General features: G+C 63.8%; 97 protein-coding genes and 1 pseudogene (2 of these 98 running past the window's edge). 52 read left to right on the top strand and 46 right to left on the bottom strand.

All coding sequences use genetic code 11. From position 1 onward, the window contains the following. The 3 genes from bfr to QA640_RS11600 all read right to left on the bottom strand — a co-directional run. Nucleotides 1-448, bottom strand: partial view of a bacterioferritin gene (gene bfr, locus QA640_RS11610; RefSeq protein ID WP_279659570.1) — the 5' portion only. Its footprint begins 41 nt before the window's first position; 448 of the gene's 489 nt are visible here — the first part of the coding sequence; the start codon lies at nucleotides 446-448; its stop codon lies off the left edge, out of view. A gap of 130 nt (nucleotides 449-578) precedes the next feature. After that, on the bottom strand, nucleotides 579-851 hold the full coding sequence (locus QA640_RS11605) for a (2Fe-2S)-binding protein (RefSeq protein ID WP_283040766.1): 273 nt from the start codon (nucleotides 849-851) through the stop codon (nucleotides 579-581). 123 nt (nucleotides 852-974) lie between these two features. Then, the gene (locus QA640_RS11600) at nucleotides 975-1,322 is read right to left on the bottom strand and encodes a hypothetical protein (protein ID WP_349253712.1); all 348 of its coding nucleotides are present in this window, start codon (nucleotides 1,320-1,322) and stop codon (nucleotides 975-977) included. 154 nt (nucleotides 1,323-1,476) lie between these two features. On the opposite strand from QA640_RS11600, the gene QA640_RS11595 reads away from it, so the two are divergent. Beyond that, entirely contained in the window at nucleotides 1,477-1,797 is a 321-nt protein-coding gene (locus QA640_RS11595; RefSeq protein WP_283040765.1) for a hypothetical protein, read from the top strand. A gap of 226 nt (nucleotides 1,798-2,023) precedes the next feature. Continuing rightward, the gene (locus QA640_RS11590; protein WP_283040764.1) at nucleotides 2,024-2,305 is read left to right on the top strand and encodes a hypothetical protein; all 282 of its coding nucleotides are present in this window, start codon (nucleotides 2,024-2,026) and stop codon (nucleotides 2,303-2,305) included. A gap of 95 nt (nucleotides 2,306-2,400) precedes the next feature. Here the strand turns inward: QA640_RS11590 and QA640_RS11585 are convergent, their stop codons facing one another. Then, a complete protein-coding gene (locus QA640_RS11585) occupies nucleotides 2,401-3,627 on the bottom strand; it encodes a lytic murein transglycosylase (protein ID WP_283040763.1) in 1,227 nt (408 codons plus the stop codon). Nucleotides 3,628-3,634: 7 nt separating this feature from the next. Beyond that, nucleotides 3,635-5,284 carry an energy-dependent translational throttle protein EttA gene (gene ettA / locus QA640_RS11580; RefSeq protein ID WP_283040762.1) on the bottom strand — a complete coding sequence of 550 codons (1,650 nt, stop codon included), beginning with the start codon at nucleotides 5,282-5,284 and terminating at the stop codon, nucleotides 3,635-3,637. Between the two features lie 237 nt (nucleotides 5,285-5,521). On the opposite strand from ettA, the gene QA640_RS11575 reads away from it, so the two are divergent. Continuing rightward, nucleotides 5,522-5,734 (top strand): hypothetical protein, encoded by a 213-nt coding sequence (locus QA640_RS11575; RefSeq protein ID WP_283040761.1) that lies wholly within the window; start codon nucleotides 5,522-5,524, stop codon nucleotides 5,732-5,734. Nucleotides 5,735-5,872: 138 nt separating this feature from the next. Then, entirely contained in the window at nucleotides 5,873-6,835 is a 963-nt protein-coding gene (locus tag QA640_RS11570; RefSeq protein ID WP_283040760.1) for a D-2-hydroxyacid dehydrogenase family protein, read from the top strand. A 56-nt stretch (nucleotides 6,836-6,891) separates the two neighbouring features. Here QA640_RS11570 and QA640_RS11565 read toward each other — a convergent pair whose 3' ends face one another. Further along, nucleotides 6,892-8,127: a L,D-transpeptidase family protein gene (locus QA640_RS11565; protein ID WP_283042771.1), complete on the bottom strand. Its 1,236-nt coding sequence runs from the start codon at nucleotides 8,125-8,127 to the stop codon at nucleotides 6,892-6,894. A 360-nt stretch (nucleotides 8,128-8,487) separates the two neighbouring features. On the opposite strand from QA640_RS11565, the gene QA640_RS11560 reads away from it, so the two are divergent. Beyond that, nucleotides 8,488-9,273, top strand: a complete 786-nt coding sequence (locus tag QA640_RS11560) for a hypothetical protein (RefSeq protein WP_283040759.1) — start codon at nucleotides 8,488-8,490, stop codon at nucleotides 9,271-9,273. Nucleotides 9,274-9,275: 2 nt separating this feature from the next. Here QA640_RS11560 and sseA read toward each other — a convergent pair whose 3' ends face one another. The 3 genes from sseA to QA640_RS11545 all read right to left on the bottom strand — a co-directional run bounded on the left by sseA (nucleotide 9,276) and on the right by QA640_RS11545 (nucleotide 12,121). Further along, entirely contained in the window at nucleotides 9,276-10,133 is an 858-nt protein-coding gene (gene sseA, locus QA640_RS11555) for a 3-mercaptopyruvate sulfurtransferase (RefSeq protein ID WP_283040758.1), read from the bottom strand. 270 nt (nucleotides 10,134-10,403) lie between these two features. Further along, nucleotides 10,404-10,817, bottom strand: a complete 414-nt coding sequence (locus QA640_RS11550; protein ID WP_283040757.1) for a rhodanese-like domain-containing protein — start codon at nucleotides 10,815-10,817, stop codon at nucleotides 10,404-10,406. Nucleotides 10,818-10,945: 128 nt separating this feature from the next. After that, nucleotides 10,946-12,121 (bottom strand): VWA domain-containing protein, encoded by a 1,176-nt coding sequence (locus QA640_RS11545; RefSeq protein ID WP_283040756.1) that lies wholly within the window; start codon nucleotides 12,119-12,121, stop codon nucleotides 10,946-10,948. 122 nt (nucleotides 12,122-12,243) lie between these two features. On the opposite strand from QA640_RS11545, the gene QA640_RS11540 reads away from it, so the two are divergent. Together QA640_RS11540 and QA640_RS11535 are read left to right on the top strand one after the other, a co-directional pair. After that, nucleotides 12,244-12,489 carry a GlsB/YeaQ/YmgE family stress response membrane protein gene (locus QA640_RS11540; RefSeq protein WP_283040755.1) on the top strand — a complete coding sequence of 82 codons (246 nt, stop codon included), beginning with the start codon at nucleotides 12,244-12,246 and terminating at the stop codon, nucleotides 12,487-12,489. 92 nt (nucleotides 12,490-12,581) lie between these two features. Next, nucleotides 12,582-13,424, top strand: a complete 843-nt coding sequence (locus QA640_RS11535; protein WP_027522430.1) for a MoxR family ATPase — start codon at nucleotides 12,582-12,584, stop codon at nucleotides 13,422-13,424. Between the two features lie 304 nt (nucleotides 13,425-13,728). Here the strand turns inward: QA640_RS11535 and QA640_RS11530 are convergent, their stop codons facing one another. From QA640_RS11530 to QA640_RS11510, 5 genes are all read right to left on the bottom strand, one after another. Further along, nucleotides 13,729-15,375, bottom strand: coding sequence for a GMC family oxidoreductase N-terminal domain-containing protein (locus tag QA640_RS11530; protein ID WP_283040754.1), 1,647 nt, complete (start codon nucleotides 15,373-15,375; stop codon nucleotides 13,729-13,731). A 16-nt stretch (nucleotides 15,376-15,391) separates the two neighbouring features. Next, on the bottom strand, nucleotides 15,392-15,985 hold the full coding sequence (locus tag QA640_RS11525; RefSeq protein ID WP_283040753.1) for a GNAT family protein: 594 nt from the start codon (nucleotides 15,983-15,985) through the stop codon (nucleotides 15,392-15,394). Nucleotides 15,986-16,108: 123 nt separating this feature from the next. Then, nucleotides 16,109-17,035 carry an SMP-30/gluconolactonase/LRE family protein gene (locus tag QA640_RS11520; protein ID WP_283040752.1) on the bottom strand — a complete coding sequence of 309 codons (927 nt, stop codon included), beginning with the start codon at nucleotides 17,033-17,035 and terminating at the stop codon, nucleotides 16,109-16,111. Nucleotides 17,036-17,255: 220 nt separating this feature from the next. Continuing rightward, nucleotides 17,256-18,089: an AraC family transcriptional regulator gene (locus QA640_RS11515; RefSeq protein ID WP_283040751.1), complete on the bottom strand. Its 834-nt coding sequence runs from the start codon at nucleotides 18,087-18,089 to the stop codon at nucleotides 17,256-17,258. A gap of 241 nt (nucleotides 18,090-18,330) precedes the next feature. After that, on the bottom strand, nucleotides 18,331-18,693 hold the full coding sequence (locus QA640_RS11510) for a hypothetical protein (RefSeq protein ID WP_283040750.1): 363 nt from the start codon (nucleotides 18,691-18,693) through the stop codon (nucleotides 18,331-18,333). Nucleotides 18,694-18,880: 187 nt separating this feature from the next. On the opposite strand from QA640_RS11510, the gene QA640_RS11505 reads away from it, so the two are divergent. Continuing rightward, nucleotides 18,881-19,105 carry a hypothetical protein gene (locus tag QA640_RS11505; RefSeq protein ID WP_283040749.1) on the top strand — a complete coding sequence of 75 codons (225 nt, stop codon included), beginning with the start codon at nucleotides 18,881-18,883 and terminating at the stop codon, nucleotides 19,103-19,105. Nucleotides 19,106-19,346: 241 nt separating this feature from the next. On the opposite strand, the gene QA640_RS11500 is transcribed toward QA640_RS11505, so the two are convergent. Further along, nucleotides 19,347-20,003 carry a glutathione S-transferase family protein gene (locus QA640_RS11500; RefSeq protein WP_283040748.1) on the bottom strand — a complete coding sequence of 219 codons (657 nt, stop codon included), beginning with the start codon at nucleotides 20,001-20,003 and terminating at the stop codon, nucleotides 19,347-19,349. A gap of 175 nt (nucleotides 20,004-20,178) precedes the next feature. Here QA640_RS11500 and phaZ point away from each other — a divergent pair, with 175 nt between their 5' ends. Further along, on the top strand, nucleotides 20,179-21,402 hold the full coding sequence (gene phaZ, locus QA640_RS11495) for a polyhydroxyalkanoate depolymerase (RefSeq protein WP_283040747.1): 1,224 nt from the start codon (nucleotides 20,179-20,181) through the stop codon (nucleotides 21,400-21,402). Between the two features lie 284 nt (nucleotides 21,403-21,686). On the opposite strand, the gene QA640_RS11490 is transcribed toward phaZ, so the two are convergent. Next, nucleotides 21,687-23,471 carry a glycosyltransferase family 2 protein gene (locus QA640_RS11490; protein ID WP_283040746.1) on the bottom strand — a complete coding sequence of 595 codons (1,785 nt, stop codon included), beginning with the start codon at nucleotides 23,469-23,471 and terminating at the stop codon, nucleotides 21,687-21,689. Between the two features lie 75 nt (nucleotides 23,472-23,546). Here QA640_RS11490 and QA640_RS11485 point away from each other — a divergent pair, with 75 nt between their 5' ends. Next, nucleotides 23,547-23,897 (top strand): hypothetical protein, encoded by a 351-nt coding sequence (locus tag QA640_RS11485; RefSeq protein ID WP_283040745.1) that lies wholly within the window; start codon nucleotides 23,547-23,549, stop codon nucleotides 23,895-23,897. On the opposite strand, the gene QA640_RS11480 is transcribed toward QA640_RS11485, so the two are convergent. Beyond that, nucleotides 23,886-25,019, bottom strand: a complete 1,134-nt coding sequence (locus tag QA640_RS11480) for an HlyD family secretion protein (RefSeq protein ID WP_283042770.1) — start codon at nucleotides 25,017-25,019, stop codon at nucleotides 23,886-23,888. The genes QA640_RS11485 and QA640_RS11480 overlap by 12 nt on opposite strands. A gap of 418 nt (nucleotides 25,020-25,437) precedes the next feature. Between QA640_RS11480 and QA640_RS11475 the strand changes: the two are divergent. Continuing rightward, nucleotides 25,438-25,713 (top strand): annotated as a pseudogene (locus QA640_RS11475) (hybrid sensor histidine kinase/response regulator); the annotation flags it as partial. Nucleotides 25,714-25,746: 33 nt separating this feature from the next. Next, nucleotides 25,747-25,917 carry a hypothetical protein gene (locus QA640_RS11470; protein WP_283043149.1) on the top strand — a complete coding sequence of 57 codons (171 nt, stop codon included), beginning with the start codon at nucleotides 25,747-25,749 and terminating at the stop codon, nucleotides 25,915-25,917. Between the two features lie 24 nt (nucleotides 25,918-25,941). On the opposite strand, the gene QA640_RS11465 is transcribed toward QA640_RS11470, so the two are convergent. Then, on the bottom strand, nucleotides 25,942-27,453 hold the full coding sequence (locus QA640_RS11465) for an ATP-binding protein (protein WP_283040744.1): 1,512 nt from the start codon (nucleotides 27,451-27,453) through the stop codon (nucleotides 25,942-25,944). A gap of 98 nt (nucleotides 27,454-27,551) precedes the next feature. Continuing rightward, nucleotides 27,552-28,151 (bottom strand): TetR/AcrR family transcriptional regulator, encoded by a 600-nt coding sequence (locus QA640_RS11460; protein ID WP_283040743.1) that lies wholly within the window; start codon nucleotides 28,149-28,151, stop codon nucleotides 27,552-27,554. Nucleotides 28,152-28,271: 120 nt separating this feature from the next. Between QA640_RS11460 and QA640_RS11455 the strand changes: the two genes are divergently transcribed. Beyond that, entirely contained in the window at nucleotides 28,272-28,652 is a 381-nt protein-coding gene (locus QA640_RS11455; protein ID WP_283042769.1) for a tautomerase family protein, read from the top strand. Between the two features lie 18 nt (nucleotides 28,653-28,670). On the opposite strand, the gene QA640_RS11450 is transcribed toward QA640_RS11455, so the two are convergent. After that, nucleotides 28,671-29,696: an AraC family transcriptional regulator gene (locus QA640_RS11450; RefSeq protein ID WP_283040742.1), complete on the bottom strand. Its 1,026-nt coding sequence runs from the start codon at nucleotides 29,694-29,696 to the stop codon at nucleotides 28,671-28,673. Nucleotides 29,697-29,870: 174 nt separating this feature from the next. Between QA640_RS11450 and QA640_RS11445 the strand changes: the two genes are divergently transcribed. The 4 genes from QA640_RS11445 to QA640_RS11430 all read left to right on the top strand — a co-directional run bounded on the left by QA640_RS11445 (nucleotide 29,871) and on the right by QA640_RS11430 (nucleotide 36,658). Continuing rightward, nucleotides 29,871-30,320 (top strand): cupin domain-containing protein, encoded by a 450-nt coding sequence (locus QA640_RS11445; RefSeq protein ID WP_283040741.1) that lies wholly within the window; start codon nucleotides 29,871-29,873, stop codon nucleotides 30,318-30,320. 137 nt (nucleotides 30,321-30,457) lie between these two features. After that, nucleotides 30,458-31,954 carry an NAD(P)/FAD-dependent oxidoreductase gene (locus QA640_RS11440; protein WP_283042768.1) on the top strand — a complete coding sequence of 499 codons (1,497 nt, stop codon included), beginning with the start codon at nucleotides 30,458-30,460 and terminating at the stop codon, nucleotides 31,952-31,954. A 335-nt stretch (nucleotides 31,955-32,289) separates the two neighbouring features. Beyond that, nucleotides 32,290-33,483 carry an efflux RND transporter periplasmic adaptor subunit gene (locus QA640_RS11435; protein WP_283040740.1) on the top strand — a complete coding sequence of 398 codons (1,194 nt, stop codon included), beginning with the start codon at nucleotides 32,290-32,292 and terminating at the stop codon, nucleotides 33,481-33,483. Between the two features lie 13 nt (nucleotides 33,484-33,496). Then, nucleotides 33,497-36,658, top strand: a complete 3,162-nt coding sequence (locus QA640_RS11430; protein ID WP_283040739.1) for a multidrug efflux RND transporter permease subunit — start codon at nucleotides 33,497-33,499, stop codon at nucleotides 36,656-36,658. Here QA640_RS11430 and QA640_RS11425 read toward each other — a convergent pair. Together QA640_RS11425 and QA640_RS11420 are read right to left on the bottom strand one after the other, a co-directional pair. Further along, nucleotides 36,655-38,916: a cation:proton antiporter gene (locus tag QA640_RS11425; RefSeq protein ID WP_283040738.1), complete on the bottom strand. Its 2,262-nt coding sequence runs from the start codon at nucleotides 38,914-38,916 to the stop codon at nucleotides 36,655-36,657. The two genes, QA640_RS11430 and QA640_RS11425, sit on opposite strands and share 4 nt — an antisense overlap. Nucleotides 38,917-39,026: 110 nt before the next feature. After that, nucleotides 39,027-40,205: an MFS transporter gene (locus QA640_RS11420; protein ID WP_283040737.1), complete on the bottom strand. Its 1,179-nt coding sequence runs from the start codon at nucleotides 40,203-40,205 to the stop codon at nucleotides 39,027-39,029. Between the two features lie 62 nt (nucleotides 40,206-40,267). Here QA640_RS11420 and QA640_RS11415 point away from each other — a divergent pair, with 62 nt between their 5' ends. Both QA640_RS11415 and QA640_RS11410 read left to right on the top strand, forming a co-directional pair. Further along, nucleotides 40,268-41,065 (top strand): helix-turn-helix transcriptional regulator, encoded by a 798-nt coding sequence (locus QA640_RS11415; RefSeq protein ID WP_283040736.1) that lies wholly within the window; start codon nucleotides 40,268-40,270, stop codon nucleotides 41,063-41,065. Between the two features lie 270 nt (nucleotides 41,066-41,335). Next, nucleotides 41,336-42,685 (top strand): malonyl-CoA decarboxylase, encoded by a 1,350-nt coding sequence (locus QA640_RS11410; RefSeq protein ID WP_283040735.1) that lies wholly within the window; start codon nucleotides 41,336-41,338, stop codon nucleotides 42,683-42,685. Nucleotides 42,686-42,836: 151 nt separating this feature from the next. On the opposite strand, the gene QA640_RS11405 is transcribed toward QA640_RS11410, so the two are convergent. Continuing rightward, the gene (locus tag QA640_RS11405; RefSeq protein ID WP_283040734.1) at nucleotides 42,837-43,124 is read right to left on the bottom strand and encodes a GIY-YIG nuclease family protein; all 288 of its coding nucleotides are present in this window, start codon (nucleotides 43,122-43,124) and stop codon (nucleotides 42,837-42,839) included. A gap of 197 nt (nucleotides 43,125-43,321) precedes the next feature. Beyond that, nucleotides 43,322-44,491, bottom strand: a complete 1,170-nt coding sequence (gene tarD, locus QA640_RS11400; protein WP_283040733.1) for a D(-)-tartrate dehydratase — start codon at nucleotides 44,489-44,491, stop codon at nucleotides 43,322-43,324. Nucleotides 44,492-44,747: 256 nt separating this feature from the next. Between tarD and QA640_RS11395 the strand changes: the two genes are divergently transcribed. Then, the gene (locus QA640_RS11395) at nucleotides 44,748-46,079 is read left to right on the top strand and encodes an IS1182 family transposase (protein ID WP_283037042.1); all 1,332 of its coding nucleotides are present in this window, start codon (nucleotides 44,748-44,750) and stop codon (nucleotides 46,077-46,079) included. A 189-nt stretch (nucleotides 46,080-46,268) separates the two neighbouring features. Here the strand turns inward: QA640_RS11395 and QA640_RS11390 are convergent, their stop codons facing one another. From QA640_RS11390 to QA640_RS11375, 4 genes are all read right to left on the bottom strand, one after another. Beyond that, nucleotides 46,269-46,511, bottom strand: coding sequence for a DUF3297 family protein (locus tag QA640_RS11390; protein WP_157327629.1), 243 nt, complete (start codon nucleotides 46,509-46,511; stop codon nucleotides 46,269-46,271). A gap of 11 nt (nucleotides 46,512-46,522) precedes the next feature. Continuing rightward, nucleotides 46,523-46,999 (bottom strand): glutathione peroxidase, encoded by a 477-nt coding sequence (locus QA640_RS11385; protein WP_283040732.1) that lies wholly within the window; start codon nucleotides 46,997-46,999, stop codon nucleotides 46,523-46,525. A gap of 8 nt (nucleotides 47,000-47,007) precedes the next feature. Continuing rightward, nucleotides 47,008-48,408 carry an amidase family protein gene (locus tag QA640_RS11380; RefSeq protein ID WP_283040731.1) on the bottom strand — a complete coding sequence of 467 codons (1,401 nt, stop codon included), beginning with the start codon at nucleotides 48,406-48,408 and terminating at the stop codon, nucleotides 47,008-47,010. Nucleotides 48,409-48,486: 78 nt separating this feature from the next. Then, entirely contained in the window at nucleotides 48,487-48,744 is a 258-nt protein-coding gene (locus tag QA640_RS11375; RefSeq protein WP_254097810.1) for a hypothetical protein, read from the bottom strand. 298 nt (nucleotides 48,745-49,042) lie between these two features. Here QA640_RS11375 and pqqA point away from each other — a divergent pair, with 298 nt between their 5' ends. The 10 genes from pqqA (at nucleotide 49,043) to QA640_RS11325 (ending at nucleotide 58,600) form a co-directional block, all read left to right on the top strand. After that, on the top strand, nucleotides 49,043-49,123 hold the full coding sequence (pqqA, locus tag QA640_RS11370; RefSeq protein ID WP_007595659.1) for a pyrroloquinoline quinone precursor peptide PqqA: 81 nt from the start codon (nucleotides 49,043-49,045) through the stop codon (nucleotides 49,121-49,123). A 116-nt stretch (nucleotides 49,124-49,239) separates the two neighbouring features. Continuing rightward, nucleotides 49,240-50,169, top strand: coding sequence for a pyrroloquinoline quinone biosynthesis protein PqqB (pqqB, locus tag QA640_RS11365; RefSeq protein WP_283040730.1), 930 nt, complete (start codon nucleotides 49,240-49,242; stop codon nucleotides 50,167-50,169). After that, entirely contained in the window at nucleotides 50,166-50,945 is a 780-nt protein-coding gene (gene pqqC, locus QA640_RS11360) for a pyrroloquinoline-quinone synthase PqqC (protein WP_283040729.1), read from the top strand. The genes pqqB and pqqC overlap by 4 nt, the downstream gene beginning before the upstream one ends. A gap of 13 nt (nucleotides 50,946-50,958) precedes the next feature. Next, nucleotides 50,959-51,270, top strand: a complete 312-nt coding sequence (gene pqqD / locus QA640_RS11355; RefSeq protein WP_283040728.1) for a pyrroloquinoline quinone biosynthesis peptide chaperone PqqD — start codon at nucleotides 50,959-50,961, stop codon at nucleotides 51,268-51,270. Continuing rightward, on the top strand, nucleotides 51,267-52,484 hold the full coding sequence (gene pqqE, locus QA640_RS11350) for a pyrroloquinoline quinone biosynthesis protein PqqE (protein WP_283040727.1): 1,218 nt from the start codon (nucleotides 51,267-51,269) through the stop codon (nucleotides 52,482-52,484). The genes pqqD and pqqE overlap by 4 nt, the downstream gene beginning before the upstream one ends. Beyond that, nucleotides 52,474-53,472, top strand: coding sequence for a prolyl aminopeptidase (gene pip, locus QA640_RS11345; RefSeq protein WP_283040726.1), 999 nt, complete (start codon nucleotides 52,474-52,476; stop codon nucleotides 53,470-53,472). The genes pqqE and pip overlap by 11 nt, the downstream gene beginning before the upstream one ends. 36 nt (nucleotides 53,473-53,508) lie before the next feature. Next, a complete protein-coding gene (locus tag QA640_RS11340) occupies nucleotides 53,509-53,676 on the top strand; it encodes a hypothetical protein (protein ID WP_283043148.1) in 168 nt (55 codons plus the stop codon). A 255-nt stretch (nucleotides 53,677-53,931) separates the two neighbouring features. Then, complete coding sequence (locus QA640_RS11335) at nucleotides 53,932-55,731, top strand: FAD-dependent oxidoreductase (RefSeq protein ID WP_283040725.1); 1,800 nt, start codon at nucleotides 53,932-53,934, stop codon at nucleotides 55,729-55,731. Next, entirely contained in the window at nucleotides 55,701-57,548 is a 1,848-nt protein-coding gene (locus tag QA640_RS11330; protein WP_283040724.1) for a 2-oxoacid:acceptor oxidoreductase subunit alpha, read from the top strand. Before QA640_RS11335 ends, QA640_RS11330 begins: the two co-directional genes overlap by 31 nt. Further along, nucleotides 57,545-58,600, top strand: a complete 1,056-nt coding sequence (locus QA640_RS11325; protein ID WP_283040723.1) for a 2-oxoacid:ferredoxin oxidoreductase subunit beta — start codon at nucleotides 57,545-57,547, stop codon at nucleotides 58,598-58,600. The genes QA640_RS11330 and QA640_RS11325 overlap by 4 nt, the downstream gene beginning before the upstream one ends. On the opposite strand, the gene QA640_RS11320 is transcribed toward QA640_RS11325, so the two are convergent. From QA640_RS11320 to QA640_RS11310, 3 genes are all read right to left on the bottom strand, one after another. Continuing rightward, nucleotides 58,601-59,050 (bottom strand): DUF4399 domain-containing protein, encoded by a 450-nt coding sequence (locus QA640_RS11320; RefSeq protein WP_283040722.1) that lies wholly within the window; start codon nucleotides 59,048-59,050, stop codon nucleotides 58,601-58,603. It abuts the gene before it with no gap. Between the two features lie 17 nt (nucleotides 59,051-59,067). After that, nucleotides 59,068-60,621 (bottom strand): SUMF1/EgtB/PvdO family nonheme iron enzyme, encoded by a 1,554-nt coding sequence (locus tag QA640_RS11315; protein ID WP_283040721.1) that lies wholly within the window; start codon nucleotides 60,619-60,621, stop codon nucleotides 59,068-59,070. Between the two features lie 234 nt (nucleotides 60,622-60,855). Continuing rightward, entirely contained in the window at nucleotides 60,856-61,890 is a 1,035-nt protein-coding gene (locus QA640_RS11310) for an ABC transporter substrate-binding protein (protein ID WP_283040720.1), read from the bottom strand. A 147-nt stretch (nucleotides 61,891-62,037) separates the two neighbouring features. On the opposite strand from QA640_RS11310, the gene QA640_RS11305 reads away from it, so the two are divergent. Beyond that, the gene (locus QA640_RS11305; protein WP_283040719.1) at nucleotides 62,038-62,640 is read left to right on the top strand and encodes a hypothetical protein; all 603 of its coding nucleotides are present in this window, start codon (nucleotides 62,038-62,040) and stop codon (nucleotides 62,638-62,640) included. Between the two features lie 24 nt (nucleotides 62,641-62,664). Further along, complete coding sequence (locus tag QA640_RS11300; RefSeq protein ID WP_283040718.1) at nucleotides 62,665-63,114, top strand: DsrE family protein; 450 nt, start codon at nucleotides 62,665-62,667, stop codon at nucleotides 63,112-63,114. A 66-nt stretch (nucleotides 63,115-63,180) separates the two neighbouring features. Here the strand turns inward: QA640_RS11300 and QA640_RS11295 are convergent, their stop codons facing one another. The 4 genes from QA640_RS11295 to QA640_RS11280 form a co-directional block, all read right to left on the bottom strand. Further along, complete coding sequence (locus QA640_RS11295; RefSeq protein WP_283040717.1) at nucleotides 63,181-64,725, bottom strand: SpoVR family protein; 1,545 nt, start codon at nucleotides 64,723-64,725, stop codon at nucleotides 63,181-63,183. Next, nucleotides 64,722-65,999 (bottom strand): YeaH/YhbH family protein, encoded by a 1,278-nt coding sequence (locus QA640_RS11290; RefSeq protein ID WP_283040716.1) that lies wholly within the window; start codon nucleotides 65,997-65,999, stop codon nucleotides 64,722-64,724. Before QA640_RS11290 ends, QA640_RS11295 begins: the two co-directional genes overlap by 4 nt. 13 nt (nucleotides 66,000-66,012) lie before the next feature. Then, complete coding sequence (locus tag QA640_RS11285) at nucleotides 66,013-67,956, bottom strand: PrkA family serine protein kinase (RefSeq protein WP_283040715.1); 1,944 nt, start codon at nucleotides 67,954-67,956, stop codon at nucleotides 66,013-66,015. Between the two features lie 247 nt (nucleotides 67,957-68,203). Next, on the bottom strand, nucleotides 68,204-68,662 hold the full coding sequence (locus tag QA640_RS11280) for a hypothetical protein (RefSeq protein ID WP_283040714.1): 459 nt from the start codon (nucleotides 68,660-68,662) through the stop codon (nucleotides 68,204-68,206). A gap of 513 nt (nucleotides 68,663-69,175) precedes the next feature. Between QA640_RS11280 and QA640_RS11275 the strand changes: the two genes are divergently transcribed. From QA640_RS11275 to QA640_RS11245, 7 genes are all read left to right on the top strand, one after another. Beyond that, nucleotides 69,176-72,025: a bifunctional transaldolase/phosoglucose isomerase gene (locus QA640_RS11275; protein WP_283040713.1), complete on the top strand. Its 2,850-nt coding sequence runs from the start codon at nucleotides 69,176-69,178 to the stop codon at nucleotides 72,023-72,025. Between the two features lie 14 nt (nucleotides 72,026-72,039). After that, nucleotides 72,040-73,041 carry a phosphogluconate dehydrogenase (NAD(+)-dependent, decarboxylating) gene (gnd, locus tag QA640_RS11270; RefSeq protein WP_283040712.1) on the top strand — a complete coding sequence of 334 codons (1,002 nt, stop codon included), beginning with the start codon at nucleotides 72,040-72,042 and terminating at the stop codon, nucleotides 73,039-73,041. A gap of 13 nt (nucleotides 73,042-73,054) precedes the next feature. Continuing rightward, nucleotides 73,055-74,569 carry a glucose-6-phosphate dehydrogenase gene (gene zwf / locus QA640_RS11265; RefSeq protein ID WP_283040711.1) on the top strand — a complete coding sequence of 505 codons (1,515 nt, stop codon included), beginning with the start codon at nucleotides 73,055-73,057 and terminating at the stop codon, nucleotides 74,567-74,569. Further along, complete coding sequence (gene pgl, locus QA640_RS11260) at nucleotides 74,569-75,318, top strand: 6-phosphogluconolactonase (protein ID WP_283040710.1); 750 nt, start codon at nucleotides 74,569-74,571, stop codon at nucleotides 75,316-75,318. Before zwf ends, pgl begins: the two co-directional genes overlap by 1 nt. Then, nucleotides 75,305-75,850, top strand: a complete 546-nt coding sequence (locus tag QA640_RS11255; RefSeq protein ID WP_283040709.1) for a gluconokinase — start codon at nucleotides 75,305-75,307, stop codon at nucleotides 75,848-75,850. Before pgl ends, QA640_RS11255 begins: the two co-directional genes overlap by 14 nt. Beyond that, a complete protein-coding gene (locus tag QA640_RS11250) occupies nucleotides 75,847-76,662 on the top strand; it encodes a Cof-type HAD-IIB family hydrolase (protein ID WP_283040708.1) in 816 nt (271 codons plus the stop codon). Before QA640_RS11255 ends, QA640_RS11250 begins: the two co-directional genes overlap by 4 nt. An 89-nt stretch (nucleotides 76,663-76,751) precedes the next feature. Next, nucleotides 76,752-77,691, top strand: a protein-coding gene (locus tag QA640_RS11245; protein ID WP_283038893.1) for an IS630 family transposase whose coding sequence is annotated in 2 segments (ribosomal slippage) — nucleotides 76,752-77,098 and nucleotides 77,097-77,691 — 942 coding nt in all. Because the reading frame shifts where the segments join, the coding sequence is not laid out codon by codon here. 105 nt (nucleotides 77,692-77,796) lie between these two features. On the opposite strand, the gene QA640_RS11240 is transcribed toward QA640_RS11245, so the two are convergent. Together QA640_RS11240 and malQ are read right to left on the bottom strand one after the other, a co-directional pair. Further along, entirely contained in the window at nucleotides 77,797-79,599 is a 1,803-nt protein-coding gene (locus tag QA640_RS11240) for a glycoside hydrolase family 15 protein (protein WP_283040707.1), read from the bottom strand. A 37-nt stretch (nucleotides 79,600-79,636) separates the two neighbouring features. After that, nucleotides 79,637-81,592 (bottom strand): 4-alpha-glucanotransferase, encoded by a 1,956-nt coding sequence (gene malQ, locus QA640_RS11235; protein WP_283040706.1) that lies wholly within the window; start codon nucleotides 81,590-81,592, stop codon nucleotides 79,637-79,639. 205 nt (nucleotides 81,593-81,797) lie between these two features. Between malQ and QA640_RS11230 the strand changes: the two genes are divergently transcribed. Genes QA640_RS11230 through treY form a run of 6 tightly spaced genes read left to right on the top strand, consistent with a single transcriptional unit; the run spans nucleotide 81,798 to nucleotide 95,799 of the window. After that, nucleotides 81,798-83,738 carry a maltotransferase domain-containing protein gene (locus QA640_RS11230; RefSeq protein ID WP_283040705.1) on the top strand — a complete coding sequence of 647 codons (1,941 nt, stop codon included), beginning with the start codon at nucleotides 81,798-81,800 and terminating at the stop codon, nucleotides 83,736-83,738. An 11-nt stretch (nucleotides 83,739-83,749) separates the two neighbouring features. Next, nucleotides 83,750-87,043 carry a maltose alpha-D-glucosyltransferase gene (treS, locus tag QA640_RS11225; protein WP_283040704.1) on the top strand — a complete coding sequence of 1,098 codons (3,294 nt, stop codon included), beginning with the start codon at nucleotides 83,750-83,752 and terminating at the stop codon, nucleotides 87,041-87,043. Further along, nucleotides 87,036-89,183 carry a 1,4-alpha-glucan branching protein GlgB gene (gene glgB / locus QA640_RS11220; RefSeq protein WP_283040703.1) on the top strand — a complete coding sequence of 716 codons (2,148 nt, stop codon included), beginning with the start codon at nucleotides 87,036-87,038 and terminating at the stop codon, nucleotides 89,181-89,183. Before treS ends, glgB begins: the two co-directional genes overlap by 8 nt. 3 nt (nucleotides 89,184-89,186) lie before the next feature. Further along, the gene (glgX, locus tag QA640_RS11215) at nucleotides 89,187-91,262 is read left to right on the top strand and encodes a glycogen debranching protein GlgX (RefSeq protein ID WP_283040702.1); all 2,076 of its coding nucleotides are present in this window, start codon (nucleotides 89,187-89,189) and stop codon (nucleotides 91,260-91,262) included. Beyond that, nucleotides 91,259-93,013 (top strand): malto-oligosyltrehalose trehalohydrolase, encoded by a 1,755-nt coding sequence (gene treZ / locus QA640_RS11210; protein WP_283040701.1) that lies wholly within the window; start codon nucleotides 91,259-91,261, stop codon nucleotides 93,011-93,013. Before glgX ends, treZ begins: the two co-directional genes overlap by 4 nt. Nucleotides 93,014-93,015: 2 nt before the next feature. Then, nucleotides 93,016-95,799, top strand: coding sequence for a malto-oligosyltrehalose synthase (treY, locus tag QA640_RS11205; RefSeq protein ID WP_283040700.1), 2,784 nt, complete (start codon nucleotides 93,016-93,018; stop codon nucleotides 95,797-95,799). Nucleotides 95,800-95,808: 9 nt separating this feature from the next. Here the strand turns inward: treY and QA640_RS11200 are convergent, their stop codons facing one another. Then, complete coding sequence (locus QA640_RS11200) at nucleotides 95,809-96,126, bottom strand: polyhydroxyalkanoic acid system family protein (RefSeq protein ID WP_283040699.1); 318 nt, start codon at nucleotides 96,124-96,126, stop codon at nucleotides 95,809-95,811. A gap of 181 nt (nucleotides 96,127-96,307) precedes the next feature. Here QA640_RS11200 and QA640_RS11195 point away from each other — a divergent pair, with 181 nt between their 5' ends. Further along, nucleotides 96,308-96,472 (top strand): DUF3309 family protein, encoded by a 165-nt coding sequence (locus tag QA640_RS11195; RefSeq protein WP_283040698.1) that lies wholly within the window; start codon nucleotides 96,308-96,310, stop codon nucleotides 96,470-96,472. A gap of 124 nt (nucleotides 96,473-96,596) precedes the next feature. On the opposite strand, the gene ligD is transcribed toward QA640_RS11195, so the two are convergent. Further along, nucleotides 96,597-99,248, bottom strand: coding sequence for a DNA ligase D (gene ligD / locus QA640_RS11190; protein WP_283040697.1), 2,652 nt, complete (start codon nucleotides 99,246-99,248; stop codon nucleotides 96,597-96,599). Nucleotides 99,249-99,368: 120 nt separating this feature from the next. Here ligD and QA640_RS11185 point away from each other — a divergent pair, with 120 nt between their 5' ends. Beyond that, nucleotides 99,369-100,253, top strand: a complete 885-nt coding sequence (locus QA640_RS11185; protein ID WP_283040696.1) for a Ku protein — start codon at nucleotides 99,369-99,371, stop codon at nucleotides 100,251-100,253. Nucleotides 100,254-100,392: 139 nt separating this feature from the next. On the opposite strand, the gene QA640_RS11180 is transcribed toward QA640_RS11185, so the two are convergent. From QA640_RS11180 to QA640_RS11155, 6 genes are all read right to left on the bottom strand, one after another. Continuing rightward, nucleotides 100,393-101,082: a response regulator transcription factor gene (locus QA640_RS11180; RefSeq protein WP_283040695.1), complete on the bottom strand. Its 690-nt coding sequence runs from the start codon at nucleotides 101,080-101,082 to the stop codon at nucleotides 100,393-100,395. Beyond that, nucleotides 101,079-103,802 carry a sensor histidine kinase KdpD gene (locus QA640_RS11175; RefSeq protein WP_283040694.1) on the bottom strand — a complete coding sequence of 908 codons (2,724 nt, stop codon included), beginning with the start codon at nucleotides 103,800-103,802 and terminating at the stop codon, nucleotides 101,079-101,081. Before QA640_RS11175 ends, QA640_RS11180 begins: the two co-directional genes overlap by 4 nt. Before the next feature lie 40 nt (nucleotides 103,803-103,842). Then, complete coding sequence (locus QA640_RS11170; RefSeq protein WP_283040693.1) at nucleotides 103,843-104,445, bottom strand: K(+)-transporting ATPase subunit C; 603 nt, start codon at nucleotides 104,443-104,445, stop codon at nucleotides 103,843-103,845. A gap of 108 nt (nucleotides 104,446-104,553) precedes the next feature. Continuing rightward, entirely contained in the window at nucleotides 104,554-106,668 is a 2,115-nt protein-coding gene (gene kdpB, locus QA640_RS11165; RefSeq protein ID WP_283040692.1) for a potassium-transporting ATPase subunit KdpB, read from the bottom strand. 23 nt (nucleotides 106,669-106,691) lie between these two features. Beyond that, on the bottom strand, nucleotides 106,692-108,395 hold the full coding sequence (gene kdpA, locus QA640_RS11160) for a potassium-transporting ATPase subunit KdpA (protein ID WP_283040691.1): 1,704 nt from the start codon (nucleotides 108,393-108,395) through the stop codon (nucleotides 106,692-106,694). Nucleotides 108,396-108,518: 123 nt separating this feature from the next. Then, nucleotides 108,519-108,608, bottom strand: a complete 90-nt coding sequence (locus tag QA640_RS11155; RefSeq protein WP_283040690.1) for a K(+)-transporting ATPase subunit F — start codon at nucleotides 108,606-108,608, stop codon at nucleotides 108,519-108,521. A 389-nt stretch (nucleotides 108,609-108,997) separates the two neighbouring features. On the opposite strand from QA640_RS11155, the gene QA640_RS11150 reads away from it, so the two are divergent. The 4 genes from QA640_RS11150 (at nucleotide 108,998) to QA640_RS11130 (ending at nucleotide 112,333) form a co-directional block, all read left to right on the top strand. Next, entirely contained in the window at nucleotides 108,998-109,534 is a 537-nt protein-coding gene (locus QA640_RS11150; protein ID WP_349253711.1) for a hypothetical protein, read from the top strand. Between the two features lie 302 nt (nucleotides 109,535-109,836). After that, complete coding sequence (locus tag QA640_RS11140) at nucleotides 109,837-109,965, top strand: hypothetical protein (RefSeq protein ID WP_283040688.1); 129 nt, start codon at nucleotides 109,837-109,839, stop codon at nucleotides 109,963-109,965. A gap of 127 nt (nucleotides 109,966-110,092) precedes the next feature. After that, entirely contained in the window at nucleotides 110,093-110,728 is a 636-nt protein-coding gene (gene upp, locus QA640_RS11135; RefSeq protein WP_283040687.1) for a uracil phosphoribosyltransferase, read from the top strand. Nucleotides 110,729-110,761: 33 nt separating this feature from the next. Then, the gene (locus tag QA640_RS11130) at nucleotides 110,762-112,333 is read left to right on the top strand and encodes an AMP-binding protein (RefSeq protein ID WP_283040686.1); all 1,572 of its coding nucleotides are present in this window, start codon (nucleotides 110,762-110,764) and stop codon (nucleotides 112,331-112,333) included. A gap of 24 nt (nucleotides 112,334-112,357) precedes the next feature. Here the strand turns inward: QA640_RS11130 and QA640_RS11125 are convergent, their stop codons facing one another. After that, on the bottom strand, nucleotides 112,358-113,524 hold the full coding sequence (locus QA640_RS11125) for an acyl-CoA dehydrogenase family protein (RefSeq protein ID WP_283040685.1): 1,167 nt from the start codon (nucleotides 113,522-113,524) through the stop codon (nucleotides 112,358-112,360). A gap of 844 nt (nucleotides 113,525-114,368) precedes the next feature. Between QA640_RS11125 and QA640_RS11115 the strand changes: the two genes are divergently transcribed. Further along, a protein-coding gene (locus QA640_RS11115; RefSeq protein ID WP_283040683.1) for a hypothetical protein crosses the window boundary here: on the top strand, nucleotides 114,369-115,343 show its 5' portion. The gene runs 567 nt beyond the window's last position; only the first 975 of its 1,542 coding nucleotides appear in the window; its start codon is at nucleotides 114,369-114,371; its stop codon lies off the right edge, out of view.

Here is a 115,343-nt window from a genome sequence, read left to right as displayed (position 1 = left end):
TGTAGAGCTCGAGACCGATGCGGCCGATCAGGTCGAGCTGGGTCTCGAGGAAGTCGATGTGATGCTCCTCGTCGCTCATCAGCTTCTCGAACAGGTCGCGCGTGACATAGTCCTTCACGCTGTGGCAGTAGGTGGCCGCCTCCTGGTAGAGCGCGCGCGCGCTCATTTCGGCGGCAAGATCGCAGTCGATGATCTCCTTGACGTTCTGGCCGATGCGCAGGGGATCGAGCACCTGCATGTTCGGGAAGCCGTCGAAGAACAGGATACGCTCGGTGAGCTTGTCGGCGTGCTCCATCTCCTCGATGGATTCCTTGCGCCAGACCTTGGCCATGTCGCGCAGGCCCCAATTGTCGAGGAAGCGGTAGTGCAGCCAGTATTGATTGATCGCGGTGAGCTCGTGACGGAGTGCCTTGTTGAGATACTCGATAACTTTCGCGTCGCCCTGCATGATTCACTCCAGCTCTTGCGGCCTCATCGGTAATAAACCGAATTTAGAACGCTTCTAAAACAAGTTTGGAACGAGGGCAACCTGCTGCGGGGTCGCGCCCGGGGATAAGCTCAGCCGATCGAAAAAGATGTCAGCAGGCCGCGAGAGCGAACTCGGCGGGCTCGACGATTTCGTCGTTGGCGGCGACCTGGTGGCTGTGCGGGCAGCCGGCGCAACAGGACTTGGCGCACGGGCCAAGAGCTTCATCGATGATGGTCTTGATGGTGCGCGCACAGCGCCCGCATTCGGCGCTACAACCGAGGCAACCATAGACCTGCTTGGCATGACGCACAGCGTCGTCGGAATCGGCGACGGCGGCGCGGATGTCGTCATCGCTCAGCACGTTACAGGAACAAACGATCATTGAAAGCGGCAGGCCCTTCGGTGATGCGCCAACATCGATATTTAAGGGCTCGGCCGGATGCAAAAGGAAAAACCGGTATTTCAAGCTATTCCAAACTGAGCCGCGATTGAGCCTAGAACGGCTCTAAAAAACGTCTTGCGCTGAATCAACGTTGCAACCGAATGCAGGCCTAGTCGCCGCCTCCGCCGCCGCCGTCCCCGCCCCCGCCGCAATCGCCACCACCGCACTGCTGAAGCTGCAGGAGCCGCTGTCGGCCGGATTTCCGGAACCATCGACCGACGAATTGTCACTGAAAAACCAGTTTCCCAGCGAGAAGCCATCACCGGTTCCGGAATAGCCGTCGCCGCCATCGGCACCAGCACCCGCACGCGAGCGCCGCCGGCCGCCGTTCTGCACATGGGCGATCAGGGCGAAACAGATGACCGAGGTGGCCCCAATGGCGATCAGGGCGCTCATCATCAAACTGCTCATGGCTTGCTGCTCGGGTTGTTTGCCTCGCGGGAGCCGCCTCCCGCACGCATTCGTCGCCCTGCGCAGGCCGTCCGTTCATTGATCATTCAAGCAGGATGTGGAACCTTGGGCGCGGAACGACGTCCGCGTCCGATTTGTGTCAAAAGGTCAAATCATGAAGAAATCGCTCCTGGCATTCGCTGCCGCCGCAACCCTGGCCGCCTCGGCGCTGGCGCCCGCGCCGGCCCATGCGCAGCGCGGTGTCGCCGCGGGTGTCGCCGCCGGCATCATCGGAGGCGCCATCGTCGGCGGCGCCCTGGCATCCCCGTATTATTACGGACCTGGCCCCGGCTACTACGGCCCCGCCTACTACCCGCCCAGCTACTACGGCCCGGGCTATGCCGCTGACGACTATTACGGCGGCTGCGTCTGGCAGCGGCAGCGCTTCTGGGACGGCTATGCCTGGCGCGTGCGCCGCGTGCGCGTCTGCGGCTAACCAGCGCAATTACCTAGTTCGTGCCGAAGCGGCCGGTTTGTTTCGGTTCCCGTTCAGCCGAAAGCCCGAAAAAGACCGCTTTTTCTCGTCACAGCTTCGCACGCGTTTACCGTGGATTGATCATTTCCGCGCTTCCTAGCAGGACGGCCAATTCCTAAAGAGTGTGCGTGAACCTTTGAACCCCGGCGCTTCTTCGCAAGCGCCATCTCCCAGGAGAGCTCTGAGCATGAAGAAGACTTTAGTTGCCGCCCTCTCGGTTGCGACGGTCGCCGGTTCGCTGGTGACCGCCACGCCACCCGCCAAGGCCAATGACGGCGTCGGCGCAGGCATCGCCGCCGGCCTGATCGGCGGTGCGATCGTCGGCGGCGCCATTGCGTCGAGCCGTCCGGTCTATGGCGGACCGGTCTACGTGGCCGAGCCTCCGCCGCCCGCGCCCTGCTACTGGCAGCGCCAGCGTTACTGGGACGGCTACGGCTGGGTCATACGCCCGGTCCGCGTCTGCTACTGATCTGATCGACTGATCAACCGGCGCACCTCGCGCCGCGATCGAAGCCCGGCCGAGACCATCGGCCGGGCTTTTTCTTTGTGGGCGGGTTCGCTTGCTTACTTCGACGCCTCGATCGAACGCAGCACCTCTTCGCTCGGCCAGCAATCGACCTTCAGTCCTGCCGACTTCTGATAGGCGCCAAGCGCCGCGCGAGTCAGCATGCCGGCCTTGCCGTCGACCTTGTCCTTGTAGAGCCCGATCCGCGTCAGGCCGCGCTGCATCGCCTCGACGTCCTTGGTGCGCAACTGCTTCGAGGCCGACCAGGGTGTCGCAAAAGGCAGCGGGCTCGTCATGCGATCGCTGAGATGGCCGACGAACAGCACGTAGAGGTCGGAGAAATTGTATTCCTTGATGACGAAGTAGTTTTTGGTTGTCAGGAAAGAGGGGCCGTAAATGCCTTCGGGCTGGAGCAGCGACGCCGGCTGCGCCAGTTCAGCCGCACTCAGCTTCTGCCCGCGCACCGGCACGAAGCCTTCGCGCAGCCACTGGCCGATCGGCTTCGTCACCTCCGGCACACCGCTCGTGCAATCGACCTTGGCCGGCGCCTGCACCTCGTAGGCCCAGCGCAAGCCGCTCTGCCAGCCCTTGTTGACGAGTTGCTGCGCGGCAGAGGCCAGCGCGTCCGGCACCGAATGCCAGATGTCGATGCGGCCGTCGCCGTCGAAATCGACCCCATGCTTGTAGTATTCCGACGGCAGGAACTGCGTGAGGCCGGTGGCGCCGGCCCAGGACGACGTCATGTCCTTGCGCGTCACCACGCCTTCGCCGAGGATCTTCAGCGCGAGGATGAACTCGTTGCGGTAGGTGTCCTTGCGCCGGCCGACATAGGCCTGCGTCGCGAGCACGCGCACGAGGTCATAAGGCAGCGTGTAATGGCCGTAGTCGGTCTCGCGGCCCCAGATCGCGAGCATGACGGTGGCAGGAACGCCGGAGTTCTTCTCGATCTCGATGAGAGCCGCTCGATACTTTTGCAGGAGCCGCTGCCCCTCGCCCGCGAGTCGCGAGATCGAGGCTTCCTTGATGTAATCGGCCGGCACCTGCACGAACTCGGCCTGCGACGGCGCGCCGGTGGCGGGCCGTCCCGGCAGGATCAGATCAGGCAGCTTGTAATCCGGCTCGAGCCCCGCAGTCTCGCGCTCAAACGTCGCGCGCGACACGCCGGCGGCCTGCGCCTCGGGCCAGAGCGAAGCGATGAACTGGGTGAAGGCGGCGTCGGCGGCGTGGGCGGACGACCAGCAGCAGGTGATGACGATCACCGCAGCAATGAGCGTCCGCCGCCTCATGCTGAAATCACCGCGTCAACTTCTTGTACTTCACGCGGTGCGGAATGATGCTGTCCTGGCCGAGGCGGCGCATCTTGTCCTTCTCGTAATCCTGGAAGTTGCCTTCAAACCATTCGACATGGCTGTCGCCTTCGAAGGCGAGGATGTGGGTCGCGATGCGGTCGAGGAACCAGCGATCGTGGCTGATGATGACGGCGCAGCCGGCAAAATCCTCCAGCGCCTCTTCGAGCGCGCGCAGCGTGTCGACGTCGAGGTCGTTGGTCGGCTCGTCGAGCAGCAGCACGTTGGCGCCGGACTTGAGCATCTTGGCGAGATGCACGCGGTTGCGTTCACCGCCCGACAGCGCGCCGACCTTCTTCTGCTGGTCGGCGCCCTTGAAATTGAACGCCGAGCAATAGCCGCGCGAGTTCACTTCCTTCTTGCCGAGCAGGATCAACTCGTTGCCGCCGGAAATTTCCTCCCACACGGTCTTGTTGCCGTCGAGCGCATCGCGCGACTGGTCGACATAGCCGAGATGCACGGTCTCCCCGACCGTGATGGTGCCGTTGTCTGGCGTTTCCTGCTTGGTGATCATCTTGAATAGCGTGGTCTTGCCGGCGCCGTTCGCGCCGATCACGCCGACAATGCCGCCGGGCGGCAGCTTGAAGGTGAGATCGTCGATCAAGAGGCGATCGCCAAAGCCTTTGCTGAGGCCGTCGAAGTCGACCACGTTGGCGCCCAGCCGCTCGGCGACGGGAATGATGATCTGCGCGGTCTGGGTCTGCTTCTCGCTCGCCTTCTTGAGCAGCTCTTCATAGCGCTGATAGCGAGCCTTGGATTTTGCCTGACGCGCCTTCGGCGAGGACGCGACCCACTCCTGCTCGCGGGCCAGTGTCTTCTGGTGCGCGGCCTCCTCGCGGCCTTCCTGCTCGAGCCGCTTCTGCTTCTGCACCAGCCAGGACGAATAGTTGCCCTCGTAGGGGATGCCGCGGCCGCGATCGAGCTCGAGGATCCAGCCCGTGACGTTGTCGAGGAAGTAGCGGTCGTGGGTGACGATCAGGATCGCGCCGGGATATTGCCGCAGATGACCTTCGAGCCACGATACCGACTCGGCGTCCAGATGGTTGGTCGGTTCGTCCAGCAGCAGCAGCTCGGGCTGATCGAGCAGCAGCCGGCAGAGGGCGACGCGGCGGCGCTCACCGCCAGAGAGTTTGGTGACGTCGGCGTCGTCGGGCGGGCAGCGCAACGCGTCCATGGCCTGGTCGACCTTGCTGTCGAGATCCCAGAGGCCCTGGGCCTCGATCTCGTCCTGCAGCTTGGTCATCTCATCGGCGGTTTCGTCCGAGTAATTCATCGCCAGCTCGTTGTAGCGATCGAGGATTGCCTTCTGCTTGGCGACGCCCTGCATGACATTTTCGCGCGCGGTGAGCTTTGGATCGAGCTGCGGTTCCTGCTCGAGGTAGCCGACGCGGGCGCCCTCGGCGACCCAGGCCTCGCCGGTATATTCCTTGTCCAGGCCGGCCATGATCTTGAGCAGCGTCGACTTGCCCGAGCCGTTGACGCCGAGCACGCCGATCTTGGCGTCCGGATAGAAGCTCAAATGGATGTTATCGAGCACCTTGCGGGTCGGGTAGCTCTTGGTCAGGCCTTGCATGAAGTAGACGAACTGGCGCGCCATCGGTCCCGTAAAACCTTCGATTTGAGGAAATTTGCTTGCCGCCGATGTAGCGATCCCGCCCCCAAAGGGCAACGTTTTCCCTCCGTTCACCACGGATGAATACGGGATGGTCACCATCCGGACCGCCGATCCGGACAATTGAAACCATTTTTTAATAAAGCAGGCGAAAGCTCGCTACGGCGCCGAAAAAGACGCCACCCGCGGCAGAAGCGGCGGGGAGAACAGCGAGGCCAAGCCATGGCTATGATTGAAACAACCTCACTTTCCGCCCCGGCGGCAGCCGCACGCTCCAGCCTCTTCGCCGAGCTGCGAACCTTCTGGGTCCGGTTCTTCGCCACGGCCTTCAACCCCTACCGCCCGGAACTGCACTACATGCGCGGCCCCGGCCCCGCCTGGCGCGCCAAGCACGGCATGGATGCCCCGTTCCGCCTGAAGCGGCGTGACCTCTGACGCCTCATCTGCTGCCGGATTATTGAAGCCTCCTGCCGCTTGCGCCCACTATCGATTGCGCGCAAGCATGGCGAGGTTCGGTCGATGGCGCCCCCTGCCTGCGCTGTCGCCCCTCGCCATGGATGGATGGTTTCCCCGATGACGCGGCTGCGCTGTGCAATTCTCGACGACTATTTCAACATCGCCCTCAACGTCGCCGACTGGTCGAGGATCTCCGACCGTATCGACGTCACCGTGTTCAACCACCCCTTCGCCTCGGAGCAGGCCGCCGGCGGCGCGCTCGGGGATTTCGAGATCATCTGCGCAATGCGCGAGCGCACGGCGTTCCCCAAGAGCCTCTTCGAAGCATTGCCCAAGCTGAAGCTGCTGTTGACCTCCGGGATGCGCAACGCCGCGATCGACATGGCGGCGGCGAAAGCGTGCAATGTCGTGATCTGCGGCACGCAATATTCCCGCGATCCGACCGCCGGGCTCACCATGGGCCTGATCCTGGAATTGACCCGCGGCATCGGCCGCGAGAACGCGCGCATGCATGCGGGCGAGCCCTGGCAGACCTTTGCCGGCGTCGAGATCGAGGGCCGGACGCTTGGCGTTGTCGGGCTCGGCAAGCTCGGCAGCAGGGTCGCGGGGATTGCGAAGTCGTTCGGCATGAATGTCATTGCCTGGAGCCCCAACCTCACGGCGCAGAGATGCGCGGAGCTCGGCGTCGGCTACGCCAGCAAGGAGGAGTTGTTTGCGAAGGCGGACATCATCACCATCCATGTGGTGCTGAGCGAGCGCTCGCGGGGGCTGGTCGGCGCCGCCGATCTCGCGCGGATGAAGCCGACCGCCTATCTCGTCAACACCGCGCGCGGGCCGATCGTCGACGAGGCGGCGCTGCTCGAGGCGCTGCAACAGAAGAAGATCGCGGGCGCCGGCATCGACGTGTTCTCGGTCGAGCCGCTGCCGACCGATCATCCGATCCGCAAGCTCGACAATGTCGTGCTGACGCCGCACCTCGGCTACGCCACCGAAGACGGGCTGCGCATCCATTACGGGCAGATGGTCGAGGCGATCGACGCCTGGACGACGGGCAGCGAGCCGCCGAAGCGGCTGGCCTGAAACGAAAAGAGCGTGCCGATGGCACGCCCTTCGCAGTCTTAGGTCTTTCGAAACGCTTATCGCACCGTGACCGGCGCCGGCAGCGGCGGCACCGCGGTCGGCTGCGCGCCCGGGGCCGGGCCGGCCTGGGCGGCCATCGGCGCAGGTGCGGCAGCACCGGGCGGCGGCGCGGCAGATGCGGTCGCCGTTCCCTGCGGCGGGCCGCCGGGCATCACGACGACGCGGGTGCCAACCTTGACGCGATCGAAGAGGTCGGAGACGTCCTCGTTCAGCATGCCGATGCAACCCGAGGAGACGAACTTGCCGATCGTCGAGGGCTGGTTGGTGCCATGGATGCGGTACACCGTCGAGCCGAGATACATCGCGCGCGCGCCGAGCGGATTGCCGGGACCACCGGCCATGAAGCGCGGCAGATAGGGCTGGCGCTCGATCATTTCCGTCGGCGGATGCCAATCCGGCCACTCCGCCTTGCGGGTGATCTTTTGCACGCCGGTCCAGGTGAAGCCATCGCGGCCGACGCGGACGCCGTAGCGAATCGCGCGGCCATTGCCGAGCACGTAGTAGAGGTAGGTGTTCGGGGTATCGACGACGAGCGTGCCGGCCGGCTCCTTGGTGGCGAAGGCGACTTCTTGGCGGCGCAGGTTCGGCGGCAGCTGCACCGGGTCGGCATCCGGCTGCTCCTCGGGCGGCAGCGCTGCGACGGTCATCGGCGGGCCATTCGGACCGACAGGCTGCTGTTGCTGGACAGCGCCGGTCGCGGCGGATCCACCGACGCCTTCCGGCGGTCGCAGACCGTCGTCAGCGCCCTGCGGCGCGGCGGGACGGTCGGCATAGATCACCGCCGGCGGCCCGGCGGGGCGGCCATAGCGGGGATCATCCGGCGACATCACCGGACCCTGCGGCGCATTGTTGGAATAGACGGGCGGCGCACCGGCCGGACGGCCGTAACGGGGATCGTCAGGCGACGTTACCGGGCCCTGTGGAGCGCTGTTGGAGTAGACCGGCGGCGCGCCGGCGGGGCGGCCATAGCGGGGATCATCCGGCGACATCACTGGACCGGTGGGGCCTGGCGGCGGCAGCGCGGCTGAGTTCCGCGGTTGCGGCGGCATTGCATCGTCGTCATCATCGAGCGCGTCGAAATTCGGCACGCGATCGCCGGGACGATATTCGGCCGGACCCTGCTGATAGACCGGGGCCTGCTGGACCGGGTAGCCCTGCTGAGCCTGCACGAGCGAGGTTCCCGCCGCAGCGGCTGTTGCGGCAGCGCAAATCGTCAGAAAATGTTTGATCATCATCGCCCTAGTTTAGTCCCCAGGCCCGACCGGACCGTTAACGGCACATGGACGAAGATCGCGGCGCATTCAAGACAAAACAGGCCGATTTGGACCTGATTTGGCGATTTGTGATCTGCGGCACACCGTTGCTCTGGTGCATCACGGGGCGGAAATCGCGCAGGCCCGTAAGTCGCCGGACTCTCGGCCCCGTTTTTTACGGAACGGCTCAGGAGTGTTCGGGTATTCTCGATTCAGCCTGATTCGCCCTCCGCTTTGATCTGTTTCCCGCGCGGCGAACGTGGCAAGTCAGTACCGTCACCGCGTTCAGATGGCTCAAGGGCCTCGGCACCAACCTGCCAAGGCGGAAATTGCCCTTCGATGCTTCCCGGCTTTCGCTTCCTGTTTGCCGCGATCGTGTTGTCAACCTCCATCCTGGTGTTCGGCTTAGGGGCCGCCGCGCTGCTGCGGGCGACGCACGAGCAATTCGTCAGCAATCCGTCCTGGCGAAACGGCCCTCAGGAGCAGGTATTCGCGCAGGCAAGCGAACCGGTGCAGCCGGTGCTCGCCGCGTTCCGCGCCGAGGTGCTGCCGCCCTCAACGTCGGTCCGGGACGCGGTCGCGACCGTCGGCCTGCCCGAAAGCGGACCTGAACAGGTCGCCGTGCTGACATCGGAGGTGAGCAGTGAGCCGGTTGCGCCGGTGGGCGAACCGGCCGCTACTGAAGCTCCCTCTCCGACGGCCGAGGCGCCGGCGCCGCAATCCGCATCGGTCGAAACCACAGCTTCGGCCGGCGAGACCATGCCCGCTAACGGCGAGGCGGTGCCGACGCCGGTCGCCTCGCCCGAACAGCAACCGGCCGACGCTGCCAGCACAACCGCGCCGTCAGAGGCGACCACAGAGGTTGCAGCGCTCGCTGCTCCCGCGACGGCCGTCCCGCAGGACCCGCCGGCGAAAGCCAAGGCCGCGAGCGATACGTCCGACAAGCAGGCCACCAAGCAGCGAGCCCATCGTGCCAAGAAGCGACACCAGATCGTACGCCGGCCGCCACCGCCGCCAGCGCAGATGCAGCAGACATTCAATCCCTTCGCCACGCAGCCGCTGCAGCAGTACCAGCAGCCGGCCTACGCGGCGAAGACCCGCGGCGCCGCCAACCGCGCCCGCTGAGTTCAGGCCGGCCCGGTCGCGATCGCCGGGCCGCCTTCCTGGCCCCATTCCGACCATGAACCGTCGTAGAGCGCGGTATCGGCGATCCCGAGGCGGTACAGCGCGAGCGTCAGCACGCCGGCGGAGACGCCGGACCCGCAGCTCGTCACGATCGGTGCGTCGAGCTTGACGCCGGCGCCGGTGAAGGCCTGCTTGAGATCGGCGAGCGGCTTCATTTCGCCGGTCGCGGCATCGAACAATTGGGCATAGGGCACGTTGCGGGCGCCGGGGATGTGGCCGGAGCGGATACCCGCCCGCGGCTCCGCGGCGCGGCCCTCGAAGCGATCCACCGGACGCGCATCGATCACCTGTTCAGCGCGGCTTTCGACGTTGGCGATCAACTGCGCCATGCTGCGCACGCGTTTCGGGTCGTAGCTCGCTCTGAAGGTCTGGGCCTTCGGCTTGCTCTCGCCGCTTTCGACGGGACGTCCCTCCGTGCGCCACTTCTTCAGGCCGCCATTGAGGATGCGCACATTGCTGTGGCCATAGGACAAGAACATCCACCACGCCCGCGGTGCCGCGACCCAGCCGCCGGCATCGTAGATCACGACGGTATCGGCATTGCTGATGCCGAGACTGCCGACGTCACGGCCGAATTGCTCGGCGCTCGGGAACATGTGCGGCAACGGGTTGGAATGGTCGGACACCGCGTCGACATCGAAGAACACCGCGCCCGGCAGATGCGCGGCGAGGTAGTCGTCCTTCGGCAGCGGCAGCACGCCCGGCAGCTTGAAAGTGGCGTCGAGCACCTTCACGTCGGCGTCGCCGATGTGGGCGGCGAGCCATTCGGTGGAGACGAGGGGATCGGTGGTGGTAGTCATCTAGGCAGTCTCCATTTGACTATTCCGTGCAAAGCACGAGCGAGGTTGAAGCAGTGCGCGTCAAACTCCGCTGTCATCGCCCGGCTTGACCGGGCGATCCAGTATCCAGAGGCGGTTTGTGATTGAGCGGAGGGGCCGCGGCGTACTGGATTCCCCGCTTGCCGCCTACACTAAAGCTTCGGCGCGCCCAAGGCCGAAACCTCGGCGAAGCCTTGGCGTAGCCGGGTCGCGGGGAATGACGCCGGAGACTGGAGCGACAGCGAAGCACCCTCACCCCTTCTTCTTTGGCTCCCACTTTTCCACCGGGCCACCGGCGTCACGCCAGGCGGCATAGCCGCCGGCGATGTGGGCGACGGGCTTGAGGCCCATGTCCTGCGCGGTCTTGGCGGCCAGCGCGGAGCGAAGGCCTCCTGCGCAATGGAAGACGAACTTCTTGTCCTCCTGGAAGATCGGCTTCGCATAAGGGCTCTGCGGATCGATCCAGAATTCCAGCATGCCGCGGGTACAGGCAAACGCGCCGGGAATACGGCCGTCACGCTCGATCTCGCGGGGATCGCGGATATCGACGATGACGACCTCGCCATTCCTGGAGATCTCGATGGCGTCCTTTGCGGACAACGTCTCGATCTCGGCATTGGCCTCGTCGAGCAGCGCCTTGATGCCGCGGGTGATGTTTTGGGGCATGTGCTTCTCCCTCTTGTTGTCATTCCGGGACGATGCGAAGCATCGAGCCCGGAATCCATTCATCCACAAACACCGCGGCCCGATGGATTCCCGGCTCGTGCTTCGCACGCCCGGAACGGTGTGTGTGGCTAGTGCGTCAACTCCTTCATTGCGCCCTCAAGCCCCTCGATGGTGATCGGGAACATGCGGTTGGCAAAAATGCGACGGATGATGGTGGTGGATTCCGAATAGTCCCAGTGCTTCTGCTGCACCGGATTGAGCCACACCGCATGCGGATACGTGCGGATGATACGCTCGAGCCAGACCGAGCCCGGCTCCTCGTTGACATGCTCGACCGAGCCGCCGGGCACCATGATCTCGTAGGGCGACATCGAGGCGTCGCCGACGAACACGACCTTGTAGTCGTGCGGATATTTATGCAGCACGTCCCAGGTCGGCGTGCGGTCGGTGAAGCGCCGCTTGTTCTGCTTCCACACGCCCTCATAGAGGCAATTGTGGAAGTAGAAATACTCCATGTGCTTGAACTCGCTCTTCGCCGCCGAAAACAGCTCCTCGACCTGCTCGACATGCGCATCCATCGAGCCGCCGATGTCGAAGAACACGAGCACCTTGACCGCATTGCGCCGCTCGGGCCGCATGTGAACGTCGAGATAGCCGTGATTGGCGGTTTCGCGGATCGTGGTGTCAAGATCGAGCTCATCGGGCGCGCCGGTGCGCGCAAATTTGCGCAGGCGGCGGAGCGCGACCTTGATATTGCGGATGCCGAGCTCGACATTGCCGTCGAGATCCCTAAACTCGCGCTTGTCCCAAACTTTTACGGCGCGGTTGTTGCGGTTCTTCTCCTGCCCGATGCGCACGCCCTCGGGATTGTAGCCATAAGCGCCGAACGGCGAGGTGCCGGCCGTGCCGATCCACTTGCTGCCGCCCTGATGCCGACCCTTCTGCTCCTCGAGCCGCTTCTTCAGCGTCTCCATGAGCTTGTCCCAGCCCATGGCCTCGATCTGCTTCTTCTCTTCTTCCGTGAGGTATTTTTCGGCGAGCTTCTTCAGCCACTCCTCGGGGATCTCCGCCTTGTCCATGGCGTCGAGCAGGCTTTCCAGCCCCTTGAACACGGTGCCGAAGACGCGGTCGAACTTGTCGAGATTGCGCTCGTCCTTCACCAGCGAGGCGCGCGACAGATAGTAGAAATTCTCGACCGTGTAGTCCGCGAGGTCGGCATCTAACGCCTCCATCAGCGTGAGGTATTCGCGCAGCGTCACTGGGACCTGCGCGTCGCGCAATGAGGTGAAGAATTGCAGGAACATGGGTGACAGATTGCCCGTCGGACGGCTCCCGTCAAGGGGCGCAGGTTCTGCCCGAGGTCTGGACCGGGAGGCTTTTTGCTCTAGAATTGTGGGGCTCTAAGGCCTGGTTTTGGGATGTTGCAATGGGAATTGTCGCAGCGCTGATCATCGGAGCGATCGCCGGCTGGCTCGCGGGGAAAATTGTCCACGGGGCGGGATTTGGGCTGATCGGCAATATCGTGGTCGGCATCATCGGCGCACTGGTCGCAAGCTGGGTCCTGCCGCAGCTCCACATCGAACTCGCCACCGGCACGTTCGGCGCCATCCTGGACGCCACCATCGGCGCAGTGATTGTGCTGGTCATCCTTTCGCTGATAAGACGGGTCTGAACAGCTTGACCGAACCCGAACGGCCGCTTGTCACGCGGCCGTTCCTGCGTGGGCGCGGGCCACGCCGCCCGCATGAACGACAAGGACGCGCGATGAAGTTTACCGGCACCAAGGACTATGTTGCGACCGACGATCTCAAGGTCGCGGTCAACGCCTCGATCGTGCTGGAACGCCCGCTGCTGGTGAAGGGCGAGCCCGGCACCGGCAAGACGGTGCTGGCCGAGGAAGTCGCCAAGGCGCTGAACGCGCCGCTGCTCACATGGCACATCAAGTCCACCACCAAGGCGCAGCAGGGCCTCTACGAATATGACGCGGTGTCGCGCCTGCGCGACAGCCAGCTTGGGGACGCCCGCGTGTCCGATATCAAGAACTACATCAAGCGCGGCAAGCTGTGGGATGCCTTCACCGCCGAGCAACGTCCGGTGCTGCTGATCGACGAAATCGACAAGGCCGACATCGAGTTTCCGAACGACCTGCTGCTCGAGCTCGACCGCATGGAATTCCATGTCTACGAGACCGGCGAGACGATCAAGGCGAAGCAGCGCCCGATCATGATGATCACCTCCAACAACGAGAAGGAACTGCCGGACGCCTTCCTGCGCCGCTGCTTCTTCCACTACATCAAGTTCCCCGACGCCGAGACCATGGGCCGCATCGTCGACGTGCACTTCCCCGGCATCAAGAAGCGCCTGGTGGAAGAGGCCCTGCGTATCTTCTTCGAGGTGCGCGAGGTGCCCGGCCTGAAGAAGAAGCCCTCCACCTCCGAGCTGCTCGACTGGCTGAAGCTGCTCTTGAACGAAGAGATGACGCCGGAGCAGCTGCGCGAACGCGACCCGCGCAAGTTGATCCCGCCGCTGCACGGCGCGCTGCTCAAGAACGAGCAGGACGTGCATCTGTTCGAGCGACTGGCGTTCCTGAGCCGAAGAGAGGTTTGAGGCGGACGTTCAGCTGCGACGACGCTCGCCCCAACTCCGTGTCATGCCCCGGCTTGACGGGGGCATCCAGTACGCCGCGACTTCTCCGTATTCGTCACGGCCTCTGGAATACTGGGTCTTCCGGTCAAGCCGGGCGACGACAGCCAGTGTGTGGCAATTGCGCGCGCCCCAATCTCGTCATTGCGAGTTGAGCACGCAGCGAAGCAATTCAGACTGTCACCCGGAAAGATTCTGGATTGCTTCGCTGCGCTCGCAATGACGGAGCAAGGTGACTGGTCGTCACCCTCCAACTCTCTCTGCGCCTTTACGCCACCGCCGGCTCCGGCACATTCGCCGCTTCCATTGGCTGCTTGCCGCGGATCAGATCCGAGGCGCGGTCGGCGATCATCATCGTTGAGGCGTTGAGGTTGGCCGAGATCATCCGTGGCATCACGGAGGCGTCGATGACGCGCAGGCCCTGCAGGCCGTGGACACGGAGCTGGTCGTCGACGACCGCCCAGGTCGAGTCCGCAGGTCCCATGCGGCAGGTGCAGCCGGGGTGGAATGTGGTGGTGCCCCGCTCGGTGGCGGCGTGCAGAAATTCGTCGTCGGTGTTCACGTTGGGGCCGGGGAAATCCTCGTAGGCGTAGTAGGGCGACAGCGGCGCCGACTTCAAAAGCCTGCGCGCGAGCTTCATGCCGCCGACGATGACGCGGCGGTCGAGCTCAGCATCGAGATAGTTGGTCTGGATGATCGGCGGCGCGAACGGATCGCTTGAGCGGATGCGGACATAGCCGCGGCTTTCGGGGCGCTGCTGCCAGGAGGCGACCGTCATGCCGGGCTCGTCCTCGAGCTGACCCTGCACGCCCTCCTTGTAGCTGGCCGGCGTGAAGGTGAGTTGGAGGTCCGAGCGATCGGGGCTCTCGCCCGAATACCAGAAGCAATAGACCATGGTCGGCGACAGCGACAGCAGACCGCGGCGCGCGGTCGCCCATTTCAGCGCCTCGACCCAGAGATGCCAGCCGCGGCGGAGCTCGTTGATGGTCTTGATGTCCTTCACCCGCGCCACGGTGCGCGGCGCGTAGTGGTCCTGCAAGCCTTCGCCGACCGGGAGCGCGTGGCGCACCGCGATGCCGTGCGATTGCAAGAGATCGGGCGAGCCGACGCCGGAGAGCTGGAGCAGTTGCGGCGAATTATAGGTGCCGCCCGCGAGGATCACTTCCTTGTTGGCGCGCACTTCGACGGGATGACCGCCGTGGCCGCCCTTCATGTAGCGCACGCCGACCGCACGCTTGTCCTCGAAGATGATCTCGGTGGCCTGTGCATGGGTATGCACATGCACGTTGGGCCGCTTCATCGCGGGCTTGAGGAACGCGGTCGAGCCGGAGACACGCAGGCCATTGTCGATGGTGCGCTGGCAGTACGACACCCCCTCCTGAGTCTTGCCGTTGTAGTCGGGGTTGCGGGGTATGCCTAACGTGACCGCGCCTTCCATGAAGGCCTCGCAGAGCGGATCGCGCCACTCCATGGTGGTGACGGTGAGGCTGCCGTCGCGGCCGCGATAGGTGTCATCGCCCTCGCCGACCCGCTTCTCCAGCCGCTTGAAGTAGGGCAGCACGTCGGCATAGCTCCAGCCGCGGTTGCCCATCTGCGCCCAGGTGTCGAAGTCGAGATTCTGGCCGCGGTTGTAGATGTGACCGTTGATCGATGACGAGCCGCCGAGCGTCTTGCCACGCGGCGCGTAGATGCTGCGCCCACCGGTCCAGGGCCCCGGCTCCTGCTGGTAGGCCCAATTGATGCTCTTCATGTGGAAGGTCTTGATGAAGCCCGCCGGCAGATGGATATACGGGTGCCAGTCGCGCGGGCCCGCCTCGAGCACGCACACGCTCGTGTTCGGATCCTCGCTCAGGCGGTTGGTGAGCACGCAACCGGCAGAGCCGGCGCCGACGATCACGTAGTCAAATCTGTCCATCTTGCCTCGGCCGCCCCTAACGCGGCTTGTCGTTGAGTTGATAAGTCAAATGCGCCTTCACTGTCGGCCATTCGGCCGCGGTGATGCTGTAGATCACGGTGTCGCGCAACGTGCCGTTCGGCGCAACCTGATGGCTGCGCAGAATGCCGTCCTGCTTCGCGCCCAGACGCTCGATGGCGCGACGGCTCTGCTGATTGAAGAAATGCGTGCGGAACTCAACAGCAATGCAGTTCAACGTCTCAAAGGCATGAGTCAACAGCAGCAGCTTGCACTGCGTGTTGAGCGGCCCGCGCTGCGCGCTCTTGGCGTACCAGGTCGAGCCGATCTCGACGCGGCGATTGGTTGCATCGATGTTCATGTAGGTGGTCTGGCCGACGATCTTGCCATCAGCGTCGAACACCGTGAAGGGCAGCATGGAGCCCGCGGCCTGGAGGCCCAGGCGGCGGTCGATCTCCTTGGTCATATTCTCGGGCTGGGGGATCGCTGTGTACCAGAGCTTGAATAGCTCGCCGTCCTTGACGGCTTCCACCAGGGCGTCGCGATGCTGTTGCGACAGCGGCTCGAGCCGCGCATGCTCGCCGCGGAGGGTGATGGGGTCAGGCCAGGGCATTTAGAGATATCTCCTTGCGTCATTGCGAGCGAAGCGAAGCAATCCAGACTCGTTTCGTGGTGCATTTCTGGATTGCTTCGTCGCTTTGCTCCTCGCAATGACGGTAACTACTACAAGCATCGCTCACTTGTTTAAGAAATTAAGTGGCAAACCGCCACGCGGCCAGTCCATGGCGATCAGCTCGCCCTTGCCCGACAGCGTGATATAGGCGGTCTTGAGCTCGGGGCCGCCGAAGGCGATGTTGGTGGTGACGCGGTCGCCGGTCGGGACTTGCTCGACCAGCTTGCCATCCGGCGCGATCACCGAGATGCAGCCTGAGACCAGCGTTGCGACGCAGACATTGCCGTTTGCCTCGACTGCAAGGGAGTCGAACATCTGGTAGCCGCCGAGCCCCGCGATCGGCTTGCCACGCTCGCCGCGATAGATCACCTCACGTGGCTTCAAGGCGCCGGGCGCTTCGAGCTCATAGGCCCAGAGCCGCGCGGTCGGCGTCTCCGCGATGTAGACGGTGCTCTCGTCGGGCGACAGGCCGATGCCGTTCGCCGGCAGCACGCCGTGCACGACCTCGATGATCTCTTTCATTCCGGGCTTGAGATAATACATGCCGCCGACGTCCATCTCGCGGGCGCGACGCTTGCCGAGATCGGAGAACCACAGCCCGCCATGCCTGTCGAAGACGAGATCGTTCGGCCCGCGCAAGTCGTGCTCGCCGCACTTGGTCACCACGGTCTCGACCTTGCCCGATTGCAGGTCGACGCGCTGGATCGAGCCCCCGAGATAATCGTCGGGCTGCGGGCCCGGCATGATCATCTTGCCCGCCGGGATCCAGGAGAAGCCGCCATTGTTGCAGATGTACATCTTGCCGTCGGGGCCGAGCGCCGCGCCATTCGGCCCACCGGGAATTTTTGCGACGATCTCTTTCCGTCCGTCGGGATAAACGCGCGTGAGCCGTGCCCCGCGGATCTCTACCAGAACGACCGAGCCGTCCGGCATCACAACCGGCCCTTCCGGAAACTCGAGGTCGGTGGCGAGAACGCGGACTTCGGACATTTTGGCCTCCCGGCGGCTTGTTATGGCTTGCACGGGAGATGTCGGCCCCGCACGCAAGATTTGCATGCGGTTATGGCAAAGTCGCTCCCGCTTGCCAAGCAAGCAGCCAGGAATGCCAGTGTTGCGCTTTAAAGCGCGATGAGATTGGTCATCGCGCTTTAGGTCGTTGTTTGAGCATGATCTTTTCGGAAAACCGCTACACACTTTTCCGGATCATGCTCTACTCCTTCACCGGCACCCAGATCTCGAAACCGCCATTGCCGGTCTTGGGATCGAACTTTTCGTCATAGCGCTCGAAGTTCGGGGCGTCAGCGGCCTTCAGGCCAGAGGCCGGCAGCCACTGATTCCAGATCGTGTTGACGGTGCCGCGGATTGAGGCAACGTGGTCTGCGTGGGTGAACACCGCGTAGCGCTGCTCGGGGATGCGGATGCGGCCAAAGCGGCGCGGCAGATCGGAGAAATCGGAGACCTCGACGCCGGCGATATAATCGAAATTGCCGGCATCATCGCCGTTGCAGCAGACGCCATAGGCGACCTGACCGGCGCGCGCCGGAATGTCGGCGACCTCCTGGTGGAAGCGGTGCCAGAGGCCCGGGATGATGGCACCATTGTCGCAGGAGATACGTTCGCCGATACCAGCGACGAGGAAGGCCTTGGCGGTCTCGAAACGAGGCGGCGCGAGATTGTCGAGCATGGTCGAGTCCATGAGGATAGGCTCCTGAAGCGTGAGGTGTCTGACGCACGTCGCCGCCCTGACCGCTTCGGGCGTCACGCCGAAATGGTCGCGGAACGCGCGGGTGAAGGCTTCGTGGGAGCCATAGTCCGCTTCCAGCGCCAGCGACAAAATGTCCGGCGCACCGCGCGCGAGCGCGCGTGCTGCCTCGGTCAGCCGCCGTGCGCGCACGTAGCGCATCACCGGAAAGCCGGTCGCCGCGGCGAACGCGCGCACCATGTGGAAGCGCGACACACCGCCGATCTCAGCGATCTCGTCGAGCGTGAGCGGCTCGGCGAGGTGGCTTTCGATGAACCAGAGTGCGCGCTGGGCTGGGTTCATGAACTTACGGCCCTCATTCGAAGCGCGACCGGTTTACGCGATCAACGGCCGCTTCATTTGATCGGCGTTGCTGTCAACCGCTCTCGTGCCCCGGACGCAGTGCAGCGCGAAGCGATGCACTGCAGAGTCGGGGCCCATCGGCTAGGTCCCGGCTCTGCGTCGCGTCATTTCATGCCGCGCCGCATCCGGGACACGAGAGCGAAACCATTTGCGTAGAGTTGATTACGCTACGCTAACCCACCTACTCCTTCGCCGGTGTTGCCTCCTTCGCCGGCGCGTCCTCTTTCTTCTTCAGATCCTCCGCAGTCTTCGTCTGCGTGGCCTGAAGATCGCCGAGCGCCTTCTGCAAACCCGCCACCGTCGCTTTCAACGCGTCGATCTGGCGATAGGCAGTGTCGATCTTCTGCTGATGATCGAGGGCGAGCTTGGTCAGGGTCTTCTGGAGAAAGTCGACATTGCTTTGCAGGCAGCTCGTCCGCCGCTCCCAGGTCTTCTCGACCGTGCAGATCTCGATGCCGGGAACATCCTGCGCGCTGATGTGTCCCGTTGGTATCGTCACGAGCAGCAAAATTGCGACACATAGCGAAGCATTCCGGCCCAGCATGCAGGTTCCTCATGAAAACGGCGATCACGGCAAATTGCGCAGACGGCACGCACTCGCACGACGATACCATACTGGCACCGCATTCTCGCGTTGAGCTTGCGTGGTTCCTCCGCGTTGGAGGACTAACGACGGTTGCGGAGAGTGGGGCGCTCGACCCCGCATCCTTTTTGAGGGGAGATCATTGCGAATGGCAACGCGCGAAAGACGTCTGGCCGAATTCAACGGCGAGGGAGAACCACCGCCTGGCATGCCGGTCGAAGTGCTTTGCGAAGACCATAGTGGAACCTACACCCTGCCCTTTGCCTGCCGCTATGTCGGGGGGCGCTGGCAGAATCATGAGGCCGGCATCGCCGTAGAGGCGACGGTGATCGGCTGGCGCCTCCCCCGCGTGAAGCAGACGGGCATGGCGTAAAGAGGCGGGCGACCTGTCTCAAAATGCGACGGGGCCCGGTCGTTCTTTAAGATTCGGAACGCGGACCGAACAAATCGCGTCCGAATCAGCCGCTGGGCTCCGTTGTCGGCCTGTTCACCCCTAGATGTCGGCGAGGCTCGGCATCGACGTACCAGATCAAGGACAGACTGCGCCAGCAGAGCTTCGCGGCCGGCGGCAAAGGTTAATCGCGCCGCAAACGGGCAGCCACCGAAAGGGCTGCCTAATATTCGACCTCGAGTTCCTCTATCTCCGCCGGCTCCGCCTTGGCGGCTTCGATCCATTCGGCCATCTCGTCCATGCCCATGATGGTATCGGCATAGGCCTTGAGCTGCGGCTCGAGCTTGACGTCATAGGTTACAAAGCGCGTCACGACGGGCGCGTACATCGCATCCGCTATGGTGCGCTTCTCGCCGAACAGGAACGGACCGCCGGACTTTTGCAGGCAGTCGCGCCAGATCGCCCAGACGCGGTCGATGTCGGCCTGCGCGCGCGACCAGATCTTGAAGCCGGGAAAATGGCCCTTGAGGTTCACGGGCAGCGAGGCGCGCAGCGTGGTAAAGCCGGAATGGATTTCACCGCAGATCGAGCGGCAATGGGCGCGCTGGATGCGGTCGGCCGGCAGCAGTCCCGCCTCCGGCATCACCTCATTGAGATACTCGCCGATCGACAGGGTGTCCCAGATGGTGGCGCCCTCGTGCCGCAGGCACGGCACCAGGATCGATGAGGACAGCAGCAGGATCTCGGCGCGCGCGGACGGGTCATCCGGCGCGGTGACGATCTCCTCGAAATCGAGCCCTGAGAACTTCGTCAAAAGCCAGCCACGCAGCGACCAGGACGAGTAGTTCTTGCTGCTGATGGTGAGTGTCGCTTTCGCCATATGGCCTTTCCCTCACGCCTGAATTCGCGCCGCCGCCGCCTCGGCATGCGCGATGCCCACAGTTTGTGCTTCCCCGTATTCCACAGCAAGCGACATGCCAGTTTTCAGGGCGAATTGACTCGAATCTGGCGTCGATATTGCATAGTCGCCTGGGGTCAGGGTGGGCGTTTCAATAATGATGTCGATGTACTATCAGGCATTTCAGAACCACATGGATCTGACGGAGCCATGGCGGGCGGGGGCTTCGTCTGCCCTCAAATACCTCAATCTGGTGCCCCAGGGGATGTCGCACGCCCTCGTCGGCCGGCTGTCGGCTGCGCTGGAGCTGATCTCGCGCTCCACCATCAGCTATGACCGCCCGGCCTACGGCATCGACAGTGCGATGGTGGGAAATCGCGAGGTCGGCGTTCGGGAGGAGATCGCGTACGCCACACCCTTCGGCTCGCTGCTGCATTTCAAAAAGGACGATGGGCCCGAGCAGCCGCGCATGCTGTTGGTGGCGCCGATGTCAGGCCATTTCGCCACGCTCCTGCGCGGCACCGTGAAGACGCTGCTCCAGGACCACGACGTCTACATCACCGACTGGCACAATCCGCGCGACATTCCACGCAGCGAAGGCCGCTTTGGCCTCGACGACTATACCGAGCACCTCATCGACTTCCTCGCTCAGCTCGGACCGCGCCCTCATATGGTCGCGATCTGCCAGCCCTCGGTGTCCGCCCTCGCGGCCGCCGCGATCATGTGCGAGGACAATCATCCGTCGCGGCCAGCGACGCTGACGCTGATGGCCGGACCGATCGATACGCGCGTAGCGCCGACCAAGGTGAACGAGTTCGCCAAGAGCAAGCCGATCACCTGGTTCGAGCGCAATCTGATCAACTACGTGCCGGTCCAGTGTCGCGGCGCGTTCCGCAAAGTCTATCCGGGCTTCGTGCAGCTCACGGCCTTCGTCTCGATGAATCTCGAGCGCCACATCAAGCAGCATCTCGACCTCGCCAATCACATCGCCAAGGGCGAGAAGGAGAAGGCGGCGACCATCAAGACCTTCTACGACGAATATTTCGCGGTGATGGACCTGCCCGCAGAGTTCTACATCGAGACCGTGCGCGACGTCTTCCAGGAGCATCTCCTGCCGCTCGGCAAGATGACCCACCGCGGGCGCCCGGTGAACCCGAAGGCGGTCAGCCGCATGGGCCTGATGACGGTCGAGGGCGAGAAGGACGACATCTGCTCAATCGGCCAGACGCTCGCAGCGCAAGATCTCTGCACCGGCGTACGCGCCTACCGCCGCGCCCATCACATGCAGGCCGGCGTCGGCCATTACGGCGTGTTCTCGGGCAAGCGCTGGAATAGCGAGATCTATCCGCTCTTGCGGGATTTCGTGCACGTGAATTCGTGAGACACGCCTCCGCGTTCCCGGACGCTAGAAGCCAGAGCGGGGCGAGCGAGGGCGAATCCTCTCAATCTGCGAGGTCCGCCAGGTAGGCAACCGCCACCAATGCCGTGGCCCAGGACGTCAGACGCCCCAGGCGAGGATCACTCCGGCGATCGATCAAGTGGTACTTCCTTCACCCTGAAAGCCCGTTGAGCGTCTTGGCCGAGGGGCACTGTCGTTTCCGCTGTGGTTTGTGGCAGAGCACCAGGACACCGATGGCATCGGTAAGCGGCTTGACCGTCGATAGCTCAATTTGATGCCTCGAGCGCAGTGCCGACCACTTGGCCAAGGTGAAGTTCAGCGAGACTTGTCGGATGCCGGCTTCGAACTCGGGCAAGATGCGCCAAATCGCTGGTCGGTGGTTGAGGCCGAATGACCAAAGTCTCTGCCGGAAGGCGCTCAGCCGGAGCAAACGACGCGGCTTTCGTGCGGTTTATGACGACGTCCGGCGACGGCGTGGCCATTAACCAGATGTTCTTGAGCATCGCCCTGTTCACCGAGCACGCGACGACACCGTTCCGCCTCGGACGGGCGCCGGTGAAGAGCTTGCGAATCAGAAGGTCTCGTTCAAGCGACGGCGGCAAATGGAACCTTATCCCGACAAGCTGGCCTCGTTGTTGCGCCACCATCGCGTCGATCCAACCGACCTGCGCAACGTGCACGCGCAGCGGTTCTCCGGGGCGTGGACCGTCAATGCCGAAGTCGAGCCGAACGCCAGCGCCAGAGAGGGAGACGTTGCTCATCCGTCCAGACAGCCGCTCGCCGGTCTCGGTCTGGATCAAGACGGATTCGTCGAGATCGAAACGCTCCTCGGTGCGCCCCATCCGCGCCTGCAGCGAGGTCATGCAGACGAAGAAAAGCACGACGATGTTCACGACCGACCAGAACGCGACCATCGGTAAAGCGACAGGATGATCGATAATCCGCCATTCCGGGATCGTGTTCACGACAAGACCGATAACCGTCAATGCCATCAGCGCGGCCGAGGGCCAGAATATCTCCGCGGCGTAGCTTGCGCACCGCGCGGCAGCCCCCTTGGGCGTCACTCTAAACGCATGTCCCTTCGGCTTGACGAGAGTCCCGAGCACCGTCGGCAGAATTTTAAAGCTCTGGATCGTCGCCGACACCTGAGCGGCGAGCGGAAAATGCTCGTGCGGTGCAAACCAGGATATGCCGCCGTTAAGCGCCAAGATTGCGGGGAACAAGTAAAAGAAGACCGACTCGGGGGTGACGTCGACGACAGGCGACAGGCCGGTCCACATGAACACGATCGGAACCACCACGACCATGATCGCCCGCAAACCCAACGAGAGCCAATGGGTCGGAAAGAACAGGAGCCGATGCATCAAGCCCAGTCCGGGGCCGAGCGGGCCGGCGGCGAGAAACAGAGTCTGGATCGCGCCGCGCGCCCAGCGTTGCCGCTGCACGAAAAACGCGCCGAGGCTTTCCGGCGCCAGTCCAATTGCCAGCGGTTCGCGAAGATAGCGGGTGATGTACCCCTTACGGAGCAGCACCAGCGTCAGCAGGATGTCTTCGGTGATGGACTGGGTCGGCAGGGCATCCCCCACCACGCGGAGTGCTGCACGACGTGTGACGGAGTTGGAACCACAACAAAAGGCCCCATCCCATCCGTCCCGCGCGGGCATGATGGAATCGAAGAAGAATCGTTGTTCGTCCGGCAGGCCCCTGTGCAGGCCGAGGTTCGCCTGCATCGGGTCCTCATTGTAGAAGGTATGCGGGATCTGAACGATTCCGATCTTCTGATCGGCGAAGAAGCCGATTGTGCGCATCAGGAAATTGCGCTGCGGCACGAAGTCCGCGTCAAAGATCGCGAAGAACTCGCCGCTGATCATCGTCAGCGCATGATTGATATTGCCGGCCTTGGCATTCACGTTGTCGGCGCGCGTGAGATAACCGGCACCCTTTTGCTCGCAGAGCTCCTTGAGCCAGGGCCTGCGACCATCATCCAAGACCCAGACATGGAAGTTTGGATAGTCCAAGCACAGTGCGCCCGTGATCGTCTTTTCCAGCACTTCGCATGGCTCGTCATAGGTCGGAATGAAGACATCGACCGAGGGCAGCGCGTCATCCGGCCGGCTGCGAAGCCGATGCTCGTGCTGATCCGCTTCGCTGCGGCGATCGGTCCTGCGAAGGAAAATCAGATAGAGAATAAACTGATCTGCGAAGGTCAGAAGCTCAACGAACAGGCAGAACCAGATCCAGCAGACCTGGTACCAAGTCCCGGTTGCCGGCAGCACCGTGGTGAAGATACGCCATTCGAGATAGCGAGCTACGACAAGCCAAACCGTGGAGAAGATCGCGACCCGGGCCCAAAGGCGATCGACCGGAAAAGTCGGCGCCAACAGGTACATCGCCGCGAAGATGCACAGCATCGGCGCGAACAGCTGAAAGAGAGGCAGAGTCGTGGCCTGCACGGAATTTCTCGCTCACAGGAATGACTGGTCGAGTTCCAGGCGAGCGGTCAGCCATCGCAACCTCGAGCTCACCAATCGAAGCAGGCCATTGGCTCTGCGCTCGAAGCGCACCTCAGCTAACCGTCCGATATCGCAGGAGCCGCTGCGGTCGGCCGGCGTCTCATCAGCCGGAAGCGATATCTCAACGGTGATATTCCCCGGATCGGGCCGCGGCACCCGAGCCGCGAGCAGCCGATCATCAGCGTACGCCGCCGATCCGCGGACTTGCCGGACCTGACCGGTCTTCCACTCTTGGCTGCCAATCAGGCGGACGGTGGCCGCATCTCCAGCCTTGATCTTCTCGAAATCGCGCTCGGGCAGTTCGACGACGATGAATCGGCGTCCGCAATCCGCAAAATCGAGGACCGGTTGCCCTTCCGTGACCATCGAGCCAGGGCTGGCCGCAACCGACCAGACCACGTGAGCTGCCGGCAGGGACAGATCGTAGTGATCGAGACGAGCAAGTCGGGCGCGCTCCTCGGCGATTTCGGCAGCCAGCTGCGCGGAACGCGAGCTGTTTTGCAACAGGTCCGTCTCGAGCTCCTGACGGCGGAGAACGAGCCGCTCGCGCTGCTGTTGAGAATAGGGAACGTCATTGGCATCGCCACGAAGATAAAGGCCCTTCTCGGCCGCCCCAAGTTCAGTCTTCAGCCGCTGCAGGCGTTCATCGGCCATCTGGCACCGCGTCACGGTTGCCTCCTGCGAGGCCTGAGCCTCGGCGGAGCGTATCTGCGAACTGATGCCGAGCTTGACAAGCCTGTCCATCCGGCCGGCGACCTCGTTCCGCTGCCGCGCTTCGGCGAGACAGCCGCCTCTTTCAGCCTCTGTTTCTCCGATCTCGTGGCTAAGGCGTGCTACCGCCCCCAAACGATAGTCCTCGCTGCGCTCGCCGAGCTTGCGATCGAGCTCGGCGATTTCCTCCAGCTGCCGACGCGCGAGCTCGGCACGTTTGGTGGACACGGCAAGCTGCTGATCGAGGTCCATCAGGTGCCGGCGATCCGGCGAGCGCGCATCGACCAGCGGCACCGATCGCGTGCGCGGAAAATACTCACCCTTGCGCGGAAGATCAGGCGAGAGCTGGCCTGCAAACGGTGCGGTCACTCGCATGAGCTCGGCATTGACAAAGGCGGAGGGAGCGATTCGGTAGGCCACATACGGCAACAGGGACCATCCACCCAGAGCGATGATCCCGAGCGCGAGGGCTCGACGAACAATCCGGCTGCGAATGAAACGTTCGACATGCAAGCGAACCACGACTGGATCTCCAATGGGCTTTGGTCGACTGCCCCAGCGAACGCAGACCAGTCGCCACTTGGCCCAGCGTTGGGATGAACTCTGCGTCTTGAAGCCCTGAGCAATTCGAATTAGCCGAAAATCAGGATTCGCCGCCGCAGACTCGTGTTCGCAACCAAAAGAAGCGTGTCTAGCTTTCACCACACTAGGTTACGTCATGTCAAAACCGGAAGATTACGGCTCCCGAACCGAAGATCAGATCAGATGTCGACCTCTCCGGCTTGAAGTTGCCGAGGCGCTCGCGATCGCAGCCGAAGGTGCGCAATTCGACCGGCTATTCACCGACACCGTGTTGGCCGGCGGCGTGAACGGACGGCAGCTCGCCGAACAGATGGCGGCCTCGCGGCCGTCCTTGCGGGTCGTCTTCACCTCAGGCTAAGGTCGAGCTGGCGCGCATGCTGCGCCGCTGCCTGGACACGGCGGTCGATTCCATCGGCGATCCGATCCCACGCCCTATTCCGTCGCGGTGGAGCGCGATCGCTTTCTGCGCACGCGGGCATCCGAGGACGGCTCGGCGCCACGGCGCACGCGGGACCGAGAGATGGATCGGCAAACCAAAGCCACGCTGTGGGTCGCCTTCATCGTGATCGCATCGTATTTCGTGTGGTTCTATCTCGGCTGCGCGATAGATGAGGCCTGCCATTTTGTCTGCGAAGGCAACGGCCGCCGCGGCTGCCATGCGCAATGGACGTCGGATGCAGGCAAGCCATAGTGACGGGCCGCTCCGATCATCGCATCACAGCGACGCGCTGCTGCAAACCTGCTCGGCGGGCAGCTCGTCGGCGTTGGGGTCGCCCGGTGCGGTCGCCCAGGCGAGTTCGACCAGCGTCACGATTCTCCGCCCGGTGCCGTCGAGCTGGCAGACGATCAGGCCCTGCTCCTCGATGTAGGTGAGAAGACGCTGTGCACGGCGCAGCGAGTGCGAGCCATAGGCGCGGGCGATTGCGGCATCGCCCGGGCACGGCCAGCCCTCCTTGGCGGCGCGGGCGATCATCATGAAGACGCCCTGCATGTCCTCCGGCAGGATCGAGGCGCGGAGCGACACGTCCTGCCAGGCGTCGTCCTCCGCCATATCGGTCGCAAGGCCGGCGCGGGCACGCGCCAGCATACGGCGGAATTCACTCAAGTCCGGCGCGGCCGAACCGAGACCTTCGATGCGGCAGCGGACCACGAACTCCTGATAGAGCACGCCGATCGCGCGGAAGCCGGCATCGGGCTCGGCCAGAATGGCGCGCAGGATGCGGTCCAGGCGCTCGCGCCGCTCCGCGAGCACCTCCGCGCTCGGCTGCTGCTCCACCGGTTCAGGACGGATCTCGGGCGCCGCCGACTTTGCCGCCATGAGCTGGCCGAGCAGGTCCGGCGCCGGCCGGCGCTGTGGCCTGTTCGCCTCGGACGGCGGGGCGGCGAGGATGATGGCGCGCGCGTCCTCCAACGTCGCTTCCGGCAGCGGCAGAAGACGCGGGGTCGCGTTGCGGGGCTTCGTCTCGGTCGCGCCGATGCGCAGGCCGAGGGGACGGCGGGAGAGTGCCGGGCCGAGCGCCATGAACTGCCCACGCTCCAGGTCGCGGAACGCGTCGGCCTGTCGCCGCTCCATGCCGAGCAGATCGGCGGCGCGCGCCATGTCGATGTCGAGGAAGGTGCGGCCCATCAGGAAATTGGAGGCTTCGGCCGCGACGTTCTTGGCGAGCTTTGCCAGCCGCTGGGTTGCGATGACGCCGGCAAGGCCGCGCTTGCGGCCGCGGCACATCAGGTTGGTCATGGCGCCGAGCGAGAGCTTTCGCGCCTCGTCCGAGACTTCGCCTGCGACCGCCGGCGCGAAAAGTTGCGCCTCATCCACCACCACAAGCATCGGGTACCAGTGGTCGCGCTCGATCTCGAACAGCCCGCCGAGGAAGGCGGCCGCACGGCGCATCTGATTCTCCGCGTCCAATCCCTCGAGATTGAGCACGGTGGAGACGCGATGGATGCGTGCGCGCTCGCCGGCGACCTGGAGGCCCCGCTCGGTGTGATCCTCTGCCTCGATCACGAGGTGGCCGAACTGCTCGGCCAGCGTGACGAAGTCGCCCTCGGGATCGAGAATCGCCTGCTGCACCCAGGGCGCGCTCTGCTCCAGGAGCCGGCGCAAGAGATGGGACTTGCCGGAGCCCGAATTGCCCTGCACCAGAAGGCGAGTCGCCAGCAGTTCCTCGAGGTCCAGGGTCGCCGGGGCGCCTGCCGTGGTGTGCCCCATCTCGATCGCAACGGTCATGTCTCGACTCAAAGCCCTTCCTTCGCGGAGGAGGGGCTTATCAAGCTGATGGCAAGCCGTCGAGCGCCGACCGCTCGGTGTTCAAAGGAACTAACATGCTAGCGGCGCCTCTCGTTGAGAACGAGATCGACCGTGTGCGCGGCAATCTTGCGGAGCTGGGCCTCGTCACCGAAGGCGCGTTCGAGCACCGCCAGTCCGCGCGTCACGGTCACGATGTGTAATGCCGCAGCCTCGGGGGCTCCGTTGAACTCACCTCGGACAGCGCCCGCCGACAAGGCGTCCTGAACGAGACCGGTGATGCGGAACACCAGCTCCGCAAATGCCCGCCGCGCATCCTCGTCCAGCCCTTCGCCTTCGTCCGATGCGAGCTCCATCAGCCCCCGCGTGGTCGGACATCCCCGGGGCGGCGAGCCGGACCGGAAGTTCTTGATCGTCAGATCGAAAAACGCGGTCAGGCGCTTTCGCAGAGGTCCCGAGCCGAGCACCTTCTGAATGGAAGAGAGATAGTCGCCAGCATAGCGACGATAGGCTGCGAGAAACAGCGCCTCCTTGCTGCCGAAGGCGTTGTAGAGGCTGCCGCGCTGGACACCTGCATCGCGCGCGATGTCCGAGAGCGACGTTCCACGCACCCCCTTTCGCCAGAATTGATCAAATGCGACGCGCAGCAGGTCGTCGTGATCGAACTCGCGCGGCCTCATGTGCTCATCCCTCCCTTTGGAAAGTATTTGACACGGCGTCAAGAACATGGCCTTAATTCTGGACACCGCGTCAAAAACCTAATGGGATCGACCACCGATTCCGTCAAGGAGGATCGCACCGTGCCGCTCATTCATATTTCGCTGCGCAAGGGAAAGCCGGACGCCTACCGGCAGGCGATCTTCGACAGCCTTTACCGCGCGATGCGCGAAGCGCTCGGCGTGCCCGAGGACGACCAGTTCATGACCATCACGGAGCATGAGCCGACGAATTTCCGGTACGGCGCTGCCTGCTTTGGCATCCCCCGCAGCGACGATGTCGTCTACATACAGATCACCGTGTTCAACACCCGCACGGCGGAGCAGAAGAAGGCGCTGTTCAGGCGGACCGCCGAGTTGCTCGGTGAAAGCCCCGGCATTGCTGCGGAGAACGTGTTCGTGAACGTGCTCGAGGCGGCGAAGGAAAATTGGTCCGTTGGCCACGGCCTCGCGCAATTCGCGTGAGGTGGCGCGCTGCCCGCGTCAGCTCAGCCGGCGCCTGAGTGTCGCCGAGGGCGTCTCGCCGAATTTCTCGCGATACGCCCCTGCCATGCGGCTCAGATGCGTGAAGCCGAGATCGAAAGCGATGTCGGTGATCGACGAGTCCGGGGCGACCTGCGACAGCCGCGCGTTGAGAGCGGCAAGGCGCATGTCGAGCAGCATCTCGGAAATCGACAGGCCGAAATGCCGGCGGAAGCCGAGCTGAAGCGCGCGGATGCCGATGCCGGAGGCACAAGCGAGCCCCGCGAGGTCGAGGGGCTCGGTCGCCTTGGCCGCAAGGCAATCGCGCGCAACGCGGAGCGCGCGCGGCAGCCGTTCGGCCTGCCCTGAAAATGTGCGGATGGCGTCGGACAGGCCGTGTTGCTGGCCATTGAGGAGAAGATCGAGCAGCGTCTCGCGCCAGTTGGCGATGGCGATTGCCGAAAGCCTGCCGGCCGGCCCCAGGCGTTCGGCAAGCGTCATCAGCTCGCCAAGCCTGGCCCAGAGGCCACGCGCTGCCTCGGCATTGAGATCGATCGCCGGATCGAACTCCACCATGCCGGCAGCACGCCCCGACAGCGCGGCGGCACGCTGCTCGACCAGGCGACGGTCGAGCAACAGGATGAGTTGCGCGCAATCCTCCCACACCATCTGGATCGGCATCGTCGGCGACAGGAGCGACGCGGTCGAGCCGGGGAAGGTCTCGAGATCGCGCGCACCGGCACGAATACGCGACGATCCTTGAAGCGGAATCTGCACGAGGAAGAAGCGCTCGAGGTACCCGGGGTCGATCGTGACCGAACCGCCATAGGCGACGAAGTTGATGGAAAAACCGTCAAAGGCCGCGCAGTTGTGCCGGGCATAGAAGCCGGGCGCCCTTGCCTGAAGTGGCTGCAGTTGATGCGGGCAGAAGATGCGTCCGATCTGGTCGGCCGCTTCGTCGACGTCGGCGGTCGCAACGCGGGCAAAGGCCGCGAGCCTTTCGGCTCCGGACCGGGACGCGCCCATTTCCAGCTCGGCTGCGGACATCGTCGATCACGCTTGGCACTAGGAATTGTTTTAAGCCTATAAGAGTTTGGCGATCCCGAAAAGACCTGCTTCCCAAAAACGTCGTGCTGCAGGGCAGCAGATTCGTTTAGCGGATAGACAGCTTCTCCGTCCGGCCGGATGCTCGTTCCCGCCGGTCTATTGACGGAGGAAGCCATGACTGCACTCGAAAAAGGCATTACTGCAAGCGGCACGGGTTTTGGCGGCAAGAGTTGGAACATCTTGGGGCAGCTCTATTTCCCCAAGGCCATCTGCGGCTCCACGTTCGCATTCGAGACCAACAGCGAGCCGGGCCAGTTCGTACCGGTGCACATCCATCCCACCCAGGACGAGTTCATCCTGGTGCAGGAGGGCGTGCTCGATCTCAAGCTCGACGGCCAATGGGTGAGGGCGAAAGCCGGCGACCTCGTGCGCATGCCGCGCGGCATCCCGCACGGCTATTTCAACAAGTCCGACAAGCCGACGCGCGCGCTGTTCTGGGTCTCGCCGACGCAGAAGCTGGAAGCGTTGTTCAACATGCTGCACAACCTGACCGACCCCGCCGAGGTGGTGCGCATCTCGGCACAGCACGAGGTGGACTTCTTGCCGCCCGAGGCCAACGACTAGCCGACACCGCCTCCTCGTTCTCTAGTCCCGTCGCAAGCCCAGCGGCCGCACTTCGCGGCCGAACGGGACCTGCTGCGCCCAAAACACCACCCAGTGCGAGCAAACCCATGGTCAACCCCAAGATGGTCAGCCCCAAGATGGTCAGCCCCAAGCATGTCTGCGTGATCGGCGCCGGCGTCTCCGGCCTCGCCGCCGCAAAAGCCTTCTCCACCCGCGGTCACAAGGTCACCATCACCGAGCGTAGCGCCGACCTCGGCGGCGTCTGGGAGCCGGCACGCTCCTATCCGGAGGTGCAGACGCAAAGTCCGAAGGATCTCTATCGCTACACCGACCGCGCCATGCCGGAGGCCTATCCGGAATGGCCCACGGGACCGCAGGTGCACGCCTATCTCAACGACTACGCCAAAAGCTTCGGTCTCAACCGCATGCTGCGCCTCAACACGAAGGTCGCAGGCATGGAGCGGCGCGTCGACGGCAAGCCCGGCTGGACGCTCGCGCTATCGGACCAGATCGGCGCAACGACGAAGGAGAATTTCGATTTCGTTGCCGTCTGCACCGGTCAGTTCAACGAACCGCGCGAGCTGCGCTGTCCAGGTGAAGAGACGTTCAAGGCGCAGGGCGGCCAGATCCTGCATTCCTCCAAATACAACGATCCCTCGATCGCGAAGGGCCGCCGCGTCGTGGTGCTCGGCGGTTCGAAATCGGCGACAGACATCGCGGTGAACGCGGTGAAAGCCGGCGCGCGCGAGGTCACGATCGTGTTTCGCGAGCCAGTGTGGCGCATCCCCTATTTCATCGGCGGGCTCGTGAACTTCAAGCGTATCCTCTACATCCGCGCCCAGGAGCAGATGTTTCCGGGCTGGGGCGCAAGCGCGCTGGCGCGCCTCGCGCATCGCGTCACGGCGCCCTTGGTGTGGGCGAACTGGCGCGGGCTGGAGAGCCTGCTCAAGGCGCAGCTCAAGCTGAAGCAATGCAAGATGGTGCCGAAGGAGCGCATCGAGGACGGCGTCAACTGCTCGGTGCCGATTGCAACACCGGGCTTTTACCCGATGGTCGCGGACGGACGCATCAAGGCCGTGTTCGGTACCTTCGATCACTACGAGGGCAATACCATCGTGACGAGCGGCGGCGAGCGCATTCAGGCCGATATCGCCGTGCTCGCGATCGGCTATAAGCTCGGCGTGCCGTTCCTGCCTGAGTCCTATCAGTCAAAGCTGGTCGACGCCGACGGCCAATACCGGCTCTATCGCCTGATCGCCAATCCTGATTTGCCCGACATGGGTTTTGTCGGCTTCAACTCATCGTTCTGCACCGTGCTCTGCGCCGATCTTGCCGCCAACTGGCTGGTGCGCTACGCCGACAGGCAGCTCGCGAACCAGCCGACGGCGCAACAGATGCACGACAACATCGAGATGATGCTGCGCTTCAAGCGCGTCGAGCGCCCGGCAGCCGGGGTCTATGGCGGGCTGTGCGTGGCGCCCTACCACTATCGGCATTTCGACGAGCTGATCGCCGATATCGGCGCGAAGAAGCAGAAGCGGAACGGGCTTGCAGAGCGCTTCCTGCCGCCGGATGCGGATGCCTATGCGAAATTTTTGGCGTCGGCGCCGGACTATCGCGCAGCGGCGGCTTGAGTTGCAACCGTTCGGATCGGCGCAACTCGATCGGATGACGGCCGCCGCCTGCGCCGCGAGCGACCCGCTCGCGAATGCCGCCAGGGCTCTGCCACCCCTTTAGAGCGATGCGCGCCTCGGCGGTCCGGCTGATAGCCGTCCGTCAAGCGGCCGATCATGCGCCCCGTGAAAAGCGGATTTGTCAGAATCACAGACAAAACTGTCACAGGCCGCGCCGCTCTTCGCAGTGCAAGACCATCAGGCGCCATGGCTATGGTGTTCCACGGCTCCCCGTTTGTTGCTATCAAATTGCAAGGCGGCTTGCCGCAGGCATACAACAGACGGGAACCACCGCAATGACGCGCGCGAATCTCGCTTGTCCCGTACGGCACGAACAACGGCCCGGACAGATCGGGCGGCTCCTCGCTGCGATGACGGCCGTCGTCGCGCTTGGGGGCTGCGAGCAGAAGAACGTCTACGCGCCGCCGCCGCCGCCCAAGGTGGATGTCGCAGTGCCCGTGCAGCGCGCGGTGACGCGCTATGTCGAGGCCACCGGCAACACTGCGCCGATCAAGAGCGTCGACCTCGTCGCCCGCGTGCAGGGCTTTTTGCAGACGATCGACTACCAGGACGGCACCTTCGTCAAGGAGGGCACCCAGCTCTTCACGATCGAGCCCGAGACCTACAAGCTGAAGCTCGAGCAGGCGCAGGCGGCGGAAGTCGGCGCGCAGGCCACGGTCAAACAGGCAGAAGCCGATTTCAAGCGGCAGACCGAGCTGGTGCAGCGGCAGGCGGTGTCGCAGTCAACGCTCGATACCTCTACCTCCACCCGCGACAACGCACAGGCGACTCTTCAGCAGGCGCAGGCCAACACCCGACTTGCCGAGATCAATTACGGCTACACCAAAGTCTCGGCGCCGTTCGACGGCATGGTCAGCGCGCATCTGGTCTCGGTCGGCGAGCTTGTCGGCGTGGCGTCGCCGACCCAGCTCGCGACCATCGTCGCGATGGACCCGATCTATGTGAACTTCACGGTCAACGAGCAGGACGTGCTGCGCATCCGTGCCGAAGCGTTGCGGCGCGGGCTGACACCGACGGATCTCAAGCAGTTCCCGATCGAGATCGGGCTCCAGACCGAGAGCGGCTATCCGCATGAGGGCCAGCTAGACTACGTCTCGCCCACCCTCAATTCTTCGACCGGCACGCTCGCGGTTCGCGGCCTCGTGCCCAACGACAAGCGCGTGCTGCTGCCCGGCTATTTCGTCCGCGTCCGCGTGCCCTTCGACCAGGACAAGAACGCGCTCCTCGTCCCCGACACCGCGCTCGGCAGCGATCAGGGCGGCCGCTATCTGCTGGTCGTCAATAGCGACAACACCGTCGAGCAGCGCAAGGTGCAGATCGGTGCCGTCGACAACGGGCTACGCGTGATCGAAAGCGGGCTGAAGCCGGACGACCGTATCGTGATCGCAGGGCTGCTGCGGGTGATCCCGGGCCAGAAGATCGACCCCCAACTGACGAAGATCGAGCAATCGCAGGCGTCTGCCAAGTAGGAGCCCGCCGGCCATGATCTCAAAATTCTTCATCGAGCGACCGGTCCTCTCGAACGTCATCGCGCTCCTGATGATCCTGATCGGCGGCGTCGCGCTGTTCAATCTCGCGATCGCGCAATATCCCGACGTGGTGCCGCCGACCGTGCAGGTCACCACCCGCTATCCCGGCGCCAGCGCCAAGACTGTGATCGACACCGTGGCGCTGCCGATCGAGCAGCAGGTCAACGGCGTCGAGGACATGCTCTACATGCAGTCCTACAGCGGCTCCGACGGCACCTACACGCTGACCGTGACGTTCAAGATCGGCGTCGACCTGAACTTCGCGCAGGTGCTGGTGCAGAACCGCGTTTCCAGCGCGCTCGCACAACTGCCGCAGGCCGTGCAGAACCAGGGCGTCACTGTCCAGAAGAAATCGACCGCGATCTTGCTGTTCGTGACGCTGACCTCGCCGGACTCGCGGTTCGACAGCTTGTATTTGAGCAACTACGCCACCATCAACATCCGCGACGAGCTCTCCCGCCTGCCCGGCGTCGGCAACGTCACGGTGTTCGGGGCTGGCCAGTATTCGATGCGGGTGTGGCTCGACCCGAACCAGCTCCAGGTCCGCGGACTGATGCCGTCGGACGTCATCACGGCGATCCAGCAGCAGAGCCAGCAGGTCTCGGCCGGCCAGGTCGGTGCGCCGCCGACGCCGCCTGGACAGGCGTTCCAATATACGCTGAACGTCAACGGCCGACTCGACGACACCACCCAGTTCGAGAACATCATCGTCAAATCGGGCACCAGCGGTGACGTCACGCGCGTACGCGACGTCGGCTGGGTCGAACTGGGAGCGCAGACCTACAGCCAGATCTTCTCGCTCAACAAGCAGCCCGCCACCGGCATCGGCGTGTTTCAGTCGCCCGGCGCCAACGCGCTTCAGGTCGAGCAGGCCGTCGAGAAGAAGATGGCGGAGCTCGCAAAGGCCTTCCCGCAAGGCATCAAATACGACACGCCGTTCGACACCACCAAATTCGTGCAGGCCTCTGTCCACGAGGTCTACATGACCCTGATCGAGGCCGGCCTCCTGGTTCTGGTCGTGATCCTCGTGTTCCTGCAGGACTGGCGCGCGATGCTGGTGCCGGCGACGACCGTGCCGGTGACCATCATCGGCGCGTTCGCCGCGATGGCCGCGCTCGGCTTCACCATCAACATGTCGACGCTGTTTGCGATCGTGCTCGCGATTGGCATCGTGGTCGACGACGCGATCGTCGTGGTGGAGGGCGCCGCCCACAACATCGAGCAGGGCATGAACGGTCACGACGCCGCGATCCGGGCGATGGACCAGCTGTTCGCGCCGATCGTCGGCATCACCTTGGTGCTGATCTCCGTGTTCCTGCCGGCGTCGTTCCTCGCCGGCCTCACGGGTCGCATTTATTCCCAATTCGCGCTGGTGATCGCCGCGACCGCGCTGCTCAGCGCCATCAACGCGGCGACGCTGAAGCCGACGCAGTGCGCGCTGTGGCTGCGGCCGGCGGTACCGCCGGAGCGGCGCAACTTCTTCTACCGCGGCTTCAACGCCGTCTATAACCGCGTCGAGCGGGGCTATACGCGGCTGATCGGCGCGCTGGTCAGGAACAGCGCCATCTCGGTTGCGGTCGCGCTGGTCCTTATCGGCATCGGCGGCTACGGCCTGTCACGCGTGCCGACCGGCTTCCTGCCGATCGAGGATCAGGGCTATCTGATCGCCGCCGTGCAACTGCCCGACGGCGCGGCGCTCGAGCGAACCCAGAGCGTGCTCGACAAGGCCAGCGAACTCATCAAGGACACGCCGGGTGTCCAGCAGGTCATCACCATTGCCGGCATCTCCGCGCTCGACAACAGCGCGAGCCTTGCGAATGCCGGCGTCGCCTACATCATCCTGAAGGACTGGGGGGCGCGCGGCAAAGGCGAGGATCTGCGCTCGCTGGTATACGGGCTGAACGACAGGCTTGCGACCCTGATGGAAGCGCGCACGCTGGTGCTGCCACCGCCGCCAATCCAGGGCATCGGCAACGCGGCCGGCTTCTCGATGCAGGTCGAGCTGCGCGACGGCAACAGCGATTTTGCAAAGCTCCAGGCAATCACCGGCGCGATGGTCGGCAACGCCCAAAGCCAGAGCGCGCTGCAGCGCGTCTCCTCATCGTTCCGCTCATCCGTGCCGCAATTCAATGTCGAGATCGATCGCGTCAAGACCCAGACGCTGCACGTGACAACGGACCAGGTATTCTCGGCGCTATCGACCTATCTCGGCTCGTCCTACGTCAACCAGTTCAACAAGTTCGGCCGTGTATTCCAGGTCTATACCCAGGCCGATCCGGCGTTCCGCGTCACCGAGCGCGACATCGCCAACATGCAGGTGCGCAACTCGAACGGCGATATGATCCCGATCGGCACCGTAGCGAAGGTCACGCCGGCCACGGGTCCGTCGCTGATCAGCCTCTACAATCTCTATCCCTCTTCGACCATCGTCGGCCTGCCGGCGCAGGGCTATTCCTCCGGCGAGTCCCTGCAATTGATGGAAGAGATCGCGGACAAGACGCTGCCATCAGGCACCGGCTATGAATGGACCGCGATGTCCTATCAGGAGAAGGCCGTCTCCAATCAGATTTACTGGGTGTTCGGCCTCGCCATGCTGCTGGTCTATCTCGTGCTGGCCGGCCAGTACGAGAGCTGGTACGCACCGATCTCGGTGATCCTCGCGGTGCCGCTGTCGCTGATCGGACCGATGCTGGTGCTCAATGGCCTTAAGATCGACAACAACCTCTATTGCCAGATCGGCCTGATCCTCCTGATCGCGCTATCGGCGAAGAACGCGATCCTGATCGTCGAGGTCGGCCTGGAGCTGCACGTCCGCGACGGCAAGCCGCTGATGGAGTCCGCGATCGAAGCAGCACGCGCCCGCTTCCGGCCGATCCTGATGACGTCGTTCGCCTTCATCCTCGGCGTCGTGCCCTTGGTGCTCGCAACCGGCGCCGGCGCCAGCGCGCGCAAGTCGATCGGCATCACCGTGTTCTCAGGCATGCTCGCCTCGACCTGTCTCGCGGTGCTGTTCGTGCCCGCCTTCTTCGTGGTGGTACAGCGTTTTGAGAACTGGCGCGCGTCGAAGAAGAAGGTATCGCCGGCCCCGCCGGCAACCGCGGAGGTGAAGTCCTAAGCTTTCTCTACGGGCGTCCGATGCGCCTCGCCGCTCGACACCAGCAGGACCGATACCTTCGACTGCCTGAGGACGGCATCGGCGACACCGCCGAAGGAGAGGTGATCGGCCTGGATGCGGTCGACACCCATGACCACGAGATCGACATCGGTGGTGTCGATCTCACGCAGGATCGCCGCCTCGGGCGCCCTGTTCATGCGCAGTGTCGTGGTAATGTCGACGTCATAGCGGGCGGCGAGATCGCTGGTGTCCTTGAGAATGCCCTCCTCCTGGATCAGGCCGCGGGAGGCGCCGCGCTGCGCGCCCTTGTCCCGCGTCGTCGCCACATAGATTACGCGGAGTGAGCCTGATCCAGCCTGCGCCAGAGCGACCGCGACCTCGGCTCCGCGTTTGGAAACGCCGCTGCCCGAGACCGGCACGAGGATGTTGAGCCTCTCGGGCATGGGCTGTTTCAAATGGCTTCCCTTGGCCGCGACGATCGCGAGCGGCCCATCGAACGCGGCAGCGATCTCCTCGACCCGCCCGTCGAAACGATCATTGATCGCGGTAACCCTTTCGATGCCCATGACCAGGAGATCGAAGCCTTTCCGCGCTTCACTGGCGATCGCCTCGCCGAGCTCCGCTCGTCTGGTCCGGGTGACGATATCGACGCCGCCGGCCTCTTCGTGACCCGACACCATTTCGGCCGCCCTCTTCACCACGGCTTCGTGGCTCACCTCTTCGTCCCGTCCCCCCTCCTGTTCCTTCGCAAGCCGGCCGACGCGCAGCACAGTGATCGGCAAGCCGCGCATACCGACGATCAGGCCTGCAATATGGGCCGCGAAGGTCGCATTGACGCTCTCGTCCACCGTTAGCAAGGGCCGCTCGAGATTGGCGACGAAGCCGCGCGTCTCGAACTCCTCGCGCTCCAGCCTTTCCTTCTCTTCCATGTTCATCGGCAGCCCGACGAGCACCGCACGCAGCATCGGCGGCATCGCCATTGTGGTCACGATCGCCATCGTCACGATCATTGTGAACAGGGTCTGGCTGAGTACGCCGATGGAGAGGCCGATCGTCGCGATGATGACCTCGGTCGAGCCGCGCGCATTCATCCCGCTGGCGAGCGCCAGCGATTCCCGGTAGTTCAGACCGCCCATGGTGCCGCCGACGAATGCACCGCCGAACTTGCCGACGCTCGCGATCACGACGAGCAGGCCGGTGAGCATCAGGAGATGGGGATCGCGGAGCACGGAGAGATCGGCGCTCAGACCGGCGAGCCCGAAGAACACGGGCATGAAGAAGCTCGATATCAGGCCGCGGAGACGCTCGTCGATCTGCCGGGTCAGAATCGGGGATTCGCCGACCAGAATGCCGGCGACGAAGGCGCCGAGCACCGTGTGCACGCCGATCAGATGCGTGAGCAGTGCCATCGCGCCCATCAACAGCAGAATGACGGTAATGACCGGCGCGGTGCTGACGAGGGTATCGTTGGCCCAGCGGATAAGCAGGGAAACCATGCGCCGGCCGATGGTGAAGCTGACGGCGAGGAAGATCAGCGTACCCAGCACGGCCTTGGCGACGGATGCGACATCAAGCGTGCCCTGCGAAGCGAGGCTGAAGATGACCGCGATGACGATCCAGCCGATGGTATCGTCGATGATGGCGGTCGCCACGATGATCTGCCCGACATTGCGGCGCATGAAGTTCATCTCGCGCACGACAACCGCGACGATCTTCACCGACGAGATCGACAGAGCCGTGCCCATGAACAATGAGGCCACCAGACGCTGCTGCGGATTGGGCAGAAGTGCATCGGGCAGAAATTCACCGAGCGCGAAGCCGCAAGCGAAGGGAACGACGATACCGGCAATCGAGATTGCAATCGCCGCCTTGCCGATCCTCCGAACCAGCTTGAGATCGGTTTCCATGCCGGTCAGCAGCAACAGGAGCAAGATGCCGAACTGGGCGATGCCGTCGATCATCGCCTTCTGCTCGGGGGTCTTCGGGAAGACGGCTTGTTGCGCTTCCGGCCAGATCCAGCCGAAGATCGACGGCCCGAGCAGGATGCCGGCAAGCAGTTCGCCGATTACGGAGGGTTGCCCGATGCGCTGCATGATCTCACCCAGACCGCGGCCCACGGCGATCAGGAGCACAATCTGCGCGACCAGGAGGAATTCGGACGGACCGGTGGATTTGCCGCCCTCGGCACTGGCCGCAATGGTCGTTAGGGCAAGCGCCGCGGGGACCAGGCTGACCGGTCGGAGCAGGCACCACTGCATGCAGCTATCTTTCCCCCGTCTGGCTGATCCGGCACGGTGCCGGCGGCTGGAGGTAGAACCCGCGAGAAGCGGAGCGAGTTCCCGCCTCCCGTGGGAGGCAAGCGGCACCCTCAGCCCGGCTGTGCCGCTGGCGTCCTGATTTCGCGGGGCAGGATGATCGCGGCTGCGATCGCCAGCAGACAGAGCGCGGCGAAGGCACGCAGCATGGTGACGAAGCCGCCCTGCTCGTAAAGCCAGGCGACCAGGCCGACCGAGGCGCCGGCCGCGGTGAAGCCGACGAAATAGCGCACCGCATAGGCGCGCGAGCGCCATTCCTCGGTGGTGTATTTGCCGACCATGGCGTCGTTTACCGTGACCTGACCGAACGCGCCCATGACGATGCCGATCGAGACCACGATCAGCGGCAGGTTGGACAGGCTCGCCGCGAGATACAGAAATGGCGCCAGCATGAAGGACAGCGGCAGCGCCACCGTCTTCAGCGAGTAATGGTCGAGCAGCCGGCCGATCGTGTATTGCGTCATCGCGCCGAACACGTAGACGCAGGCCGCGATGCCCCCCAACAGCGCCGGGCTCTTGGTGAGATCGGCGAGCCGCTCCGCGAACAGCTTTGGCAGCGCGACAGTGACGGCATTGAACGTCGTCGAGATCGCGATCACCACGATCAGCAGAGCAAGGACCACGCGCCACATGTCGTGTTTGGCGACGCGCGCCTGCGCCGCCGCTTGCTTGCTGCCCTTGCGGTCCTCATGCGCGACGGTCATCGCGAAGGCGATGCCGATCAGCATCGTAACGGCGCCTGGAACGATGAAGGCAAAACGCCAGCCGAGATATTGCCCGATCACGCCGGTGACCAGTGCAGACGACGCAACGCCGAGATTGCCCCAGACGCCGTTCAGCCCCATCTCGCGGCCGAGCCTGTCCGCATAGGACACGATCATCGCGGTGCCGACCGGATGATAGATCGAGGCGAAGATGCCGATCGCGAGCAGTGCCGCGCCGAGTTGCGCCGGCGTCTGCACGAAGCCGACCGAGACCATCGAGGCGCCGATGCCGATGAAGAAGATCACCATCATGTGGCGGCGGCTCCAGCGATCCCCGAGCCAGCCGGTGAGCAGCGATCCCGCGCCGAAGGCGATGAAGCCTGGCGTCGCGTAAGGCAGCAGTTCGGAATAGGCCATGCCGAGCGCCGGCCCCATGATGATCACGGCGGCGGCGAAAATCAGCATCGCATAGTGATCGATGAAATGCGCGGCGTTGACGAAACCGATCACCCGGCCGGGGCTGTTCATACGACGAATCCTCTCTTGCTCCGAAATGGGTTATAGGTCGGGGTCACAACGGGATGCCGCCAATGACTGTCGTCGAAACGCCAATCAAGGTAGTGCGCGGAAACCGCCACTCGACCGCGGGCGTACACCTCGTCGCGCGCGACTATCCCAAGGGCTTGCGCCTCGACCCGCACATGCACCGCGAGGCCCAGCTCGTCTATGCCGCGAAAGGCACGATGCAGGTGACGACGCCGAAGGGGCGCTGGCTGGTGCCGCCGGACCGCGCGGTCTGGGTGCCGGCCCATCTCGAACACGCCATCGACGTGCTCGCCGACATCGAGATGCGCACGCTGTATTTCGACCTGCCCTGGCTGAAGCGCGAGCAGCGCGCCAAGGGGCTCGCCAAGGAGTTCGTGGTGCGGGTGTCGCCGCTCCTGCACCAGGCGATCCTGGCGCTCTTTGATTCTCGCAATACGCCCGAGCGCACCGAGCTTCTGGTTCGCCTGGTGATGCTGGAACTGCACCAGGCCGAAGATTCCGCGACCTTCGTGCCGCTGCCGCGGGAGCCGCGCTGCCGGCGCGCAGCGCTGATCGTGCTGGACGATCCGACCGGGAACTACGAGATCGAGGCGCTCGCGCACGAGGTCGGAACCTCCGCGCGCACGCTGTCGCGGCTGTTCTCCTCCGAGACGCAGCTGAGCTTCAAGAGCTGGTGCCAGCGCGCCCGCATCGCAGCCGCAATCGAAAGACTATCGACAGATGCCAATGTCTCGATCAAGCAGCTCGCCGCCCAGCTCGGCTATGCCAGCGTGCCCGCCTTCTCCGCTGCCTTCCGCCAGGTCACGGGCCGGACGCCGACGGAGTTTGCGGGAAAGGGGTAAGCCCCAATTTTCAGTCTCATTGCCCGCGAAGGGTATTCCAGAGGTGGCCACAAATACGGAGAGGCAGGGCATACTGGACGCCCGGCGGAGCCTGTCATCGGGCTCGCCGGAGGCGAGACCGGGTGGCGGGGCGTGACAGCACTCATGACAGCTTTCTTGGCGCGCATGACACAGCTTAAGATGCCGAATTCCCGCGCTTGATTGTGATCGGCTTTCGCCTAAATCCCGTGTAAGCTTCCGCACCGCACAAACCAGATTCGAAAAGCCCAGATGGCCAACGCCTTTTTCTCCGATCTGCTCGCCACGATCTCCGAGCGCGGCCGTACGCTGCTTCGCCGCGGTGACGCCTCGGACACAAAACAGGACGCCGACGGCCTGATCGAGCTCTGCGAGGCGCTACTGTCCGGCCGGGGCGAGGCCTCGGGCACCGCGATGGCGCGCGAGGTGCTCGATCACTATCAGGATCTCGATGCGGCGGGACGCCGCGCCTTTTTCGCGGCGCTGGTGCGCGATTTCGGCCCCGATCGCGAGAAGCTTGCCCAGACGGTCGAGAAATGGCGCACCCAGCCGAGCGACGAGGACGCCAGCGACTTGCATTTCGCCTCGGAGCCGCGACGGCAGGAACTGATCCGCCGCCTCAACCGCGCGCCCGGTGGCACCGGCGATCTCGTCGCCATGCGTGCCGACCTGCTCGGCATGATGAACGGGCACACCGATCTTGCCGCGCTCGATCGCGACGTCGTGCATCTCTTGAGTTCGTGGTTCAACAGGGGGTTTCTCGTGCTGCGCAGGATCGACTGGTCGACACCGGCCAACATCCTCGAAAAGATCATCCGCTACGAGGCCGTGCACGAGATCAGCGACTGGGACGATTTACGCCGCCGCATCGATCCGGTCGACCGCCGCTGCTACGCCTTCTTCCATCCGGCGCTGGTCGACGAGCCCCTCATCTTCGTCGAGGTCGCGCTGACCGAGACGATCCCCGGCGCGATCGCGCCGTTGCTCGCGGTCGACCGCGAGCCGGTGCCGATCGAACGCGCGCGCACCGCCGTGTTCTACTCGATCTCGAACACCCAGCGGGGCTTAGGCGGCATTTCGTTCGGCAGCTTTCTGATCAAGCAGGTCGTCGAGGAGCTGCGGCGCGAACTGCCCAAGCTCGACACCTTCGTGACGCTGTCGCCGGTGCCGGGCTTCGTGCCGTGGCTGAAGCAGGACAAGGACCTGCCGTTGTCCGACGAGGATCGCGAGGTGCTGAAGCATCTCGAGGAGCCGAAATGGTTCGAGAATGCGGAGCTGACCGCACAGTTGCGCAGCGTGATCGAGCCGCTCGCCGCCTATTATTTCCTGAAAGCGCGCACGCCGAAGGGCCGGCTGATCGATTCCGTCGCCCGCTTCCATCTCGGCAACGGCGCCCGGCTCGAGCGCATCAACTGGCTGGGAGACCTCTCGCCCAAGGGCCTGCGCGAGTCCGCCGGCGTCATGGTCAACTATCTCTACCGCCTCGACGACATCGAGAAGAACCACGAGACCTATGCCAACGACGGCACGGTCGTCGCGTCGAGCGCCGTGAAGAAGTTGCTCAAGGGCGAGCGGCGGCTGCTGGATATGCGGCTGTCGTGAGGGACATGCACGTCGTCCCACATCGTCATTGCGAGCGCAGCGAAGCAATCCAGACTGTCACCGCGGAAAGTTTCTGGATTGCTTCGCTACGCTCGCAATGACGGAGCAAGTATCGACCGCCTGCCCCTGAGTGCCGCTGTTCTCCCAGCGGTCAGATCAGCGTCTCGTACAAATCCATCCAGTCCGGGTTGACGCTCTCGATCAAAGCCAGCTTCTTGGCCCGGTTGCCAGCCTTGATCTGCTTCTCGCGCGCAATCGCGTCGGTCATGGTCGCGTGCAGCTCGTACCAGACGAGCAGCTTGCAGCCGTACTTTGACGAGAACCCCTTCACCAAACCGTGGCGATGCTCAAACGCGCGGCGCGGCGGATTGGAGGTAACGCCTGTATAGATCGTCCCATTGCGGCGATTGGCAAACATGTACACGCAAGGCTGCTTCATGATCGTGCTCGGCTGAAGAGAGCTTCACGATAGCACAACCGAAAGGTGATTCCGAGCGGCGACCGCAATAGAGACGAAAGAAGCGCGAGGCTCTCCCCACACCGTCATTGCGAGCGCAGCGAAGCAATCCAGACTGTCACCGCGGAAAGTTTCTGGATTGCTTCGCTACGCTCGCAATGACGGAGCGTGAAACCGGGCTACTCCGCCAACGCCTTCATCTCCTTATAGAGATCCGACTTGCTCTCGAAGCCGATGCCCGGCAGGTCCGGCATGGTGATGTGACCGTTCTCGACTCGGACGCCGTCGGGGAAACCGCCATAGGGTTGGAACAGGTCTGGGTAGCTCTCATTGCCGCCGAGGCCCAGGCCGGCTGCGATGTTGAGCGACATCTGATGGCCGCCATGCGGGATGCAGCGGCTGGGCGACCAGCCATGGGTCTTCAGCATCTCCAGCGTGCGCTGATATTCACAGAGGCCATAGGAGAGCGCACAGTCGAATTGCAACCAGTCGCGATCCGGCCGCATGCCACCATGGCGGATCAGGTTGCGGGTGTCCTGGTGGCTGAACAGGTTTTCACCCGTTGCCATCGGCGCCGGATAAAATTCTGCGAGTGCGGCCTGCAGCGAATAGTCGAGCGGATCGCCCGCCTCCTCGTACCAGAACAACGGATAGTCCCGCAGCATTTTTGCGTAAGCGATCGCGGTCTCGAGATCGAACCGGCCGTTGGCATCGACCGCGAGTTGCGCCTCCTTGCCAATCTCCTTCAGCACCGCCTCGATGCGCGTGCGATCCTCTTCGATCGGCGCGCCGCCGATCTTCATCTTGACGACATTGTAGCCGCGATCGAGATAGCCGCGCATCTCGCCGCGCAGCATCGAGAGGTCCTTGCCGGGATAGTAGTAGCCGCCGGCGGCATAAACGAAGACGCGCGGATCGGCCTTGACGCCGTGACGTTCGGCGAGCAGGCGAAACAGCGGTTTGCCCGCGATCTTCGCCACCGCATCCCACACCGCCATGTCGATGGTGCCGACCGCGACCGAGCGCTCGCCGTGACCGCCCGGCTTCTCATTGGTCATCATCGCGGCCCAGACCTTGTCCGGATCGAGATTGTCGCAGGCGCTATTCAACAGCGACTTTGGCTCGGCCTCGAGGATGCGCGAGGCAAAGCGCTCGCGGATCAGGCCGCCCTGCCCGTAGCGGCCGTTGGAGTTGAAGCCGTAGCCGACGACGCGATTGCCGTCGCGCATGACGTCGGTGACGACGGCAACCAGGCTCGTCGTCATCTTGGTGAAATCGATATAGGCGTTGCGGATCGGCGAGGAGATCGGCTTTGTGATCTCGCGGACATCGACGATGCGGACGGACATGCGGGTCGCCTTCGGTGGTCGAGAGGAACCTCGTCATTGCGAGCGAAGCGAAGCAATCCAGTCTGACAGACCCTCACCCTGAGGAGCCGCGCTCGCGCGGCGTCTCGAAGGGCGAGGCCACCAGCGGGGCCATTCATCCTTCGAGACGCGCGTTCCGCGCTCCTCAGAGGCTGTGAATCTTTTTGACTGCTCGCAAGCGGTATAGCCGAAAGCTGGTGCTGTGTGATTCTCTTGCGGTGATGGATTCGCAGGAGGGATGATGGCCGCTGATGAATTGTTTGGGGATCTGCCGGAGCAGGCAAAGCCGCAAGCCGGTGCGGCGCCGCTCGCAGCGCCGCGACTTCGTGAGCCCCAACGCGATCAAATCGAGTTGCGAGCAGTGGATATCGAGAGCCTGATCGGGGAAGACCATCCGGTGCGCCTGATCTGGTCCTATGTCGAGGAACTCGACCTGAGTGAGCTGGAGAACCGGATCAAGGCGCGGGGCGATCGGCCCGGTCACCCCGCGACATCGCCGCGGCTTTTGCTGGCGCTGTGGCTCTATGCCACCAGCGAGGGCGTCGGCAGCGCGCGCGCGTTGGAGCGGCTTTGCGAGAGCCATGACGCCTATCGTTGGCTGTGTGGCGGGGTGTCGGTGAACCATCACACGCTGGCGGACTTCCGGGTCGGTTGCGCCGACCTGCTCGACCGGCTGCTTTGCGAGCATTTGGCGGTGCTGGCGAAGGTCGGCCTCGTCAATCTGGAAACGCTGGCGCAGGACGGTGTTCGGGTCCGGGCCAGCGCCGGGGCCGCTTCGTTCCGGCGGGAGGCGACGCTCGATCGGCACCTGGCCTTGGCTGAGGCGGTGGTGGAAGACCTCAAACGCGAGGTTGACGCTCGTTCGGATGCTAGCAATCAGCGCATGAAGGCCGCCAAGGAGCGCGCCGCGCGTGAGCGCAGAGCGCGCGTCAAAGCGGCGCAGACGGCGCTCGCCGAAATCAAGCAGCAGCGCAAGGAGCGCGAAGAAAAGCGCGGCAACGGCAAGAAGCCGAAAGAGCCGCGGGCCTCCACGACGGACGCCGACGCACGGGTCATGAAGATGGCCGACGGCGGCTTCCGCCCCGCCTACAACGTGCAGGTGACGAGTGCCGCCGGCCAGCCGATCGTCGTTGACATCAAGGTCTGCAACACCGGGTCCGACCGCGGCCTGATGCGGCCCATGCTGGAGCGGCAGCGCGCGCGTCCTGGCGGGTTGCCCAAGGACCATCTCGTCGATGGCGGCTTTGGCAGTGCCGAGGACATCGAGTGGGCGCACGCCGAGGGCATCGATATCTTTTGCCCGCCCACTCAATCCAAGCACGGCACCGATCCCCATCTACCGCGACGCGGCGACGGCCCGGGGGTGTTGGCCTGGCGTGCGCGCATGGCGAGCGAAGAGGGCAAGGCCCGATACAAGCCCCGGTCGATTTGCGAGTGCATACATGCCCGCTGGCGCAACTGGGACCTGCGCCAATTGACCGTGCGCGGCTTCGAAAAGGTCCGCGCCGTCGTGCTCTGGTACGCCCTCGCCAACAACATCCTGCAAGGCAACCGCCTCGCTAGCGCATAGAGGAGCGTTCATCGACATCCCCCAACCTCGCCACAGCCGCCCAGCCCACGCGTTGCCACGACGAGGAACTGCCACATCCTTCGATGACCACGCAAAACGAGAAAGATTGGCAAGCTCTCAGGATGAGGAACTCTGGATTGCCTCGTCGCTTCGCTCCTCGCAATGTCGAATGGAAAAAAGTGCGTGGGACTATTTCTTGTCCCTGAAATACGGCTCGACACTCCCGTGCACCTTGATCGTCAGCGGATTGCCGTAGCGGTCCTTGGCGTTGCCGGCGGTGACACGCACCCAGCCCTCGCTGATGCAATACTCCTCCACATTGGTCTTCTCGATGCCCTTGAAGCGGATGCCGACGTCGCGCGCCAGGATGTCGGCGTTGTAGTACGGGCTGTTCGGATCGACCGACAGGCGGTCGGGGAATTCGTCGCTCATGATTGTCTCGCTCACAACAATGTTTCGATTTGCCGACGCAATCCTTCGGGCCGAGCGGTCGGCGCGTGACGCGCCACCACCTTGCCGGTGCGGTCCACCAGGAATTTCGTGAAGTTCCACTTGATGGAAGCCCCGAGCAGGCCGGATTGCTGACGTTTCAGGTACTCATACAGGGGATGCGCATTGGCGCCGTTGACGTCGATCTTCTCGAACAGCGGGAAAGTGACGTCATACTGCGTCGAGCAGAACTCCTGGATCTCGCTCGCCTTGCCTGGCTCCTGACCACCGAACTGGTTGCAGGGAAAGCCGAGCACGGAGAAACCGCGCGGGGAAAAGTCGCGATAGAGATCCTCAAGTCCCCGATATTGCGGCGTGAAGCCGCATTTGCTCGCGGTGTTGACGATAAGCAGCACCTGTCCCTCGAAGCGCCGCAGCGGCACTTCGTCGCCGAGAAGCGAGTTGGCGGTGAATTCGTAGATGGCCGACATCGTTGTCCCTAAGCCACGGGATCGATCGGCGAAGCCGGCACGCCACCCGCCTCGATCGCCTCGCCGGCGAGCAGGCAGAGGTCCTCACGATATCGGCCGGAGACGACATGCACGCCGACGGGCGCCTTGCCGACGAGACCGGTGGAGACCGCAAGGCCCGGCAGCCCCATGAAAGGAATGGCGATCTGCGGCAATTGCGCGTCCCAGACCCGCTTGAAGGACGCCTCGTCCTTACGATCGAGATGATCAGGGAATGGTAGTTCGCCGGAGACCGGCGTCAGCACCACCGCGTATTTTTCGAAGAACAGCATCCATTCGCGCGTCAGCGTCGCCCGGCGCATCAGCGCCTTGGCGTAGGCCGCCTGGTCGAACGGGGTGACCTTGGCGCGGTTGCCGCGCAGGCAGGCGAGCGCGCCGGGGTCGCCCTCGCGCTCAGCGGCTTCGAGCGCGGCCTCATATCCGTCGCCAAGCCAGAGCTTCGTCTGCCATTCGGCAGCCTCCCGCATCGGCGGGGTGTTCTCGATCACCTCCACGGTCCAACCTGCGCGCTCCAGCCGCTTGCCGGCGTCGCTGACCGCGGCCGCCACTTCGGGCGCCGTCGCGAGTCCGTCCGGATTGAGGCACAGCGCAGCGCGCTTGGGCACTGCCGGCCCCTCGAGCGGCGCGGGCACCCACCAGGGGTCGCGCACGTCGCGGGCGGCCATCGCGGCGAGCGAAATCCTGATGTCATTGATGGTGCGCGCCAGCGGCCCGGAGACCGCGCTGATCTGCGGCCCGATTGGGCGTTCCGGCAGGGCCGCGTTGAAGGCGGGAATCCGGCCCATGGTCGGCCGCAGGCCGTGCACACCGCAGGCATAGGCGGGGTAGCGGATCGAACCCGCGATATCGGTGCCGTGGGCGATGTGGCCGATGCCCGCCGCAACGGCAGAACCTGCTCCGCCCGAGGAGCCGCCCGGGGTCAGCGAGGCATCGCGCGGGTTCTTCGTGTCCCCGTGGATCAGGTTGGTGGTGAACCAGCGGTAGGAGAAGGCTGGGCAGTTGGTGCGGCCGAGGATGACGGCGCCCGCCTTGCGTAAGTTGGCGACCACAGGATTGTCGGCCTTCGCGATCACCTCGCGCTGGATCTTCAGGCCATTGGTGGTAGCAAAGCCCTCCTGGTCGACATTGACCTTCACCGTGACGGGGACGCCAGCGAGCAGGCCCGGATCCTCGCCCCGGGCGATCGCCGCATCCACCGCTGCCGCCTGCTCGAGAACGTCCTCCGGCCGGTGGTCGATCACCGCATTCAGCCTGGGATTGACGGCATCGAGCCGGGCCAGGCCCGCCTTAGCAGCTTCGAAGGCAGAAACCTTCCTGGACCGAATGAGGGTGGCGAGGTCGGCGGCCGACAGGCGCCAGAGATCTTGCATGACATGCTCCGTGTGACCGGGTCTTTTAGCGCCGGTCAGGCGGCAAAGCCATGCGCATTGCGCAGGGAGACCCGGATGTCAGTGCCGGGTGGCGGATTGATCCGGCAGGTCCAGAAGCGCCTCTGTGAAGGGAAACTCCAGCACGATCTCACCATCGACGTCGGTGACCTCGATGACGGCCTCGAGCAGCGCCGGCTGGGTGCCTTCCGATTTCAGTACTTCCAAAATCATCTGGCGCGCCACTTCCCAGGCACGATCGGGATTGCGCAGGTCCTCGCCGTCAGGATCCACGATCAATTCGTCGCCGATGCGGGTGTTGAAGAAATATCTGGGCATGCCTGATCCAATGGGGTCGCCTGTAGCGGATTGAAAGCCGCTCTGCACTCACAACTGCTTTATCCGGACAGGGATCGCACCCTATCGTCGTTCTTTGCCTATCGTCGTCCTTTGCATGGGGTTGTTTTGCTGTTTTTGCGTCATCTCCACGGCACGATCGTGCCTTTCCGTGTTTGCAGCGCAGCATTTCAGTCCACCTACTACCTAGGTCGCGGAAGATTTAACTGGCGAACTTTTCCGCCGGCAGTAGTTTAACGGGGGGCGGACACGTCCGATTTTTCAGAAAGGGAGGGCCAAAATGGCCTGGAAAGCACCGAAGATCGTCGAAGTGCCGTGCGGCATGGAAATCAACATGTATGTGAGCGCCACCCGCAAGTAAGGGCGGCAAGTTTACGTCGAGCGCGGGTGGATCCTTCGGGCGCGCGACGTTCCCGCCGAAGGGAATTGTGCCGGCCTTGAGATCCACCGCGACACGTGCCTCCAGGAGACGGATTCATGCTTCGCGTCGTCGTCCTGGGTGCCGCGGCTGGCGGCGGGGTACCGCAGTGGAACTGCGGATGCACGGGCTGCCGGGCAGCGCGCGCTGACGCTCGACACTTGCAGAGAACCCAAGCTTCGGTCGCCTTCAGCGCCGACGGTGACAACTGGTTCCTGATCAACGCCTCTCCCGACCTCCGACAGCAATTCAACGCCACGCGACAGCTTCATCCGAAGCCGGGCGCGCTGCGCCACACGCCGGTCGCAGGCGTGATCCTGACCAATGGCGAGGTGGACGCGGTCGCGGGACTCTTGTCGATGCGCGAGGGCTCGCCGTTCACGATCTACGCGCATGACAAGGTGCTCGCGATCCTGAGGGCCAACAGCATCTTCAATGTGCTGAACGAGAAGAACGTCAAGCGCCAGCCGATCGGCGTCGACGAGCCGTTCGAGCCGCGCCTTCCCGACGGCGCACGCTCCGGCATTGAGGTGGTTGCGTTCGAGGTGCCCGGCAAATCGGCCTGGTATCTGGAAGGCAAGGTGCATCCCGGCGGGAGCGATGGCGCCGGCGATACGCTCGGCCTGAAGATCGCGGACAAGTCGACCGGCAAGAATTTCTACTTCCTCGCCGCCTGTGCCGAGGTCACCGACGCGCTGAAAGCGGAGATTGCCGGCGCAGCGCTGCTGTTCTTCGACGGTACGGTGTGGCGCGACGACGAGATGATCCAGGCCGGGCTTGGCCAAAAGACCGGCAAAAGCATGGGACATGTCGCCATGTCGGGCGAGGATGGCGCGATCGCGCGGCTTGCCGGCCTCGATATCGACAGGAAGATATTTCTGCATATCAATAACTCGAACCCGGCGCTGCTGCCCTCCTCGCCCGAGCGCAAGGCGGCCGAACATGCGGGCTGGCAGATACCCGCCGATGGAACGGAGATCGTGCTGTGAACGCCATGACGCTTCCCGGAATGACCGCACTCTCGATCGGCAAGGACATCAGGCTCAACTCGGCCGAGGAGCTCGAGGCGACGCTGCGCCACATCGGCGCGACGCGATATCACAGCCTGCATCCGTTCCATAAGCTCCTGCACGGCGGCAAGCTGAACAAGGGCCAGGTGCAGGCCTGGGCGCTCAACCGCTACTACTACCAGAGCACGATCCCGCTCAAGGACGCGGTGGTGATCTCACGCTTTCGCGACCGCGCCACGCGGCTGGAATGGCGTCACCGCATCGAGGACCACGACGGCGATGTCGGCAGCGAGGGTGGAATCGAGCGCTGGATCAAGCTGACCGAAGGCCTTGGGCTGGACACGGCCTACGTGGAATCGACCGAAGGCATTCTCCCCGCAACGCGCTTTGCGGTCGAGGCCTATGTGCATTTCTGCCGCGAGAAGAGCCCGCTGGAGGCGATCGCCTCCTCCCTGACGGAGCTGTTCGCACCGAGCATTCACGAAGAGCGCATCGTCGGCATGCTGGAGCACTATGATTTCGTCAATCCTGATATCATGAGTTACTTCAAGCGCCGCCTGACCCAGGCGCCGCGCGACGCCAATTTCGCGCTCGACTATGTCAGGAAGCACGCCAGGACTCCGGAGGAACGCGCGGCCGTCTGCAACGCGCTGATCTTCAAGACCAACGTGCTGTGGGTGCAACTTGATGCGCTCTATCATGCATATGTCGATGGGCACATTCCGCCGGGTGCCTTCGTGCCCAAAGCGAACTGAGAGGAAATAAGCGATGGCCGGGCCGCGTCACATCAGCGTCAGCGAGGCGAGCCGGCCCGTGCTGCCGCGGCATGCCAAACTGAAATACGACGAGACGCGCAACGTCTGGGTGATCCTGGCGCCCGAGCGCGTGCTGGCCCCGGACGAGATTGCCGTCGAGGTCCTGCAGCTCTGCGACGGCGTCCGCAACGTCGGCGATGTGGCGGACCAGCTCGCCGCGAAGTATGCTGCGCCGCGCGATGCGATCCTGGCTGACGTGACCGCCATGTTGCAGGATCTTGCGGACAAGGGCTTTTTGACCGAAGCCCGGGAGAAGACGTCATGAGTGACGTGCTCGGCAATCCGGCCATCCCCCCTGATGCAAGCGACAGCCTCGCTGTGCTCGAAAAGCAGCGCTCGACGGCGGAGACGTTTGGCATTCCGCTCGCGGTCCTGCTGGAAGTCACGCATCGCTGCCCGCTGCAATGTCCCTATTGCTCCAACCCGATCGAGCTCGATCGCGCCGGCAAGGAACTCACGACCGAGGAGTGGAAGAAGGTCTTGACCGAGCTCGTCGAGATCGGCGTGCTCCAAGTCCATTTCTCCGGAGGCGAGCCGACTGCGCGGAAAGACCTGGTCGAACTCATCAAGCATGCGAGCGGCGCCGGCCTCTACACCAATTTGATCACCGCGGCCGTGCTGCTGACGCGCGACAAGCTGAGCGAACTCGCCGATGCCGGCCTCTGCCACGTACAGATCAGTTTTCAGGGAACCGAGGACATCGCCGCCGATCGCGTCGCCGGCTACAAGGGCGCGCATCACAAGAAGCTCGAAGTCGCGCGCTGGACGCGCGAGCTCGATCTGCCGCTCACCGTGAACGCGGTGATGCACCGCCAGAACCTGCACCAGCTCCCCGACATCATCCAGATGGCGGTCGATCTCGACGCCGACCGGCTCGAGGTCGCCAACGTCCAGTACTACGGCTGGGCGCTGAAGAACCGCGCCGCGCTGATGCCGACGGTCGCGCAGCTCGACGAGACCACCCGCATCGTCGAGGAGGCGCGCGAGCGCCTCAAGGGAACGCTCGCGATCGACTATGTCGTGCCGGACTATTATGCCCTGCGGCCGAAGAAATGCATGGGCGGGTGGGGCCGGCAGTTCTTCAACATCTCGCCGGCCGGAAAGGTGCTGCCGTGCCATGCGGCCGAGAGCATCACCGGGCTCGTCTTCGAGTCCGTGCGCTCCAATCATTCGATCGCCTGGATCTGGCAGAACTCGGACGCCTTCAACCGCTATCGTGGTACCGGCTGGATGAAGGAGCCATGCAGGACCTGCGAATTCCGCGAAATCGATTTCGGCGGCTGCCGCTGTCAGGCCTTTGCGCTCACCGGCGATGCGGCCAATACCGACCCGGCCTGCGCGCTGTCGCCGCTGCACGAGACCATATTCAGGCAGGCCGAGCGTGAAGCCGAAGGCGAGATCAACCGCTTCCTCTACCGCAACTTTGCCGGTGGCACTTTGGAGCCTGACCCTGGGGAGTCCGGCAAGCATGGCGCCTGACGCCGACGCGGCCAAATCGGCCAAGGAATCGGTAAAGCGCGCCGATCCCTTCGCGCCGTTGAGCTCCGAAATGCTTGCCGTCTCCGACGGCCACGAGATCTATCTCGAAAGCATCGGCCGCGTCGACGGCATCCCAGCCGTCTATCTGCATGGCGGTCCCGGCAGCGGCTGCCAGCCCGACCATCGCCGGCTTTTTGATCCCGAGCGATTCCATGCCGTGCTGTTCGATCAGCGCGGCGCCGGTCGCAGCAGACCGAAGGGTTTGCGCGAGCACAACACCACGCAGCACCTCATCGCGGACATGGAATTGATCCGCCAAAAGTTCGGTTTCGAACGCTGGATGGTGGTCGGCGGCTCCTGGGGCGCGACGCTGGCGCTGGCCTACGCCGAAGTCCATCCCGAGCGCGTTTCGGGCATCGTGCTGCGCGCAACATTTCTCGGCACGCGAGCGGAGGTCGAGACCGGCTTCACGTCGCGGCTGCCGCAATTCTATCCCGCGCTCAACGAGGATTTCTTGAGCCTGCTGTCAGCCGAAGAACGAGGGCAGCCGATCGAGGCGTATTGGCGCCGCATTCTCGATCCCGATCCTGACATACATGGTCCCGCCGCGCGGGCCTGGTACGACACCGAGCGCACCCTGTCCGAACACAAGCCGGCGCGCACACGGCTCGATCTCGCCGCGCTCAACGTGTGGCGCACACTGCCCGCGACGCCGTTCATGGAAGCGCACTACTTCATCAATAACTGCTTCATGGCGCCGGATCAGCTGCTGCGAAATGCCGGCAAGCTCGCCGGCATTCACGGCATCATCATCCAGGGCCGCTATGATCTGTTGTGCCCGCCTGTGACATCTTCGGCGCTCGCGAAAGCGTGGCCGGGTTCCGAGGTCCGGACCGTGGAAGAGGCCGGACATTCGCTCTATGATCCCGGCGTGAGGGATGCCGTGATGAAAGCGATCGCGGACCTCGGCTCGAAAGCCGCACGATAAAGGGACAGCAGGAAAATGCCGCTTGCCGGGAAGGGCATGCTGCTGACGTCGATGAATATCGACGCAGAGCATGAGGCCGATTTCAACCGCAGATATGATGTCGAACATCTTGCGGAGCGTGTTGCGATCGACGCTTTTCTGAAGGCGCGGCGCTGTGTTGCGCACGCCGCCAGCCTGCCTGATGTGGGACCTTGCGAAGAGTGACATCACACGCGGCTGAACTCATTACACGCACCACGGGATGCTGCACCGCCACATAGAATGCGCGACTGTTAATGCTATGCGCGCGCAGCTCCTATGAAAGCGGGGTAACTCGCAATTTTGGCTTTGTGCACGCTTGGGATTGGCTCTAATAAGGCAAGTCTATGATCCAATTCGAAAACCATATGAACGCGGCATAGCGTTCGCCAAGCTCAAGAAGGCCGCTCGGGTCTTTGGGCCTGCGCGGACAGGGTAGGAATGAAACCGACCGATATCGCGGCCCCCGACTACTTTCACAAGGTAGTCGATTGCCAGTGGGCCTGTCCTGCGCACACTCCGGTTCCCGAATACATCCGTCTGATCGCACAAGGCCGCTACAGCGACGCCTATATGATCAATTGGAAATCGAATGTGTTTCCCGGAATTCTGGGGCGCACCTGCGATCGTCCATGCGAGCCCGCGTGCCGCCGCGGACGCGTCGAGGAAACTCCGGTGGCGATCTGCCGCCTGAAGCGCGTCGCCGCCGACTTCAAGGATGACATCAAGCAGCGTCTGCCGCGCCCCTCGCCGAAGAACGGCAAGCGCATCGCGCTGGTCGGCGGTGGTCCGGCGTCGCTGACGGTGGCGCGCGATCTCGCACCGCTCGGCTATCACTGCACCGTGTTCGACGCCGATCCCGAAGCCGGCGGCATGATGCGCTCGCAGATCCCGAAATTCCGGCTGCCCAACTCGGTGATCGACGAAGAGACCGGCTACATCCTCGAGCTCGGCGTCGAGTTCAGGGGCGGCCACCGTATCGAGAGCATGAAAGCGCTGCTCGCGGACAGATACGATGCGATCTTCGTCGGCTCCGGCGCACCGCGCGGCCGCGAGCTCGACATTCCCGGTCGCAAAGAAGCTGCCGCGAACATCCATATCGGCATCGACTGGCTGTCCTCCGTCTCGTTCGGTCATACCAACAAAATCGGCAAGCGCGTGATCGTGCTCGGCGGCGGCAACACCGCAATGGATTGCTGCCGCACCGCGCGCCGCCTTGGCGGCGAGGACGTCAAGGTGATCGTGCGTTCCGGCTTCGAGGAAATGAAGGCGAGCCCCTGGGAAAAGGAAGACGCCATTCACGAGGATATCCCGATCCTCAACTACATGGTGCCGGTGGCGTTCAAGCATGTGGCCGGCAAGCTCATCGGCGTCACTTTCCAGAAGGTGAAAGCGGAATATGACGCCAAGGGCCGTCGCAACCTGGTGCCCTCGGGCGAACCCGACCAAACCATCCCCTGCGACGACGTGCTGGTCGCCGTCGGCCAGGAGAACGCGTTCCCCTGGATCGAGCGCGACTGCGGCATCGAGTTCGACAAATGGAATATGCCGAAGGTCGATCCCAAGACCTTCGTCTCGACCAACCCGAAGATCTTTTTCGGTGGCGACGCCGCCTTCGGGCCGAAGAACATCATCTGGGCTGTCGCGCACGGCCACGACGCCGCGCTGTCGATCCACAGGTTACTCTCGGGCGAGGACATCAACGAGCGTCCGCTACCGGAGGTGCACGTCACCTCGCAGAAGATGGGCATCCACGAATGGAGCTATGACAACGACATCTCGCCGGAAAAGCGTTTCAAGGTGCCGCACCGCGACAAGGTGGTGGCCCTGAAGGACATCCGTGCCGAGGTCGAACTCGGCTACGACGTCAAGCTTGCGCTCGGCGAGGCGCATCGCTGCCTGAACTGCGACGTGCAGACCGTATTCTCGACCTCCCTGTGCATCGAGTGCGATGCCTGTGTCGACATCTGTCCGATGGATTGCATCACCTTCACGCAAAACGGCGAGGAGGCCGATCTGCGCCAGCGCCTGAAGGCGCCCTCGCCGCACCCCGACCAAGCCCTCTACATCTCCAGCGATCTCAAGACCGGGCGCGTGATGGTGAAGGACGAGGACGTCTGCTTGCATTGCGGGCTCTGCGCTGAGCGCTGTCCCACCGGCGCCTGGGACATGCAGAAATACCTCATCGATATGACTCACGCAGGATCATCATGTCCGACAAAAAGCCGATCAGCAGCGTAAACGACTTCGTCGTCCGCTTCGCCAACGTCAACGGCTCGGGCTCGGCTTCGGCCAACGAGCTGTTTGCTCGCGCGATCCTGCGCCACGGCGTGCCGGTCTCCCCACGCAACATCTTCCCCTCCAACATCCAGGGCCTGCCGACCTGGTACGAGGTGCGGGTGACGGAAGCCGGCCATCTCGGCGCCCGCGGCGGCGTCGACATGATGGTAGCGATGAACCCACAGACCTGGGACAAGGACATCGCCGGCATCGAGCAAGGCGGCTACCTGTTCTACGATTCGACCAAGCCGATGCCGTCGACGAAATTCCGCGACGATATCACCGTGATCGGCGTGCCCCTGACCGCGATCACCAACTCCACCTATACCGATCCGCGCCAGCGCCAGCTCTTCAAGAACATCATCTATCTCGGCGCGCTCTGTGCGCTGCTCGACATGGATCCCAAGGTGATCGAGCAGCTCATCGGCGAGCAGTACAAGGGCAAGGAGAAGCTGCTCTCCTCCAACGTCCACGCGCTGCATCTCGGCCGCGACTGGGCATTGCAGAATCTGAAATGCCCGATCGGGCTGCGGGTGAAGAAGGCCGACAAGGTCGGCGATCGCATCTTCATCGAGGGCAACAGCGCCGCCGCGCTCGGCGCGGTCTATGGCGGCGCGACGGTGTGCGCCTGGTATCCGATCACGCCGTCCTCGTCGGTTGCGGAAGCCTTCACCAGCCACTGTAAGAAGTACCGGCACGACCCTGCGACCGGCAAGGCGAGATACGCGATCGTGCAGGGCGAGGACGAGCTTGCTTCAATCGGCATCGTGATCGGCGCCTCCTGGAACGGCGCCCGCGCCTTCACCGCGACCTCGGGGCCCGGCATCTCGCTGATGACGGAGTTCATCGGTCTCTCGTATTTCGCCGAGATTCCGGCCGTGATCATGAACATCCAGCGCGCGGGCCCCTCGACGGGCATGCCGACCCGCACACAGCAATGCGACATCATTGCCTGTGCCTATGCCTCGCATGGCGATACCAAGCACGTGCTGTTGTTCCCGGAAGATCCGGCCGAGGCGTTCGAGTTCGCTGCGGCCGCGTTCGATCTCGCCGAGCGGCTTCAGACCACGATCTTCCTGATGCTCGATCTCGATATCGGCATGAACCACCGGCTCTGCCGTCCGCTGAAATGGGACGACGCGCGGCAATATGACCGTGGCAAGGTGATGACCACGGAGATGCTGGACGAGGGCCGCGACTTCGGCCGCTATCTCGACGTCGACGGTGACGGCATCCCCTACCGTACCTATCCCGGCACGCATCCGACCAAGGGTTCCTATTTCACCCGCGGCACCTCGCGCGACCGCTATGCGCGCTACTCCGAGGAAGGCACGGTTTATGCCGACAACATGCAGCGCCTGGTTCGCAAGTTCGAGACCGCGCAGGATCTCGTGCCGCGGCCGCTCCAGGCCAATGCGGAACGGCCGACCAAATATGGCGTGATCTATTTCGGTTCCACGGCGCCGGCGATGGACGAGGCGATCGGCCTTTTGGAGGCGCGCGGGCATCAGCTCGACCGGTTGCGCATCCGCGCCTTCCCGTTCCATTCGAGCGTGGCAAGCTTCCTTGCCGAGCACGATTTCGTCTACGTCGTCGAGCAGAACCGCGACAGCCAGCTCCGTCAGCTCATCGTCAACGAGAACGGCATCGACCCGGTGCGTCTCGTACCGATCGTGCATTACGACGGCTCGCCAATCACCGCCCGTTTCATCGCAAAAGCCATTGGCGACCACCAGGATCACCTCAAGGTGACCCCGCTCCGCAAGGCCGTGTCATGACCTACATTGCAAAGCCGAAATTTCATCACCCGGGCCTGAAGAAGAACGAGCTCGGCTACACGCATCGCGACTACGAGGGCAAGATCTCGACGCTGTGCGCCGGCTGCGGTCACGACTCGATCACGGCATCGATCATCGAGGCCTGCTATGAGCTGTCGATCGAGCCGCACCGGGTGGCGAAGATCTCCGGCATCGGCTGCTCGTCGAAGACGCCGGACTATTTCCTCGGCAATTCGCACGGCTTCAACTCGGTGCACGGGCGCATGCCCTCGGTGCTCACGGGCGCCAACCTAGCCAATCGGGACCTGATCTATCTCGGCGTTTCCGGCGACGGCGATTCCGCCTCGATCGGCTTCGGCCAGTTCGCACACTCGATCCGGCGCGGCGTCAACATGACCTATATCGTCGAGAACAACGGGGTCTATGGCCTGACCAAGGGCCAGTTCTCGGCCACTGCGGACCGCGGCTCGAAATCCAAGAAGGGGGTGACCAACACCGACAACGCCATCGACCTCGTCGCGATCGCGTTGCAGCTGGGGGCCACCTTCGTCGCGCGCAGCTTCTCCGGCGACAAGGCCCAGCTCGTGCCGCTGATCGCAGCCGCGATCCGCCACAAGGGCGCGTCCTTCATCGACGTGATCAGTCCCTGCATCGCCTTCAACAACCACGCCGGCTCGACCAAGAGCTTCGACTATGTCCGCGAGCACAATGACGCGGTGAACCGGCTCGACGTGCTGGTCGGCCGCGACCCGATCAGCGTCGACTACGCGCCCGGCTCCGTGCAGGTCGTCGAGCAGCATGACGGCAGCAAGATCGCGCTGCGCAAGCTCGATGCCGACTATGATCCGCATGACCGGCTCGGCGCGATGACCTTCCTCCAGAAGCACTCCGCCAAGGGGCAGATCGTCACGGGGCTGCTCTATGTCGATCCGGACGCGGAGGATCTGCACGAGCATCTCAACACGGTCGAGACGCCGCTGAACAGGCTGGAGGCGGACGATCTCTGCCCGGGCTCTGCGGTGCTGGACAAGATCAACGCCAGCCTGCGGTGATCATTTACTCCGCGCCGAAATCGCCGGCCTGACGCGTACGGTGATCTTCTCCGATACGACGGGCGGCTCGAACGGATAGTGCTTGGCGTCGCCCAGCACCAGTTGCAGCGTGTGCGGGCCCGGCGGCAGTTCGAGAAAGGTCTCGGTCTGTCCTGCTCCAAAGTGGAGATGCGACTTGTCCTGCGGAATCGGCTCTTTGGAATCGATCGGTTCGTTGACGTCGATCAGCAGGTGGTGGTGGCCGCTGTTCTGATAATCGTCGCCCGCATGCGTCACGCCCATATTGCGAAGTCCGAACCTGGCCCAGAACCCGCCCTTCATCCTCTGGCCGTCGTGCGGCGTGATGAAATAGAGCTTTGCGTCCTTCGGTGCCGTCTTGCCCTGCGAATAGGCTGCGTTGGAGAACAGTACGAGCGCCGCCGAGAGCGCAAACCAGCAAACGATCTTCATCGTTTCTCATCCAGCACTTAGGGACTCAGCGCGACGCGGAATCCATGGGTTGGATAACGAACATTGGTATCGTAGCCGTCGCGATTCGCAGGACGCACGTATCGTGCGTCGTTCTTCCAGGAGCCCGAGCGCAGAACATGCGAGGTGCAGTCGCCGCCGACCCAGGCGGAGCCGTCGGTCGGAGCCCCCTGATAATTCTTGTGCCAGCAATCCTCGACCCACTGATCGACGCCGCCGCCCATGTCGTAAAGCCCAAAGGGATTGGGCTTGAAGCTGCCGACGTTGACCGGCTGATCAGCCGAGGCGTCGCCGCAATCCTTGCAAGCCGCCATGCCCGGCTGCGGCTTGTCGCCCCACCAGTATTTCGTCTGGGTACCGCCGCGGGCGGCATACTCCCATTCAGCTTCGCTCGGAAGCCGATACGGCTTCTTTGTCGCCTGCGCGAGCCAGCCCGCATATTGATGCGCGTCCGTCCAGCTTACGTTCGTGACGGGGGCGTCGTCCTTTCCGATCGCCGTAAATTCGCAAGCCTTCGCCGCCGCACATTTGTTCCATTCACGAACCGTCACGGGGTATTTCCCGATCGCAAACGGTTTGATCACCACCTGGTGGATCGGCCTTTCCGTCGCGTCATCGTTGCTGCCCATCGCAAAACTGCCTGCACGGATCGCGACCATGTCCGGCTCCTGGATCGATGCCATGGACGGCAGCGGGACCGGTGAAGGCGAAGCGGCGGGCGACGGCATTGCCGTGGGCGACGGAGAAGCCGCAGGGGCGGCCTGCGGCGCCGGCGGGCTCGGCATCGACGGAGCGGATTGCGGGGACGGGGATGCCGAAGGAGCCACGATTGGGGGAGCTGCGGCTTGTTGCCCCACCCGGCTGCGTGGCTGCGCAAGCAGGTACCAAAGCACGTAGCCGGCAATCACCAACAAAGCGAGGCTCAGAAGAAACATCAGGATGCTCTCGCGCCGGCCTCGCGTCCTGCCGACGGCGTCAGCGTCCGGCAGCACGCGATAGACGCGCACAGGATCGGTGATGTTCTTGACCTTGCGGTCCCCGAGCGATTCGTAGCCGCACACCACCTTGTGCTTGATCTGCTCATAGATCGCGCCCGAGATGAAGACCTGACCAGGCTCGGCAATCCCTTCGATACGCGTCGCAATGTTGACGCCGTCGCCATAGATGTCGTCCGTCTCCACGATGACGTCGCCGAGATTGACGCCAATGCGATATTCGATCCGAGAATGCTTCGGAAGCGAGGCGTTACGGCCGATGAGGTTCTGCTGGATGACGATGCTGCATCGAACGGCCTCAACGGGACTATCGAAAATGGCAATGAAGCCATCGCCCGTCGTCTTCACCAGGCTTCCATGGTGCTCGGCGATGCTGGGCTGGATGAGATCCCGCTCGATCCGCTTGACGCGGACATGCGTGCCTTCCTCGTCGGCCTGCATCAAGCGGCTGTAGGACGCGATGTCACCGACGATAATAGCGGCGAGGCGACGAGGCATCGCGCTATTCGGCGGCGGCCCACCCTGATTCCCCGATTTGAAGTTGCGAATTTCACCCATTACTGGGGCTCCACAAACTTGCAAATGGTGGCTTGCACGTTCAACCCCAAAGAGCGCTGCGTGCAAGGTATAGGCTATCACATCGCGCGCGAGGGACAAGCAAAGTGCGACCGGGTCGGAGCGTCGGCGATCGGGTTCCCAGCCGGAAATGCCGCCAGGCGCTTTGAACTTTCTTGATGCCGCGAGCGACTAAAGCCCAGCAACGGAACTTCGTCGCACCAAGCGAGAGTTTGCTCACTCGATGGCTTCGTCGGCGCTCGCGAGCAGCGCGGACGGCACCTCGATCCCCAACAGCTTCGCCGTCTTCAAATTGATGACAAGCTCGAATTTTGTCGGCGCCTGCACCGGAAGATCGGCCGGCTTCGTCCCACGAAGAATCCTGTCCGCATAGGAGGCGACCTCGCGAAACAACTCCGGGAAATCCAGCCCGTACGACATCAGCGCGCCGCTTGTTGGAAAGCTGCGGAATGGATGGATGCTGGGAATGCGCAGCTCGTTGGTCAAGCCGACGATCAGGTCCTGATGCAGAATCGGCAGGGAGTCGGGCAGCGTCATCAGCCCGGCCCTGGGCAGACCGCCGGCGCCGCGAATGGCGCGTTCGATCTCGCCGGCATCGCGGACGTAGATCGTCTGCACGTTCACGCCGGTTTCGCGTCCGTCGCTCTCGATCTGGCGAGCGAAAGGCGCGCTGGTGTTATTGTCGGGATTGGCGATGAGGACGATGCGCTCGATCGTCGTATCGACGGCCTTCAGCAGATCGACCCATTTGCCCCCGACCGCGAGTTCGAAATTCGTGAAGCCGGTGAGGCTTCCTCCGGGATGAGACAAGGACGCCACCACGCCGAGCTCGACGGGATCGGCCACCAACAGGAATACGACGGGTATCGCGCCCGAGTACTTGCGCATGGCGTCGAGCGTAGGACTTCCCTGTGCGATCAGCAGGTCCGGCTGCCGCTGCACCAGCGAAGCCGAAGCCTCCGACAGGGAGGACGACATCGGTTTGGCCAGCCGCAGGTCGAACTCCAGATTATCGCCGTCGCGCCAGCCGAGCTCTCGCAGCCGGTCCAGCAGCGCGGCGCGGAGCGGCAGCAATTGCTGCTCGCTGAACGAGGAGACCATGCCGACGAGCTTCCTGCGCGGCACCGGCTGGGCGTTCGCCGCAAGCCATGACGTGGCGGCCAGGAGCCCTATTGCGCGGATGAAGGCACGCCGGATCATGTGCGGCCCGGATTGGCAAAAGTCGAGTGCATCACGCGCGTGTACCAGCATTCGGCCATCCAGGGGATAGGTAAATCCGGGCGCGCCAGGCGACCGCGGGCAGGTGAACGCATCCCGCCCGAGTGGCGACCAACCGCCAGTCGCCCCCGCCGGCCGCCAGCCGGATACCTCATCCGTTCGAAGCGTTCGGGACCGCACATGAAACTTCCCCTCCTCGTCGCCCTCACCCTCGCCGCTCTCGGCGGCACCGGCCATACCCAGGAGGCCACCAAGGCCCAATCCGATGCTTTTGACGCGCGAATGTTTGCCGGCGCGCCCGGCCACAAGGCCTATGCCTGCTTCGTCCGCCGCTACGATGCCGACCATCTGGCTCGCCATCCCAAGCAAAAGGTTGCCTCCATGAAGCTGCTGGTCTCGGCCGAATACGAGACAGAGGACAAGGAACTGCACTACGCCTTCCGCCTCGGCTTCCGATACCGGCATCGCTCCGGCGAATTCGATTCCTCCGGCTCCTGCGGCCACGCATTGTTTCAGGACAATGGCGACGAGGTCCGCTTCGACTGCGGCGTCGACTGCGATGGCGGCGGAATCGGGATCGCGCTGTCGAAGGACGACAAATCTGCGATCATCCGGCTCGAGCGCGTCAAGGTCTGGCAGAACAACAAGCTTGACGACGACGCCGAAGAATCGCTGGTCGCCGGTGCGGACGACAAGATTTTCCGTCTCGACCGCGCCGACAGCAGCGAGTGCGCCACGCTCGTGACCGACCGCAAGGAACTCGCTGCGCTTCGCCACAAGTGATAGGTTCGGACCGGGAGAAACGTCATGAACCGACGTAATATTTTGTGGAGCGCAGCATCGGCTCTGGGCACGGCCTTCGCCGCCTCGCGCGCGAAGGCCGCGACCGAACCGACGGCAGCGGACAGGCTGAAGGTCGCCTATCATCTGAGCGATGCCGAGAGGGTCAATTTCGTGCTCGGCAATATCCAGAACCACATCGACGGCGTGGGCGGACCCGAGCACGTGACGATCGCGCTCGTCATCCATGGGCCGGCGCTCAAGGCGTTTCACCGGACGCAGGCCAATCCGGACGTAAGCAAACGGGTCGGCGATCTCTCCAAGGACGGTGTGGCGTTCACCGCCTGCGCCAACACCATGAAAGCGCAGAACATCACGCTGAAGAACCTCTTGCCCGGCTTCGTCAGTGCAGAAAAAGGCGGCGTGGTCCGCCTCGCGGAGCTGCAGTCGCAGGGGTATTCGTATTTGAGGCCTTGAAGCCGGTACAAGCAGCCTTCCCGTCTCCTCTTCGGGGAGAAGGGTATGCGCATCCGCAAAAGTTGCTTAGGCCGCCGCGGGGATCGGCCGCGGGCTGACCACATACTCCCGCAAAACCTTGTCGTTGGCATCGACCTCGATCAGCGACACGTCATAGGTCCAGAGATCGGCCAGATGCTGGAGCACGCGCTTGGCGTCGGTCTCGTTGAGCTGCGAGCCCTTGATGACGTGGTGATGTAGGATCAGTCGGCGGTCGCCGGAGAGGTCGACGTCGACCACCTCGATATTGGCATCGATGAAGCCGACATCGTGCTGCCGCGCGAGTTCGCGGCGGACGCGGCGGAAGCCGCGCTCGTCGTGGATGGCGTCGACCCGGATGCCGGCGCGCTCCTCCGGATCGTCGTGGAGATGGAACATGCGCAGGTGCCGCATCAGCTTGGGACTGAGGAATTGCCCGATGAAGCTCTCATCGCGGTAGTTCGCCCAGACATCGCGCAACACGCCCATCGGATCGCCCTTGCCGGCGATGTCCGGGAACCATTCTCGGTCCTCGGCCTCCGGATTCGTAGCGATCCGCTCGATATCCTGCATCATCGCAAAACCGAGGGCATAGGGATTGAAGCCTGAAAAGCGCGGATCGTCGAATTCGGGCTGGAACACCACGTTGGTGTGCGACTGGAGGAATTCGAGGAAGTTGCCGTCGGTGATACGGCCCTGCTTATGCAAGGCCGACATGATGCGATAGTGGACGTAGGTCGCCGTCCCCTCGTTCATCACCTTGGTCTGGCTCTGCGGGTAGAAATACTGCGCGATGTGGCGGACGATGCGCAGCAATTCACGCTGCCAGGGCGCCAGCCGCGGTGCGCTCTTTTCCAGGAAATAGAGCAGGTTTTCCTGCGGCAGGCCGAGCAGCTTGCGACGCCGCTCGATGCTCAGCACAGATCGGCTCTTGGCTGCACCCTTGGGCACGGTACGCCAGAGGTCGTTGAAGACCTCCTCCTCGTGCTGGCGGCGGCGGCCGGCGCGCTTTTCCTCGACGCGCAAATCGAGCTTCTTCTTCCCGGGATAGCGGTCGATGCCGTGCGACATCAGCGCGTGGGCGGCATCCAGCGTTCGCTCGACCTCGACTCGGCCGTAGCGTTCCTCGCAATGCGAGACATAGTTCTTGGCGAAATCGAGATAGTCCAGAATGCCGTCGGCATCGGTCCACTGCTTGAACAGGTAGTTGTTCTTGAAGAAGTGATTGTGGCCAAAGGCAGCATGCGCGATCACCAGCGTCTGCATCGTCGCCGTGTTCTCCTCCATCAAATAGGAGATGCAGGGCGATGAGTTGATGACGATCTCGTAGGCGAGGCCCATCAGGCCTTTGCGGTAGGAGGCCTCGTGAAAGGCGAAGTGCTTGCCGAACGACCAATGCTTGTAGAACAGCGGCATGCCGACGGAGGAGTACGCGTCCAGCATCTGCTCGGCGGTGATCACCTCGATCTGGTTCGGATAGACGTCGAGGCCAAGCTCCTTCTTCGCGACATCCTCGCAGGCATCGTGGATACGCTGCAAGGTGTGGAAGTCCCAATCCGCGCCTTCGAACAATCGCCCGGTCTTGTCCGTCATGGAGCGGCCTTCTCCTGATTTTCGCGGCGCTGGAACAGGTCGTGGAACACGGGGAAGATTTCGCTGCGCTCGCTGACCTTGCGCATCGACAGCGGCGCCCCGCTGTTCCGCAGGCGCTCATAGAGCGTCCAGAGCGATGAGTCGGAGAGATCGAAGGCGCTGCCGCCGGACTCGCCGACCTCAAGATAGGCGAAGAACTGGCAGACCGGCAGGATCTTCTCGGTCAGCAGCATGCCGGCGAGCTCGCCGTCGGAATAGGAGTTGTCGCCGTCGGAGGCTTGCGCCGCGTAGATGTTCCAGTCGGTCGGATTGAAGCGCTCGCGCACGATCTCATGCATCGCCTGGAGCGCGCTCGACACCAGCGTGCCGCCGGAAGCCGGACCATAGAAGAAAGTCTGCTCGTCCACCTCCTCCGCGCGGTCGGTGTGGCGGATGAAGACGATCTCGACGTGCTTGTAGCGGCGCTTCAGGAAAACGTAGAGCAGCATGTAGAAGCGCTTGGCGAGGTCCTTCATGTGCTCGGACATCGAGCCGGAGACGTCCATCAGGCAGAACATCACCGCCTGCGCCACTGGCTTGGGCACCGTCTCGAAGCGGCGATAGCGGATGTCAAGCGGATCGATGAAGGGAATGCGCTTGGATTTCGCCTTCAGCATCTCGAGCTCGGTGACGAGCGCCGCGCGCTCGTCTTCGTCGGTGCATTCGGCGATCCTGGCTTCCAGCTCGTCCATCTCGTCCTTGCGCGGCCGGCGCAGCGCGATGCGGCGGGCGAGCGCGAGCTTGACGGTCCGGCTCACGGAGATGTTCGCAGGTGAGCCGGACGTGGTGTAGCCGGCGCGCTGGATGCCCTCACTCTCGGTCTGGGCGATCTTGCGCTTGGCGAGATCGGGAAGCTCGAGATCGTCGAGGAACAGATCGACGAACTCGTCGCGGCTCAGGACGAAGCGGAAGGCGTCCTCGCTGTCGCCTTCGCCGGGACCGGAGTCCTTGGCGCTGCCCTGCCCCGAGCGCTGCAGATAGTCGCCCTCGATGAACTTCTTGTTCCCGGGCAGCACCATGTCGCGCGTGCCGCCTTCGCGCCGAAACCGCGGCTCGTGCATTCCGTCAAGGGGAATCGTGACCTCACCCCCCTCCAGGACGTCCTTGATATCGCGTTCCTGCGAGGTCTTCTTGACGGCGCCCTGCACCAGGGATTTGGCCCGACGCAAGAACCGCTGGCGGTTCTCAAGACTCTTACCGCCCGGATTCAGGCGCCTGTCAATGATATGGGCCACTTTGTCATCCGCCTCAACCGGCCTGCTTCACACGCATGTACCACTCGACAAGCCGGCGAACCTGACGCTCGGTGTAGCCGCGCTCCACCATGCGTGCGACAAACTCGCCGTGCTTCTTCTCGGTCTCGCCGTCCTTCTTCGACCCGAACGAGATCACCGGGAGCAGGTCCTCGACTTGAGAGAATATCCGCTTTTCGATCACGTCGCGAATCTTCTCGTAGGAGGTCCAGTTCGGATTCTTGCCACCGTTCTGAGCCCTGGCCCGTAACGAGAATTTGACGACCTCGTTACGGAAGTCCTTCGGATTGGCAATACCGGCCGGCTTCTCAATCTTGGTCAACTCCTGGTTCAACAACTCGCGATCGAGCAGCTGGCCCGTATCCGGGTCCTTGAAGTCCTGGTCTTCGATCCACGCATCTGCATAGTCTACGTAGCGGTCGAAAAGGTTCTGGCCGTAGTCCGTGTAGGATTCGAGATAAGCTTTCTGGATCTCGTTGCCAATGAACTCGGCGTAGCGCGGGGCGAGTTCCGCCTTGATGAATTCGAGGTACCGCTTTTCGGTTTCCTCGGGCAGCTGCTCGCGGCGGATCGCCTGTTCCAGCGCGTACATCAGGTGCACGGCATCGGCGGCGACCTCCTGCGGATCGTGGTTGAAGGTCGCCGCCAGGATCTTGAAGGCGAAGCGCGTGGAGACGCCATCCATGCCCTCGTCGACACCGGCGGCATCGCGGTACTCCTGGACGCTGCGCGCCTTCGGGTCGGACTCCTTCAGGCTCTCGCCGTCATACACCCGCATCTTGCCAAACAGGGTGGAATTCTCGTGCCTGCGCAGGCGCGACATCACCGAGAAACGTGCCATCGTCTCCAGCGTCGACGGTGCGCACGGCGCCGATGCCAGCTCGGAGCCCTGGATCAGCTTCTCGTAGATCTTCTGCTCTTCGGTGACCCGCAGGACATAGGGCACCTTGATCACGCAGATGCGGTCGATGAAGGCTTCGTTGTTCTTGTTGGACTTGAAGCTCGCCCACTCGGCCTCGTTGGAGTGCGCGAGGATGATGCCGGTGAAGGGGATCGCGCCGATGTTCTCGGTGCCGATATAGTTGCCCTCCTGCGTCGCGGTGAGCAGCGGGTGCAGCATCTTGATCGGCGCCTTGAACATCTCGACGAATTCGAGGATGCCCTGGTTGGCGCGGTTGAGACCGCCGGAGTAGCTGTACGCATCGGGGTCGTTCTGCGCGTAGGTCTCGAGCTTGCGGATGTCGACCTTGCCGACCAGCGAGGAGATGTCCTGGTTGTTCTCATCACCAGGCTCGGTCTTGGAGACCGCGATCTGGCGCAGCCGCGACGGCTGGATCTTGGCGACACGGAATTGCGAGATGTCGCCGCCGAAGGCCTCGAGCCGCTTGTAGCACCACGGGCTCATCAGGCCGGTGAGGCGCCGGCGCGGAATGCCGTACTTCTCTTCCAGCATCGGCCCGAGATGATCGGGATCAAACAGGCTGAGCGGGCTTTCGAACACGGGCGAGAGTTCATCGCCGGCCTTGAGCACGTAGATCGGCTGCACCTCCATCAGCGACTTGAGCCGCTCGGCGAGCGAGGATTTGCCGCCGCCAACGGGCCCGAGCAGATAGAGGATCTGCTTGCGCTCTTCGAGGCCTTGCGCAGCGTGACGGAAGAAACCGACGATGCGCTCGATGGTTTCTTCCATGCCGTAGAAGCCGGCGAAGGCCGGATAGGTGCGGATCGTGCGGTTCAAAAAAATACGGCCAAGGCGTGGGTCCTTGGCCGTGTCAATCGTCTGAGGTTCACCGATCGCAGCTAGTAGTCGCTCCGCTGAGTTCGCGTATTTCATGGGATCGCTTCGACACGATTCCAGATATTCCGCCATCGACATGTCGTGCTGGCTTCTCGCCTCGAACGACCGAGCGAAAGCGTTGAACAAAGAATCGTTGTACATGATCCCTCTCCGCGTGATTTCCGCTTACTCAAGCTGAAACGAAAGCAGTTACCGGACCGTTCCTTAGCGCCCGTTTCGAATCAGCGTGAGCACATGACGATCATTGGACACCCGGGCACCATCTCGGCGCAACGCACAACGTAGGCACCTGGTGAGTTACGAACAGGCAGCTGCCTGTTATTTATGCGAATCTATACCCGTATTCGCTAATTTCCAGCAAATGTCGCCCTGCCGCAACATCCGGGCGTTACCGGGGATGCGCCCATCCGGCAGCGCAGCATAGCTGCCCGCCGGCGGCGAACTTGTGGCGCTTTGACGGCGAAGCTTTGCGCTTCGTGGTGGCGCTTCTGCTGCAATGCGGTGCGCCGTTCGCTCGCGTCGTGCAAGCCTGGCAGGTTCGCAGCAGCGTCGCGAAGTCCGTCGCCAGCCCAGCCGGATCGATGACAATGACATCCGCATCACTCTGCGGCGAGATCGCGCGCCTGCTCCTGACGCAGCCAACTTGCCGCCGCAGCGTCGACGTGAGCAAGACGGTTTTGCATCCGCGGATTTGGCGCACCGAAACGTCTTCGATCGAGTGCCGCAGCAGGAATTCATTACCACTCCGCAGATCGCGGATGCCGTAGCGGCTGACGATGACGACCAGCGCCGGCTCGGCCGGCAACATCCAGATCAGCCGGCAGGTGACGAGCCCCGCGCAGCCCACAGCACGCTCATATGCGCCGGGCCACCCCACAATAGCCGAAGGTAGCGACCCCCGGCGCAATCAACCCTCTGCGGCGGGAAGAGCTAGGGTCGACCTCGAGATTGTCGGGCACATCGAGATCAGCCGGAAAGGCCGATCGATGCGGCATGATGGCAATCGTAAGGCCGTCAGAATTTGCGTGTACGCTTATCCCTCAGCATGAGCATGGCAGTTCATGAATGAGCTAACGCCGGCCACACGGCAAATGCTTGAGCCCGCGATACGATACTCCGTTCAGCGAGGGCTGACGCCGCACTTCAGGCTCTGGCCGAACAGCTTGCGGCCAACTTTCACGCAACGGGACAACCCATCGGCCGGATCGCTATGATCTCAACAGAGTTATAGAGTTATGCTCAGAAGTATGACGCGGACACCCTTGGTTGGTTCCCTCCCGAGGTCATGCTAACACACCATAGCGCGTCAGGACGGGCGCTGGAACCCTCGCCCGCCACCGGCTCGGAGAAAAGAGAGATCATGAATCCCGTCAAAGAACTGGAAAAGCACGGACAGGCCGTCTGGCTGGACTTCCTGGCCCGCGGCTTCATCGCCAAGGGCGACCTGAAGCGACTGATCGAGACCGACGGCGTCAAGGGCGTCACCTCCAATCCGTCCATCTTCGAAAAGGCGATCGGCAGTTCGGACGAATATGACGCCCCGATCGGCAAGGCGCTGAAGCGCGGCGACCGTCCGGTCGCCGACCTCTTCGAGCAGCTCGCGGTCGAGGACATCCAGAATGCCGCCGACGTGCTGCGTCCGGTCTATAACCGTCTGAAGGGCCAGGACGGCTTCGTCAGCCTGGAGGTGTCGCCCTATCTGGCGATGGATACCAAGGGGACGGTCGCTGAAGCCCGGCGGCTCTGGAAGGATGTCGATCGCAAAAACTTGATGGTCAAGGTGCCGGCGACGCCGGAGGGCCTTCCGGCCATCGAGCAGCTCACCGGGGAAGGCATCAGCATCAACATCACCCTGTTGTTCTCCAGAAAAGTTTACCTGGAAGTCGCCGAAGCCTATCTCGCGGGCCTGGAGAAATACGTGGCCGGCGGCGGGGATCCGTCGCATGTCGCAAGTGTCGCAAGCTTCTTCGTCAGCCGGATCGACACCCTGGTCGACAAGCAGCTCGACGAGAAGATCGCCCGCGCCAATGACCCCAGTGAAAAAGAGCGGCTGGCCGCGCTGAAGGGCAAGGTCGCGATCGCCAATGCTAAGCTCGCCTACCAGGAGTACAGGCGCCTGTTCGCCGGGCCCCGCTGGGACAAACTGGCCGCCAAAGGCGCCCGGCCGCAGCGGATGCTATGGGCGTCCACCGGCACCAAGAACAAGGACTATAGCGACGTCCTCTATGTCGAGGAGCTGATCGGGCCGAACACCATCAACACCATGCCGCCGGCGACGCTCGATGCGTTTCGCGACCACGGCAAGCTGCGCGACAGCCTGGAGGATAATCTCGAGGACGCCGCCCGTGTGCTGGAGGAGCTCGAACGCTCCGGCATCTCGCTTGACGAAATCACCGAGGAGCTCGTCAAGGACGGCGTGAAGCTGTTTGCCGACGCCGCCGACAAGCTCTATGGCGCGGTCGCCTCCAAGCGCGCCACCGTGCTAGGGACGGCAATCAACCGCCAGCAGCTTGCGCTCGGCGACGGGCTCGGCAAGGCCGTGACCAAGAGCACCGAGGAGTGGCGCGCAGCGGCCAAGATCCGCAGGCTCTGGCAGCGCGACAAGTCGGTCTGGACCGGCACGGACGAGAACAAGTGGCTTGGCTGGCTCGACAGCGCGGCGAAGGCCGATGTCGCCGACTACGCCGACTATGCGAACCGGGTGAAGGGCCAGAAATTCTCCGACGCCGTCGTACTCGGGATGGGCGGATCGAGCCTCGGCCCGGAGGTTCTGGCCGAGACGTTCGCGAGAAAAGCCGGCTTCCCGAAGCTGCATGTGCTTGACTCAACCGATCCCGCTCAGGTCCGGGCGATGGAAGACAGGATCGATCTCGCCAATACCGTCTTCATCGTCTCCAGCAAATCCGGCGGCACCACCGAGCCGAACGCGATGAAGGATTATTTCTATGACCGCGTCGCCAAGGCGGTCGGGCCATCGGTGAAGACCGGCCACCGCTTCATCGCGGTCACCGATCCCGGTTCTTCGCTGGAAAAGGCCGCCAAGAAGCTCAGTTATGCCCGCACATTCCACGGCGAGCCCTCGATCGGCGGACGCTATTCGGTGCTTTCGCCTTTCGGCCTCGTGCCCGCCGCGACCGCTGGCATAGACGTCAAGAGCTTCATCGGGCATGCGCTCGCGATGGTTCGCTCATGCGGACCGGACGTGCCGCCGCATGAAAATCCCGGCGTGCAACTCGGCCTCGCGATGGGTCTTGCCGGCCTGGAAGGCCGCGACAAGGTGACGATCTACGCCTCGAAGAAGATCGCCGATTTCGGCGCCTGGGCCGAGCAGCTCATCGCCGAATCGACCGGCAAGGAAGGCAAGGGCCTGATCCCGATCGACGGCGAGCCGCTGGTCGATCATTCAGTCTATAAAAACGACCGCTTCTTCATCGACATCCGTACCGAGGGTGAAGCAGACGCCGTCCATGACGGGATGCTCTCCGCGCTCGAGGAGGCCGGCCATCCCGTCGTGCGCATCCTCATGAAGTCGGTCGACCACCTCGGCCAGGAGTTCTTCCGCTTCGAGATGGCGACCGCGGTCGCGGGCTCCATCCTCGGCATCAATCCGTTCGACCAGCCCGACGTGGAAGCGGCCAAGATCAAGACCCGCGAGCTCACCGCGGCCTTCGAGAAAACCGGCGCGCTGCCGCCCGAAGTGCCGGTCGTCAGCACCGCGGACGCCGATCTCTACACCGACGACGCCAACGCCGCAGCGCTCCGTGCCGCCGGCGCGAACGGCGACCTCACCTCCTGGCTGAGAGCGCATCTCGGCCGTTCCCGGCAAGGCGACTACGTCGCCCTGCTCGGCTACATCGCGCGTGACAAGGCCACGATCGAGGCCCTGCAGACGATGCGGACGGAGGTGCTCGAAAAGCGCCATGTCGCCACCGCCGCGGAATTCGGCCCGCGCTTCCTGCATTCGACCGGACAGGCCTACAAAGGCGGGCCCGACAGCGGCGTGTTCCTGCAAATCACGACCGACGACGCCAAGGACCTTCCGGTGCCGGGCCAGAAGGCGAGCTTTGGCGTCATCAAGGCGGCGCAGGCGCGCGGCGACTTCGACGTGCTGACCGAGCGCGGACGACGCGCGCTCCGCGTGCACCTGAAAGGCGGGCTGAAGAAAGGTCTAGCCGCGCTGAACGCCGCGCTCTCGCATGCGCTGAACTGAATGAGGATACGTCAATGCAGCTCGGCATGATCGGCCTCGGCCGGATGGGCGGCAACATCGTCCGCCGGCTGATGCGGAACGGCCATTCGGCCGTCGTCTATGACAAGGACGCCAAGGCTGTCGCCGACCTTGCCGCCGACGGAGCGCAGGGCGCGAATACGCTCGAAGAGTTCGTCGCCAAGCTCGACAGGCCGCGCACCGTCTGGGTGATGCTGCCCGCCGGCCGCATCACCGAGACGACGATCGAGACAGTCTCGAAGCTGATGCAAGCCGGCGACGTCATCATCGACGGCGGCAACACGTTCTGGCAGGACGACGTCCGCCGCGGCAAGGCGCTGAAGGAGCGCGGCATCCACTATGTCGACGTCGGCACCTCCGGCGGCGTCTGGGGGCTCGACCGCGGCTATTGCATGATGATCGGTGGCGACAAGGCTGTGGTCGACCGGCTCGATCCTGTCTTCGACACGCTTGCGCCGGGCGCAGGTGACGTTCCGCGCACGCCGGGACGTGAGGGTCGCGATCCCCGTATCGAACGGGGCTACATCCACGCCGGCCCTGTCGGCGCCGGCCATTTCGTCAAGATGATCCACAACGGCATCGAGTATGGCCTGATGCAGGCCTATGCCGAGGGCTTTGACATCCTCAAGAACGCCAGCATCGAGGCCCTGCCGGCCGATCATCGTTTCGATTTCGACCTCGCCGATATTGCCGAGGTCTGGCGGCGCGGCAGCGTGATCCCGTCCTGGCTCCTCGACCTCACCTCGACCGCGCTCGCAGGCAGTCCGACCCTGTCTGAGTATTCAGGGTTCGTGGAGGATTCCGGCGAAGGGCGCTGGACCGTGAATGCGGCGATCGACGAGGCGGTGCCGGCCGAAGTGCTGACGGCGGCGCTGTTTGCCCGATTCCGCTCGCGCAAGGAGCACACGTTCGCGGAGAAAATACTCTCCGCCATGCGCGCCGGCTTCGGGGGGCACAAGGAGCCGAAGCAACCGGGCGCAACCAAGCCCAAAGCCTGAAGGCCGGCCATTCGTGACAAAAGATCCGCAGCCCAAACGTAGACCCGAGAATTGCGCCTTCGTCATCTTCGGCGTCACCGGCGACCTCACCCATCGCCTGGTGATCCCTTCGCTCTACAATCTCGCCGCCGAGAACTTGTTGCCGGAGAAATTCTGCGTCGTCGGCGTCGCCCGCAAGGGCATGTCGAATGACGAACTGCGCGACAGCCTGATGAAGGGGCTGCGAGAGCACGCCACCCGTCCAGTGGACGACGTGGTGGCCCAGCAACTCCTGCAATGCGTGACCTTCGTCGAGGCTGATGCGAAGGATCCGCCTTCCTTTGATTCGCTCCGTGAGCATCTCGACGCGCTCGAATGCTCGCGCGGCACCGGTGGCAACCGGCTGTTCTATCTGGCGACGCCGCCGGCGGCGTTTGCGCCGACCGCGCGCGAACTCGGCCGCACCGGCTTGATGCGGGAGGATAACGGCGCCTGGCGACGGCTCGTGGTCGAAAAGCCCTTCGGCACCGACCTCGCCTCGGCGCGCGCGCTGAATGCCGAGCTCCTGAAGATCATGGAGGAGCATCAGATCTACCGCATCGACCACTATCTCGGCAAAGAGACGGTACAGAACATCCTGGTGCTGCGCTTTGCCAACGGCATGTTCGAGCCGATCTGGAATCGCAACCATATCGACCACATCCAGATCACCGTGGAGGAACGGCTCGGCGTGGGCCATCGCGGCGGCTTCTACGACGCCACCGGCGCGCTCCGCGACATGGTGCCGAACCATCTCTTTCAGCTGCTCTCGCTGGTCGCAATGGAGCCGCCGAGCCGTTTCGATGCGCATTCCGTGCGCTCCGAAAAGGCCGAGGTCCTTTCCGCAATCCAGCAGCCGAGCGAAGAGGAAGCGCTGAACAGCTCGGTTCGCGCGCAATATCTGGCAGGCCGCATCGGCGATGCCGATATTCCGGACTACTGCAAGACGGAGGACGTCAAGGCCGGCAGCACGACCGAGACTTACGTGGCACTAAAACTCCTGATCGACAACTGGCGCTGGGCGGGCGTGCCCTTCTATTTGCGCACCGGCAAGGCGCTGGCTCACAAGCGGACCGAGGTTGCGATCAAGTTCAAGCAGGCGCCGCTGTCGATGTTCAGCGGCACCACGGTCGATCGCTTGTCGCAGAATTTCCTGACCATCGGAATCGCGCCGACCGAGACCATCGAGTTGCAGTTCAATGCCAAGATTCCCGGACCGAGCGTCACGATCGACGGCGTCGAGATGAAGTTCCGCTATGGCGACTATTTCAAGGCCGATCCGAGCACAGGCTACGAGACGTTGATCTACGACTGCATGATCGGTGATAACATCCTATTCCAGCGCGCCGACGGCGTCGAAGCCGGCTGGCAGGCGGTGCAGCCGTTCCTCGACGCCTGGCGGAAGGAAGGCGGTAACGGCATCGAGACCTATCGCGCCGGCAGCGACGGCCCGGCCTGCGCCGACAAACTCCTGAAGCGCGACGGGCGAAGCTGGCGGAAGTTTTCCTGATGGCGACGGAGGACCAGCCAAAGTTGATGGTCGTCGCCGACGCCGCGGCGCTCGCTCATGCCGCGGCCGAACGGGTGATGGCGCGGATCTCTGCTAATCCCGGCCGCGTCGCGATCTGCCTCACCGGCGGATCGAGCCCGAAGCAGCTCTATCAGCTGCTCGGCACGGAGGCTTACCGCAGCAAGATTCGCTGGCAGCGCGTGCACTGGTTCATCGGCGACGAGCGCTTCGTGCCGGAGAGCGATCCCCTCAACAACATGAACGTGGCACGCGCGGCGTTTCTCGACCGCGACGCACCGTCCGCCAACATCCATCCGATCCCGACCACGGCCGGTGGACCGGACGAGAGCGCCGCCGCCTATGCGCGGGAGCTGCAAACGTTCTACGGCGCCGACCGGCTCGACCCGTCAAAGCCGCTGTTCGATCTCGTCCTGATGGGAGCAGGTCCCGACGGCCACACCGCGTCGCTCTTTCCCGGCTTCCCTGCGACCGAGGAGACCGACCGCTGGGCGGTCGGCGTGCCCAAGGCCAATGTCGCGCCCTTCGTGCCGCGGGTGACCCTGACATTGCCGGCGCTCGCCTCTTGCCGCGAAATGCTGTTTGAAATCGAGGGCGCCGGCAAGCGGCCGATCTTGACGCGCCTGCTCAATGGCGAGAATCTGCCCGCAACACGCGCGCGCTCGAACGGCGAGACCGTCTGGCTGGTCGACCAAGCCGCGCTTCCGGAGGGCTTTCGTGGCGGGCGCTGAACTACCCTGCGCGTTGATCGTGATGGGCGTCTCGGGCTCGGGCAAGAGCACGGTCGCGGAGGCGCTCGGCAAGCGCCTCGGCTGGCATTTCGAGGACGGCGACAGCTTTCATCCCGCGAGCAATGTCGCGAAAATGGCCGCCGGTCATCCGCTCACTGATGAGGACCGCTGGCCATGGCTCAATGCCATCGCCGACGAGATCGAGCGGACCTGCAAGGCGGACGGCCACGTCATCATCGCCTGCTCGGCGCTGAAGCACGTCTATCGCGACGTGCTTTTGCGCGGCCGCGACGACGTTCGTTTCGTCTTCCTGAAAGGCACCCAGGAGCTGATCGCTGACCGACTCGCCCATCGTAAGGGCCATTTCATGCCGCCGCAACTGCTCACGAGCCAGTTCAAGACGCTGGAGCCTCCCGACGCCGGCGAGCACGTCATCACCGTCTCGATCGATGCCGCGGTCGGTGCAATCGTCGACGATGTCCTGCGCCAGCTCAAGCTCGGCAGCCCCAAAACGCAACGAGCCATGTCATGACGCCACCCATCTCGCTCGTTGTCTCCGACGTCGACGGCACGTTGGTGACCAAGGACAAGACGCTCACCGATCGTGCCAAGGCCGCGGTGCAGCGGCTGCGTGAGGCCGGCATCGGCTTCACCATCACCTCCAGTCGTCCCAGCATCGGCATGCGCTTCCTCATCGAACCGCTGGCACTCACGCTGCCGGTCGGAGCCTTCAACGGCTCCTCGATCGTGGACCCCCGGATGAAACCGATCGAGCAGCATCTGATTCCGGCCGCTGCCGCCGAGCGCAGCCTGCAGATTCTCGACGATTTCGGCGCCGACATCTGGATCTTCACCAGCGATCAGTGGCTCACCCGCAATCCCGACGGCGATTATGTCCCGCACGAGAAGCGCGCGATCCGCGCCGACCCGACCATCGTCAGTGACTTCTCGCCCTATCTGTCGAGCGCATGCAAGATCGTCGGTGCCAGCGCCGACGCGCCGCATCTGGAGGCTTGCGAGAGGGTCATGCAGGAGGCACTCGGCTCGCAGGCGACCGCGATCCGCTCGCAGACCTATTATCTCGACGTCACCCCGCCCGGCTGCAACAAGGGCACCTTCGTCCAGTCGGTGGCGCGACGGCTCGGCATCTCGACCAATGCGGTCGCGACCATCGGCGACATGCAAAATGACCTTGCGATGTTCCGCGTGAGCGGCCTGTCGATCGCAATGGGCAACGCTGCCGACAACGTCAAGCGAGAGGCGACCTGCGTGACGACGACCAACGAGCAGGAAGGCTTCGCCGGCGCGATCGAGATGATCCTGAAGCGGAACGGGATCAGCTAAAGCGGGATGGGGTTAAGTTGAATCGATTTGGGATTCCCAAATCAGCTTGTTTCTGATTCATCATGCTGGCTGGACGGAGGCCAGCATGGATGGGCAAGCCGTATTCTCTGGATCTTCGCAAGCGTGTCGTGGCTGCGATCGAGGGCGGGATGTCCCGCAATCAGGCGGCCAAACAGTTTGGAGTAGCGATCAGCACGGCTATCGGCTGGATGCAGCGGGTCGAGCAGACCGGCAGCGTTGAACCCGGCCAGATGGGCGGTCACAAGCCGAAGGCTGTTTCGGGAGACCACGCCGTCTGGCTGTCGCAGCGGATCAAGGACGGCGATTTCACCATACGTGGTCTCGTTACCGAGCTTGCCGGTCGCGGTCTGAAGGTCGACTACCACTCGGTCTGGGACTTCGTACATGCCGAGAAGCTCAGCTTCAAAAAAAAGCGTGGCGGCTGGCGAACGGGATCGACCCGAGGTGGCGCGGCGACGAGCCCAGTGGGCAAAGTATCAAAATCGCGTCGAAGCTGAGCGCCTGGTCTTCATCGACGAGACCTGGACCAGGACCGATATGGCACCCTTGCGGGGATGGGCGCCGCGCGGGTGTAGACTTCACGCCAAGGTTCCCCACGGCCGCTGGAAGACTATGACCTTCCTGGCGGCCCTGCGCCACGACCGGATCGATGCTCCATGGTTCATCGAGGGGCCGATCGACGGCGTGAGCTTTCGCGCCTATGTCGAGAAGGTTCTTCTGCCCGTCCTTCGACCCGGCGATATCGTCATCTTGGACAACCTCGGCAGCCACAGGAGCAAAGCAGTTCGCCAGCTCATCCGTTCGGTCGGGGCCAAGCTCTTCTTCCTGCCAAAATACTCGCCCGACCTGAACCCGATCGAGCAGGTCTTTGCCAAGCTCAAGCACCTGCTTCGCAAAGCTGCCGCGCGAACTGTCGACGCAGTCTGCACCGCAATCGGCAACGCACTCGATGCCTTTACCTCAGAGGAATGCGCCAACTACCTCAAAAATTCAGGCTATCGAACTTAATGCCATCACGCTTTAGAGCATGATCCGGAATGGTGTGAAGCGGTTTTCCCTCGCGACAAACGCGGAACGCGTTTGCACGGAGATCATGCTCAAACAATAAGCCATTTATTGCGACCGCTGCACCGCCGGCTTCTCGCTGTGGGTCCTTGCGGCCGACAGATTGTGTGCGGTGTTGATCAGGGCGATGTGGGTCAGCGCCTGCGGGAAATTTCCGGTCTGGCGACACGCCACCGAGTCGTATTCCTCGGCCAGGAGCCCGACGTCATTGGCGATGCTGACCACGCGATCGAACAGCGCCTGCGCCCGGTCGAGGTCGCCAGCGAGCACATGAGCATCGGCAAGCCACAGGCTGCAGGCGAGGAACGCGCCCTCGATCGGCTGCGTCTCCTCGGACACTTCGCGCGGATCGTGCCGAAGCACGAATCCGTCGCGCATCAGGTGCTGTTCGATCGCGGTGATCGTTCCGCGCACCCGCGGATCCTTTGCCGGAAGGAAGCCGACGGCCGGCAGCAACAGCAAGCTGGCGTCGAGAACCTTCGAACCGTAGGATTCGACGAAAGCGTTCACCTCGGGATCGAAGCCTCTCTGACAGACGTCCCGGTGGATGGCGTCGCGCAAGGTGCGCCAGTGCAGCAGCGGCGCCTTGAAGCCGAAGGTCTCGGCACTCTTGATACCGCGGTCGAAGGCGACCCAGCTCATCACCTTCGAGAAGACGTAGTGCTTGGCCTGGCCGCGTCGCTCCCAGATGCCGTGGTCGGGATGATCCCAGACCTCGGCCAGATGCTGGAGCACGGCGCATTCCAGCGCCCAGCTCTCGTCATCGAGCTTCAGCTTCACCATGCGCGACTGGTGGAACGCATCGATCAGCTCGCCATAGACATCGAGCTGCAATTGCGCGTGGGCGGCATTGCCGACGCGAACCGGCTTCGCCCCCTCATAGCCGTCGAGCCAATCGGCCTCCCATTCGAGCAGCCGCCGCTGGCCCCAGATGCCGTACATGATCTGCATGTTTGCCGGCGAGCCGGCGGCGGCGCGCAACAGCCAATTGTGCCAGCTGGATGCCTCCTCGGTGTAACCGGAGTTCATCAGCGCCAGCAGCGTGAAGGTGGCATCGCGCAGCCAGCAGAAGCGGTAATCCCAGTTGCGCATCCCGCCGAGCTTTTCCGGCAGCGACGTGGTCGGCGCTGCGACAATGCCTCCGGTCGGACCAAAGGTCAGCGCCTTCAGGGTGATCAACGAGCGCATGATGAGATCGTGATAATCGCCGTCGCGATTGGCGTGGCCGCACCAGTCCTTCCAGAAGGCTTCTGTCTCCGCGAATGCGCGCTCGGGATCAATTGCCTCGGGCGGCGCGAGATGCGACGGGCCATAGGTCAGCACGAAGGGGATGGTCTCGCCCGCGGCGACCTCGAACTCCGCGATTGTGGTCAAGTCCTCGCCGCGGGTCTCGACGGGCGTGCGGAGCACCGTCATGTCCTGCCCGCAGATCGCAAGCACGGCGGAGCGATCCTCGGTCCGCCGGACCCAGGGGATATCGACGCCGAAGCCGAAGCGGATGATGAGCTCCATCCTGAGCTTGACGCGGCCTTTCAGGCCGCGCACCAGCCGCACGATGTCGGATGCCCTGCCGCGCGGCGGCATGAAGTCGATCAAGGCGACGGAGCCGCCGTCCGTCTCGAAACGGGTCTCGAGGATCAGCGTGTTGCCGAGATAACGGCGGGAGCAAGCCGTCAGGGCTTGGCTCGGCGCAATCTGCCAGCGCCCGTTCCTCCTGGTGCCGAGGATCGCGGCGAAGCAGGCGTCGGAATCGAAGGCAGGCCAGCATAGCCAGTCGATCGAGCCGTCGCGGCCGACGAGGGCAGTGGTCTCGCAATCGCCGATCAGCGCATAGTCTTCGATCTTTGACAATTCCGTGTGACCTACCTGAAATTGTCGCGGCTGGACTCTAACCGTGCGACCGCTCCCGCGTTGCGGCCTTCAGCGCGGCGCGATCGATGCTCGACGCGATCTTTTCCAGCACGACCGGCAGCCGCTGGCGCCAGTTGGGGTGCTCATCGATCGTGCCGGGAATGTTCGGCTGGTCGACCACGCCCAGGAGATCCTCGAGCGACACCGCGAGGAGGCGCGACGGCGTCCGGGACAGGAAGGCCAGCACCGAATAGAGGTCGTTGGCTTGAATGGCGTTGGAGCGCAGGATCTCGTCGAGCATGCCGAGCGCGTGCCAGCGCGCCTCCTCGTTCTCGCCGGGGTCGAGGCCGAGCGAGAGCTTCATCTTGAGATCGCTGAATGAGCGCCAGCCGGCATAGGTACACAGATCATGCGTATTCAAGGTGACCAGCGCGTTGGACCGGTAATGATCGAGATTATGGAAGCGCCCGGCGTCATCGCGCTCGAACATCATCACGAGATAGGACCAGATGCCCCAGTCCTGCATGGTCTCACGAAAGCCTTCCGGCACGGTGCCGAGATCCTCGCCGATCACGATGCATTTGTGAGCGGCGCTTTCACACGCGACCGCCGCCAGCAGCGCCTCGAACGGCATCTGCACATAGGCGCCGTTGTCCGGCTTGAAGCCACGCGGCACGAGATAAAGCCGTTTCAGACCCAGCACGTGATCGAGCCGGATCGCGCCGGCATGGCGCATCGAGGCCGCCAGCATGTCAGCGAACGGTACGAACGACTGCGCCTCCAGGCCGCCGGCATTGAAGCCGGCAAGACCCCAATCCTGGCCCACCGTGTTCAGAACATCGGGCGGCGCGCCGACCGCGAGGTGGCGGGAGATTGCGCCCTGCTCGTTCCAGGCGTCGAACCCGTCGGACTGCACGCCGACCGCGACGTCGAGATAGAGACCAACTTTCATGCCGAGCCGGCCTGCAAGCTCCTGGGCCGCAGCTAACTGCCAATCGGCCGTCCACTGCACGAACTCGACGAACTCGAGCTCGTCGTGATCGGGGCCTGCGCGCATCTCCGCGCATTTTGTTTCGTCCGGCCGCTGCCACTCCGTCGGCCATTCCCACCACGGTCGTCCCGTGAAGCGATGGCGCAGTACCTCGAAACAGGCAAAGCGCGACAACAGCGATCCCCGTTCGAGACGGAAGGCATCGAATGCCTGTCGGCGCCCAAGGCCAGCCTTGGCTTTGAACGCATCGAACGCGGCGCGCAGGCCGCGCCATTTCAACGGCCCCGCCTCGCGATACCGGACGCGATCGCCCTCGCGTAAGGATGCCGCGGTCGCGCGCGCATCCGGCAGCAGACCTGGCGAAAACTCCGGAATTTTCTCCACGTCGATGTAGAGCGGATTGAGGAACAGCCGGCTGTTCGGCGAATAGGGGCTGCAATCGGCCGGGCGGTCATCGAACAGCACGTGCAGCGGATTGAGTCCGACGCCATCGGCGCCGAGCTCTTTGGCAAGAACGACGAGATCGGCCAGATCCGTGAAATCGCCAATCCCCCAATTGCGCGCGGAGCGAACGCTGTAGAGCTGCACCGCAAGCAGCCAGCCGCGGTCGAAATCGCCAGTGAAAGCGCGCTCGGGCGCCACGATCAGCGGCGCCTCTTCCGCCGCGCCGGACGCATCGACGAGTTTCAGCCGATGGTAGCCCGACGGCAGATTGTCGGGCCAGACGATGACGCGCTCGCGCGCCTCGCCCTGGGCGACCAGCACAGTGTCGTTGACGACGGACCAACGCAGCGGAAGCTTGGCCGCTTCAGTAAGGTCGGTGTGTGGCTGCCGGCCGGAGCGGACCACGACAGCACCGCTGACGAAGCGGTAGGCGTGCTGCTCCGGCAGGGCCTTGAGGATCGACGCGAGGGCATCGGGCGCGGTGACCCGCAGCTTGCCCAAGGCATCGATGAATTCGGACTGGACGCCCTTGGTTCTGGCTTCAGCTAAAAGATCCATTCGGCACGCGGTTTGCAGGCCGCCTTAAATTGGGCGGCACCCATTTTTATGAGGCGAAGGAAGAAGATAGTCAGGCTCAACTCCGTGACCGCTGACGTCGTTCCGTGAGGGAACTAATGACACACAAGAGGCTTTCTATATAGGTATCAAGCGTCGGTTCCCGACAAGGGACACGAGACGATACTTTCTTGTCAATGGCATCACCGTGAACAAGACAATTCAAACTGTCGAGAGTGTCGCAACCGGCGGCGCCTTCCTTATTGAGGACGTCTATCCGCTGGTCGATGGCGGCCGCTTCCCGGTCAAGCGCGTCGCGGGCGAGCGCGTCGATGTCTGGGCGGACATCTATCGCGGCGGCCATGACTCGGTCAGCGCCGCGCTGCTCTGGCGCCACGAGCAGGATCGGGAATGGCAGCGCACGCCAATGCTTCATCATGGCAATGACCGCTGGGTCGGCGCGTTCACCCCGCCAGAACCGGGCCAATATGTCTACGCGATCGAGGCCTGGACCGACGAATTCGCGACTTGGTGCCATGGGCTCAAGCTCCGGCAGCGGTGCGGAGCCGATGTCACGCTCGATGCGATCGAGGGCGCGGCCCTCCTGACCAAGGCCCATGGTGCAGACGACGACGCCGCGGCAATCATCCTGCGGCAATGCGAGGATTTCCTGCAGACCGGCGAGGTCACCCCGCTGATGGCGGAGGAGCTGAGGAATGCCATGGCCGACAGCCAGGCGCGGCCCGACCTCACCCGCTCGCCTCTCTTCCCGCTGCTCGCCGACCGCGAGGAGGCCCGCTTCAGCACTTGGTACCAGATGATGCCGCGCAGCCAGGGCAAGGTAGCGGGCCAGCATGGCACACTCAGGGATTGCATCGCGCGTGTCGGCGATATCGCCGCGATGGGTTTCGACGTGCTCTACTTCACGCCGATCCATCCGATCGGCCGCACCCGCCGCAAGGGCCGCAACAATTCGCCGGTGGCCGCCGCAGGCGATCCCGGCTGCCCCTATGCCATTGGTGCGGCCGGCGGCGGTCACGATGCACTGCATCCAGAGCTCGGTACCAACGAGGATTTCCGTGTGCTGGTTGCGACCTGCCTTGAATACGGCGTCGAACTCGCGCTCGATTTCGCGGTTCAGTGTTCGCCGGATCATCCCTGGCTGACGCAGCATCCGGAATGGTTCAAATGGCGGGCGGACGGCTCGATGCGGACAGTTGACTATCCTGACATCGTCGTTCCCGATTTCTCCTGCCTGACTCGAGGCGAATTGTGGAACGCCTTCCGCGATGTCATGCTGTTCTGGGTCGACCATGGTGTGACCATCTTCGCGATCGACAATCACGACACTGCGCCCCTGAGCTTTTGGGAGTGGTTGATCTGCGACATTCGCCGCCGGCACCCCGAGGTAATCCTGTTCTCCAAGACCTACACTCGTCCGAAGCCGATGAAGGGCCTCGCCAAGCTCGGCTTCGCTCAGTCTTTCAGCTATTTTCCGTGGCGAACCCAAAAATGGGAGTTGGAGCAATATTTGACTGAAATGACCGGCTATCCCGAACGCGATTTCTATCGCCCCAACCTGTTCGTCAACACACCTGACGTCTTGCCGTATCACCTCCAGAGCGGCGAGCCCTGGATGTTCAAGTCGCGCATCGCGCTGGCAGCCATGTTGTCGGGCAGTTACGGCATTTATAGCGGCTTCGAGCTGCTCGAGCATCAGGCCGTTCCGGGGCTCGAGGAATATCTCGACTCCGAAAAATACGAGATCAGGGTTCGCGACTGGGACCGGCCCGGCAACATCAAACCCTACATCGCCGGACTCAATCGCATCCGCCGCGACAACAAGGCGTTGCAACAGACGTCGAATTTGCGCTTTCTCGGCATCGACGATGGCGACGTGATCGCGTTCGTCAAGGAGTCGATTGACCGGACCAACACCGTCCTCGTCGCCATCGCACTGTCGCCCGACGTGCGGGAGATTTGGCTCCGGCTTGACGACGTCACGGTCGACCTCAACGGGGAACGTCGCTACGTCGCACGCGTTGAGAACCTTCTTACCGGCGAGCAGTCCGCAATCGAATGGGGCGGAATCCGGCTGCGCATCGATCCCTATCGCGATCCGGCGCTCTTGTTCCGTTGCCTGGCGTGAGGATCTACGGCATGAACGTTCTTTCCTCCGTTGACGAGAAGAAGATCGAAGCTGCCGAGGTCGTGGACGAGCTCTGGTACAAGGACGCGATCATCTACCAGCTCCACGTCAAGGCGTTTGCCGACAGCAATCACGACGGCATCGGCGACTTCGCCGGGCTGACCGAAAGACTGCCTTACTTGCAGGATCTCGGCGTCACCACGCTGTGGCTGTTGCCGTTCTATCCCTCGCCCGGCCGCGATGACGGCTACGACATCGCCGATTACGGCTCGGTCAATCCCGATTTTGGGACGATGAAGGATTTCAAGCGCTTCATCCAGGAGGCGCAACGGCGCGGCCTGCGGGTAATAACCGAGCTCGTCGTGAATCACACTTCCGACCAGCACAGATGGTTCAAGCGCGCGCGACGGAGCCCGGCGGGCTCGAGCGCCCGCAACTGGTATGTCTGGAGCGACACGGACCAGAAATATCAGGGCACGCGGATCATCTTCACGGACACGGAGAAGTCGAACTGGACCTGGGATCCGGAGGCCGGCGCGTTCTACTGGCACCGATTCTTCTCGCACCAGCCTGATCTCAATTTCGACAATCCACGGGTGGTCAGCGCCATCATCCAGGTGATGAAGCGCTGGCTCGACGCCGGTGTCGACGGATTCCGGTTAGACGCGATCCCTTATCTCTGCGAGCGCGAGGGCACCTCGAACGAGAACCTTCCCGAAACGCATGCCATCATCAAGCGGCTGCGCCAGGAGCTCGATGCCTACTCCAAGGGTAAGCTGCTGCTGGCCGAGGCCAATCAATGGCCGGAGGACGTGCAGGAATATTTCGGCCGCGGCGACGAATGCCATATGGCCTATCATTTCCCGCTGATGCCGCGCATCTACATGGCGATCGCGCAGGAGGACCGCTTTCCGATCACCGATATCCTGCGCCAGACGCCGGACATTCCATCGAGCTGTCAATGGGCGCTGTTCCTGCGCAACCATGACGAACTGACGCTGGAGATGGTCACCGACGTCGAGCGTGACTATCTCTGGTCGACCTATGCCAACGATCCGCGGGCCCGCATCAATCTCGGCATCCGCCGGCGGCTTGCGCCATTGATGGACAACGACCGGCGCAAGATCGAGCTGATGAACTCGCTCCTGCTGTCGTTCCCGGGCACGCCGATCATCTACTACGGCGACGAGATCGGCATGGGCGACAACATCTATCTCGGCGACCGCAATGGCGTGCGCACGCCGATGCAGTGGAGCCCGGACCGCAATGGCGGATTCTCGCGCTGCGACCCGGCCCGCCTCTACGCGCCGCTGATCATGGACCCCGTCTATGGCTATGAGGCGGTCAATGTGGAGGCACAGTCGCGCAGCCTGTCCTCGCTGCTCAGCGCCACCAAGCGCCTGATCTCGGTGCGCAAGTCGACGCTCGCCTTCGGCCGCGGCAGCATGACCTTCATCCGCCCGGCCAATCGTTCCGTGCTGGCCTATGTCCGGCAATATGGCGACGAGGTCATCCTGTGCATCGCCAATCTCTCGCGCGCAGCACAGGCGACCGAGCTCGACTTGTCGCCGTGGAAGGACCGGGTTCCGCAGGAAATGCTCGGCCGCACGCGCTTTCCTGCGATCGGCGAGCTGCCTTACATGATCACGCTCGGGCCCTATGGCTACTACTGGTTCCAGCTCCGCGAGCGCGACAAGTCCGAGCCGGTGACGCCACGCGCCGTGCCCGAGTTCGAGACGCTGGTGGTGCCGGTCAACTCGACCTGGGTTTCGCTTGCGCGCGAGCGCGGCGTCTTCGAGCGCGAGGTGCTGCCGGGATTTTTGTCGCGGACCCGCTGGTATCCGGAGCGCAGTCCCAAGCAGATCCGGCCAACCCTGACTTCGGCTGTCCCGTTCTGCGACATCGGAGACAACCGGCCCTGGCTGGCGTTCTTCGAGGCGACGCAGCGCGGCGTCACGTCGCGCTATGTGCTGCCGATGCAGATCGAATGGGTTCGCTTCGACCGTGAACGCTTCAACCCGAGGGCACTGGCCGCGGTGCGCCAGGGCGCGCGCGAAGGAACGCTGCTCGACGTCGCGACCGATCAGATCTTCATAGGACTGTTCCTGCGCAATCTCAGCCAGTCCCTGATCGTCGAGGAGAACAATCTGCGGCTGGACTTCAAGCCGACCAGCCGCTTCGGTGCGGACACCGTCAAGCAGCCGGAGCAGATCCGCGCCATCGAGCAGGCCAACAGCACCGCGCTGGTCGACAATCAATATGTCACCAAGATCTATCGCCGGCTCGAAACCGGCACCAACCCGGAGATCGAGCTCGGTTACTACCTCACCGAGGTCGCCCAGTTCGCGAATGCGCCCGCGCTGCTTGGCAGCGCCGAGCTGGTGGAGGAAGGCCAGCGGAGCGCCGTCGGCGTCGTGCATGCCTATGTCGAGAACCAGGGCGACGGCTGGGCGGTGACGTCGGGCTATCTCAATCGCTACATCGATGAGCAGCGCCTGCTCGCCGCGAGCGAAGCCCCGCGCGAGAACAAGGACCAGGTGCCCTATCTGCATTACCTCGCCCAGACGGGCCGACGCCTGGCGGAGCTGCATATCGCGCTCGCCCGGGCCGAGGGCGCCGATCTCGCGCCCGAGCCGGTCGCCTCCACGCACGTCGCCCAATGGACCACGGATCTCCTGCGGCGCGCCGAACGTACCTTTGAAACGCTGGCCCAAAGCCGCAACGGCTTGCGGGAGGCCGATCGCCCGCTGGTCGACCAGCTCCTGGACCGGCGTCCGGCCCTTTCAAGCCTGCTCACGAGGCTATTGCCATCCGACGTCGGCGGGTTGAACATCCGTCATCATGGCGACTTCCGCCTCGGGCAGATTCTGATCGTGAAGGACGACATCTTCATCATCGACTTCGATGGCAATCCCCATCTCCCCCTGGCCGAGCGGCGGCGCAAGGCACCCGCTGCGCGCGACGTCGCGAGCCTCGTATGCTCGATCGACCTTGCCGTGACCGCGGCGCTCGACCGCGCGCTCAAGGGCGCGCCGGACGAGCGGGGACGGCTTGCGACCGCGCTCGGCGAATGGCGCGAGCGCGCCACGGCAACGTTCCTCACCGCCTATCGCGAGGCCATGACAGACCGGCGCCTGCAGACAAATGATCCGCATTCGGCGGACGGCCTGTTAACATTCTTCCTGCTTGATAAAGCATTCGATGAGGTGGAGTACGAACTGTCCCACCGGCCGGAGGCGCTCAATGCACCACTGACCGGGCTGCTTCGCATTCTGTCCAATGCGGAGAGCGAAGCACATGCCTAAATTGTCTGCCGAGGCCTATGCGATCATCGAGGGCCGCCACTCCGATCCCTTCCATTATCTCGGGCTCCATCCCGAAGGCGACAAGAGCGTGGTGCGCGCTTTCCTGCCCGAGGCCTCCAATGTCGAGGCGGTCGGCGAGCATGGCGAGGTGGCGAAACTCGACCGCATCCACGAGTCCGGCCTATTCGCGGGCGCGTTGCCCAATGGCGCCAAGCGCTACCAGCTGCGCGCGACGTTCGGCGGCAATGTCGTCGAGCTCGAAGATCCCTATCGCTTTCCGCCGATCCTGACCGATTTCGATCTCTACCTGCTCGGCGAAGGCACGCATCAGCGGCTCTATGACAAGCTCGGCGCGCATCCCATGACGCTCGACGGCGTCGATGGCGTCGGCTTCGTCGTGCTGGCGCCAAACGCGCGGCGGGTCAGCGTGGTCGGCGACTTCAATTTCTGGGACGCTCGGCGCCACCCGATGCGCGTGCGCGGCGTCGGCTATTGGGAGCTGTTCATCCCGCATGCAAAGGCGGGCGATCACTACAAGTTCGATATGGTCGGACCACACGGCCACAATCTGCCGCTGAAGTCCGATCCGCTGGCGTTTGCCGCCGAGCTGCGGCCGAAGACGGCGTCGATCGTGTTTGACGAAGCGCACCTGCCGCGCCCACGGCCGGCGCCGGACGGCATCAACGCGCTCTCGGCACCGATGTCGATATACGAGGTGCATCTCGGCTCCTGGCGGCGCAAGGGCGACAACGAATGGCTGACCTACCGCGAGCTCGCCGAGCAGCTTCCGGCCTATGCGCGGGACATGGGCTTCACCCATCTCGAATTCCTGCCCGTCAGTGAGCATCCCTTTGACGGGTCCTGGGGCTACCAGCCGACCGGCCTCTATGCGCCGACCAGCCGGTTCGGCCCGCCGGAGGATTTCGCCGCGCTGGTCGATGCCTGCCATCGCGAAGGCATCGGCGTGCTGCTCGACTGGGTGCCCGGACATTTCCCCGACGATCCGCACGGCCTCGGCCATTTCGACGGCACCGCGCTCTACGAGCATGCCAACCCCTTACAGGGTCGCCACCTCGATTGGGGCACGCTGATCTACAACTACGGTCGCACCGAAGTCACGAACTTCCTGGTATCGAACGCGCTGTTCTGGCTGGAGCGCTACGCCATCGACGGCCTGCGCGTCGATGCGGTCGCGTCCATGCTTTATCTCGATTACAGCCGCCCTGCGGGCGCGTGGATCCCGAACCAGTATGGCGGGCGGGAGAACATCGAGGCGATCGCGTTCCTGCGGCGCTTCAATACGGAAGTGTTCGCACGCTTTCCGCAAGCCACGACCGCCGCGGAGGAGTCCACCGCCTGGCCGCAGGTTTCCCGGCCCGTCGAATATGGCGGCCTCGGCTTCGGCTACAAGTGGAACATGGGCTGGATGCACGACACGCTGAACTACATCAGCAAGGATCCGATCTACCGCAAGCACCACCACGGCGAGATCCTGTTCGGCCTGCACTACGCCTTCTCGGAAAACTTCATCCTGCCGCTGTCTCACGACGAGGTCGTGCACGGCAAGCGATCGATCCTCGGCCGCATGCCCGGCGACGAATGGCAGCGCTTTGCGAACTTACGTGCCTATTACAGCTTCATGTTCGGCCATCCCGGCAAGAAGCTGTTGTTCATGGGCGGCGAGTTCGCGCAGGGGAGGGAATGGAATCACGACCAGTCGCTCGACTGGCATCTGCTCGAATACAAAAACCATTCCGGCATCCAGTCGCTGATCCGCGACCTCAACCGACTTTATCGCGCCGTACCTGCACTGCATCAGATGGATTGCGATCAGGCCGGCTTCGAATGGCTGATCACTGATGACGCCAACCGCAATGTGTTCGCCTGGCTCCGCAAAGGATTCGACGCCCGCGCGCGCTGTCTCGTGATCGTGAACTTCTCGCCGAACGTCTATCGCAACTATCGCGTCCGGGTGCCATTCGCCGGCAAGTGGCACGAGGTCCTCAATTCCGACTCCGCTCACTATGGCGGCAGCAATGTCGGGAACGTCGGAGAGGTGCAGGCGGTCGACGGCAAGACGCCGGAGCTGCGCCTGACCATTCCGCCGCTGGCAGCGATCTTCCTCGTTCCGGAAAGCTGAATCATGCGACTGACCGCCGGAACGCCCGCACGCCTCGGTGCAAGCTGGGACGGACGCGGCACCAACTTCGCGCTGTTTTCCGCCAACGCGCAGAAGGTTGAGTTGTGCCTGTTCGACAGCCAGGGCCGGCGCGAGCTCGAGCGCATCGAATTGCCCGAGCGCACCGAGGATGTCTGGCACGGCTATCTGAACGACGTCTCGCCGGGCCAACTCTACGGCTACCGCGTGCACGGCCCCTACGAGCCCGAGCATGGCCATCGCTTCAATCCCAACAAGCTGCTGCTCGACCCCTATGCCAAGCGGCTCGCCGGGCGGCTGGTGTGGAGCGACGCGCATTTCGCCTATCGCACTGGCAGCCCGCGTGAGGATTTGTCGTTCGATCGGCGCGACAATGCACGCGGCATGATCAAGGCCGTGGTCGTCGACGAGACCTTCAACTGGGGCCGGCGCGAAATCCGCCCGAACATCCCGTGGGACGAGACGATCATCTACGAGGCCCACGTCAAGGGGCTGACGCAGAGGCGCGATGACGTGCCGCCGAACCTGCGCGGTACGTTTGGCGGACTGTCCTCGCCCGCCATGATCGAGCATTTGAAGCGGTTAGGTGTGACCACCGTCGAATTGCTGCCGATTCACGGCTTCATCGACGACCGGGTGCTGGTGGAGAAGAAGCTCGTCAATTACTGGGGCTACAACACCCTCGCTTTCTTTGCGCCTGAGCCGCGCTACGCCCAGGACAATCCGCTGGATTCCTTCCGGACCACCGTGGCGCGCCTGCATGACGCCGGGATCGAGGTAATGCTCGACGTCGTCTACAACCACACCGCCGAAGGCAACCATCTCGGCCCGACGCTGTCCTTCCGAGGCATCGACAACGCGTCCTATTACTGGCTGAACCGCGAGAATCGACGCTACTACGACGACTTCACCGGCTGCGGCTCGTCGGTGAACCTCACCCATCCGCGCGTGCTCCAGATGGTGACGGATTCGCTGCGCTACTGGGTCGAGGTCTGCCATGTCGACGGCTTCCGCTTCGATCTCGCCACCACGCTGGCGCGCGGACCCAACGGGTTTGATCGCGGCAGCTCGTTCCTGACCGCGGTCCGCCAGGATCCGGTGCTCCAGGGCGTCAAGCTCGTCGCCGAACCCTGGGACCTCGGCCTTGGCGGCTACCAGGTCGGCGCCTTTCCCTCACAATGGTCGGAATGGAACGATCGCTACCGCAGCGCCCTGCGCCGCTACTGGAGCGGCGAAGGCAGTCTGATCGGCGATATCTCGAGCCGCATGACGGCGTCATCCGACCTGTTCCACCATGACGGCCGGAAGCTGCGCGCCAGCATCAACCACATCACCGTGCATGACGGTTTTACCCTCGCCGATCTCTTCAGCTACAACCAGAAGCACAATGAGGCCAACGGCGAGGACAATCGCGACGGCTCCAACGACAACCACAGCAACAATTGCGGCGTCGAGGGCCCGACCGACGACCCACAAATCCTGTCGCTGCGCCGCCAGCTCCGCAGAAACGTGCTCGCCTGCCTCATGCTCGCGCAAGGCACGCCGCTGCTGCTCGCGGGCGACGAGGTCGGCAACACCCAGTCCGGCAACAACAATGCCTATTGCCAGGACAATGAGGTGGGCTGGGTACTTTGGGACAATCTCGGCAGGAACGGCGAAGACATGGTCGAGTTCGTCGGCCAGCTCGCCGAAATCCGTCGCCGCTTCTCGCAGCTCCGCAGCCAGCGCTGGCTCGACGGCCGCCGCGCCGACGGCTCCTATGGCGTCCTGTGGCTGACACCGGCGGCCGAGGAGATGACGGAGAGCGACTGGAATTTCCCGGAAGGGAGATTCCTCGCCTATGTGCTCGGCCCGCTGGAACCCGGCGTGCCCGCGATCTTTATTGTCCTGAACGCGGCACCGGAAGAGATTGGATTCAAATTGCCCAAAATGGCCGAATACAAGAGCTGGCAGCAGATTCTGAATACGACCGATGCCAAGTTGAACACGGTCGATTTCCTGCCTGGCACCGACAGTAAGGCGCCGCCGCGCTCGGTGCTCGCCTTCGCGGGCGCGCTATGAGGCCATCCTTTGGCGCCAAGGCCAGCAAGGACGGCGTCTCGTTCCGCCTCTGGGCGCCCGGCGCGAGGCGGGTCGACCTCGTGCTCGATAAGCGCCATGCGATGCGGCGTCGCGAGGACGGCTGGTACGTGGCCGATATTGCCGGGCTGACGGCGGGCGCCCGCTACCAGTTCAGGATCGACGACGAGCTCGATGTACCGGATCCCGCCTCGGCTTTCCAGCCCGACGACGTGTTCGGGCCGAGCGAGGTGATCGACCACGACGGTTTCGAGTGGCGCGCCGGAGATTGGCGCGGCCGCCCGTGGCACGAGACGGTGCTGCTGGAAGCCCATGTCGGCACCTTCACACAGCAAGGAAGCTATCGTGCCATGATCGACAGGCTCGATCATCTCGTTGCGACCGGCATCACTGCGCTGGAATTGATGCCGCTGGCGGACTTCGCCGGCAAGTGCGGCTGGGGCTATGACGGTGTGCTGTGGTATGCGCCCGACAGCGCCTATGGCCGGCCCGAAGACTTGAAGACGCTGATCGACGAAGCGCACTTGCGCGGCCTCATGGTCTTTCTCGATGTCGTCTACAACCACTTCGGCCCCGAGGGAAACTATCTCGGGCGTTACGCGCCGAACTTCTTCACCGATGCGCATACGCCATGGGGCAGCACGATCGATTATCGCGTACCGCAGGTCCGCGCCTTCGCGGTCGAGAATGCACTTTGCTGGCTCGGTGACTACCGCTTCGATGGCCTGAGGCTGGACGCCGCCAATCACATCATGGCGTTCCCGGGCGAGCAGTCGGTACTGCACGATCTCAGCGTCGCCGCTGGCCAACTCGCGCAGGCCACCGGGCGGCACATCCATCTCGTGCTGGAGAATGGCGACAATCGCGCGAGCCTGCTCGATCCCACCGAGGAGCCGCCGAACGGAAAATATCGGGGACAGTGGAACGACGACTATCATCACGTCTGGCACGTGATGCTGACGCGCGAGTCCTCCGGCTATTATGGCGACTATCAGCGCTCGCCGCGCGGCGATCTCGCGCGTGCGCTGGCGTCGGGCTTCGTCTATCAGGGCGAAGTCTCCGCGTTCTGGGGCAACAAGCCGCGGGGCGAGCCGAGCCGGCAGCTTCCGCCGGACACCTTCGTCAATTTCCTGCAAAACCACGATCAGATCGGCAACCGGCCGTTCGGCGATCGGCTGGAGAGCATTGCGAGCCCCAGCGCGGTCGAGGCGGCGCTCGCCGTTACCCTGCTCGCGCCGATGGTGCCGATGCTGTTCATGGGCGAGGAGTGGGGCTCGAAGAAGCCCTTCCCGTTCTTCTGCGATTTCCACGGCGATCTCGCCAATGCCGTCCGCAAGGGACGGCGCCAGGAATATGCCTGGGCCTATGCAAAGTATGGCGACGAGGTGCCCGACCCGCTCGATCCGGCAACTCCGCAATCCGCCGTGCTCGATTGGGACTTGCGCAGCCCGGAGCACGACGCGCGGCTGACGCTGGTGCGCGAGCTCCTGCACATTCGCCGCACCGAAATCATGCCACGGCTTGCCGGCGCGGCCTTTGGCGAGGCCCAGGCTGAGGACAGCGGCCTCTTGACCGCGCATTGGCGCATGGGAGACGGCACGACGCTGCGCCTGACCGCCAACCTGTCCGATCGCGACGTCACCTCACCAAACTCGACTGGCACGCCGATCTGGGGCGGCGAACCCGGTGGCCGACTTGCGCCCTGGTCGGTGGTCTGGCGCCTTGCGAGGTGAGCATGCCTCCCGCCATCCCGCTCGCAACCTATCGCCTGCAATTCACCGCCGATTTCAACTTCGACGACGCCGCCCGGGTCGTACCCTATCTCGACGCGCTCGGCATCACGCATGTCTACGCCTCGCCGCTGATGAAGGCGCGCAAGGGCTCGACCCATGGCTACGACATCGTCGACCACAGCCAGTTCAATCCCGAACTCGGCGGCGAAGCCGGCTTCGTCCGCTTCAGCGATACGCTGAAGCGACATGATCTCGGCCTGATCGTCGACTTCGTTCCAAACCACGTCAGCGTCCACTTCGCCGACAATCCGTACTGGCTGGACGTGCTGGAATGGGGACAGGCCTCGCCGCACGCGGCCTCCTTTGACATCGACTGGGACCAGTTGCCGTATCGCGCCCGCGGCGGCGTGCTGCTACCGATCCTCGGCTCGGCCTATGGCGAAGCGCTGGAACGCGGCGAGATCGAGCTGCGCTTCGACGCGGGCGAAGGCAGCCTTTCGGCCTGGTACTTCGAGCACCGCCTGCCGATTGCGCCGGAGCGCTACGGCGAAGTCCTGCGGATGACCGTGAAGGAGGCGGATGCCACCGAGAGCGAGGCAGGAAAGCGTCTCCTGGCTGTCGCCGAACGCTACAAGGGGCTGCGCCATCCGAACCGCAAGGAAGCACCGGACTTCAAGGCCGAACTGAGTGCAATCGCCGGCGCTTCCGAAATCATGGAGCGAGGTCTTCGCGCCTATCGTTCGGCCAAGGACCGCCCGACACAAACGCTTGCCCTGCATCACCTGCTCGAGCGTCAGCACTACAAGCTCGGCCATTGGCGGCTCGCCTCCAGCGATATCAACTATCGCCGCTTCTTCGACGTCAATGGTCTTGCCGGCCTGCGCGTCGAGGACGCGAGCACCTTCGCGGCCACACACCGGCTGGTCAAGCAGTTGGTCGCAGACGGCAGGCTGCAGGGCATCCGGCTCGATCATATCGACGGCTTGCGCGATCCCGCGCAATATTGCCAGCGGCTGCGCCGGATCGTCCGCGACGCGCAGGGTACGGGAAAGCCGTTCTACACCGTGATCGAAAAGATCCTGTGCGAGCACGAGCGGCTGCCACGCTTCGCCGGCGTTCACGGCACCACAGGCTATGAGTGGATGAACGTCATCACTCATGTGCTGGCCGATGCCAAGGGCCTCGAAGCGCTTGACGAAACCTGGCGCCAGATCAGCAACCGCTCGCCGCGGCTTGCGCCTTATCTGATGGAAGCCAAGCGACGCGTGCTGGACACGCTTCTCACCAGCGAATTCACCGTGCTGTCGCGCCTGCTCGCCCGCATCGCCAATGGGCATTACTCGACCCGCGACTTTTCCGCCGACAGCCTGCGGCAGGCCCTCGAGCTCTACGTGCTGCATTTTCCGGTCTACCGCACCTACATCACGACGAGCGGACCAACCGCGCACGACCGCAAGCTGATCGAAAAGACCATAGAGCGCGCTCGTACGGAGTGGTTCGCGGCAGACGATGGTATTTTCGACTTCCTGCGCGATGCCCTGACCATGGACCTGCTCAAGCCGGATCGGCCGCCGCACAGCACCCCGCGCGTGCGCCGCTTCGCGCTGAAGGTGCAGCAGTTCACCGGGCCGATGATGGCGAAATCGCTGGAGGATACGACCTTCTATCGCTATCACCGCCTGCTCGCACTGAACGAAGTCGGCGGCGATCCCGCCGCAAAGGCTCTCGCGCCACCGACGTTTCACGAGGTTATGAAAACGCGCGCCAGGGAATGGCCACATGGCATGACGGCCACGGCCACGCATGACACCAAGCGCGGCGAGGACGCGCGGGCACGGCTTGCCGCGCTCAGCGAAATCCCGGGTGAATGGACGAGTGCCGTGGCACGCTGGAAGGTGCTGAACGTGCCGCACATCACGACGCATGGTGAGATGCGCGCGCCATCGGCGACGTTCGAATACATGCTCTACCAGACGCTGCTCGGCGCATGGATATTCGCGCCGCCTGACGCGAACTTCATCGACCGCATCCAGGCCTACGCGCTCAAAGCCGCCCGGGAGGGCAAAGAGGAGACGAGCTGGCTCAATCCGAACGAGGCCTACGAGCAGGGTTTGCGGAATTTCATCGCGAAACTCCTCGACCCCACCGTCTCCGCCGAATTCCTGGATGCGCTCCAGACCCTCGCCCGGCGCGTCGCCCTGCTCGGTGCGCTCAATTCGCTCAGCCAACTCACGCTGAAAGCAGCGCTGCCGGGCGTACCCGATTTCTATCAAGGCACCGAATTCTGGGATCTGTCGCTGGTCGATCCCGACAACCGACGTCCGGTTGATTTTGCCGCCCGAGGCGATGCGCTCGCCTCGCTCAAGAATCCGGATTGGGACAGCCTTGGCCGGCACTGGCAGGATGGCCGGCTCAAGCTCGCCTGGACACAGCGTCTCCTCGAATTGCGCGCCGAGCTTGCCGATGTCTTCACCCGCGGCGATTATCATCCGCTCGACGTGAGCGGGCCGCACGGCGACCACGTCATCGCCTTCGCGCGGCGCCACGGCCGCGATGCTGCCGTCATCCTGGTCGGACGATTGTTTGCTCCGTTCACGCAAGGCGGCCGCGAATGGCCGACCGCCCAGGCCTTCGACGCAAGCGTCAACGTGAAAGGATATGCGATCGCAGGGCAGGAAGGTAACGACCTGCGGCTCTCGCAGGCGTTCCGCACGTTTCCCGCAACGGTGCTCAAGGCGCGCGTTGCGAGCGCAGCAAGACTGGCGCGCCCCCGCGTCCAAGCCTGACGACAGGACCTACTTCCCGTCGCCTTTGGTCAGCAGCAACTGCCCGCGCTTGCGAATGGTGGCCTGCGCCAGCTCGGCGAAGCGGTGCAACAGCCAGGGCAGCACGACCTCGACGCGCACCTGATCCTCTCCGACATCGACCTGGCCGGCTGCGACCTGGCCGAGCGCGCGGATGCGGAAATTCATGCGGTCGCCCTCCCAGCGCTCTTCCTCGACCTGCATCACGGGAATGCTGGCGGCTGCGCGGCCAAGCCCGGACTTCAGACGACGCGCGGCCTCCGCGCGACCGAGCCGGTGCGGGATCGAAACGATGAGCGGTGCTGACATGGCCCTCCCCTCCTCCTCACTGATCCTCTTCACATAGTCAGGCTCGCCAAATTGCAAAAGGTTCCGCTTGCTAGCTGTCTTGTAGCGATCCGATTCAGGAACTTTCACTTCTGCGGCCAGTTGCTCCGAGGAACGTCAATCAATGCGCAACGTCCCTTGCAAAGGGCTGGAGGAAATTTGCATGTCCATCGGTACCATCATTCTGATCATTCTGATCATCGCACTGCTCGGCGGCTTCAGCGGGATCGGCGGCGGCCCTTTCTACGGCACTGGCTATTACGGCGGCGGCGGACTGGGGCTGATCATCGTCATCCTGCTGATATTGGTGCTGCTGGGACGGATCTAGCCCACACAGGGTGGGCAAAGGCGCAAAAGCGCCGTGCCCACGCTTCTGTCTCAATGTGCACAAAGGCGGTGGCACGCTTCGCTTGACCATCCTACGGCTTCCGCATCTGCGCTGCACGCAGCGCCTACTTCACCTTCCCCGCCAGCTTCTTGATCGCCGCCTTGATCGATGCGGCCGCGTCATCATAGCCATCCCACGCCTTTGACCGCGCCAAAAGGCCCGGCACGGTGCGCAGCGTGTATCGCCTCGGATCGAGATCGCTCTTCGCCTGGGCCCAGGTCAGCGGCATGGAGACGGTGGCGCCGTCGCGCGCGCGCGGTGACAGCGGAGCGACCGCGGTGGACATGCGGTCATTGCGCAGATAGTCGAGGAAGATCTTGCCCTCGCGCAGCTTCTTCGACATGTTGAGCAGATAGCGCTGCGGATCGTCGTCGGCCATCCAGCGGCATACACCTTGCGCAAAGGCCTTCGCCTCCTTCCAGTCGACCTTGTCACGCGCGCCGTGGAGCAGCGGGACCACGACATGCAGGCCCTTGCCGCCGGTGGTCTTGCAGAAGCTCCCCAGGCCGACATCGGACAGACGCTGCCGCATCTCCCTGGCCGCCTCGATCACATCCGTGAACGCAACGTCCGGCGCGGGGTCGAGGTCGAACACCAGCCGGCCGGGCGTCTCATAGGCGTAAGGCGCACAATTCCAGGGATGCAGCTCCACGCCGCCGATCTGCGCCACCGCCGCAAGCCCCTCAATGCGGTCGATCTGCAAATACGGCTTGCGATCGCCTGAGACCTTTGCGAGCTCCAGAAGATTCGACGTGCCCTGCATGGCATGACGCTGGAAGAAGCATTCGCCCTTGATGCCATCGGGCGCGCGGATGAGCGAGCACGGCCGGCCCTTCAGATGCGCGATCATCCATTCGCCGACCGCCTCGAAATAGCGCGCCAGATCGAGCTTGGTGGCGGGTTCGCCATCCCCGCCGTTCGGCCACAGCTCCTTGTCGGGCTTCGAGATGACGACGCCCATCACTTCGGCCGCGCCGGACTGTTTTGCTTTTGCCTTTGATGCGGCCTTCGTCTTGCCCTTCCGCGGCGAGGGCTCGGCAAGCTCGGTTTTTGCCGGTGTCTCGGCCTCGACTTCCTCGGCGGGCTTGTCCAGCCGCAGGCCCTTGAACGCAGCCTGGCGAATATTGCCGTCGCCGGTGAAGCCCGCGAACTCGATCTCGGCCACGAGCTCGGGTTTCAGCCAATGCACGTCGCGGGTCTTCTTCGGCGCGTTCTTACCGCCGAACGGGCTCTCCCTGGCCTCCGCCGCCTTCAACAGCGGCATGATGCGCTTGACCTTGTCGGCACCAAAGCCGGTGCCGACGATGCCGACAAAGGCGAGATCATCGCCGCGGTGCACGCCCGCCATCAGCGAGCGGAATTTGCCATTCGTGGTCTTGTAGCCGCCGATCACGACCTCGTGGCCGGCGCGGCATTTCGCTTTCGTCCAGCTTTCGGTGCGTCCCGAACGATAGGGCGCGTCGAGCTTCTTCGAGACCACACCTTCGAGCTCGAGCTTGCAGGCCGATTGCAGCACCGCATTGCCACCACTCTCGAAATGCTCGACATACCGGATCTGGCTCGACTTCTTCTTGCGCGCGCCGAGCAGCTTCTTAAGCCGCGTCTTGCGTTCCGCGAGCGGCAGCCGGCGCAAGTCGAGGCTTTCGGCAAACAGGAGATCGAAGGCGAAGAAGATGAGGTCATCGGACTTGCCGTTCGACAGCGCCGCCTGGAGCGCGGAGAAGCTCGGTGCACCATTGTGGTCGAGCGCGACGATCTCGCCGTCGATCAGCACGTCCGGTAGCGCGCCGGCTTCCTTGGCGATCGATGCGAACTTTTGGGTCCAGTCGAGGCCCTTGCGAGTCTTGAGCGTCGCTTCGCTGTCTTCGACGCGAAGCTGCACGCGGTAGCCGTCGAACTTGATCTCGTGGCACCAGCTCTCGCCCGCGGGTGGGCGCTGCACCGGCGTACAGAGCTGCGGCGCGACGAAGTCCGGCATCTCCGCCTTCTTCGCTGTCGCCGCCGTCACTTTGCCCTTCTTCAAAGCCGCGCGCGGCGCAGGCTTGATGGTGCGCACCTCCTTGTCCGCGCGGTTGGACTGCCAGACCGCGTCGGCCTTGCCCTTTGTCCCCTTCGCCAGCATGAACGGCTTTGGCGCGCGCCCCTTGCCCTCAGCAATCTGCTTCATCGCTCGGCCGGAGGCGACCGATTTGTCTTCCTCCAGGATGGTGTTATCCTCGCCCTCGCGGGCATATTCATCGCGATGCTTGATCAGCAACCAGTTGGTGCGCTTTTCGCCGCCGCGATTGCGCATGCGCACAAGCACCCAGCCACCGTGCAGCTTGCCGCCGTGCAGCGTGAACTTCAGGTCGCCCTTCTTGAAGCCGCGCTCCGGATCCTCCGACTCCCAGGTGCCGCGGTCCCACAGCATCACTGTGCCGCCGCCATATTGTCCTTCCGGAATGGTGCCTTCGAAATCGCCGTAGTCGAGCGGATGATCCTCGACCTCGACCGCGAGCCGCTTGTCACGCGGGTCGAGCGAAGGTCCCTTCGTCACCGCCCAGGACTTGAAGACGCCGTCGAACTCCAGCCGGAGATCGTAATGCAACCGGGTCGCGTCGTGCTTCTGGATCACGAAACGCCGCTGTTTCGATGGCGCAACAGCCGTCTCGCCAGACGGCTCCGGGGTGATCTCGAAATCCCGCTTTTTTCGATAGGTGGAGAGGTTTCGCAGCACGATCGGTCCCGCATTTTTGCAAGTGCATTCAAGCGTATCACAGCCAAAGTCCCACTCGGAACCAAAACCCATAAGATGGGTTGGAGTTCCGAAAACGCATTGAAAACGTTGGAGATTGGAATGGCTCCCCGCGCCTATTGGAAAGGAACGTTGAAGCTGTCGCTGGTGACCTGTCCGGTCGTCCTCTATCCCGCGACGACCGCTGCGGAGAAGACACGGTTTCACATGATCAACCGGGAGACCGGCAATCGTCTGAAGCAGCAGATGGTCGATGCCGAGACCGGCGACGTCGTCGAGAGGGATCAGAAGGGGCGCGGCTACGAGCTACGCAAGGGCAAATATGTCGAGATCGAGCCCGAGGAGCTGGAAGCGGTTCAGATCGAAAGCAATCATACGATCGACATCGAAAGCTTCGTGCCGCGCGAGGAGATCGACAAGCGCTACCTCGACCACCCCTACTATATCGCTCCCGATGGAAGGGCTGCGGTGGACGCCTTTGCGGTGATTCGCGATGCCATGAAGGACGAGGAGCGCGTGGCACTCGCCAGGATCGTGTTGACCAACCGCGAACATGTCATGAGCATCGAGCCGCTTGGCAAGGGTTTGCTCGGCACCACGTTACGCTATCCCTACGAGCTGCGCGACGAAGACCAGTTCTTCGACGACATCAAGAGCCCGAAGATCACCAAGGACATGGTCGAGCTCGCCGGCCACATCCTGCACACCAAGGCGGCGCATTTCGACCCCAGCAAATTCAAGGACGAATATGAGGACGCGCTGAACGCGCTGGTGAAGCGCAAAGCCAGCGGCAAGAAGATCGAGCTGCCCGCACCCGAGGAGCGACCGAGCAACGTCATCAATCTGATGGACGCGCTGAAGCAAAGCTTGAAGGGGCGTGGCCGAGGACGGGCGTCAGCGCGCTCCCATCCGCGGCGGAGCACGAGACGGCACCGCACCACACGCAAGACGCATCGCCCGGCGGCGAGGCATCGAAAGGCCGGGTGACCCCTCATGGTGAGGAGGCGCGAAGCGCCGTCTCGAACCATGTAGGCCCTCGCTGCTGCGTCCGGGCCTTCGTCCTTCGAGACGCCACGCAAGCCTGGCTCCTTAGGATGAGGGGATAGAGAAGCGTCTCCAGCGCGGTCTAATCCCCCGCCTTCAGCCGATATCCGATCCCCGTCTCGGTCAGCACATATTGCGGCCGCTCGGGATCGGCCTCGATCTTGTGGCGGAGCTGGCGGACGTAAACACGCAGATATTGCGCGTCGGTCAGTTCGTCCCACAATTCCTTCAGAAGAAACCGGTGGGTCAGCACCTTGCCGGCGTGCTGCACCAGCACACGCAGGAGATCATATTCCTTCGGCGACAGTTTTACCTCGCGCTCGCCAACCTTGACGATGCGGCGAACGAGATCGACGGAGAGATCGCCGGTGCGGAATACCGGGCGTTCGCCCTTGACCTGGAGTTGGTGCCGCAGTGCGGCCCGCAGCCGCGCCAAAAGCTCGTCCATGCCGAACGGTTTTGTCAGATAATCGTCGGCGCCGAGATCGAGCGCCTGCACCTTGCCAGCCTCGTCGCCGCGGCTCGACAGCACCACGATCGGCACGCTCTCGTTGCGCGCGCGGATGGTGCGGAGCAGCTCGTGGCCCTGGATGTCGGGCAGGCCGAGATCGAGGATGATCAGCGCCGGCCCCTCGGTGAGCTTCTCCAGCGCGGTCTTGCCGTTCGGCGCTTCCAGGATGTCATAACCCTGCGTGGTCAGCCCCATCCGCAGCAATTTACGGATCGGCGGCTCGTCGTCGATGACCAGAACCTTGATCGGGGGTGCGCTCATGCGGCGGTGTCCAATGCGTTGGTCTGCGCGGGGATCGGCAGGCGAATGGTGAGCACCGCACCGCTGCGATCCACGCGGTTCGCAGCCGTGATCGTGCCGCGCATCGCCTCGACGAAGCCGCGGGAGATCGCAAGACCGAGCCCGGTACCGGGCCGGACATGATCGCCCTTCTGCACGCGATAGAACTTGTCGAATACACTCTCGAGCTCGCCCGGAGGGATGCCTTCGCCTTCATCAGCGACCTCCAGAACGACCCGGTCCTTGTCCCGCCGGCTGCGGATTGCGATCGTGGTATCCGGCTGCGAGTACTTTGCCGCGTTGTCGAGCAGATTGAACAGCACCTGCTCGAACAGGACGGCGTCGAGCTCGAGCATCGGCATATCGGCGGCGAGCTGAAGCTCGATCTTATGACGCGTCAGGATCTTGCTCGCCCGCCTCAGCGCGCTGCCGACGATCTCGCCGACGTCGTGCAGCGCGGTGTTCGGCACGATGGCGCCGGATTCGAGCTTGGTCATGTCGAGCAGATTGGCGATGAAGCGGTTGAGCCTCTCGGATTCGTCGATCACGGTCGCCAACAGGTCACGCTTCTCGGTATCCGACAAGTCGCCGGCGAGATCGCGGATGGTCGAGGCCGCGCCGAGCACGGAGGCGAGTGGTGTTTTCAAATCGTGCGAGATCGAGGTCAACAGCGCCGAGCGCAGCCGCTCGGATTCGACCGTGCGCTTGACCCGATCCATGTCCTCCACCAGCAGCACACGCTCGATCGCGAGCGCGCCCTGGTCGACCAGCGCATCGAGCAGGCGGCGCTGATCGGGCGTCAGCAGAGGACCGGCGCGGTCGTTGTCGATGCCGATGACGCCGATCGGGCCGCGCCCGGTGCGCATCGGCAGAAACAGGCGTTTTGCGCCGGGCAGCGTGTCGGAGCCGCGGCCGGCAGGCCGGTCGTTGCTCCCGGCCCAGTTGGCGGCGGCAAGATCAGCCTGGTCGAGTTCATCCTCGGGTGGGTAGCCGGACTTCACCGTCAGCAGGCCCTCCTCCGGCAGCAGCAGCACCACGCGGACCTTCAGCATCAGCGCGATCTGATAGGCCGTCGCCCACAAGACATCGTCGAGGGTCGCGGTGCCCGCCAGCTTGCGGCTGAAGGCATAGAGCTGCTCGGTCATCCTTATCCGGCCGATCGCTGTGTCGGCCTGAGTGCGCACGCGAGCCGCGACATTGGACACCAGCATCGCAACCACCATGAACAGGACAAACGCCGCGATATTGGTCGGATCGGTGATCGTGAAGGTATAGATCGGCGGCAGGAAAAAGAAATTGTAGGCAAGCGACGCCGCGACCGTGGCAAGCAGCGACGGCCAGAGGCCGTAACGCACGGCAACCACCACCACCGCGGTCAGCAGCACGAGATCGACGTTCTCGATACCGAAGTACGGCTGGATCAGCTCGGCCGCGCCAAGTCCAAGCAGAGCGATCCCGAGCGCCTTGAGGTACGGGCGCGGATCGAACGGTTCCGTGCGGGCCGCCGTCTGCACCGCTGTTTTCGGCACCGCCTCGCCTGGTAATTCGTCACCGGAAATCACGTGCACCGTGATGTTGCCGGAGCGGCGCACGAGGTCGTGCACCACCGAGCCGCGCGTGATCTCGAACCAGCGCGATCGGGTCGACTTGCCGATCACGATCTGCGTGACATTATTGCCTTGCGCGAAGTTGATGACGTCGTCGGCGATGCGACGGCCGACGCCGGGGATTGTCAGCGCCTCGCCGCCGAGCGATTCGGCAAGCCGCAGCGTGTCGGCGAGCCGGTCGCGCTCGGCGTCCGAGAGCAGCAACGATCGCCGCGTCTCGATCGAGATCGCAGTGAATGGCGCGTGCAATCGATCGGCCAACCGCTTGGTGTAGCGCACGAGGCCCGCTGCGCGCGGATCCTCACTGACGCAGACCAGGATGCGTTCGCCCGCGGCCCATGGCCCGGCGATGGCATTGGCCTGCATGTGGGTAAGGAGCTGCTCATCGACGCGCTCAGCCGTGCGCCGTAGCGCGAGCTCACGGAGCGCCGTGAGATTGCCTGGTGAGAAATAGTGCTCCAGCGCCCGCTCGGCCTGCTTGGGCACGTAGACCTTGCCCTCCTTCAGCCGCTGGATGAGATCATCGGGCGTGAGGTCGATCAGCTCGATCGCGTCGGCGCGATCGAACACTGAATCCGGCACGGTCTCGCGCACCCGCACATGGGTGATCTGGGCGACGACATCGTTCAGGCTTTCGATGTGCTGGATGTTGACGGCGGTGTAGACGTCGATGCCGTTCGAGAGCAGCTCCTCGACATCGAGATAGCGCTTGGGATGACGGCTGCCGGACGCATTGGTGTGGGCAAGTTCGTCGACCAGGGCAATTTGCGGCCTGCGCGCGATCACCGCATCGAGGTCCATCTCTTCGAGGACCTGTCCACGATAGTCGAGTTTCTTGCGCGGGATCACCTCGAGCCCGCGGAGCAGCGCTTCGGTCTCCGCGCGGCCGTGGGTCTCGACGAAACCGACGACCACGTCGATGCCCGCCTTGCGCTTGGCGTGCGCGCTTTGTAGCATCTCGTAGGTCTTGCCGACGCCAGGCGCGGCGCCGACGAAGATCTTGAGCTTGCCGCTCGCGCTCTCTTCCCGGCGCGCCGCTTCAAGCAGCGCCTCGGGCGAAGGACGTTGTTCGGGATCGCGGCGCTCTCGGACCATCAGCGCATTATAATCATCCGGCCACGGGGAGCCTAGGCCGCTACTTGGCGGCGCGGTCGAGCGCCAGGTTCAACGCCAGCACGTTGACCCGGGGCTCGCCAAGCAGCCCGAATAGGCGGCCCTCGGTGTTCGCGGCTACGATCTTGCTGAGCGACTCCTCCGGCAGGTTGCGTGCTTTCGCCACGCGCGGCACCTGGAATTGGGCTGCTTCCGGCGAGATGTGCGGATCGAGACCGCTGCCGGATGTCGTGACCAGGTCGACCGGCACCGGCTGGCTCGGGTTTTCCGTCCTCAGCTTGTCCACATCTTCCTTCAGCCGGTCGGCCAGCGCCTTGCTGGTCGGGCCCAGGTTGGAGCCACCGGAATTGGCAGCGTTGTAAGGCGCGGACACGGTCTTGCTCGAATCATTAGGATCCGGCGCAACCGTCGCCGACGGGCGGCCGTGGAAATATCTGTCGTCCCTGAACTCCTGCCCGATCAAGGCGGAGCCGATGACCTTGCCGTCCTTCTCGATCAGGCTGCCTTGCGCCTCGCTTGGGAAGAGCACACCGGCAATGCCGGTCATCGCGAGTGGATAGGCCAGTCCCGTGAGGACGGTGAGCGCGAGCAGCAGGACGATGGCTGGGCGGATTTCTCTGAGCATTTACGTCTCCAATTCTTCCGTCATTGCGAGGAGCGAAGCGACGAAGCAATCCAGGCCTTCAACAGCGGGGCATTTCTGGATTGCTTCGCTTCGCTCGCAATGACGGTCTCAAGCCAGGTGCAGGGCGGTGACGACGAGGTCGATCGCCTTGATGCCGATGAAAGGAATGATGATGCCGCCGAACCCATAGACCATCAGGTTGCGGCTGAGCAGCGCACCGGCACCGACGGCGCGGTAGGCGACGCCCTTCAGCGCCAGCGGGATCAGCGCGATGATGATCAGCGCGTTGAAGATGATCGCCGACAGGATGGCGCTCTGCGGGCTCGACAGGTTCATGACATTGAGGACGTTGAGCTGCGGGTAGAACGCCAGAAACATCGCCGGGATGATCGCAAAATACTTTGCGACGTCGTTGGCGATCGAGAACGTCGTCAGCGCGCCGCGTGTCATCAGGAGCTGCTTGCCGATCTCGACCACCTCGATCAGCTTGGTCGGGTTGGAGTCGAGGTCGACCATATTGCCGGCCTCGCGCGCAGCCTGCGTGCCCGTGTTCATGGCGACGCCGACGTCGGCCTGCGCGAGCGCCGGCGCGTCGTTGGTGCCGTCGCCGCACATCGCCACCAGCTTGCCCTTGGCCTGCTCGTCGCGGATCAGCTTGAGCTTGTCCTCGGGCGTTGCCTGTGCAAGAAAATCGTCGACGCCGGCTTCCGCTGCGATCGCGGCCGCGGTCATCGGATTGTCGCCGGTGATCATGATGGTGCGGATGCCCATGCGGCGCAGCTCCGCAAAGCGCTCTCGAATGCCCCCCTTGACGATGTCCTTGAGCTGGACGATGCCGAGCAGGCGACCGTCCTTGGCGACTGCCAGCGGCGTACCGCCAGATTTCGAGACTTCATCCGAGATCGTCTGGATCTCACGACCGACGTCCGAGAGCGCGGCCGGCTGCAGCGCGCGTGCCGTGTTGCCGGAGGCGACCGCCAGGGGCACACCACCACCGATATAATTGAGCATGGCGTCGACCGCGCCCTTCCGCACCGATACGCCGCCAGCATCGACACCGCTCATGCGGGTCTGCGCCGAGAAGGGGATGAAGGTTGCGCCGAGCTCGACCATGTCGCGGCCGCGGATGCCGCATTTCTCCTTCGCCAGCACGACGATGGAGCGGCCCTCCGGCGTCTCGTCGGCGAGCGAGGCGAGCTGGGCGGCATCGGCAAGCTCCTGCTCGGTCACACCGCGCACGGGACGGAACGCGGTCGCCTGGCGGTTGCCGAGGGTGATGGTGCCGGTCTTGTCGAGCAAGAGGGTGTCGACATCGCCGGCAGCCTCGACGGCGCGACCGGACATCGCCAGCACGTTGAAGCGCACCAGGCGGTCCATGCCGGCGATACCGATCGCCGACAGCAGCGCACCGATCGTGGTCGGGATCAGCGTCACGAACAGCGCGACCAGCACGATCACCGAGATCGAGCCGCCGGCATAGGCCGCGTAGCTCGGAATGGTGACGGTCGCGAACACGAAGATGATGGTGAGGCCCGCAAGCAGGATGTTGAGTGCGATCTCGTTCGGCGTCTTCTGCCGCTCGGCGCCCTCGACCAGCTTGATCATGCGGTCGATGAAGGTCGAGCCCTGCGCGGCGGTGATGCGGACGCGGATCCAGTCGGACAGCACCTGCGTGCCGCCGGTCACGGCCGAGCGATCGCCGCCGGATTCGCGGATCACGGGCGCAGATTCGCCAGTGATCGCGGCCTCGTTGACGGAAGCGACGCCTTCGATCACTTCGCCATCGGAGGGAATGGTATCGCCGGCCTCGACGAGCACGATGTCGCCGACCTTCAGGCTGGTGCCGGGCACGAGCTTGAAGGTTCGGTCGAAACCGGTCAGCAGCTTGGCCTGGCTTTCGGTGCGGGTCTTGCGCAGCGATTCGGCCTGCGCCTTGCCGTGGCCCTCGGCGACGGCTTCCGCAAAATTGGCGAACAGCACCGTGAACCACAGCCAAAGGATGATCTGGAATGTGAAGCCGAGATGTTCGCCGCCGGTGACAAGGTCGCGCAGGAAGATCACCGTGGTGAGCGCGGCCACGATCTCGACCACGAACATCACGGGGTTCCTAATCATCAACCGCGGATCGAGCTTGACGATGGACGCGCGGATCGCGGGCACGACGACCTTCGGATCGAGCATCGCGGACATCGGAGCACGTTTTTGCAGTTTCATAGTTTCCATGGAGATCACTCCAGACAATTCGATCAGAAGACGTTGCCGGCATTCATCGCGAGGTGCTCGACGATCGGGCCGAGCGCGAGCGCCGGGAAGAAGGTCAGTCCGCCCATGATCAGGATCACTCCGGCGACGAGGCCGACGAACAGCCCGCCGGTGGTCGGGAACGTGCCCGTCGACGGCGGGATCGATTTCTTCTCCGCGAGCGAGCCTGCGATCGCCATCGCCGGAATGATCATGAAGAAGCGGCCGACGAACATCGAGATGCCGCCGGTGATGTTGTAGAACAGCGTATTGCCCGTGAGCCCCGCCAAGGCCGAGCCGTTGTTGCCGGTCTGGGAGGTATAGGCATAGAGCACCTCGGAGAAGCCGTGCGGGCCGGCATTGGCCATGGAGGCCACCGCCGAAGGCAGTACGACCGCCACAGCCGTCCAGCCAAGGATCATCAGCGGCAGCACGAGAATGGCGAGCATCGCCATCTTGACCTCGCGCGCTTCGATTTTCTTGCCGACATATTCCGGCGTACGTCCGACCATGAGGCCCGCGACGAAGATCGCGAGGACAACGAACAGCAGCATGCCGTACATGCCGGCACCGACGCCGCCGACGATGATTTCGCCGAGCTGGATGTTGATCAGCGGTATCATGCCGCCGATCGCGGTAAAGCTGTCATGCATGGCGTTGACGGCACCGCAGGAGGCGGCCGTCGTGATCACCGCGAACAGCGAGGACGCCACGATGCCGAAGCGGACTTCCTTGCCTTCCATGTTGCCGCCGGTCAGCCCAAGCGCCTGGAGCGTGGAGGTGCCGCTCGCTTCCGCCCAATAGGTGACGGCGACGCCGGCGAGGAACAGCACGCCCATCACGGCAAGGATGGCCCAGCCCTGGCGCTGATTGCCGACCATGCGGCCGAACACGTTGGTCAGCGCAGCGCCGAGCGCAAAGATCGAGATCATCTGCACGAAGTTCGACAGCGCCGTCGGATTCTCAAAGGGATGCGCGGCGTTGGCGTTGAAGAAGCCGCCGCCATTGGTGCCGAGCATCTTGATCGCCACTTGGGAGGCAACCGGGCCGACCGCGATGGTCTGCTTGGCGCCTTCCAGCGTGGTCGCCTCGACATAGGCCCCGAGCGTCTGCGGGATGCCGCCCCAGACCAGGAACAGCGTGTAGACGATGCAGATCGGCAACAGCACATAGAGCGTGCAGCGCGTGACATCGACCCAGAAGTTGCCGACGGTCCGCACGGATGCGCGCGCAAAACCGCGGATCAGCGCAAGCGCGAGCACGATGCCCGTGGCGGCCGACAGGAAGTTCTGGTGCGTGAGGCCCATCATCTGCACCAGATAGGACAGCGTGCTCTCGCCGCCGTAGTTCTGCCAGTTGGTGTTGGTGATGAAGGAGATGGCGGTATTGAAGGAGAGATCCTCCGCGACCGCCGACTGGCCGGCCGGATTGAACGGCAGCACGGCCTGAAGCCGCATAAGCCCGTAGATGATCAGGAAGCCACCGACGTGGAACAGCAGCATCGCGACCGTGTAGGTCAACCAATGCTGCTCGCGCTTCTCGTCGACACCGGAAATCCAGTAGAGCCCGGTCTCAACGGGGCGTAGCACCGGCGACAGAAAGGTGCGCTCGCCATTGAAGACGCGGGTCATGTACCAGCCGAGCGGCTTTGTCAGGACGAGGACGATGACGCAAAAAAGAATGATCTGGAGCCAACCGATAGCAGTCATGGCTTAGTCCTTGGCATTTGGTCCTTGAGATGCGACCTTCCACGCAGGAGCGGCAGAAGAACCGCGAGCTGCACCGCCGTGAGGGCGGCGTCGGCCAGAAGCAGTTTTGGATCACCAACGCCCCTAGAACCGCTCGGGTCGCAGCAGCGCGTAGGTGAGGTAGACGAGAAGGCCGAGCGAGACGGCGCCGGCGAGCGAATAGTCGAAGATCATGGCGCAGCTCCCGTCACAGCCGTTCGCAGGCGTAGGTGTAGCCGATCGCGAGCGCGAAGAAAGCAAGGCTCAGCGCCAGCATGATGATGTCGAGCATGAAAATGTCCTATGCATCCACGCGCAGTCCGTCGACGGCTGCCGCGCTGTCGGGCGGAGAAGTGCCACCCGAGGCATAGGTTTTCGAGATGGAGGCTATAACGACGATATAGGAATCTCATAAAGGTCGGAGCGGCCCGCGGAGGGCGTTCCAGCCCTTACGCGCCCCGCTCCGACCTTTATGAAATCCCTATATTTCTCTCCCCTGTCCCATCTCGTTTTCAAATGCCGTTCCCGCGATCCTGATGGCGTCGGCTGCGGACCTGCGGCCGGCCGAAGATCGAGACGCCGTCATGTCTTCCGTTCTGCAAAACTTCGACCCGGCTTCGCTTGGCGAGCAGCTTCGCGGCGCGCATGCGGTCACGCGGCCCCTGATGCTCGATCTCATCGACAAGGCCTGCCGTCGCTTCCCTTCGCTCGGACAGAGCGAACGAACCGCACGGCTATCGCGCCTGATCGATGCCGAAGCCTGGGCCGATGCTGCGCTCGTGCTGTTACAACTGGAACTGCCGCTGTGGCAGGTCCGCCGCATCGCCTATGACGAAGGTGAGTGGTATTGCGCGCTCTCGCGCGAACACGAGTTGCCGGATTGGCTGGAGAGCTCGGTCGAGGGACGGCATTCCGACCTCGCGCTCGCCTTGCTCTCGTTTCGCAGAGGCGCAAGCGCTCACCGCAGAAGCGACCCGGCCGAGCGTGCCGGCCGTTCGCCAGACCGCGAGCCCCCTCTACGAGCCGGTCAACTGCGATCATTTCGGCTGACCGCAATCGCCATCACACCAAGAGGACATTACCATGTCGATGCTTACGCATCGCTTCGAACAGCCCTATGATCCCCCGGAGAGAAATAACGCTCCCGAAGCCTGGATCTCGAAAGTTGACGCCGCAGCGGTCCGGCGTGCCTGCCAAGGCGCCTTGGCGCTCCTGTCGATGGGAAGCGTGCTATCCGCGCTGATCGCCTTGAAGACCTTGATCCATATGTCGCGACCTTATTTCTGATCGGCTGGCGCGGCTTGCGATAAGGTAGCCTTGCGGGAGTGCCCCCTGATGATCGAGCTCAAGATCATCGTCATGTTCGCCCTGATGGGAGCGCTGCTCGTCCGCATGCGTGCCGGTGCGGCACCGGGCAACTAGCGTGCAGCCCGTCAAGTCAAATCTCGAGCACGTGGTCACGGTCACCATTTTGACCATGACGCTGAGCCTGATCTGGGGCTCGATCCTGATCCTCGTGATCGCGCTGGTAGCCCGGGGATTGAGCGTCTAGCCCCGTATCATCCCTGGCTGCGGGTGCGAACGCAGGTCGCAGTGCCTGCGGGCTAGGCACCCGATGCGCAGGGAAAACGCTGCAGCCGATCTGGCGCAAGCTCAGGGAACCGTGTAGAGCGGGTACCATGGGTAGCAGCAACGTCTACGTCGTCGATCACCCCCTGGTCCAGCACAAGCTCTCGCTGATGCGGGAAAAGGACCGCTCGACCAAGAGCTTTCGCGAGATCCTGAACGAGATCGGGATGCTCTTGTGCTACGAGGTGACGCGCGACTTGCCCCTGGAGCTCGTGGAAATCGAGACGCCGATCTCGCCGATGCAGGCGCCGAAAATTGCCGGCAAGAAGCTCACGCTGGCGCCGATCCTGCGCGCCGGCGTCGGCTTCCTCGACGGCATGCTGGCGTTGATGCCATCCGCCCGCATCGCCCATATCGGGCTCTATCGCGATCCGGAGACCTTGCAGGCCGTGGAGTACTACTTCAAGGCGCCGCAGGACCTCTCCGATCGCACCGTCATCCTGATGGACCCAATGCTGGCGACTGGCAACTCGGCCCGCGCCGGCGCATCGCTGCTGAAGGCGCGCGGCGCCCGTGACATCCGCTTCGTGTGCCTGCTGGCCGCCCCGGAAGGCATCGCGCAATTCCAGGCGGAACATCCGGACGTGCCGATCTGGACCGCCGCGGTCGACGAGCGGCTCAACGACCACGGCTATATCGTGCCCGGCCTGGGCGATGCCGGCGATCGGATGTTCGGCACCAAGTAGACAGTTTTGCGCGATCGGGGTACTGCGGTAGCCATGCGCCCCAACGATCGCTCGCTGCAATCGCTGATCGGGATCGAGACCTTCTCCGATCCCGCACTGGTGTTCGACGGCAGGTCCGTCCCGCGCGCCGAATTGTCGGGCAGGATCGACCAGACCGCGGCGTGGCTCGCCGCGCAGGGTATCGGCAAAGGCGATGTGGTCGCGGTGTGGCTGGTCAACCGCATCGAATGGATCGCCCTGCTGTTCGCCGCAGCCCGGCTCGGCGCAGTCGTCGCCGCCGTCAACACGCGCTACCGCAGCGCGGACGTCGCCCATCTCCTCCGCCTCTCCGGTGCGAAGCTTCTGGTGATGGAAGCCGCGTTCCGCTCGATCGACTTTGCCGCCGTTCTCGCGGATATCGCTGGAAGCGACGTGCCGGCTCTCGAAAAGCTCGCCGTGGTGGGCGCGGATACGATCCCGGCAGACTGGCCCTGCGTGCGGTTCGACGCCTTCGAGAATACCTATCCTACGGCGCCATCACGCGGCGACGTCGACCTGCCGGTCCTGCTCTACACGACCTCGGGCACGACCAAAGGGCCGAAGCTGGTGGCGCATTCGCAAGCGACGCTGGCCACGCATGCAGTCGCGGTCGCCAAGGCGCTGGCGCTGTCGCCGCAACGCCATTCGCTGCTGGCGATGTTACCGTTCTGCGGCACGTTCGGGATGACGAGCCTGCTTGCCTTTCTCGCGGCCGGCGTCACCATCCACGTGCTCGGCGCGTTCGAGCCCGCGCCGTCGCTCGAAATCCTCGGCGATCACAGGGTCACGCATGCCTTCGGCTCGGACGAGATGTTTCGCCGTATCCTGGCGCTCACCGATGCGCCACGTCCGTTTCCGCACGCGGAAGTGTTTGGCTTCGCCGCGTTCCAGCCCGGTTGGCGCGAGTTTGCGGTGGAGGCCGAGGCGCGGGGCTTGCCCCTGTTCGGCCTGTATGGCTCGAGCGAGGTGCAGGCCCTGTTCTCGATCGGCCGGCGCGATGCCGCCTTCGCCGACCGCATCGAAGGCGGCGGCTGGCCGATGTCACCGGATGCTCGCGTGCGCATACGCGATACGGACGGCGGACAGCTGGTGGGGCCCGGCATCTCCGGCGAGCTCGAGATCAGCGCGCCGTCGTGCTTCCTCGGTTATTTCAACAATCCGCAAGCGACGCGCGAGGCAACCGCCGTCGATGGCTTCTTCCGCACCGGCGATATCGGCCGGCTGCGCGTTGACGGCTCCTTCGTCTACGAGACGCGGGCGGGCGATGCCATGCGGCTCGGCGGCTTCCTGGTCGCGCCCGGCGAGATCGAAGATGAACTCAAGTTCTGCGCCGGCGTTGCCGATGCGCAGGTGGTCGCCGTCGATCTCAGGGGACAGGCTCGCTGCGCCGCCTTCGTGATCCCGGCAGAAAAGCCGCCGCAAGAGGCTGCGTTGATCGCGCGCCTGCGCGAGCGGCTGGCCGGCTACAAGGTCCCCGCGCGCATCTACTTCGTCGACGCCTTCCCCGTCACCGACAGTGCCAATGGCGTCAAGGTCCAGCGCGCCAGGCTGCGTGCCATGGCCATGGAGAAGATCGCCGAGGAATAGCGCCGCCTACTTCACCGGGCACGTCTAGTACGATTTGGCGAGGCCCAGCACCTTTTCCGCAATGAAGCTGAGCGCGAGTTGCGGGCTCACCGGCGCGATGCGCGGGATCAGGATCTCGCGCAGGTAACGCTCGACATGGAATTCCTTGGCGTAGCCGAACCCGCCATGGGTCATCACCGCCTGCTCGCATGCCCTAAAGCCAGCCTCGCCCGCGAGATATTTTGCGGCGTTGGCGGCGGCGCCGCAGGGCATGCCCTTGTCGTATTGCCAGGCCGCCGACATCACCATCAGCCAGGCGGCTTCGAGTTCGACCCAGTTCACCGCGAGCGGATGCTGGATACCCTGGTTCTTGCCGATCGGGCGGTTGAACACGACACGCGTCTTGGCATATTCGGTTGCGCGCGACAGCGCGAGCTTGCCGAGGCCCACCGCTTCGGCCGCGATGAGGATGCGCTCGGGGTTCATGCCTTCGAGGATGTATTCGAAACCGCGTCCCTCTTCGCCAATGCGGTCTTCCATCGGGATCTCGAAGTCCTCGAAGAACAACTCGTTGGAATCGACGCTGCTGCGCCCCATCTTCTCGATCTCATGGACCTTGATCCGCTTGCGGTCGAAATCCGTGTAGAAGAGGCTGAGGCCATGGGTGGGCGAACGCACCTCCTCGAGCAGCGTCGTGCGCGCGAGCAGCAGGATCTTGTGCGCGACCTGGGCGGTTGAAATCCACACCTTCTGGCCGTTGACGATGTAGCGGTCGTTCTTGGCCACCGCTCGGGTCTTGAGCTGCGTGGTGTTGAGCCCGGTGTTGGGCTCGGTCACGGCAAAGCACGCCTTCTCGCGACCTTCGACCATCGGCGGCAACATGCGCTTGCGCTGCTCTTCAGTGCCGAACACGACGACCGGATTGAGACCGAACACGTTGATATGCACGGCCGAGGCCCCCGACATGCCGGCGCCGGATTCCGCGATCGTGCGCATCATGATCGCGGCTTCGGTGATGCCGAGACCAGAGCCGCCATAGGCTTCGGGCACGCAGATGCCGAGCCAGCCGGCATCGGCCAGGGCCTTGTGGAAGTCGTGCGGGAAGCTGCCCTCACGGTCCTTGTTCAGCCAGTAGGCGTCGTCAAAGCCTTCGCAGATCTTTGCGATGGCGTCGCGGATGGCTTCCTGCTGATCGGTGAGCGCGAAATCCATGATGGGTCTCCTCTGGTGGCGACTCGTAACGAGAGCAGCCGGAGGAGGATACCCGGGAACGCCACCAGGATCACGATCGCGAGCGATCGGCGCCTGTCGGTCGTGGTCGCCGGGCCCGATTTTCGCATCGGGCCCAAAGTGCCGGATGTTGCGGCTCTGATCGCAAGGACGGTCGACCGACTCCGGCCGAAGACGGCGCCGTAGCGCGCGCCTTAGTCGAATCCCTGAACGGGCGGCGTCGAAGTCTGCTGCGGCGGAGCAGGAGCTGCCTGAACCGGCGGGTCGTTAGCCGGCCCCATTTGAGCGACACGGCCATTGGCTTCCATTGCCCTACCACTGGTGGGACCCGGAGCCGCAGCTGCGGGCGTCGGAGCTACAGGGGCGGGCGCTGCAGGCGCCGAACCCGGGACGCGATTCGCTTCTCTGCGTGGCCGCTGCCGGCTCGTCGCCGATCGAGAACCGCGCAAGCCCCATGAGCGCGCGATGGAGGGACCTGCGGCGTAGCCAACAAAGGCGCCGGCTACGGCACCGACCGGACCCAGCACGATAGCGCCGGAGACGGCTCCAAGAGCCGCATCGCCTGCGCGTTCCTGCGCAATGGCACCTGCCGGAACCAACGTCAGCATCACGACTACGGCCATCAAAAATCTGTTCATCGGAGCGCCTCCCTCACGGGAAATTCACTCTTACGAAAATATGGCAGCAGGACGTTTGTTTATCGCCCAACACAGGGCAATCGGTCGGCGGAACTCCGGCAGTGGACGACACCCCGGAACATCGATATGGCGGCGTATCATTCGGGTCGGCGCGCTAGGATCGGCTTCCCAACGAGGTCGGATCAGGAATGCAGGCAGCCGGGCGGACCAGTCGGAACGGACATGCGCGTGTCGTCCGCGCCGCCGGCATGGCGCTGCTCGCCATTGCGGCATGGCCGGGGAGAAGCATCAGCGAGGAGATCGTCGCCCCCCAGCACATGGAGGCAGTCGGCACGGTCGATCTCCGTTTCCAATCGTACAATATCGAAATGGTGGAAATCACCGGCGGCCGATTCTGGAAGCCCTATCCGCGAACGGTACGGACACTCCGCGCGCGCGATCGTTACAGCTACCGGCCACCGATCGATCTCGCCAATAGGCGGCTGCGCATGCTCGCCGGCGCTCTCGGTCCGGCTTATGTGCGCGTCAGCGGCACCTGGGCGAACGCGACATTCTTCGCCGATACGGACAACGCGCCGGCGGCACCGCCTCCCGGCTTCGACTCGGTGCTGAGCCGCGCGCAATGGCGCGGTGTCGTCGACTTTGCACGCGCGGTGGATGCGGAGATCATGACGTCGTTCGCCGTCAGTGCGGGCAGCCGCGATGCAGACGGCCGTTGGACGCCCGACCAGGCGCAACGACTGCTCGCCTTCACGCAGTCACTCGGCGGCCACATCGCGGCCGCCGAATTCATGAACGAACCGACGCTCGCGGCCACGAACGGCGCGCCGGCGGGCTATGACGCAAATGCCTATGGGCGCGACTTCGCGATCTTCCGCGCTTGGATGCGCACGCATTCTCCCAATCTCCTGATCGTCGGCCCCGGCTCCGTCGGTGACACGTCGCCGCCATCGGCCAGCGGTATTCGGACGCGCGATCTGCTCGCAGCGTCCGGCGCGGGCCTCGATCGCTTCTCGTTTCACCACTACAACACACTCTCGCCGCGCTGCGGCTTCCGCGATGATCCGGCGCTGGCGCTGTCGGCGGATCGGCTCGCGCGCATCGATCGCACGCTCTCGATCTACCGTCGCTTGCGCGACGAGTTCGAGCCGGATACGCCGATC

It is taken from the genome of Bradyrhizobium sp. CB82 (genome assembly GCF_029714405.1).
Lineage (GTDB): Bacteria > Pseudomonadota > Alphaproteobacteria > Rhizobiales > Xanthobacteraceae > Bradyrhizobium.
The sequence above is the reverse complement of the archived record's forward strand: the minus strand, read 5'-3'. Positions and strand labels throughout refer to the sequence as shown.

Bases quoted from the DNA above. Each gene is read 5' to 3' on its own strand.
- QA640_RS11275 (WP_283040713.1), top strand. From the start codon at position 69,176: ATGAATCCCGTCAAAGAACTGGAAAAGCACGGACAGGCCGTCTGGCTG.
- QA640_RS11295 (WP_283040717.1), bottom strand. From the start codon at position 64,725: ATGACGGACAAGACCGGGCGATTGTTCGAAGGCGCGGATTGGGACTTC.
- pqqA (WP_007595659.1), top strand. From the start codon at position 49,043: ATGGCCTGGAAAGCACCGAAGATCGTCGAAGTGCCGTGCGGCATGGAA.
- ettA (WP_283040762.1), bottom strand. From the start codon at position 5,284: ATGGCGCGCCAGTTCGTCTACTTCATGCAAGGCCTGACCAAGAGCTAC.
- QA640_RS11505 (WP_283040749.1), top strand. From the start codon at position 18,881: ATGGCAACGCGCGAAAGACGTCTGGCCGAATTCAACGGCGAGGGAGAA.
- QA640_RS11590 (WP_283040764.1), top strand. From the start codon at position 2,024: ATGAAGAAGACTTTAGTTGCCGCCCTCTCGGTTGCGACGGTCGCCGGT.
- QA640_RS11445 (WP_283040741.1), top strand. From the start codon at position 29,871: ATGACTGCACTCGAAAAAGGCATTACTGCAAGCGGCACGGGTTTTGGC.
- QA640_RS11460 (WP_283040743.1), bottom strand. From the start codon at position 28,151: ATGAGGCCGCGCGAGTTCGATCACGACGACCTGCTGCGCGTCGCATTT.
- QA640_RS11415 (WP_283040736.1), top strand. From the start codon at position 40,268: ATGACTGTCGTCGAAACGCCAATCAAGGTAGTGCGCGGAAACCGCCAC.
- QA640_RS11595 (WP_283040765.1), top strand. From the start codon at position 1,477: ATGAAGAAATCGCTCCTGGCATTCGCTGCCGCCGCAACCCTGGCCGCC.
- QA640_RS11440 (WP_283042768.1), top strand. From the start codon at position 30,458: ATGGTCAGCCCCAAGCATGTCTGCGTGATCGGCGCCGGCGTCTCCGGC.
- treZ (WP_283040701.1), top strand. From the start codon at position 91,259: ATGAGGCCATCCTTTGGCGCCAAGGCCAGCAAGGACGGCGTCTCGTTC.
- QA640_RS11425 (WP_283040738.1), bottom strand. From the start codon at position 38,916: ATGCAGTGGTGCCTGCTCCGACCGGTCAGCCTGGTCCCCGCGGCGCTT.
- pip (WP_283040726.1), top strand. From the start codon at position 52,474: ATGGCGCCTGACGCCGACGCGGCCAAATCGGCCAAGGAATCGGTAAAG.
- QA640_RS11170 (WP_283040693.1), bottom strand. From the start codon at position 104,445: ATGCTCAGAGAAATCCGCCCAGCCATCGTCCTGCTGCTCGCGCTCACC.
- glgX (WP_283040702.1), top strand. From the start codon at position 89,187: ATGCGACTGACCGCCGGAACGCCCGCACGCCTCGGTGCAAGCTGGGAC.
- QA640_RS11320 (WP_283040722.1), bottom strand. From the start codon at position 59,050: ATGAAGATCGTTTGCTGGTTTGCGCTCTCGGCGGCGCTCGTACTGTTC.
- QA640_RS11515 (WP_283040751.1), bottom strand. From the start codon at position 18,089: ATGAACCCAGCCCAGCGCGCACTCTGGTTCATCGAAAGCCACCTCGCC.
- QA640_RS11390 (WP_157327629.1), bottom strand. From the start codon at position 46,511: ATGAGCGACGAATTCCCCGACCGCCTGTCGGTCGATCCGAACAGCCCG.
- QA640_RS11250 (WP_283040708.1), top strand. From the start codon at position 75,847: ATGACGCCACCCATCTCGCTCGTTGTCTCCGACGTCGACGGCACGTTG.
- QA640_RS11465 (WP_283040744.1), bottom strand. From the start codon at position 27,453: ATGACCGTTGCGATCGAGATGGGGCACACCACGGCAGGCGCCCCGGCG.
- QA640_RS11470 (WP_283043149.1), top strand. From the start codon at position 25,747: ATGGATCGGCAAACCAAAGCCACGCTGTGGGTCGCCTTCATCGTGATC.
- treS (WP_283040704.1), top strand. From the start codon at position 83,750: ATGAACGTTCTTTCCTCCGTTGACGAGAAGAAGATCGAAGCTGCCGAG.
- QA640_RS11310 (WP_283040720.1), bottom strand. From the start codon at position 61,890: ATGCTGGTACACGCGCGTGATGCACTCGACTTTTGCCAATCCGGGCCG.
- QA640_RS11575 (WP_283040761.1), top strand. From the start codon at position 5,522: ATGGCTATGATTGAAACAACCTCACTTTCCGCCCCGGCGGCAGCCGCA.
- sseA (WP_283040758.1), bottom strand. From the start codon at position 10,133: ATGACTACCACCACCGATCCCCTCGTCTCCACCGAATGGCTCGCCGCC.
- phaZ (WP_283040747.1), top strand. From the start codon at position 20,179: ATGATGTCGATGTACTATCAGGCATTTCAGAACCACATGGATCTGACG.
- kdpA (WP_283040691.1), bottom strand. From the start codon at position 108,395: ATGACTGCTATCGGTTGGCTCCAGATCATTCTTTTTTGCGTCATCGTC.
- QA640_RS11285 (WP_283040715.1), bottom strand. From the start codon at position 67,956: ATGTACAACGATTCTTTGTTCAACGCTTTCGCTCGGTCGTTCGAGGCG.
- gnd (WP_283040712.1), top strand. From the start codon at position 72,040: ATGCAGCTCGGCATGATCGGCCTCGGCCGGATGGGCGGCAACATCGTC.
- treY (WP_283040700.1), top strand. From the start codon at position 93,016: ATGCCTCCCGCCATCCCGCTCGCAACCTATCGCCTGCAATTCACCGCC.
- QA640_RS11330 (WP_283040724.1), top strand. From the start codon at position 55,701: ATGTCCGACAAAAAGCCGATCAGCAGCGTAAACGACTTCGTCGTCCGC.
- QA640_RS11200 (WP_283040699.1), bottom strand. From the start codon at position 96,126: ATGTCAGCACCGCTCATCGTTTCGATCCCGCACCGGCTCGGTCGCGCG.
- QA640_RS11430 (WP_283040739.1), top strand. From the start codon at position 33,497: ATGATCTCAAAATTCTTCATCGAGCGACCGGTCCTCTCGAACGTCATC.
- QA640_RS11545 (WP_283040756.1), bottom strand. From the start codon at position 12,121: ATGTTCCTGCAATTCTTCACCTCATTGCGCGACGCGCAGGTCCCAGTG.
- QA640_RS11150 (WP_349253711.1), top strand. From the start codon at position 108,998: ATGTCTTCCGTTCTGCAAAACTTCGACCCGGCTTCGCTTGGCGAGCAG.
- QA640_RS11525 (WP_283040753.1), bottom strand. From the start codon at position 15,985: ATGCCCTGGCCTGACCCCATCACCCTCCGCGGCGAGCATGCGCGGCTC.
- tarD (WP_283040733.1), bottom strand. From the start codon at position 44,491: ATGTCCGTCCGCATCGTCGATGTCCGCGAGATCACAAAGCCGATCTCC.
- pgl (WP_283040710.1), top strand. From the start codon at position 74,569: ATGGCGACGGAGGACCAGCCAAAGTTGATGGTCGTCGCCGACGCCGCG.
- QA640_RS11340 (WP_283043148.1), top strand. From the start codon at position 53,509: ATGCTGCTGACGTCGATGAATATCGACGCAGAGCATGAGGCCGATTTC.
- QA640_RS11565 (WP_283042771.1), bottom strand. From the start codon at position 8,127: ATGATCAAACATTTTCTGACGATTTGCGCTGCCGCAACAGCCGCTGCG.
- QA640_RS11500 (WP_283040748.1), bottom strand. From the start codon at position 20,003: ATGGCGAAAGCGACACTCACCATCAGCAGCAAGAACTACTCGTCCTGG.
- pqqE (WP_283040727.1), top strand. From the start codon at position 51,267: ATGAGTGACGTGCTCGGCAATCCGGCCATCCCCCCTGATGCAAGCGAC.
- QA640_RS11300 (WP_283040718.1), top strand. From the start codon at position 62,665: ATGAACCGACGTAATATTTTGTGGAGCGCAGCATCGGCTCTGGGCACG.
- QA640_RS11375 (WP_254097810.1), bottom strand. From the start codon at position 48,744: ATGCCCAGATATTTCTTCAACACCCGCATCGGCGACGAATTGATCGTG.
- QA640_RS11560 (WP_283040759.1), top strand. From the start codon at position 8,488: ATGCTTCCCGGCTTTCGCTTCCTGTTTGCCGCGATCGTGTTGTCAACC.
- QA640_RS11125 (WP_283040685.1), bottom strand. From the start codon at position 113,524: ATGGATTTCGCGCTCACCGATCAGCAGGAAGCCATCCGCGACGCCATC.
- QA640_RS11530 (WP_283040754.1), bottom strand. From the start codon at position 15,375: ATGGACAGATTTGACTACGTGATCGTCGGCGCCGGCTCTGCCGGTTGC.
- QA640_RS11450 (WP_283040742.1), bottom strand. From the start codon at position 29,696: ATGTCCGCAGCCGAGCTGGAAATGGGCGCGTCCCGGTCCGGAGCCGAA.
- QA640_RS11510 (WP_283040750.1), bottom strand. From the start codon at position 18,693: ATGCTGGGCCGGAATGCTTCGCTATGTGTCGCAATTTTGCTGCTCGTG.
- QA640_RS11380 (WP_283040731.1), bottom strand. From the start codon at position 48,408: ATGCAAGATCTCTGGCGCCTGTCGGCCGCCGACCTCGCCACCCTCATT.
- QA640_RS11480 (WP_283042770.1), bottom strand. From the start codon at position 25,019: ATGCGAGTGACCGCACCGTTTGCAGGCCAGCTCTCGCCTGATCTTCCG.
- QA640_RS11585 (WP_283040763.1), bottom strand. From the start codon at position 3,627: ATGAGGCGGCGGACGCTCATTGCTGCGGTGATCGTCATCACCTGCTGC.
- QA640_RS11410 (WP_283040735.1), top strand. From the start codon at position 41,336: ATGGCCAACGCCTTTTTCTCCGATCTGCTCGCCACGATCTCCGAGCGC.
- QA640_RS11520 (WP_283040752.1), bottom strand. From the start codon at position 17,035: ATGTCCGAAGTCCGCGTTCTCGCCACCGACCTCGAGTTTCCGGAAGGG.
- QA640_RS11335 (WP_283040725.1), top strand. From the start codon at position 53,932: ATGAAACCGACCGATATCGCGGCCCCCGACTACTTTCACAAGGTAGTC.
- QA640_RS11550 (WP_283040757.1), bottom strand. From the start codon at position 10,817: ATGCCCCAAAACATCACCCGCGGCATCAAGGCGCTGCTCGACGAGGCC.
- malQ (WP_283040706.1), bottom strand. From the start codon at position 81,592: ATGGATCTTTTAGCTGAAGCCAGAACCAAGGGCGTCCAGTCCGAATTC.
- QA640_RS11155 (WP_283040690.1), bottom strand. From the start codon at position 108,608: ATGATCTTCGACTATTCGCTCGCCGGCGCCGTCTCGCTCGGCCTTCTC.
- QA640_RS11175 (WP_283040694.1), bottom strand. From the start codon at position 103,802: ATGGTCCGAGAGCGCCGCGATCCCGAACAACGTCCTTCGCCCGAGGCG.
- QA640_RS11570 (WP_283040760.1), top strand. From the start codon at position 5,873: ATGACGCGGCTGCGCTGTGCAATTCTCGACGACTATTTCAACATCGCC.
- QA640_RS11540 (WP_283040755.1), top strand. From the start codon at position 12,244: ATGGGAATTGTCGCAGCGCTGATCATCGGAGCGATCGCCGGCTGGCTC.
- QA640_RS11435 (WP_283040740.1), top strand. From the start codon at position 32,290: ATGACGCGCGCGAATCTCGCTTGTCCCGTACGGCACGAACAACGGCCC.
- QA640_RS11180 (WP_283040695.1), bottom strand. From the start codon at position 101,082: ATGAGCGCACCCCCGATCAAGGTTCTGGTCATCGACGACGAGCCGCCG.
- pqqD (WP_283040728.1), top strand. From the start codon at position 50,959: ATGGCCGGGCCGCGTCACATCAGCGTCAGCGAGGCGAGCCGGCCCGTG.
- QA640_RS11325 (WP_283040723.1), top strand. From the start codon at position 57,545: ATGACCTACATTGCAAAGCCGAAATTTCATCACCCGGGCCTGAAGAAG.
- pqqB (WP_283040730.1), top strand. From the start codon at position 49,240: ATGCTTCGCGTCGTCGTCCTGGGTGCCGCGGCTGGCGGCGGGGTACCG.
- QA640_RS11395 (WP_283037042.1), top strand. From the start codon at position 44,748: ATGATGGCCGCTGATGAATTGTTTGGGGATCTGCCGGAGCAGGCAAAG.
- QA640_RS11185 (WP_283040696.1), top strand. From the start codon at position 99,369: ATGGCTCCCCGCGCCTATTGGAAAGGAACGTTGAAGCTGTCGCTGGTG.
- QA640_RS11600 (WP_349253712.1), bottom strand. From the start codon at position 1,322: ATGAGCAGTTTGATGATGAGCGCCCTGATCGCCATTGGGGCCACCTCG.
- QA640_RS11405 (WP_283040734.1), bottom strand. From the start codon at position 43,124: ATGAAGCAGCCTTGCGTGTACATGTTTGCCAATCGCCGCAATGGGACG.
- QA640_RS11315 (WP_283040721.1), bottom strand. From the start codon at position 60,621: ATGGGTGAAATTCGCAACTTCAAATCGGGGAATCAGGGTGGGCCGCCG.
- QA640_RS11195 (WP_283040698.1), top strand. From the start codon at position 96,308: ATGTCCATCGGTACCATCATTCTGATCATTCTGATCATCGCACTGCTC.
- kdpB (WP_283040692.1), bottom strand. From the start codon at position 106,668: ATGGAAACTATGAAACTGCAAAAACGTGCTCCGATGTCCGCGATGCTC.
- QA640_RS11420 (WP_283040737.1), bottom strand. From the start codon at position 40,205: ATGAACAGCCCCGGCCGGGTGATCGGTTTCGTCAACGCCGCGCATTTC.
- QA640_RS11535 (WP_027522430.1), top strand. From the start codon at position 12,582: ATGAAGTTTACCGGCACCAAGGACTATGTTGCGACCGACGATCTCAAG.
- QA640_RS11385 (WP_283040732.1), bottom strand. From the start codon at position 46,999: ATGTCGGCCATCTACGAATTCACCGCCAACTCGCTTCTCGGCGACGAA.
- glgB (WP_283040703.1), top strand. From the start codon at position 87,036: ATGCCTAAATTGTCTGCCGAGGCCTATGCGATCATCGAGGGCCGCCAC.
- QA640_RS11305 (WP_283040719.1), top strand. From the start codon at position 62,038: ATGAAACTTCCCCTCCTCGTCGCCCTCACCCTCGCCGCTCTCGGCGGC.
- QA640_RS11605 (WP_283040766.1), bottom strand. From the start codon at position 851: ATGATCGTTTGTTCCTGTAACGTGCTGAGCGATGACGACATCCGCGCC.
- QA640_RS11130 (WP_283040686.1), top strand. From the start codon at position 110,762: ATGCGCCCCAACGATCGCTCGCTGCAATCGCTGATCGGGATCGAGACC.
- QA640_RS11485 (WP_283040745.1), top strand. From the start codon at position 23,547: ATGCTCGTGCTGATCCGCTTCGCTGCGGCGATCGGTCCTGCGAAGGAA.
- upp (WP_283040687.1), top strand. From the start codon at position 110,093: ATGGGTAGCAGCAACGTCTACGTCGTCGATCACCCCCTGGTCCAGCAC.